94 protein-coding genes and 1 pseudogene (2 of these 95 running past the window's edge) are annotated in these 113,723 nt (G+C 72.4%); 37 read left to right on the forward strand and 58 right to left on the reverse strand.

Annotation, left to right across the window (positions count from 1 at the left end):
- Positions 1-824 carry the 5' portion of a sensor histidine kinase gene (locus ACZ53K_RS06115; RefSeq protein ID WP_468832421.1) on the reverse strand. Its footprint begins 613 nt before the window's first position, so only the first 824 of its 1,437 coding nucleotides appear in the window; the start codon lies at positions 822-824; the stop codon falls past the left edge of the window.
- Positions 821-1,591, reverse strand: a complete 771-nt coding sequence (locus ACZ53K_RS06120; RefSeq protein WP_468832423.1) for a hypothetical protein — start codon at positions 1,589-1,591, stop codon at positions 821-823. Before ACZ53K_RS06120 ends, ACZ53K_RS06115 begins: the two co-directional genes overlap by 4 nt.
- Positions 1,592-1,961: 370 nt before the next feature.
- Between ACZ53K_RS06120 and ACZ53K_RS06125 the strand changes: the two genes are divergently transcribed.
- Positions 1,962-2,252: a hypothetical protein gene (locus ACZ53K_RS06125; RefSeq protein ID WP_468832424.1), complete on the forward strand. Its 291-nt coding sequence runs from the start codon at positions 1,962-1,964 to the stop codon at positions 2,250-2,252.
- Between the two features lie 257 nt (positions 2,253-2,509).
- Here ACZ53K_RS06125 and ACZ53K_RS06130 read toward each other — a convergent pair whose 3' ends face one another.
- Positions 2,510-3,403, reverse strand: a complete 894-nt coding sequence (locus tag ACZ53K_RS06130; protein ID WP_468832426.1) for an isocitrate lyase/PEP mutase family protein — start codon at positions 3,401-3,403, stop codon at positions 2,510-2,512.
- Positions 3,400-4,365, reverse strand: a complete 966-nt coding sequence (locus ACZ53K_RS06135; RefSeq protein ID WP_468832427.1) for a cytochrome P450 family protein — start codon at positions 4,363-4,365, stop codon at positions 3,400-3,402. The genes ACZ53K_RS06130 and ACZ53K_RS06135 overlap by 4 nt, the downstream gene beginning before the upstream one ends.
- A gap of 63 nt (positions 4,366-4,428) precedes the next feature.
- On the opposite strand from ACZ53K_RS06135, the gene ACZ53K_RS06140 reads away from it, so the two are divergent.
- Positions 4,429-5,172, forward strand: coding sequence for an ArsR/SmtB family transcription factor (locus ACZ53K_RS06140; RefSeq protein WP_468832428.1), 744 nt, complete (start codon positions 4,429-4,431; stop codon positions 5,170-5,172).
- Positions 5,173-5,260: 88 nt separating this feature from the next.
- Here the strand turns inward: ACZ53K_RS06140 and ACZ53K_RS06145 are convergent, their stop codons facing one another.
- Both ACZ53K_RS06145 and ACZ53K_RS06150 read right to left on the reverse strand, forming a co-directional pair.
- Positions 5,261-6,652: a glycosyltransferase family 39 protein gene (locus tag ACZ53K_RS06145; RefSeq protein ID WP_468832430.1), complete on the reverse strand. Its 1,392-nt coding sequence runs from the start codon at positions 6,650-6,652 to the stop codon at positions 5,261-5,263.
- A gap of 358 nt (positions 6,653-7,010) precedes the next feature.
- On the reverse strand, positions 7,011-9,965 hold the full coding sequence (locus ACZ53K_RS06150) for a D-alanyl-D-alanine carboxypeptidase family protein (protein WP_468832431.1): 2,955 nt from the start codon (positions 9,963-9,965) through the stop codon (positions 7,011-7,013).
- 248 nt (positions 9,966-10,213) lie between these two features.
- On the opposite strand from ACZ53K_RS06150, the gene ACZ53K_RS06155 reads away from it, so the two are divergent.
- The 3 genes from ACZ53K_RS06155 (at position 10,214) to ACZ53K_RS06165 (ending at position 12,803) form a co-directional block, all read left to right on the forward strand.
- A complete protein-coding gene (locus ACZ53K_RS06155) occupies positions 10,214-10,987 on the forward strand; it encodes a GOLPH3/VPS74 family protein (RefSeq protein ID WP_468832433.1) in 774 nt (257 codons plus the stop codon).
- A 538-nt stretch (positions 10,988-11,525) separates the two neighbouring features.
- On the forward strand, positions 11,526-12,392 hold the full coding sequence (locus ACZ53K_RS06160) for a helix-turn-helix domain-containing protein (RefSeq protein WP_468832434.1): 867 nt from the start codon (positions 11,526-11,528) through the stop codon (positions 12,390-12,392).
- A gap of 201 nt (positions 12,393-12,593) precedes the next feature.
- Positions 12,594-12,803 (forward strand): DUF397 domain-containing protein, encoded by a 210-nt coding sequence (locus ACZ53K_RS06165; protein WP_468832436.1) that lies wholly within the window; start codon positions 12,594-12,596, stop codon positions 12,801-12,803.
- A gap of 218 nt (positions 12,804-13,021) precedes the next feature.
- Here ACZ53K_RS06165 and ACZ53K_RS06170 read toward each other — a convergent pair whose 3' ends face one another.
- Positions 13,022-13,885 carry a hypothetical protein gene (locus ACZ53K_RS06170; protein ID WP_468832438.1) on the reverse strand — a complete coding sequence of 288 codons (864 nt, stop codon included), beginning with the start codon at positions 13,883-13,885 and terminating at the stop codon, positions 13,022-13,024.
- A 205-nt stretch (positions 13,886-14,090) separates the two neighbouring features.
- Here ACZ53K_RS06170 and ACZ53K_RS06175 point away from each other — a divergent pair, with 205 nt between their 5' ends.
- The 3 genes from ACZ53K_RS06175 to ACZ53K_RS06185 all read left to right on the forward strand — a co-directional run bounded on the left by ACZ53K_RS06175 (position 14,091) and on the right by ACZ53K_RS06185 (position 18,099).
- Positions 14,091-15,302, forward strand: a complete 1,212-nt coding sequence (locus ACZ53K_RS06175) for an aminotransferase-like domain-containing protein (protein ID WP_468832439.1) — start codon at positions 14,091-14,093, stop codon at positions 15,300-15,302.
- Positions 15,303-15,376: 74 nt separating this feature from the next.
- Positions 15,377-16,162, forward strand: a complete 786-nt coding sequence (locus ACZ53K_RS06180; RefSeq protein ID WP_468832441.1) for an SDR family oxidoreductase — start codon at positions 15,377-15,379, stop codon at positions 16,160-16,162.
- Positions 16,163-16,506: 344 nt separating this feature from the next.
- Complete coding sequence (locus ACZ53K_RS06185) at positions 16,507-18,099, forward strand: sodium:solute symporter family protein (protein WP_468832443.1); 1,593 nt, start codon at positions 16,507-16,509, stop codon at positions 18,097-18,099.
- Between the two features lie 54 nt (positions 18,100-18,153).
- Here ACZ53K_RS06185 and ACZ53K_RS06190 read toward each other — a convergent pair whose 3' ends face one another.
- The 5 genes from ACZ53K_RS06190 to ACZ53K_RS06210 all read right to left on the reverse strand — a co-directional run bounded on the left by ACZ53K_RS06190 (position 18,154) and on the right by ACZ53K_RS06210 (position 25,300).
- Positions 18,154-19,854, reverse strand: a complete 1,701-nt coding sequence (locus tag ACZ53K_RS06190; RefSeq protein WP_468832445.1) for an ABC transporter family substrate-binding protein — start codon at positions 19,852-19,854, stop codon at positions 18,154-18,156.
- A 69-nt stretch (positions 19,855-19,923) separates the two neighbouring features.
- Positions 19,924-22,074: an ABC transporter ATP-binding protein gene (locus tag ACZ53K_RS06195; protein WP_468832446.1), complete on the reverse strand. Its 2,151-nt coding sequence runs from the start codon at positions 22,072-22,074 to the stop codon at positions 19,924-19,926.
- Complete coding sequence (locus ACZ53K_RS06200) at positions 22,071-23,012, reverse strand: ABC transporter permease (RefSeq protein WP_468832448.1); 942 nt, start codon at positions 23,010-23,012, stop codon at positions 22,071-22,073. The genes ACZ53K_RS06195 and ACZ53K_RS06200 overlap by 4 nt, the downstream gene beginning before the upstream one ends.
- Positions 23,012-23,992 carry an ABC transporter permease gene (locus ACZ53K_RS06205; protein ID WP_468832449.1) on the reverse strand — a complete coding sequence of 327 codons (981 nt, stop codon included), beginning with the start codon at positions 23,990-23,992 and terminating at the stop codon, positions 23,012-23,014. The genes ACZ53K_RS06200 and ACZ53K_RS06205 overlap by 1 nt, the downstream gene beginning before the upstream one ends.
- A gap of 186 nt (positions 23,993-24,178) precedes the next feature.
- Positions 24,179-25,300, reverse strand: a complete 1,122-nt coding sequence (locus tag ACZ53K_RS06210) for an ADP-ribosylglycohydrolase family protein (protein WP_468832451.1) — start codon at positions 25,298-25,300, stop codon at positions 24,179-24,181.
- A gap of 219 nt (positions 25,301-25,519) precedes the next feature.
- Here ACZ53K_RS06210 and ACZ53K_RS06215 point away from each other — a divergent pair, with 219 nt between their 5' ends.
- Positions 25,520-25,780, forward strand: coding sequence for a hypothetical protein (locus ACZ53K_RS06215; protein WP_468832452.1), 261 nt, complete (start codon positions 25,520-25,522; stop codon positions 25,778-25,780).
- Between the two features lie 20 nt (positions 25,781-25,800).
- Here the strand turns inward: ACZ53K_RS06215 and ACZ53K_RS06220 are convergent, their stop codons facing one another.
- The 3 genes from ACZ53K_RS06220 to ACZ53K_RS06230 form a co-directional block, all read right to left on the reverse strand.
- On the reverse strand, positions 25,801-28,635 hold the full coding sequence (locus ACZ53K_RS06220; protein ID WP_468832454.1) for a tetratricopeptide repeat protein: 2,835 nt from the start codon (positions 28,633-28,635) through the stop codon (positions 25,801-25,803).
- Positions 28,636-28,767: 132 nt separating this feature from the next.
- A complete protein-coding gene (locus ACZ53K_RS06225; RefSeq protein ID WP_468832455.1) occupies positions 28,768-31,410 on the reverse strand; it encodes a bifunctional FO biosynthesis protein CofGH in 2,643 nt (880 codons plus the stop codon).
- A 221-nt stretch (positions 31,411-31,631) separates the two neighbouring features.
- Positions 31,632-32,456 (reverse strand): TIGR03619 family F420-dependent LLM class oxidoreductase, encoded by an 825-nt coding sequence (locus tag ACZ53K_RS06230; RefSeq protein WP_468832457.1) that lies wholly within the window; start codon positions 32,454-32,456, stop codon positions 31,632-31,634.
- A gap of 267 nt (positions 32,457-32,723) precedes the next feature.
- Here ACZ53K_RS06230 and ACZ53K_RS06235 point away from each other — a divergent pair, with 267 nt between their 5' ends.
- Entirely contained in the window at positions 32,724-34,244 is a 1,521-nt protein-coding gene (locus tag ACZ53K_RS06235; protein ID WP_468832458.1) for a CehA/McbA family metallohydrolase, read from the forward strand.
- Between the two features lie 196 nt (positions 34,245-34,440).
- On the opposite strand, the gene ACZ53K_RS06240 is transcribed toward ACZ53K_RS06235, so the two are convergent.
- Positions 34,441-35,100 carry a TetR/AcrR family transcriptional regulator gene (locus ACZ53K_RS06240; RefSeq protein ID WP_468832460.1) on the reverse strand — a complete coding sequence of 220 codons (660 nt, stop codon included), beginning with the start codon at positions 35,098-35,100 and terminating at the stop codon, positions 34,441-34,443.
- Positions 35,101-35,232: 132 nt separating this feature from the next.
- Between ACZ53K_RS06240 and ACZ53K_RS06245 the strand changes: the two genes are divergently transcribed.
- Entirely contained in the window at positions 35,233-36,390 is a 1,158-nt protein-coding gene (locus ACZ53K_RS06245) for a serine hydrolase domain-containing protein (protein ID WP_468832461.1), read from the forward strand.
- Positions 36,391-36,574: 184 nt separating this feature from the next.
- Here the strand turns inward: ACZ53K_RS06245 and ACZ53K_RS06250 are convergent, their stop codons facing one another.
- The 8 genes from ACZ53K_RS06250 to ACZ53K_RS06285 form a co-directional block, all read right to left on the reverse strand.
- Positions 36,575-38,164: an APC family permease gene (locus ACZ53K_RS06250; RefSeq protein WP_468832463.1), complete on the reverse strand. Its 1,590-nt coding sequence runs from the start codon at positions 38,162-38,164 to the stop codon at positions 36,575-36,577.
- Positions 38,165-38,401: 237 nt separating this feature from the next.
- Complete coding sequence (locus ACZ53K_RS06255; protein WP_468832464.1) at positions 38,402-39,895, reverse strand: aldehyde dehydrogenase family protein; 1,494 nt, start codon at positions 39,893-39,895, stop codon at positions 38,402-38,404.
- Positions 39,892-41,622: an N-acyl-D-amino-acid deacylase family protein gene (locus tag ACZ53K_RS06260; protein ID WP_468832465.1), complete on the reverse strand. Its 1,731-nt coding sequence runs from the start codon at positions 41,620-41,622 to the stop codon at positions 39,892-39,894. Before ACZ53K_RS06260 ends, ACZ53K_RS06255 begins: the two co-directional genes overlap by 4 nt.
- Positions 41,623-41,640: 18 nt before the next feature.
- Positions 41,641-42,777: an LLM class flavin-dependent oxidoreductase gene (locus ACZ53K_RS06265; RefSeq protein ID WP_468832467.1), complete on the reverse strand. Its 1,137-nt coding sequence runs from the start codon at positions 42,775-42,777 to the stop codon at positions 41,641-41,643.
- Positions 42,778-42,895: 118 nt separating this feature from the next.
- Positions 42,896-43,936, reverse strand: a complete 1,041-nt coding sequence (locus ACZ53K_RS06270) for a TIGR03619 family F420-dependent LLM class oxidoreductase (RefSeq protein WP_468832468.1) — start codon at positions 43,934-43,936, stop codon at positions 42,896-42,898.
- 116 nt (positions 43,937-44,052) lie between these two features.
- Entirely contained in the window at positions 44,053-44,436 is a 384-nt protein-coding gene (locus ACZ53K_RS06275; RefSeq protein ID WP_468832469.1) for a thiol-disulfide oxidoreductase DCC family protein, read from the reverse strand.
- A 58-nt stretch (positions 44,437-44,494) separates the two neighbouring features.
- Positions 44,495-45,301 carry an alpha/beta fold hydrolase gene (locus tag ACZ53K_RS06280; protein ID WP_468832471.1) on the reverse strand — a complete coding sequence of 269 codons (807 nt, stop codon included), beginning with the start codon at positions 45,299-45,301 and terminating at the stop codon, positions 44,495-44,497.
- A gap of 128 nt (positions 45,302-45,429) precedes the next feature.
- Positions 45,430-46,686, reverse strand: a complete 1,257-nt coding sequence (locus tag ACZ53K_RS06285; RefSeq protein ID WP_468832472.1) for an amidohydrolase family protein — start codon at positions 46,684-46,686, stop codon at positions 45,430-45,432.
- Between the two features lie 354 nt (positions 46,687-47,040).
- On the opposite strand from ACZ53K_RS06285, the gene afsR reads away from it, so the two are divergent.
- From afsR to ACZ53K_RS06300, 3 genes are all read left to right on the forward strand, one after another.
- The gene (afsR, locus tag ACZ53K_RS06290) at positions 47,041-49,983 is read left to right on the forward strand and encodes an SARP-family global regulator AfsR (protein ID WP_468832474.1); all 2,943 of its coding nucleotides are present in this window, start codon (positions 47,041-47,043) and stop codon (positions 49,981-49,983) included.
- Between the two features lie 210 nt (positions 49,984-50,193).
- Positions 50,194-50,535 (forward strand): laminin G, encoded by a 342-nt coding sequence (locus tag ACZ53K_RS06295; RefSeq protein WP_468832475.1) that lies wholly within the window; start codon positions 50,194-50,196, stop codon positions 50,533-50,535.
- Positions 50,536-50,882: 347 nt separating this feature from the next.
- Positions 50,883-51,110: a hypothetical protein gene (locus ACZ53K_RS06300; RefSeq protein ID WP_468832477.1), complete on the forward strand. Its 228-nt coding sequence runs from the start codon at positions 50,883-50,885 to the stop codon at positions 51,108-51,110.
- A gap of 134 nt (positions 51,111-51,244) precedes the next feature.
- Here the strand turns inward: ACZ53K_RS06300 and ACZ53K_RS06305 are convergent, their stop codons facing one another.
- Positions 51,245-51,676 (reverse strand): pyridoxamine 5'-phosphate oxidase family protein, encoded by a 432-nt coding sequence (locus tag ACZ53K_RS06305; RefSeq protein WP_468832478.1) that lies wholly within the window; start codon positions 51,674-51,676, stop codon positions 51,245-51,247.
- Positions 51,677-51,836: 160 nt separating this feature from the next.
- Here ACZ53K_RS06305 and ACZ53K_RS06310 point away from each other — a divergent pair, with 160 nt between their 5' ends.
- A complete protein-coding gene (locus tag ACZ53K_RS06310; protein WP_468832480.1) occupies positions 51,837-53,399 on the forward strand; it encodes a class I adenylate-forming enzyme family protein in 1,563 nt (520 codons plus the stop codon).
- Between the two features lie 557 nt (positions 53,400-53,956).
- Here the strand turns inward: ACZ53K_RS06310 and ACZ53K_RS06315 are convergent.
- Together ACZ53K_RS06315 and ACZ53K_RS06320 are read right to left on the reverse strand one after the other, a co-directional pair.
- Positions 53,957-54,619 (reverse strand): hypothetical protein, encoded by a 663-nt coding sequence (locus tag ACZ53K_RS06315; RefSeq protein ID WP_468832481.1) that lies wholly within the window; start codon positions 54,617-54,619, stop codon positions 53,957-53,959.
- A gap of 206 nt (positions 54,620-54,825) precedes the next feature.
- On the reverse strand, positions 54,826-56,475 hold the full coding sequence (locus tag ACZ53K_RS06320) for a FadD3 family acyl-CoA ligase (RefSeq protein ID WP_468832483.1): 1,650 nt from the start codon (positions 56,473-56,475) through the stop codon (positions 54,826-54,828).
- A gap of 178 nt (positions 56,476-56,653) precedes the next feature.
- On the opposite strand from ACZ53K_RS06320, the gene ACZ53K_RS06325 reads away from it, so the two are divergent.
- From ACZ53K_RS06325 to ACZ53K_RS06335, 3 genes are read left to right on the forward strand one after another with little or no spacing between them, the layout of a single operon-like run.
- A complete protein-coding gene (locus ACZ53K_RS06325) occupies positions 56,654-57,805 on the forward strand; it encodes a lipid-transfer protein (protein ID WP_468832484.1) in 1,152 nt (383 codons plus the stop codon).
- A gap of 6 nt (positions 57,806-57,811) precedes the next feature.
- A complete protein-coding gene (locus tag ACZ53K_RS06330) occupies positions 57,812-58,318 on the forward strand; it encodes a Zn-ribbon domain-containing OB-fold protein (RefSeq protein WP_468832486.1) in 507 nt (168 codons plus the stop codon).
- A 44-nt stretch (positions 58,319-58,362) separates the two neighbouring features.
- A complete protein-coding gene (locus ACZ53K_RS06335; RefSeq protein ID WP_468832487.1) occupies positions 58,363-59,118 on the forward strand; it encodes an enoyl-CoA hydratase/isomerase family protein in 756 nt (251 codons plus the stop codon).
- Between the two features lie 47 nt (positions 59,119-59,165).
- On the opposite strand, the gene ACZ53K_RS06340 is transcribed toward ACZ53K_RS06335, so the two are convergent.
- Together ACZ53K_RS06340 and ACZ53K_RS06345 are read right to left on the reverse strand one after the other, a co-directional pair.
- Positions 59,166-59,690 carry a hypothetical protein gene (locus tag ACZ53K_RS06340; RefSeq protein WP_468832488.1) on the reverse strand — a complete coding sequence of 175 codons (525 nt, stop codon included), beginning with the start codon at positions 59,688-59,690 and terminating at the stop codon, positions 59,166-59,168.
- Positions 59,690-60,289, reverse strand: a complete 600-nt coding sequence (locus ACZ53K_RS06345; RefSeq protein ID WP_468832490.1) for a hypothetical protein — start codon at positions 60,287-60,289, stop codon at positions 59,690-59,692. Before ACZ53K_RS06345 ends, ACZ53K_RS06340 begins: the two co-directional genes overlap by 1 nt.
- 230 nt (positions 60,290-60,519) lie before the next feature.
- On the opposite strand from ACZ53K_RS06345, the gene ACZ53K_RS06350 reads away from it, so the two are divergent.
- Complete coding sequence (locus ACZ53K_RS06350) at positions 60,520-61,365, forward strand: hypothetical protein (protein WP_468832491.1); 846 nt, start codon at positions 60,520-60,522, stop codon at positions 61,363-61,365.
- Between the two features lie 80 nt (positions 61,366-61,445).
- Here the strand turns inward: ACZ53K_RS06350 and afsK are convergent, their stop codons facing one another.
- The 3 genes from afsK to ACZ53K_RS06365 all read right to left on the reverse strand — a co-directional run bounded on the left by afsK (position 61,446) and on the right by ACZ53K_RS06365 (position 65,680).
- Positions 61,446-64,115 carry a protein serine/threonine kinase AfsK gene (gene afsK, locus ACZ53K_RS06355; protein WP_468832493.1) on the reverse strand — a complete coding sequence of 890 codons (2,670 nt, stop codon included), beginning with the start codon at positions 64,113-64,115 and terminating at the stop codon, positions 61,446-61,448.
- A 366-nt stretch (positions 64,116-64,481) separates the two neighbouring features.
- The gene (locus ACZ53K_RS06360) at positions 64,482-64,682 is read right to left on the reverse strand and encodes a hypothetical protein (protein WP_468832494.1); all 201 of its coding nucleotides are present in this window, start codon (positions 64,680-64,682) and stop codon (positions 64,482-64,484) included.
- A gap of 233 nt (positions 64,683-64,915) precedes the next feature.
- Entirely contained in the window at positions 64,916-65,680 is a 765-nt protein-coding gene (locus tag ACZ53K_RS06365) for a VOC family protein (protein ID WP_468832496.1), read from the reverse strand.
- Positions 65,681-66,067: 387 nt separating this feature from the next.
- Here ACZ53K_RS06365 and ACZ53K_RS06370 point away from each other — a divergent pair, with 387 nt between their 5' ends.
- The gene (locus ACZ53K_RS06370) at positions 66,068-66,715 is read left to right on the forward strand and encodes a TetR family transcriptional regulator (protein ID WP_468832497.1); all 648 of its coding nucleotides are present in this window, start codon (positions 66,068-66,070) and stop codon (positions 66,713-66,715) included.
- Between the two features lie 275 nt (positions 66,716-66,990).
- Here ACZ53K_RS06370 and ACZ53K_RS06375 read toward each other — a convergent pair whose 3' ends face one another.
- Complete coding sequence (locus tag ACZ53K_RS06375) at positions 66,991-67,431, reverse strand: nitroreductase/quinone reductase family protein (protein WP_468832499.1); 441 nt, start codon at positions 67,429-67,431, stop codon at positions 66,991-66,993.
- A gap of 83 nt (positions 67,432-67,514) precedes the next feature.
- Entirely contained in the window at positions 67,515-68,879 is a 1,365-nt protein-coding gene (locus ACZ53K_RS06380; RefSeq protein WP_468832501.1) for an acyl-CoA dehydrogenase family protein, read from the reverse strand.
- A gap of 193 nt (positions 68,880-69,072) precedes the next feature.
- Here ACZ53K_RS06380 and ACZ53K_RS06385 point away from each other — a divergent pair, with 193 nt between their 5' ends.
- A complete protein-coding gene (locus ACZ53K_RS06385) occupies positions 69,073-70,254 on the forward strand; it encodes a thiolase C-terminal domain-containing protein (RefSeq protein ID WP_468832502.1) in 1,182 nt (393 codons plus the stop codon).
- Positions 70,255-70,321: 67 nt separating this feature from the next.
- Here ACZ53K_RS06385 and ACZ53K_RS06390 read toward each other — a convergent pair whose 3' ends face one another.
- From ACZ53K_RS06390 to ACZ53K_RS06400, 3 genes are all read right to left on the reverse strand, one after another.
- Positions 70,322-70,885, reverse strand: coding sequence for a hypothetical protein (locus tag ACZ53K_RS06390; protein ID WP_468832504.1), 564 nt, complete (start codon positions 70,883-70,885; stop codon positions 70,322-70,324).
- Positions 70,886-70,954: 69 nt separating this feature from the next.
- The gene (locus ACZ53K_RS06395) at positions 70,955-71,668 is read right to left on the reverse strand and encodes a hypothetical protein (protein WP_468832505.1); all 714 of its coding nucleotides are present in this window, start codon (positions 71,666-71,668) and stop codon (positions 70,955-70,957) included.
- A gap of 75 nt (positions 71,669-71,743) precedes the next feature.
- Positions 71,744-71,902, reverse strand: a complete 159-nt coding sequence (locus ACZ53K_RS06400) for a hypothetical protein (RefSeq protein WP_468832507.1) — start codon at positions 71,900-71,902, stop codon at positions 71,744-71,746.
- Between the two features lie 79 nt (positions 71,903-71,981).
- Here ACZ53K_RS06400 and ACZ53K_RS06405 point away from each other — a divergent pair, with 79 nt between their 5' ends.
- Positions 71,982-72,974 carry an ALF repeat-containing protein gene (locus tag ACZ53K_RS06405; RefSeq protein ID WP_468832509.1) on the forward strand — a complete coding sequence of 331 codons (993 nt, stop codon included), beginning with the start codon at positions 71,982-71,984 and terminating at the stop codon, positions 72,972-72,974.
- Positions 72,975-73,049: 75 nt separating this feature from the next.
- On the opposite strand, the gene ACZ53K_RS06410 is transcribed toward ACZ53K_RS06405, so the two are convergent.
- Positions 73,050-73,817 carry a VOC family protein gene (locus tag ACZ53K_RS06410; RefSeq protein WP_468832510.1) on the reverse strand — a complete coding sequence of 256 codons (768 nt, stop codon included), beginning with the start codon at positions 73,815-73,817 and terminating at the stop codon, positions 73,050-73,052.
- 254 nt (positions 73,818-74,071) lie between these two features.
- On the opposite strand from ACZ53K_RS06410, the gene ACZ53K_RS06415 reads away from it, so the two are divergent.
- Positions 74,072-74,716: a hypothetical protein gene (locus ACZ53K_RS06415; protein ID WP_468832512.1), complete on the forward strand. Its 645-nt coding sequence runs from the start codon at positions 74,072-74,074 to the stop codon at positions 74,714-74,716.
- Here ACZ53K_RS06415 and ACZ53K_RS06420 read toward each other — a convergent pair.
- Both ACZ53K_RS06420 and ACZ53K_RS06425 read right to left on the reverse strand, forming a co-directional pair.
- Positions 74,706-74,882 (reverse strand): DUF397 domain-containing protein, encoded by a 177-nt coding sequence (locus ACZ53K_RS06420; protein WP_468832513.1) that lies wholly within the window; start codon positions 74,880-74,882, stop codon positions 74,706-74,708. The two genes, ACZ53K_RS06415 and ACZ53K_RS06420, sit on opposite strands and share 11 nt — an antisense overlap.
- Positions 74,879-75,697: a helix-turn-helix domain-containing protein gene (locus ACZ53K_RS06425; protein ID WP_468832515.1), complete on the reverse strand. Its 819-nt coding sequence runs from the start codon at positions 75,695-75,697 to the stop codon at positions 74,879-74,881. Before ACZ53K_RS06425 ends, ACZ53K_RS06420 begins: the two co-directional genes overlap by 4 nt.
- A gap of 78 nt (positions 75,698-75,775) precedes the next feature.
- Between ACZ53K_RS06425 and ACZ53K_RS06430 the strand changes: the two genes are divergently transcribed.
- From ACZ53K_RS06430 to ACZ53K_RS06440, 3 genes are all read left to right on the forward strand, one after another.
- Entirely contained in the window at positions 75,776-76,084 is a 309-nt protein-coding gene (locus ACZ53K_RS06430) for a hypothetical protein (protein ID WP_468832516.1), read from the forward strand.
- A 74-nt stretch (positions 76,085-76,158) separates the two neighbouring features.
- Positions 76,159-77,430, forward strand: coding sequence for an FAD-dependent monooxygenase (locus tag ACZ53K_RS06435; RefSeq protein ID WP_468832517.1), 1,272 nt, complete (start codon positions 76,159-76,161; stop codon positions 77,428-77,430).
- A gap of 64 nt (positions 77,431-77,494) precedes the next feature.
- The gene (locus tag ACZ53K_RS06440) at positions 77,495-78,184 is read left to right on the forward strand and encodes a pyridoxine/pyridoxamine 5'-phosphate oxidase (protein WP_468832519.1); all 690 of its coding nucleotides are present in this window, start codon (positions 77,495-77,497) and stop codon (positions 78,182-78,184) included.
- Positions 78,185-78,248: 64 nt separating this feature from the next.
- Here ACZ53K_RS06440 and ACZ53K_RS06445 read toward each other — a convergent pair whose 3' ends face one another.
- Complete coding sequence (locus tag ACZ53K_RS06445; RefSeq protein WP_468832520.1) at positions 78,249-78,755, reverse strand: PH domain-containing protein; 507 nt, start codon at positions 78,753-78,755, stop codon at positions 78,249-78,251.
- A gap of 329 nt (positions 78,756-79,084) precedes the next feature.
- Here ACZ53K_RS06445 and ACZ53K_RS06450 point away from each other — a divergent pair, with 329 nt between their 5' ends.
- Positions 79,085-79,606: a YncE family protein gene (locus ACZ53K_RS06450; RefSeq protein WP_468832521.1), complete on the forward strand. Its 522-nt coding sequence runs from the start codon at positions 79,085-79,087 to the stop codon at positions 79,604-79,606.
- A gap of 65 nt (positions 79,607-79,671) precedes the next feature.
- On the opposite strand, the gene ACZ53K_RS06455 is transcribed toward ACZ53K_RS06450, so the two are convergent.
- Both ACZ53K_RS06455 and ACZ53K_RS06460 read right to left on the reverse strand, forming a co-directional pair.
- A complete protein-coding gene (locus tag ACZ53K_RS06455; protein ID WP_468832523.1) occupies positions 79,672-80,160 on the reverse strand; it encodes a GNAT family N-acetyltransferase in 489 nt (162 codons plus the stop codon).
- A 99-nt stretch (positions 80,161-80,259) separates the two neighbouring features.
- Positions 80,260-80,706 (reverse strand): Zn-ribbon domain-containing OB-fold protein, encoded by a 447-nt coding sequence (locus tag ACZ53K_RS06460; protein ID WP_468832796.1) that lies wholly within the window; start codon positions 80,704-80,706, stop codon positions 80,260-80,262.
- A gap of 197 nt (positions 80,707-80,903) precedes the next feature.
- Here ACZ53K_RS06460 and ACZ53K_RS06465 point away from each other — a divergent pair.
- From ACZ53K_RS06465 to ACZ53K_RS06480, 4 genes and pseudogenes are all read left to right on the forward strand, one after another.
- Positions 80,904-82,091 (forward strand): annotated as a pseudogene (locus ACZ53K_RS06465) (flavin-containing monooxygenase); the annotation flags it as partial.
- 567 nt (positions 82,092-82,658) lie between these two features.
- Entirely contained in the window at positions 82,659-84,872 is a 2,214-nt protein-coding gene (locus ACZ53K_RS06470) for an acetate--CoA ligase family protein (protein ID WP_468832524.1), read from the forward strand.
- A gap of 97 nt (positions 84,873-84,969) precedes the next feature.
- Complete coding sequence (locus ACZ53K_RS06475; RefSeq protein ID WP_468832525.1) at positions 84,970-85,869, forward strand: enoyl-CoA hydratase/isomerase family protein; 900 nt, start codon at positions 84,970-84,972, stop codon at positions 85,867-85,869.
- A 142-nt stretch (positions 85,870-86,011) separates the two neighbouring features.
- On the forward strand, positions 86,012-86,683 hold the full coding sequence (locus ACZ53K_RS06480; RefSeq protein ID WP_468832526.1) for a flavin reductase family protein: 672 nt from the start codon (positions 86,012-86,014) through the stop codon (positions 86,681-86,683).
- A gap of 19 nt (positions 86,684-86,702) precedes the next feature.
- Here ACZ53K_RS06480 and ACZ53K_RS06485 read toward each other — a convergent pair whose 3' ends face one another.
- From ACZ53K_RS06485 to ACZ53K_RS06495, 3 genes are all read right to left on the reverse strand, one after another.
- Positions 86,703-87,770, reverse strand: coding sequence for a Zn-dependent alcohol dehydrogenase (locus ACZ53K_RS06485; protein WP_468832528.1), 1,068 nt, complete (start codon positions 87,768-87,770; stop codon positions 86,703-86,705).
- Positions 87,770-88,942 (reverse strand): acyl-CoA dehydrogenase family protein, encoded by a 1,173-nt coding sequence (locus ACZ53K_RS06490; protein WP_468832529.1) that lies wholly within the window; start codon positions 88,940-88,942, stop codon positions 87,770-87,772. The genes ACZ53K_RS06485 and ACZ53K_RS06490 overlap by 1 nt, the downstream gene beginning before the upstream one ends.
- A gap of 205 nt (positions 88,943-89,147) precedes the next feature.
- A complete protein-coding gene (locus ACZ53K_RS06495; protein WP_468832530.1) occupies positions 89,148-90,059 on the reverse strand; it encodes an SDR family oxidoreductase in 912 nt (303 codons plus the stop codon).
- A gap of 196 nt (positions 90,060-90,255) precedes the next feature.
- Here ACZ53K_RS06495 and ACZ53K_RS06500 point away from each other — a divergent pair, with 196 nt between their 5' ends.
- Positions 90,256-91,197, forward strand: coding sequence for a cyclase family protein (locus ACZ53K_RS06500; protein WP_468832532.1), 942 nt, complete (start codon positions 90,256-90,258; stop codon positions 91,195-91,197).
- A gap of 305 nt (positions 91,198-91,502) precedes the next feature.
- Here ACZ53K_RS06500 and ACZ53K_RS06505 read toward each other — a convergent pair whose 3' ends face one another.
- The 3 genes from ACZ53K_RS06505 to ACZ53K_RS06515 all read right to left on the reverse strand — a co-directional run bounded on the left by ACZ53K_RS06505 (position 91,503) and on the right by ACZ53K_RS06515 (position 94,616).
- On the reverse strand, positions 91,503-91,976 hold the full coding sequence (locus ACZ53K_RS06505; protein WP_468832533.1) for an ATP-binding protein: 474 nt from the start codon (positions 91,974-91,976) through the stop codon (positions 91,503-91,505).
- A 414-nt stretch (positions 91,977-92,390) separates the two neighbouring features.
- Complete coding sequence (locus ACZ53K_RS06510) at positions 92,391-93,470, reverse strand: acyl-CoA dehydrogenase family protein (RefSeq protein WP_468832534.1); 1,080 nt, start codon at positions 93,468-93,470, stop codon at positions 92,391-92,393.
- Between the two features lie 9 nt (positions 93,471-93,479).
- The gene (locus ACZ53K_RS06515) at positions 93,480-94,616 is read right to left on the reverse strand and encodes an acyl-CoA dehydrogenase family protein (protein ID WP_468832536.1); all 1,137 of its coding nucleotides are present in this window, start codon (positions 94,614-94,616) and stop codon (positions 93,480-93,482) included.
- Between the two features lie 408 nt (positions 94,617-95,024).
- Here ACZ53K_RS06515 and ACZ53K_RS06520 point away from each other — a divergent pair, with 408 nt between their 5' ends.
- Positions 95,025-96,284 carry a winged helix DNA-binding domain-containing protein gene (locus ACZ53K_RS06520; protein WP_468832537.1) on the forward strand — a complete coding sequence of 420 codons (1,260 nt, stop codon included), beginning with the start codon at positions 95,025-95,027 and terminating at the stop codon, positions 96,282-96,284.
- Between the two features lie 21 nt (positions 96,285-96,305).
- Here ACZ53K_RS06520 and ACZ53K_RS06525 read toward each other — a convergent pair whose 3' ends face one another.
- A complete protein-coding gene (locus ACZ53K_RS06525) occupies positions 96,306-96,728 on the reverse strand; it encodes a MarR family winged helix-turn-helix transcriptional regulator (protein ID WP_468832538.1) in 423 nt (140 codons plus the stop codon).
- Positions 96,729-96,920: 192 nt separating this feature from the next.
- On the opposite strand from ACZ53K_RS06525, the gene eno reads away from it, so the two are divergent.
- A complete protein-coding gene (gene eno / locus ACZ53K_RS06530) occupies positions 96,921-98,198 on the forward strand; it encodes a phosphopyruvate hydratase (protein WP_468832797.1) in 1,278 nt (425 codons plus the stop codon).
- 26 nt (positions 98,199-98,224) lie between these two features.
- Here the strand turns inward: eno and ACZ53K_RS06535 are convergent, their stop codons facing one another.
- The 3 genes from ACZ53K_RS06535 to ACZ53K_RS06545 all read right to left on the reverse strand — a co-directional run bounded on the left by ACZ53K_RS06535 (position 98,225) and on the right by ACZ53K_RS06545 (position 105,841).
- Positions 98,225-101,119 carry a protein kinase gene (locus ACZ53K_RS06535; protein WP_468832540.1) on the reverse strand — a complete coding sequence of 965 codons (2,895 nt, stop codon included), beginning with the start codon at positions 101,117-101,119 and terminating at the stop codon, positions 98,225-98,227.
- Between the two features lie 281 nt (positions 101,120-101,400).
- On the reverse strand, positions 101,401-103,584 hold the full coding sequence (locus ACZ53K_RS06540) for a serine/threonine-protein kinase (RefSeq protein WP_468832799.1): 2,184 nt from the start codon (positions 103,582-103,584) through the stop codon (positions 101,401-101,403).
- A gap of 550 nt (positions 103,585-104,134) precedes the next feature.
- The gene (locus ACZ53K_RS06545; protein ID WP_468832541.1) at positions 104,135-105,841 is read right to left on the reverse strand and encodes a glycerol-3-phosphate dehydrogenase/oxidase; all 1,707 of its coding nucleotides are present in this window, start codon (positions 105,839-105,841) and stop codon (positions 104,135-104,137) included.
- 209 nt (positions 105,842-106,050) lie between these two features.
- Between ACZ53K_RS06545 and ACZ53K_RS06550 the strand changes: the two genes are divergently transcribed.
- Both ACZ53K_RS06550 and ACZ53K_RS06555 read left to right on the forward strand, forming a co-directional pair.
- The gene (locus ACZ53K_RS06550) at positions 106,051-107,352 is read left to right on the forward strand and encodes a nucleotide sugar dehydrogenase (protein WP_468832542.1); all 1,302 of its coding nucleotides are present in this window, start codon (positions 106,051-106,053) and stop codon (positions 107,350-107,352) included.
- Between the two features lie 173 nt (positions 107,353-107,525).
- Positions 107,526-108,041 carry a hypothetical protein gene (locus ACZ53K_RS06555; protein WP_468832544.1) on the forward strand — a complete coding sequence of 172 codons (516 nt, stop codon included), beginning with the start codon at positions 107,526-107,528 and terminating at the stop codon, positions 108,039-108,041.
- Positions 108,042-108,117: 76 nt separating this feature from the next.
- Here the strand turns inward: ACZ53K_RS06555 and ACZ53K_RS06560 are convergent, their stop codons facing one another.
- From ACZ53K_RS06560 to ACZ53K_RS06575, 4 genes are all read right to left on the reverse strand, one after another.
- On the reverse strand, positions 108,118-109,245 hold the full coding sequence (locus ACZ53K_RS06560) for a GuaB3 family IMP dehydrogenase-related protein (RefSeq protein ID WP_468832545.1): 1,128 nt from the start codon (positions 109,243-109,245) through the stop codon (positions 108,118-108,120).
- A 106-nt stretch (positions 109,246-109,351) separates the two neighbouring features.
- Positions 109,352-110,854: an IMP dehydrogenase gene (gene guaB / locus ACZ53K_RS06565; protein ID WP_468832547.1), complete on the reverse strand. Its 1,503-nt coding sequence runs from the start codon at positions 110,852-110,854 to the stop codon at positions 109,352-109,354.
- 245 nt (positions 110,855-111,099) lie between these two features.
- Complete coding sequence (locus ACZ53K_RS06570) at positions 111,100-111,675, reverse strand: sigma-70 family RNA polymerase sigma factor (protein WP_003984493.1); 576 nt, start codon at positions 111,673-111,675, stop codon at positions 111,100-111,102.
- 281 nt (positions 111,676-111,956) lie between these two features.
- Positions 111,957-112,568: a response regulator transcription factor gene (locus ACZ53K_RS06575; protein WP_003948568.1), complete on the reverse strand. Its 612-nt coding sequence runs from the start codon at positions 112,566-112,568 to the stop codon at positions 111,957-111,959.
- A gap of 379 nt (positions 112,569-112,947) precedes the next feature.
- Here ACZ53K_RS06575 and ACZ53K_RS06580 point away from each other — a divergent pair, with 379 nt between their 5' ends.
- Complete coding sequence (locus ACZ53K_RS06580) at positions 112,948-113,280, forward strand: WhiB family transcriptional regulator (RefSeq protein WP_468832549.1); 333 nt, start codon at positions 112,948-112,950, stop codon at positions 113,278-113,280.
- Between the two features lie 96 nt (positions 113,281-113,376).
- On the opposite strand, the gene ACZ53K_RS06585 is transcribed toward ACZ53K_RS06580, so the two are convergent.
- On the reverse strand, positions 113,377-113,723 hold the final stretch of the coding sequence (locus ACZ53K_RS06585) for a LysR family transcriptional regulator (protein ID WP_468832550.1). It continues 565 nt past the right edge of the window; the window shows 347 of its 912 coding nt (coding positions 566-912); the start codon falls outside the window, past its right edge; it ends in the stop codon at positions 113,377-113,379.

A 113,723-nucleotide genomic window follows, 5' to 3' on the forward strand; every position in this document is an offset into this window, starting at 1 on the left:
AGGTCCTCGGTGAGCCGGTGCAGCGCCCGCAGCCGGTCGTTGATCATCTCCTTGGGGCGGCCCTCGGGCAGCAGTTCGGCCGAGGCGAGGATGCCGGTCAGCGGGGTACGGAGTTCGTGTGCGACGTCGGCGGTGAAACGCTGTTCGGCCTGGAGGCGGCCCTGGAGGGAACCGGCCACCGAGTCCAGCGCCGCGGCCACCGCCGCCACCTCGTCCCGCGCCCCTGCCCGGGTCCGACGCCCCTCGTCCTGCGCTCCCGCCCGGTTCCGCCGCCCCTCCCCCTCGGTACCGACCCGCGCGTCCAGGTCGCCCGCGGTGATGCGGCGCGCGACGGCCGCCGTGGTGCTGAGCCGGCGGCTGATGCGATGCGCGAGGAACAGCCCGGCGAGGGCGACGGCGGTGGCGGCGAGGACGGCGGAGCCGAAGATGGCCGTGTCGAGGTTCTCAAGGGAGCGGCGGGTGTTCTCGTACGGCGACCAGACCGCCATCACCTGGTCGCCGGCCGGCGCCGCCGTCCACATCACGCGCTGCCCGTGGTACGTGCCGACCATGCTGCCGCGCCGGTCGTGGTGGACCAACGTACGCAGCGGAGTGGGGAGTTCGGCGGGATCGAGCACGGAGTTGAGGCCCTCGCGGGAAGTGCCGTACTCGTACAGGTCCAGCGCGTCGTCGAGGTCGGAGAGGGTCTCCTTGCGTACCTGGCCGACGGTTTGGCGGGCGACGGCGTTGTGGACGAGCACGCCCAGTACGGCGGCGACGGCGCAGCACACCGCCGTGACCGTGAGCGCGATCTTCCAGCGGAGGGAGAGCGCCGGGCGGGTCATACGGGGCTGCCCGGACGGGGCGTGGGGACGGTGAGGGACATAGGAGTGGTGAGGGGCATGTGGATGTCCGAGAGAGGCCCAAGGCCCGCGGGAGGCGCGAGCCCCGCGAGCGCCCCGGCCCGGGCCGGGGTTCCCGGAGCCTGCGCGCTGGACGACGCCGTGGGCAGCGGGTTCTGCGGGGTCCGGTAGTCGTCCAGGGTGAGGTCCCACAGGCCCATCCGGCTGCCGTCCCACACGTAGTCGGTGACGCTGACGTAACGCGGGTCCTTGGTGGGTTCGCGTACGGCCAGGTGGCCCGCGGCCAGTTCGACGCCCGCGAGGACGGCGCGCAGCGCCAGGACGCGCGTCACGACCTGGTTCCGGACGCTGTAGACGCGCAGCAGGCTGGTACGCGCGTCCAGGTCGACGGCGCTGATCAGGTCGGGTTTTCCGTCGTCGGTGAGGTCGTGGAGGACCGGGCTGCGTACGGCGTCCGGGCGGGGCGGCCGGTCCCCGTCAGCCGCGAAGTCCGCCCGTGCGACGGCCGTCGGGTCGGTGTCCTTCATGTCGCCGGAGGGGACGCGGGCGAGGCCCGGTACGGCGCGCTGGTCGCCGGGGTCCTCGTCGCGGACGCGCGGCGCGGGCGTACGGTCCGCCCAGAGGGCGAGCGGCGCCCGCACGCTCCGCGCCCGCCCGTCGTCGTGCAGGCCGGCGACGCCCGCGCAGCCCGCCGCCAGGGCGAGCGGCGCGGCGAGCGCCACCACCGCCGAGAGCTTGCGGCGCCGCACGGACCACCACCACCTTCCCGGCCGACGCGTGCCCGGGGCCATCCCGGCACGGACACAGGCGTACGTAACGAGACAAAGTTACCCATAGTGGTGGCGCGAGTGCGGTTGGTGGGGCCCATGCCGTGACAACACTGCCCGCAGAGATAGCGCAGGCTGTTACACAACCTACGGATCGCCGTGAAAGACACCTCGTAGATTCTTCTCCGTCGGCACGACCGGCCGACGCACCACGAACACCACACGCCACACGGTGCGCCGAGCGCCACGCGCCGCGCACCACGCACCACGCACCACGCACCGACCAGCACGCAGCACGCACCCACCAGCAGTCCCACGGCGGTCAGGACCGCCACGACGAGGAGTAGTTCCCATGCGGGCAAAGCGCCGCTCCGTGATCCGTACCGCCGCCGTCGCGACCGGTGTCGCAGCCGTCCTGCTCCTCCCGGCGGGCGGCGCGTTCGCCGCCGACGCCTCCGACGCCACCCACCCGCACGCGACGGGCCGCGCGTCCGCCCTGCTGCCGGAGGACGGCCTCGCCGGCGTCGCCGAGCGGATCGGCCACCTCCCCGTCGGCGGAGTCGCGGGCGCGGCCGGCGCGCTCGGCGTGGCGGGCGTGGGTATCGCGGTGCACCGGCGCCGCCAAGGGCAGCCGGCTTCCTAATACTGTTGTCGAGCTGTCGGAGCTCAACTCATGTGCCAGGTGAGGACTCCTCAGCCGCCGGTGCGCGCCAGATGCCTGGTGAAGTCGCGGATGCGGTCCGTGCGGGGCTGGAGCCTGTCGAGAATGCGGTGATCTGCCCGTCGACGCGCAGGCCCGGCTCCCGGCAGACAGCCATCCACGAGTGGTCGACCGGAGCCACCGCCGGCTCCGTGAATCGGCCACCGGCGCCCCAGCCACTCCCCCGGGCCCGCGGCACCTCACTCCGCCAGCCGCTGCACTTCCCCGTAACCGGGCACACCGGCCAGGCCGAGCCCGCCGTCCCGTCCGACAGCCGCGCCCTCCCCCTCACCCACCCCGTCCGCACGTACCGACTCGGCGAGCGTCACGGCCGTGTGCAGCGCCGAACGGAACAGCAGTGAACCGGTACTGACGCGCCGTACGCCCAGTTCGGCAAGGCGGGCGAGGCGGTGCCGGCCCGGTGCGTACAGGAGGTTCAGCGGTGCCGGGATGCCCGCGACGAGCGTGGTGATGGCCCGCTCGTCGGTGACGCCCGGGATGAAGATGCCGTCCGCCCCGGCCGCCAGATACGTTTCCGCGCGAGCCAGCGTCTCGTCCAGCGGCCGCCCGGCGGGGTCGTCCACGAGCCAGTGCGTGTCGATACGGGCGTTGACGTAGAGGTCCGGCGCATACTCCTTGACCGCGCGGATCAACTCGGCCTGCTGCCCGGCCGCGACCAGCGGGCCGTCCCCCGACCGGCCCGGCAGCCCGTCCTCCAGGTTGACGCCGGAAGCTCCCGCCTTCGCCAACTCCCGGGCCAGCGCGCCCACTTCCTCCGGGCCTCCCCCGAATCCGCCCTCGATGTCCACCGTGTACGGGCAGGCCAGGCGGCTCCCCAGCCGCCGCGCGAGGGCGACCGTCGCGTCCCGTACGAGGGCCGAGCCCTGCCCGTCGGGTTCGCCCAGCGCGGCCGCGACGCCCAGGCTCGTGGTGCCGATCGCGGCGAAACCCGCGGCCGCGAGCGCGGTGGCCGAGGCGGCGTCCCAGGCATTGGGGAGCAGCAGCGGTTTGTCGGCGTGGTGCAGGGCGTGGAAGGCGCGGGTCAGGTGCGTACGGCCGGTACGGCTCACCGGCGCTCCAGGAGCGGCGTTCATGCGCACCTCACCTCCAGCGCCGCCGGCACCCGCAGGTTCGCGGACGGCTCGTAGGCGACGTCCGGGCGGACGAGACGGCAGCCGCGGGCGCGCAGCGCGTCCAGTACTCCGGCCGCGAGGGCCAGGGCGTGGGCGCGTCCGGGGCAGGCGTGCGCCCCGGCGCCGAAGGCCGGTGACCCGTCGGAGGTGACCAGGCCGACCCGTACCGGCTCTCCGCCGTCCGCGGGGGCGCGGAGGGTGCCCCGTACGGGCGGGTCGGTGCGCAGGGTCCGGTCCAGCCGGCTGATGACCGGGCCGACTCCCGGATCGGCTCCCGGGCCGGGCGGTGCCTCTGCCGCGCCGTCCGCCAGCATCGGCTGCGCCGCGTTCCCGATCAGGCCCGCCATGGCGTCGTACACCTGCACCAGCAGGCCGATCCGGGCCGCCGTGGCCTCGTCCCACGTACCGCCGCAGTCCGCCACGAGCCGGGTGAGGGCGCGGTCCGCGGCCGGGACGGTCTCGCCGTGCGCGTGGTACGCGCGGGCGACGTCCCCCACCAGCCCGGCGGTGTCCGCCGTCACCGGGAGCCCGAGCGACGCGGCAAGCACCTCGGCGGGCACGACGCGGGCCACCCGCGCCATCACGTCGACCGTGCCGGGGCCGCTCAGCAGCTCTTCCGTCCGCAACCGTGCCGCGCCACGCAACGCCTCGGCGGAGCCCGGCCCACCGAGCGCGGTGGCGGCCAGGTCCCGCCGCCGCACGTGCGCGTCCCCGCTGCTGAAGCGTGCGACCCGCGCCCGCAGCCAGGCCATCGTGCCCTCGGGAGCGTCCTGCGGCACCGGCGGGACCAGCCAGCCCGGGTCGGTGAGCACGCCCGGCTCGGTGAGCTTGTCCGGGTCGGTGAGCTTGTCCGGCTCCGGTCCGGCACCCTCGCGGGTGCCGTCTTCTCTGTCGTCGTCCAAGAACTGGGTCGAGGTCTGCATGGCAGGACCGTAGGGCCGCTTCGTTTCGGGCCCGGCCGAAACGTGCCCGCGCACAATGGATCCATGACCACACGGGCACCGTCACCGGACGCGGCACCGGCGCACAGCATCGGGCTCGCGCGCCTCGCGGGCCTCCTCGCCGACCGCACCCGGGCCGCGTTCTGTCTGGCCCTGCTGGACGGGCGGGCCTGGACGGCGGGCGAACTGGCCGCGTACGCGCGGGTCGCGCCGTCCAGCGCGAGCGAGCACCTGACCCGGCTGACCGAGGGCGGGCTGCTCGTACAGCACCGCCAGGGCCGCCACCGGTACGTGCAGCTCGCGAGCCCCCGCGTCGCCGAACTGATCGAGGGGCTGACCGCACACCTCGACCCGCCCGACGAGCGGCCGCGCGGGCTGCGGGCCGCCGGCGCGTCGGCCGCGCTGGCCCGCGGACGTACCTGTTACGACCACCTGGCCGGGCGTCTGGGCGTGGCCGTCACGGACGCCATGACCGGGCGCGGCCTGATCGACCAGGACGGCGGCTTCGCGCTGACCGGTGCGGGCCGGGCCTGGTTCACCGAGGTGCTCGGCGCCGACGCCGGCACGCTCCGCGCGGGCCGCCGCCCGGCGGCCCGCGGCTGTGTCGACTGGACCGAGCGGCGGCAGCATCTGGCGGGTGTGGCGGGCGCCCGGCTGTGCACGGGGCTCCTGGAACGGGCCTGGGTACGGCGCATCGGCAGCGGCCGGGCCGTACGGCTGACGCCCGCGGGGACGGAAGCGCTGCGTGAACTGCTGGATCTGGACGCGGAGGCGGCCGGTCTGCTCTGAGGGCCTGAAAGCGGGTCCGTCCGCGGCCGCACGCACGGGCTCAGGGTGCGTGTGCGCACGCACGGGCCTCAGGGAGCCTGTACGCGCCTCAGCAGTGCCCGGGGCGGGCGTACAGCGTGATGCTCGCGCCCTTCACTTCCCTGGTCGCGCACGCCTGGAACGCAGCGCGCAGCGTCGTCCGCTTGGCGATCTCCTGATCGGTCCGGTCGAGCGGCTGCCCCTTCGCGTCGCCGACCGCGACGATACGGCGGGCCCGCATCATGTGCGCGTGGACGCGGTCGCCGGACAGTTCGGTGCCGTACAGGGTGTGCGAGGCCACCGGACTCTCGTCGAGCGCCAGGTCCCGCAGGCGGTGGAACTCGTGGGGCGCGGCCGCCGCCCACACCCGCCGCCGAGCGGGCAGGAACAGCAGGCCGTCGCCGGGCGACGACAGCTCCCGGACGGCGTGGGTCACCGCGAACGCGTCATCCGTACGGCTCTGCGGGCTGCGCAGGAAGACGTTGACGGGGACGAGCAGCGCCAGGACCACGACGAGCGCCGCCGACCGGTACAGCACCTTGCGCCGGGTCTGGCCGCGGTGGCCGGGCGGGCGCAGCACCCAGTCGAGGGCCGCGCCCGCCAGGAGGGCGAACCCGGCCACGTAGTACAGGACGTAGCGGTCCACGTACATCGGCTTGAGCTGGGAGAGCAGCACCAGCAGGGCCGTGGGCAGGACCAGCAGGGGGAACGCGACCGGACGCAGCCGCAGCCGCTGCCGGCCCGCGCGGCCGACGGGGGCACGGGAACAGAGCAGACCGCCCAGCACCAGGGCGATGAAGGTGCCCAGCTGTACCGGGTCGGGCCACTGGAGCCAGCTGAGCTGCTCCGACTGCCGCATGCTGAACAGGGCCATCGGCACCAGACCGGCGATCACCGCACCCGCCGCCACGCACCAGGCGCGGCGCACCGCGCGCGGCAGTCCGGACAGGACGACGGCGGCGCCGTGCGCGGGCAGGACCAGTACGGCGAACTCGTGCATCAGGCAGGCGGCCAGCGACAGCGCCGCGTACCCCGCCCACAGGCGCCTGCCCGGCCGGTCGGTGACCCGCGTCAGCAGGTAGGTGGACCACACCACCAGTGCGCAGACCAGCGCGTAGGAGCGGCCCTCCTGCGCGTACTGCTGCACCATCGGCAGCAGGACGAACACGAGCCCCGCGAAGAGCCCCGCCCGCCGGCCCGCCAGCCGCCTGCCGAGCAGGGTGACACCGGCGGCAGCTGCCGCCATCGCGATCACGGACGGCAGCCGCAGGGCCACCACACCCCCGTCGAAGACGAGGAACCACCCGCGCATGAGCACGTAGTAGAGGCCGTGCACCGCGTCCACGGTCTGCAGGGTCGGCCACAGCTCCGCCAGGGTGCGGTGCGCCATGTCGTACGTGACCGCCTCGTCCCGCCACATGCTGCCCTGGCGGCGGATTCCCCACAGTCCCAGTACGAGCATCAGCGCGGCCGGGAACAGCGCGACGGCCCCCCGCGACGCCCAGATGCTCCGGGCGCGCGCGGGGGACGCGTACGCGGTCTGCGCTATGTCGATGACGGACTCCGCTTCACCGGGCCGGGCGGGACGGGCTGGACGCGTAGTACGGACGGTACGGGCGGTACGGACGGGGCGGGCAGTACAGGCGGGATGGCCAGTACGTGCGGGACGGACAGGGCTGTGCGGACACGTTCAGACCGTACGACAGCCGCCGCACACCGGCAGGAGGAGCCCACCGGTGCACGACGGCTGTACGGTCCGTGCGCGACGGCTGTACGGACCGTACGGGTCCGTGCGGGACGCCCGTACGGTCCGTGCGCGCTCAGCTGATCCGCGTCAGCTTCGCCCCGAACGTCGGCTCGGCCAGGTCCTTCTGCAGGGCCACCGGCACCTTCGCCGCGGAGGCGCCGGAGCCGACGGTCAGCTCGCCGACCACGGTCCCGGCCTTGGCCTCGTGCGGTACGGGCTTGCCCGCGGCGGGACCGACCTTGAAGTCGATCTTCTGGCCGGGGACGCCGATCGCCTGCAGGTCCTTCGTCGCCACGACGGGCGTCTGACCGCCCACACCGTCGTCCACGTAGCCGACGACCTGGCCCTTCTTCACGGTGGTCGCGGAGGTCAGAGCGTTGCGGATGGCCTCGATCATGGGCTTGGTGCGGTCCTGGACCAGCCGGAGGCTGGTGCCGCCGTCCGGGTCCGGGCCCTTGGCGTGCTGATCCATCGTGGCGCCGAGGATCAGCTGGTCCTTGCCGTCCACACCCTTGTAGGCCGCCCACACCAGCGCGCCGCCGGCCGCGGTGCTGGAGCCGGTCTTGATGCCCTTGATGCTCAGCTCACGGTGCTCGGACATCAGGTTGTTGTTGTTGTAGATCCGCTCCGGGAGACCCTTGTCGGCGTTCGGCATCGCGACGACCTGCCGGAACGCGGGCATCTTCATCACCTCTTCGGCCAGCTTGAGCTGGTCGACGGCGGTGCTGACGGTGGTCTTGTTCAGGCCGCTGGGGTCGGTGTACGTGGTGTTCTTCATGCCCAGGTCCTTGGCGGCGTCGTTCATCTTCTTCACGAACGCGTCCACGGTCGAGGACTGGGTGTCCCAGCGCGCCAGCAGCCGGGCGATGTTGTTGCCGGACGGGATCATCAGCATCTGCAGCATCAGCCGCTCGGAGTACTCGTCGCCCTCCTTGAGGCCCATCACCCGCGACTCGTTCTTCGACTCGGCGTCCTTGACCGCCGCGTCGTCGATCTTGATCTTCGGGCCTTCCTCGTCCTTCTTCAGAGGGTGGTCCTTCAGGATCACGTACGCCGTCATTATCTTGGCGACGCTCGCCGTCGGCACCGGCTTCTCGTTCCCGTACGAGCCGAGGCTGCCGGCGCCGACGACCTTCGCCGCGGCCTGGCCCTCGCCCGGCCACGGCATCTGGAACTTGTCGCCCCCGAAGGTGTACGAGGTCTTCTCGCCCAGCGTCAGAGCCGGGTCGGGCAGCGGGCGCACCTGCTGGACGACGACGAAGAGGACCGCCAGCAGGATCGCCAGCGGGGTCCAGATCTTGAACCGGCGGGCGACCGTGCGCAGCGGGGTCTCGGGCGGCGGCGGGGTATTGGTCAGCTGCGCCAGCAGGTCCAGCGGCGGCAGCGGCTGCTGCTTGGTCTGCTCGGAGTCGGGCAGCGCGCCGGGCTGCGCGGTCGCACCAGTCGCACCAGTCGCACCAGTCGCACCAGTCGCACCGGTCGTGGCCGCGGCGGGCGCCTCGGCGGCAGCGGCCTTCGCGCCCGGCTCCGTGCCGGTCTTGGCGGCGGCCTTCGCGCCCCACTTCGTGCCCGGGGCGACGTCCGGCTCGGCCGCCGGCTTCGCCCCGGTGGCCTGGGGGCTGTCCGGCTTGTCGTCGGCCTCCTCGGCTTCCTTGGCCGCCGGCTTGCCGCCCTTGCCCGCCTTGCCGGGCTTGTCGCCCCCGACCGGCCGCGGCGGCTTGATCGGCTGCGGGTCGGTCGACTTCAGCGCCACGAACTGACTGGTGCGCTCACCGTCCGACTCGGCGGCCCCGGGAGGCCGTACGGCCTTGATCGCGGTGGTCGGCTGGTCGACGGGCTCGGGCTTGGACTTGTCGTCGGCCTTGGGCTTGGCGGCAGCCTTGTCCTTGTCCGCAGCCGTCTTGTCCTCGGCCTTGGGATCGGTCTTGTCCGCCGCCTTGGTTTCGGCGGCCGCGGCCTTGCTCTTGTCCGCGGCCTTGGCGTCCGGCTTCGCGGACCCGGGGGCGGCCTTCCCCGCAGGCTTGGACCCGGCCTTGGCGTCCGGCTCGGCGTCGGCCTTCGCGCCGTCCTTCGCGTCAGGCTTCGCGACCGGCTTTGCCTCGCCCTTCGCCTCGCCCTTCGCGTCGGCCTTCGCGTCGGCCTTCGCGTCGGCCTTCGCGTCGGCCTTCGCGTCGGCCTTCGCGTCGGCCTCCGCGGCCTTCCCGGCCTCGTCCGAGCCCTTCTGCTTTGCGATCGAGAACACTCGCGTGGCCTCATCGACGGGCTCCTTGCCGCCCTCTTCGAAGCTCGGCGCCTTGAAGATCGCCGTCGGCTGGTCGACGGCCTTCGGGGCGTCCTCGGAGGCGGCTTCGGAAGCGTCCTCGCCCTTGGCCGCGGAACCCTTGGCGGCAGAGCCCTCGGACACCGAACCCTTGGAAGCGGAGCCCTTGGCGGCGCTCCCGGCCGGGGAACCCGTCGAGCGCCCCTTGGGCCCGGAGCCCTTGCCGGCGCCCGCGGAAGCGGCCTTCGCGCCGCTCTTGGGGGTGTTTTCGGCGGTGCTTGCAGCGGCACCCTCGGCAGCGTCCTTCGCCGCACCCTCGTCCGCGGCACCGGAACCAGCGTCGGCCGCGGTGGTGTCGTCGGCGTCGCCGGTGTCCGCGCCGGACCCGTCCTCGTCGCCGTCGTCGTCCGTGGCCGCCACCCACGCGGCGACCGCTTCCCGCAGCCGTTCGTCCCGGCCCTCGCCCTTGGCACCGGCCTCGTCGGCCGCACCGGACTCTCCAGCCTTACCGGCCGTGTCCGCCTTACCGGCCGTGTCCGCCTTATCGCCCTCGTCGGCCTTGTGCGCCTTACCGGCCGACCCGGCCACCTCCGCCGACTCTGCCGACTTCTCGGACTTGGCCGACTTGGCCGACTTCTCGGACTTCGCCGTCTTCGGCGGTTCGGCCGGGGTTTCACGGAAGACTGCGAGTCGCGGATCGCGTTCGCTCTCCGCCGTCTCCCCCGACGACTGCTTCTGCTCCGGCTTGCCGGGGGACTCGCCCGCCACCTATGTCTCCTTCACACGTTCGCGATACGTCGCGCTCTGTCTGGCCCAGTGTTGCCAAGTGTCCTGTGTCCGCGAAGCATGCCCGTACCGCCACGCGAAACGCTGGGCGCCCCGCCCCACAGAAGGCGTCGCCAACGAGCTAGACGAGAACGACATACCTACAGGTTCCCTGCCTAACCCCCCACGCGCTCTCGACAGATGAATGTGAGAGGGGTCACCCTGTCATTCATCCACGCGGGGAGGCATGGATGGGCAGGAGCCGCAGAACAATTCCGGAGGAGCTTCTGCTGCTCGCTTTGGACCCGGCAACGGGAACCACAGCGCAGCCGCAGTCGCTCGACCTCGGTCTGGCCGGGGCCCAGCTAGTAGAGCTGGCTCTGGCCGGACGGATAGCCCCTGACGGGGATCGTATCGCCGTGGTGCTGCCACGGCCGACCGGAGATCCGACTCTGGACTCCGCGCTCGAGTTGCTGCGACGTCGCGGCAGCCCGGTGCGCGCCGTCCACTGGATCGGCGGGCCCCGGCTGGGGCTGCGCCAGACGTATCTCACGCATCTGGAGCGGTGCGGCATGGTCCATGCCGTGGCGGGCCAGATGTGCGGGGTGCTGCCGACGACTCGCTACCAGGCGACGGACACGGCCATCAGCCGGGAGATCAAGAACCGGCTGGACAGTGCGATCCGCACCGGCGTACCGCCGGACCCGCGGACCGCGGCGCTCGCCGCACTGGCCCACGCGGTCGGCCTCGGCAAGCACCTGTATCCCGGGAACGAGGGGCGCTCGTCGCGCTCCCGCCTCCGGGATCTGATCCGGCACGACCCGATGGGCGGGCTGGTCGCACATGCCGTCATGGATGTGCAGAACGGCGTCGCGGCACAGCCGAGGCGCGCACCGGTGGCGGCGTCCGGAGCGGGTTCCGGGCCGGGAGCGGGCAGGCAGCCCGCGACCCGCATCGCAGCCGAGCCGGCGGGCGTACCGGCGCAGCCGAGGCACGGGTCCATGGCCCGCGTCGGCGCGCGTTGACGCCCTGCGTCGGCAAGCGTTGACGGGCAGCCCGGCACCGCACGACGGGCAGTCCACGAAGAGCCCGGCATCGCACAGCAGGCAGTTCACGAAGAGTCCGGCACCACATCACGGGCAGTTCAGGTAGAGCGCGAACACACCACGCACGACCCACGCGAGGTGCGCGTCAGGCGCACCATGGGCACCCGGCGCACCCCACGACCGGCGCACGGGGCACGACGAACCCACCGCACGACCGGCACCACGCGCGCTACCCGCACCACCGCATCACCCCAGCTCAGCACCACCCGTACAACCCGCACGACTCCAGCTCGGCATCACCAGAATGCACCACAGCACCACCGTCCCCACAGTCCCGTTCGGGAGCCGCAGCAAACGCGGGGTGGCGGGCCCGGCCGTTCCGGACGACGGCCGGGCCCGCCACCCCGCGCGCACGTCCGCTCGCCTTGTGTGTCCATTCCACTGCGCTGCGCGGACCTGGGATGGCAATCTGCTGAGCAGGAGAAATCAGCAGTACGGAGCCGGAGGTGCACGTCCCGTGGCATCCAACATCAATCCCACCGTCCGGCGGCGCCGGCTGGGCCAGGAGCTGCGCAGGCTTCGCGAGCTGAAGGGCATGACGGCCGAGGAGGTCGCCGAGCGCCTGCTCGTGTCGCAGTCGAAGATCAGCCGGCTGGAGAACGGCCGTCGCAGCATCAGCCAGCGGGACGTCCGGGATCTGTGCGGGGTGTACGAGGTCGACGACCACCGGGTCGTCGATTCGCTGATGCAGATGGCCAAGGATTCCCGCCAGCAGGGCTGGTGGCATGCGTTCGGCGACATCCCGTACAGCGTCTACATCGGTCTGGAGACCGAGGCGGCCTCGCTGCGGGTATACGAGTCGCTGCTCGTGCCGGGCCTGCTGCAGACGCCCGGGTACGCCGAGGCCGTCATCCCCGGCACGGTCCCCGAACTGACCCAGGAGCAGCTGGAGAAACGCATCCAGGTGCGAATGCGCCGCCAGGAGCGGGTCAACCACCCGGACAACCCGCTGCGGTTGTGGGCCGTCCTGGACGAGAGCGCGCTGCGCCGGGTCGTGGGCAGCCACCTGATCATGCGCGAACAGCTCGACCACCTCGTGGAGGTCAGCAATCTGCCCCATGTGACGGTTCAGGTGCTGCCGTACGACACGGGCGCGCACGCGGGGATGTCGGGCACGTTCTCGATCCTGGAGTTCGACGACGCGGCCGATTCGAGCGTGGTCTACATCGAAGGCGTCACCAGCGATCTGTACCTGGAGAAGACCAACGATGTGCACAAGTACACGATCATGTACGAGCATCTGCGGGCCCAGGCGCTGAGTGCGGACCACAGCAGGGAGTTCATCGCCGCGGCGGCGAAGAGGCACGCGGACAGCATGGCCTGATCATGGCGCCAGGGTGGCTGAATCCGTGATTCCGGAGCGAAGTTCGGCACCGTACACCGAGGCATACCCCAGTGAGAAGAGATCAAGGAATATGCCATACGGATGAGTGAACTGCTCCTGCCGTCCGTGATGTTGGCGCGTAGCGTCGGGACTACCGAATCCGCGGCAACGCGGTGCAACTCAGAGCGAGTCGGAGTGAACATGGCCATGCAGCCCAATTCCGCATTCTCCTGGACGAAGTCCTCGTACTCCGGTGGCAATGGCGCCTGCGTCGAGGTCGCCGTACCGGCGCCCGCCGCCATCGCGGTCCGTGACTCCAAGAACCCCGACGGCCCGCGTCTGACCTTCGCCACCACCGCGTGGAGCAGCTTCGTGGCGGGCGTGAGCAAAGGCGCGCACGACCTGACCTGAGCCGGTCGGTTCCGGTCCGGCCGGGGGCGCGGGCGACGCCCGTGAGTCCTTCTGTTCCGGTCACACCGCACGGTACGAACCGCATTTCGCACACCGCATAGGTACCACCCAGAGCCCTCTCGACTGGATCGCCGTCCCGGCCGAGGGGGCTCGGCCCTGCCCGCGCGCACCCGGGCGGACCGGTGCGCAGGCGCACGCACCGGTGCTGCCCCGACGCCTCAGCGCAACTCGTCCACGTACCGGTCGGTCCCGGGCACCGTGGGCACGAACGGCGCGACCAGCTCCACCCGCCCCAGCCCGGTGGCGGCGACCTCCCCGTCCAGCCCGGTGAACCACGGCTCCCAGCACTCGCGCGGGTCCTCCTGGAGGAACCACAGCAGCGTCAGCCGGGTGCCCACGCCCTCCACCTGCCGCACGTACGCCATCCGGTCGTCCGGCAGCGGGGTGGGCCCGAAGACCGTCACCATGGCCGCGGGCGAGCCCGCCAGCCGGCGCGGCAGCCGCTCGTCGCTCAGCCACCTCAGCAGTTCGGCACGGCGGCCCGCGTCCACCGCGTCGATGATCTCAACGACCAGCCCGGCGTACGGGTGGTCCAGGGCGTGGAAGTCGCGCGGGCCGCGGGTGCCGTCCCGGTAGACGGTGGCCCGGTGGTCGTGGAAGGCCGTGAAGACGTGCGTACGGGCGTGGTGGATGCGACCGTCGGCGTTGAGCCGCCGGTTGATGGCCACGGTCCAGCGCAGATGGTCGTCGTGGCGCCCCTCGGTGATCCAGTACGTGGAGAGGTAGCAGCCCGCGGTGACCGGCCGGGCGACGGCGGACCGCGCCGGATAACGCAGCAGCTGGAGGTCGCGGGTGGCGACCCAGCGGCGGCCCGCGAAGATCCACGGCATCGCCATCGCGCCGGCGAGGTAGTGATCGTCCTCGTACCAGCGGTTGTACGCGTACTCGTGGCCGGGGTGCGGCTCGACCATGGTGATCAGCGCGTGTCCGGGGCGCACGCCGTACGGGCCGACGGCGGCCAGTTCGCCGTAGGCCTGGCTGCGGGTGTCCGAGGGCTCGTCCGTGCCGGGGTCGTGGGTCATGCCCTTCACGTGTAGCTGACGCTGCGTCAGCTGAAAAGGCCTCGCCCCCGCCCCGCCCCCCGTTCACCATGCGGGCACCCCTGCACGCCCCCAGCCCGCCCGCCTAAGCTCCCTGCATCCTGCACCTATCGCATCTCGCTGCTATCGAGGGGCGGGCGGCTTCGCGCCGCCCGCGGCGCAGGTGGCACCACGACGGGAGAACGCCATGCACGCCCTGCCGGAAGACGTCCGACCCACCCCGCCGCTCGCCGCGCGCGCGGCGCAGACCGGCGGTTCCCCGGTACGCGAGATCCTCGCCCTGACCGCCCGGCCCGAGGTCATATCCTTCGCCGGCGGGCTGCCGGCGGGCGAGCTGTTCGACACCGCGGGCATCTCCGCCGCCTTCCGGCACGTACTGGACAGCGCGCCGCGGCGAGCGCTCCAGTACTCGACGACCGAGGGCGACCCGGCGCTGCGCGCGGCCGTGGCGGGCCGGGTGAGCGCCCGCGGCCTCGCCACCGGGCCGGACGACCTGCTGGTCACCACCGGCTCGCAGCAGGGCCTGTCGCTGCTGGCCACGGCGCTGCTGGAGCCCGGTGACACGGTGCTGGTCGAGGACCCGTGCTATCTGGCGGCGCTGCAGGTCTTCTCGTTCGCCGGTGCGCGGGTGGTGCCGGTGCCGGCCGACGACGCGGGCGTGGACCCGGAGGCGCTGGACGAGATCGCCGCGCGCGAGCGGCCCAAGCTGCTCTATCTCGTGCCGACGTTCCAGAACCCGACCGGCCGGACGCTGTCCGCCGGGCGGCGGGCCGCGGTGGCCCGGGTGGCGGCCCGGCGCGGACTGTGGCTCATCGAGGACGATCCGTACGGGGAGCTGCGGTTCGAGGGCGAGCCGGTGCCGTACCTCGGCACGTTCCCCGGCGCCGAGGACCGTACGGCGCTGCTCGGGTCCTTCTCCAAGATCGTGGCGCCGGGCCTGCGGCTGGGCTGGCTGCGCGCGCCGGCCGTACTGCGCCGCGCCTGCGTCGTCGCGAAGCAGGCGGCAGACCTGCACACCTCGACGGTCGACCAGGCGGCGGTCGCCCGGTACCTGGCGGGCCCTGGGCTGGACGCGCACCTGGACCGGGTGCGCGGCGCCTACCGCGCCCGGCGCGACGCCCTGGTGGACGGCCTCGCCGACGCCCTGCCGGAGGGTTCGCGCTGGAACCGGCCGGACGGCGGGATGTTCGTCTGGGCGACGATGCCCGCCGGGTACGACGCGACGGCGCTGCTGCCCGAGGTGATCCGGTACGACGTGGCGTACGTCCCGGGAGCGCCCTTCTACGCGGGGCCGGCCGACGCGGGGGCCATGCGGCTGTCGTTCGTGACGCATCCGCCGGAGGAGATCCGGGAGGGCCTGCTGCGGATGGCGAAGACGCTACGGGCTCCGCGACCGTAGCCATCGCGCGCCTGCACACTTATCCTGACGGCCCGTCACACCATGACCGTGATCGGGCCGTCCGGGAGGCGCGCATGCTGCTGCGGGACAAGACCGTCGTCGTCTCCGGTGTCGGCTCCGGGCTTGGCCACCAGGTGGCGGTGGCGTGCGTACGGGACGGCGCTTCGGTGGTGCTCGGCGCCCGTACGGAGTCCCGCCTCGCCGAGACGGCGGCGCAGGCCGATCCGTCGGGCGAGCGGGTCGCCTGGCGGGTGACGGACATCGCGGACGAGCAACAGTGCGCCGCGCTGGCCGCGCTGGCGGCCGAACGTTTCGGCGGCGTCGACGCCCTGGTCCAGGTGGCCGCGCTGGACTCGCACTTCGGCGGGCTGGCGAACGCCGACTTCGGCGCCTGGCAGGGGGTCGTGGACATCAACCTCTTCGGCGCGCTGCGGATGACGCGCGCCTGCCTGCCGTCGATGACGGAGCGCGGCGGCGGGTCGGTCGTGCTGATCGGTACGCAGTCGTCGGTCGCCGCGCCGTCCGAGGTGCGGCAGGCCGCGTACGCGGCGTCCAAGGGCGCGCTGGTCTCCGCGATGTACTCGCTCGCGCGCGAGCTGGGGCCGCGCAGGATACGGGTCAACACCGTGCAGCCGGGCTGGATGTGGGGCCCGCAGGTCGAGGCGTACGTCCAGTACGCGGCCCAGGCCGAGGACGTTCCGGAGCGCGAGGTGCTGGACCGGCTCACCGCGCGGATGGCGCTGCCGGAAATGGCGACGGACGCCGATGTCGCGCAGACCGCCGTCTTCCTGGCGTCCGGCCGGGCGCGGGCGATCACCGGCCAGTCGCTGCTGGTGAACGCCGGGGAGATCATGCGCTAGCAGCGCCCCGAAGCCCGCTCCCTGGAGGCCCCGCTCACGCACCGCCCCTTTCCCGGGCCCGTACCGCGCCTCTCCCGGGCCCGCGCCACGCCCGGCGAAGCGTGTGCTCACCATGGCCACGGCGACTGCTCCCAACAACTCCCCCAGCTCCCCCTGCGGCCCAAGAGACCGCCACGCCGTTCGCCGCGCTGACAGCAGTTCACATCCTTGACCGTTCGCACTCTTGACCACCCCTCGCCATGAACGGTTCAATCCCCGAAGTCCCCGCTCCCGCACGGGGGCGCCGCCCCGCGGAACGTACGGCGACGTGTTTCCCGTTCACAAGGCGGACCCCTGGAGGGGCCATGAACAGTCTCGACTGGGCCGTGCTCATCGGCTATTTCGGCGTGATGGTCGCGATCGGCGTGTGGTCCCACAAGCGCGTGGACGACGTGAGCGACTTCTTCACCGCCGGCGGCCGGATGCCGTGGTGGCTGTCCGGCATCTCGCACCACATGTCGGGCTACAGCGCGGTGATGTTCACGGGGTATGCGGGGGTCGCCTACCAGTACGGCGTCACGTCCTACGTCACCTGGTCCTTCCCCATCGCGGTCGGCATCGCCATCGGGGCCCGCCTCTTCGCCGGACGCCTGAACCGGCTGCGCTCGCGGCTGCACGTCGCCTCGCCGCTGGAGTACCTCAAGAGCCGCTACAACCTGCCCACCCAGCAGGCGCTCGCCTGGTCCGGCGTACTGCTGAAGATCGTGGACGTGGGTGCCAAGTGGGCGGCGATCGCCACCCTGCTGTCCGTCTTCACCGGCCTCACCCTCAACCAGGGCATCCTGATCACCGGGGTGGTCACCGGCGTCTACTGCACGGTCGGCGGCCTGTGGGCGGACGCGCTCACCGAGCTGGGCCAGTTCGTCATCCAGTTGCTGGCGGGCGTGGCGATGCTGGTGACCGTACTGGCGGAGCTGGGCGGCGTCAGTGCACTGTGGGCGGTGTGGGACCGGCTGCCCGACAGTCACGCGCAGCCGACCGTCGGCCCGTACACGCTGACGTTCCTGCTGGCATACCTGTTCATCAAGACGTTCGAGTACAGCGGCGGGATGTGGAACCAGGCGCAGCGTTACATGGCCACCCGCAGCGCCCGCGAGGCGCGGCGCTCGGCGCGGCTGTCCGCCGCCCTGTGGTTCGTGTGGCCGGCGGTGCTCTTCTTCCCCATGTGGGTGGCGCCGCTGCTGGTGCGGGCCGAGAAGCCGGACGCGTCCGACTCGTACGCGCTGCTCACCGAGCGCCTGCTGCCGCACGGCCTGCTGGGCCTGGTCATCGTCGGCTTCTTCTCGCACACGATGGCCATGTGCTCCTCCGACGCCAACGCGATCTCCGCCGTCTTCACCCGTGACATCGCGCCCGCGCTGCCGAAGCTGGGCGCCCGGGCCCGCAGCTGGTCGCACCGGGCCGGCCTGCTGGCCGCGCGCCTGTCCACCGTCGCCTTCCTGGCCCTGTCGATGGCCATCGCCACCCAGGTCAACTCGCCGACGTTCAAGGACATCATCACCGTCGTCATCAAGTGGGTGGCCGGGCTGGTGGGGCCGATCTCCATCCCGTTCCTGCTCGGCCTGGTGCCGCGCTTCCGCAGGTCGGGGCCGACCGCGGCGCTGGTGTCCTGGGCGGCGGGCCTGTTCGCCTTCTGGCTCACGAACTACGGGCCGGCCGGCGTGCAGCTCCAGGTCCAGATCGTCGCGCCGGTGGCGACCTCGCTGGTCCTGTACGTCCTGATCGGCTTCCTCAAGCCGGAGGACACCCCGGAGCGGGATGCGGTGCTCGCCCGTATCAACTCCGGTGACGACGAGGGCGGGGACGGGTGCGGCGGCGGGCCCGGTGGCTCGGGCGCCGCCGCCCGCACGGTGGCCGGGCCGGTCGGCGGGCCCGGCCACCGTGCGACACCGCGGTGAGCCGGTCCGCGCGACCCACACGGCTCACCACGGCTCACACGGGCCTCCTGCGGCCTACTTCGTGTACCCGATCCGCTCGTACGTGATGTCGGCCATGCCCTGCGCACCGAGGTTGGCCAGGTTCTTCTTGGCCGCGGTGATCTCGGGCAGCTGGTAGGTGGGCAGTACGCCCGCGACCTGCCACGCCTCCGCGTCGGCCGCGTTGACGGTCTCCAGGGCGGCGGCCTGGTCGGAGCTGCGGCCGGCCTTGTCCAGCAGGTCGTCCAGCTTCGCGCTGCCGGTCTTGGCGTCGTTGCCGCCGCCGTCGCGGGTGTAGGTGTTGCTGGAGCCGGTCGCGGCGAACGGCGTACGGGAGTAGCTGTACGGCGCCACGTCGAAGTCGCCCGGGGTCACGTACTTGTCGAAGAACTCGTTGACCGGCACCGTCCGGATGTCCAGCCGCACGCCGACCTGGGCCCACATCTGGGTGAGGATGGTGGCCTCGTTCTTCGAGGCGGGCTGGCCGGTGGGGATCAGGAAGCGCAGCGTCAGCTCCTCGCCGCCCTTCTTGCGGACCTTGCCGCCGTCCAGCTTCCACCCGGCCTCGTCCAGCATCCGGCCGGCGGCCTTCGGGTCGTACGTGCCGAGGTCGCCGGAGTTGTTCCGGTAGCCCTTCTGGTTGGGCATGAGGAAGTGGTTGTTCAGCGGCTCGGCCGCCCAGTTGAGGCCCTTGACGCTGGACTTCACGAGCGTCTCGCGGTCGGTGGCCTTGAACAGCGCCTCGCGCACCCTGGGGTCGCTGAGCTTCGGGCTCCGGCCGTTGAAGGTCAGGTGCCGGTAGTTGGGGCCGCCGGCCTCGCGGATCTCCCCGGTCCTGACGCCGGACGCCTGCTTGAAGGCGGCGACGCCGGCGTTCAGGTCGAAGTAGTCGATCTCGCCGTTGGCGTAGGCGCCGGGCATCGACTCGGTCGTCATCGCATGGAAGACGATCTTGTCGAGCTTCGGCTTCTCGCCCCACCACGCGGGGTCGGGCACGAGGGTGACGGTCTGCGCGGTCTTGTCGATACCGCCGAGCTTGTACGCGTTGGCGGTGACGGGGATCGCGTTGAGGTAGCCGGTGGTGAAACCCTTGGCGCCGGCCATGTACTTCGCCGGGTAGAGCGGGGTGTTGTTCGGCGCGCCGAACAGCGCGCGCCAGTCCGCGTACGGCTTGTCGAAGGTCAGCACGGCCTCGTGGTCGTCCTTGCCCTTCCGTACGGACGACACGTCCTCGTACCCGGCCGGCGAGCCGACCTTGTACGCCGCGTCCTTGCTGCTCATCGCCCGTACGTTGGCCTCCAGGTCCCGGTAGGTGATCGGGGTGCCGTCGGACCACTTCGCCTTGGGGTTCAGGTGGTACGTGACGATCTGCTTGCCGCCCTCCGTACGGTCGGCCGCGTCCAGCAGGAACGCCTTGTTGGGCACCTGCTCGCCGTTGGGCGCCGAGTGCCACAGCGACGGCAGCACCGCCTCGACGACGGCGTTGGTGGCGGCCTGGTTGCCGTCCGTCTCCATCTCGTTGAACTGCACCGGGAACTGGTCGATCGCCCAGTTCAGCGTGCCGCCCTGGGTGAGCTGCGCCGGGTCGGTCTTGTTGATGTCCAGCGCGGTGGTCTTCGGCGTCTGCTTCGGCTTGCCGTCGCCACCCCCGTCGTCCGACCCGCCGCAAGCGGTCAGCGCTGATGACGCCACCACGACGGTGGCGACGAGGGCGAGCGGAACTCTGGAGTGCTTCATTGCGGAGACGTTCCCTTTCTCGACTGGACTGACGAAAACACAGGGAGAGCGCGGTACGGGAGGTGTTCTTCAGCCCCCTCCCGGCGGGGCCGCCGCGTCCGACGCACCCGATACATCCGGTGCGTCCGCCGCGTCCGTTGCGTAGTGGCAGGCCGCTTGGTGGCGGGTCGCGACGGAGCGCGGCGCCGGGTCCTCGTCCCGGCAGCGCCGCTGTTCCGGCGCGCCGAGCGCCGCGTACAGCGGACAGCGGCCGCGGAACCGGCAGCCGGACGGCACGTCCACCGGACTCGGCAGGTCACCGCCCAGCAGGACGCGGGCCCGGGCCCGCTCCTTGCGCGGGTCGGGCAGCGGTACGGCGGACAGCAGGGCCCGCGTGTACGGGTGGGACGGCGCCGCGAACACGTCCGCGGTGTCGCCCGACTCCACGATGCGGCCCAGATACATGACCGCGACCCGGTCGGCGCTGTGCCGCACCACGGACAGGTCGTGGGCGACGAGCAGGTAGCTCAGGCCCAGCCGGGCCTTCAGCTCGTCCAGCAGATTGAGCACACCGGCCTGCACCGACACGTCGAGGGCGGAGACCGGTTCGTCCAGCACCAGCAGCCGCGGCTCCAGGGCCAGGGCGCGCGCGATGGCGATGCGCTGGCGCTGGCCGCCGCTGAACTCCCGCGGGTAGCGGCCCGCGTCCGCGGCCGCCAGCCCGACCGTCTCCAGCAGTTCGGGGACGCGGGCGGCGATCCGGGCCCTGGGCCAGCGGTGGGTCCGCAGCGGCTCGGCGAGGATGTCACCGGCCGGCATCCTCGGGTCCAGGGCGGCCGTCGGGTCCTGGAAGACGATCTGAAGGTCACGGCGCAGGCCGCGTCGCGCGGCGCGGTCCAGGCCGCGGACGTCCCTGCCGAAGAGGCGGATGGTGCCGGCCTGCCCGGTCGCCAGGTCCATGATCTCCATCAGGGTGGTGGTCTTGCCGCACCCGGACTCGCCGACCAGGGCGACCGTCTCCCCTTCCCGTACGGCGAGACTGATGCCGTCCACGGCCCGTACGGTGCCCACGGCCCGTTTGACGAAGGTGCCCCGGGTGAGCGGGAAGTGCTTGACGAGGTGGTCGACTTCGAGGACGGCGGGGCCCGCCGCCACCGCCTTCGGGTCCGCTCCCGCCGCTCCCCCCGGCTGCCCGCGGAAGATCTCCGCCCGCGGCAAGGTCCCCGCCGCGATCTCCTCCCCCCGGTGGCATGCGGCGGTGTGCGCGGCGCCCGCGCCTGCGGCCGGGGTCGGCACGGGTTCCGTCTCCGTACAGTGGTCCGCGGCGACGGGGCAGCGCGGCGCGAACGGGCACCCAGGCGGCAGGGCTGACAGCGACGGCGGGTTGCCGTGTACGGGCACCAGCGGCGCGCCCGTAGGACCGTCCAGTCGGGGCGTCGCACCCAGCAGGCCGATCGTGTACGGCATCCGGGGCCGGTAGAAGATGTCGTCGACCGGTCCGGACTCCACCGGCCGGCCCGCGTACATGACCTGTACCCGGTCCGCGGTCCCGGCGACGACGCCCAGGTCGTGGGTGATCAGGACGACCGCGGCGCCGGTGACTTCCCGGGCCGTCCGCAGGACGTCCAGGATCTGCGCCTGGATGGTGACGTCCAGGGCGGTGGTGGGCTCGTCCGCGATGATGACGCGCGGGTCGTTGGCGATGGCCATGGCGATCACGGCGCGCTGCCGCATGCCGCCGGAGAACTCGTGCGGGAAGGCGTCCGCACGGCGGTGCGGGTCGGGGATGCCGACGAGGCCGAGGAGTTCGACGGCGCGTGTCCGGGCGGTTTTCCGGCTCAGGTCCTGGTGGATTCGGAGGGCTTCGACGATCTGGTTGCCGATGCTGTGGACGGGGGTGAGGGCGGACAGCGGGTCCTGGAAGACCATGCTGATGCCGTTGCCGCGGATGCCGGACAGCGCGGCGTCGTCGAGGCCGAGCAGTTCCCGGCCGTCCAGTTCGACGGAGCCGTGTGCCTGCGCGCCGTCCGGCAGCAGCCCGAGGACGGCCTGTGCGGCGGCGGACTTGCCCGCGCCGGATTCCCCGACGATACCGAGGACTTCGCCGGGCCGTACGGTGAAGCTCAGGCCGCGTACGGCGTGTACCGGGCCGTTCTCGCCGGGGAAGGTGACGTGCAGGTCCGTCACGCGGAGTGCGGGGCGGGCGGCCGTCTCCGTGGGGGTGGCCGGCTGTTCGCTCACCGGCGGGCCGCCGTCTCGTTCGCGTCCGGGCGCTCGGCCGTACGGAATGCACGCCTCCGGCGTCCCTTGGCGCGGGCCTGCGCTCCTGCCGCGTCGGGGTCCAGCGCGTCCCGGAGCCCGTCGCCGACGAAGGCGAGGGAGACGCCGATGAGGACCAGGCACCCGGCGGGGAAGAAGAACAGCCACGGGTAGCTCGCGGCCATGTTGGTGTTGTCGGCGATGACCGTGCCCAGGGAGACGTCCGGCGGCTGTACGCCGAATCCGAAGTACGACAGCCCGCTCTCCCCGATGACCGCGGCCCCGGCCTGGATCACCGCGTCGATGATGAGCAGGGAGGCCATGTTGGGGAGGATGTGCCGGAAGACGATCACCGGCGCCGGTACGCCCATGTAGCGGGCGGCCTTGACGTATGCGCGTTCCTTGAGCGTGAGCGTGACGCTGCGGACCACCCGCCCGGTGATCATCCAGCTGAAGGCGGCCAGCAGGACGACGAAGACCGGCCAGCCCGAGCCGCGGACGAGCGGTGACAGGACGGCGACGATCAGGAAGGCGGGCATCACCAGCAGCAGGTCGACGCATCCCGTCAGAACGCGGTCGGTCCAGCCGCCGAAGTACCCGGCGAAGGCGCCCACCACGGCCGCCAGGAAGGTGGAGACCACCCCTACCAGGACGCCGATCACCAGGGACTTCTGGAGCCCGCGCAAGGTGAGCGCGTACAGGTCCAGGCCGCTCTGGGTGGTGCCCCACCAGTGGTCGGCGGACGGCCCGGAGAGGAAGTTGAGGAAGTCGTGGGTGCGGTGGTCCCAGGGGCTCAGCAGCGGGCCCGCGTACGCGGCGAGGAACAGCAGGACGAGCAGCGCCAGCCCGGCCAGCGCGAGGCGGTTCCGCGCGAAGCGGCGTGCGGTGAGGCGGGCGCGCGACGCGCCTGCGGTACGCATCACCGCACCCGTACGCGGGGATCCAGGGCCGCGTACAGCAGGTCCGAGAGCAGCCCCGCGGCCAGTACCAGCACGGCGGTGAACAGCCCGACCGCGGCCACCGCGTTGATGTCCTGCCCGGCGACCGAGTCGACGAGCAGTTCGCCCATGCCGTGCCAGCCGAAGGTCTTCTCGACGAAGGTGGCACCGGCGAAGAGCAGCACGATGTTGTAGACCAGCAGCGGGACGACCGGCAGGACGGCCGTGCGCAGTCCGTGCCGCAGCAGCGCGGTGCGGCGGCGCAGGCCCTTGGCGCGGGCGGTGCGCAGGAAGTCGGCGTTGAGCACGTCCAGCATGGTGTTGCGCTGGTAGCGGCTGTAGAGGGCGACCTGCACGATGATCAGGGTCAGGGCGGGCAGCAGCATGTGCTGGGCGCGGTTGAGGAGCGCCGCGGGGTCCCAGCGGCCGGCGTACTGTGCGTCGTACTCGCCGAGGACTTTGATCGTCTGCGTGCCGTCGTTGAGGGCGGTGGCGCCGATCTTCAGCGCGACACCGATCACGAACACCGGCATCGCCAGCACGAAGAACGAGGCGAGGGTGGAGAGCCGGTCGGACCACCGGTACTGGCGGATCGCGCCGTACGCGCCGACGGCGACGCCGAGGGCCGAGCCGACGAAGGTCGCCAGGAGCAGCAGCCGGGTGCTGACGCCGACCCGGCGGCCGAAGTCGTCGTTGAGGGAGTCGCCTTCGACGGTCCGGCCGAGGTCGCCGTGGGCGACGTCACCGGCCCAGCGGGCGAAGCGGATCACGACGGGGGTGTCCGGGTTCATGTTGACGTCGTCGAGGGTGCGGGTGACGGCGGCCTCGGGCAGCGGCGGGTTGCGGCCTTCGAAGCGGGCCCGCGGGTTCAGGCTGAGCCCGGCGAGGACGTACGTCAGGGACGCGGCCACGACCACCAGGACCAGGTAACTGGCCAGCCTTCGCAGCAGGTAGCGGCCCATGGTCTGTCTCCCCCTCGTAGCCTCTTACGCCTCGTCCGTCCCGTACGCCTTCGGTACGGGCCGCCCTGGGCCCCCTGGGCTGTTCTCGCACGGGCGGGGCGGGTTTGTCGACCAAGGCTCCCCCAAAGCGGGACATCGCGAATGCCCCTGGGCCGTAACCGACTTCGCGGAATCGGCTGTCCCGGTTCACGCACGCGGGTACCGCTCCAGCCACCCCGGCGCCGAATTCCCCGGCCCGTGCAGGGCCGGGCCCTGCGTCATCTCCATGGCGAAGTCGTCGGCGAGCTGGAGGATCGTCGCACGGCCCTCCACCTCGGCCAGCCACATGGGCGGCAGCGCCGTCTCGCCGTGCAGCGTGCCCAGCAGGTTGCCGCAGATGGCGCCGGTCGAGTCGCTGTCACCGCCGTGGTTGACGGCCAGCAGCAGCCCGTGCCGGACGTCCTCGGCGACCAGCGCGCAGTACACGCCGATCGCCAGGGCCTCCTCGGCGGTCCAGCCCTCGCCCAGCGACTCCACGCGGGCGGCCGTGGGCATCCCCTGCCGTACGGCACCCAGCGCCTCCTTGAGCGCGTCGCTGGTCTCCTCGTGGCCGGGCCGGGTGGCCAGGTGGGCGAGTGCCTTCTGCACCGCGCCGTCCAGGTCCTCGCCCCGGGCCAGCGAGTGGGTGATCACCGCCAGGGCGCCGGCCGCGAGGTAGCCGGTCGGGTGGCCGTGCGTCTGGGCGGCGCACTCGACGGCGAGCTGGAAGACCAGCTGCGGCTCCCAGCCGACCAGCAGCCCGAACGGCGCCGACCGCATCACCGCGCCGCAGCCCTTGGACCCGGGGTTCTTGGGCTGCTCCAGCGTCCCCATCACCTCGTCGCCGAGCCCGGACAGGCAGGCCCGGCCGGGCGCCCGCTGCGCGTACAGCCACTCCTCGCGCGCCAGCCAGCCGTCGTCCTTCCTGCGCTCGTCCGGTCCCCAGTCGCGCTGGGTGGCGGCCCAGCGCAGGTACGCGCGGTGCACGTCGGTGGGCGGGTGCCAGGCGCCGGTGTCGCGCCGCACCTGGGCCCGGATCAGCCCGTCGACGGTGAACAGCGTCATCTGGGTGTCGTCGGTGACCGTGCCGCGCCGTCCGAAGGCCGGTACGTAGTCCGTCACGCCCTCCTGGCCGTGCGCCTCCCGGATCGCGTCCAGCGAGCTGAACTCGATGCCCGCGCCGAGCGCGTCACCGATCGCCCCGCCCAGCAGGCAGCCCCGTACCCGGCTGCGGAAGTCCTGCTGTTCGACCCGGCCCCAGATGGCCGTGCCGCCTGCCGCTGCGCTCACTTCGGTCCCTCCCCGTGGCCCACCACATCCCTTATGGGGCCCTTACGCTCCCCCTGCCGCAGCACTGTAATCGACCAAGAACAGTCAACTCCGGGCAAGGAACGCTATGCGAACAGTCACCCCGGAGGAGGCTTTTGATTACTACGGTCCCGTTCAGCACAGTCGTGCCCCTTGCACACCGAGGCCATACGACCGGCATGCCGGGGGAATGCTCCTCCCATGCCCGACTTCGAGTGGGACCGCACCGCCATGGCCACCGTGGCCTGCGCCCTGGCCGGTGACAGCGACGGTGCCGTGGAACTCCTCCGGCCGCTCTCCCAGCGGGACGTGTGCCAGGTCACCGTCCGGCTGGCCGCGATGGCCGCCGACGCGCTCATCTCCGCCGCCGAGGACACCGGCGGCGACCGCGCGGAAGCACTGGCCCAGTGGCAGCAGTGCATCCTCCAGCACGAGGCGGAGGCGGGGACGGGGGACGGGTGAGGTGACGGGCGTCCGCCCGGTCACGCCGTCCCGGGGGCCGCCGCGGCCAGCTGCCGCAGGAGTACGCGGTGTACGGCCCCCAGCTGGCCGGAGACCGTGGCGTCCCGCTCCGTCCACAGGGCCGTCAGGTCCCGCAGCCCGGCCTCCGCCTCGGCCACACGCTCCCAGGTGGCGCCGTCGCCGGACAGGCCGGCGAGCGCGGTGCGGGCACCGGCCCAGTCGGCGAGCGCGCACCGCGTGACGATCATGATGACGGCGGGGCCCATGAGGTCGTCACCGTGCGGCGGCCGGATCTCCGCGCCCCGTAGCGCCTCCCAGACGGGCGCGGAGTCCCGTACTCCGCCCACTGCGGCGGCGAGCAGCGCGGACTCGTACCGCACCGGCGACTCGTCCGGCGCGAGGGCCGACGCCGCCTCGACGGCTTCGCGTGCCGCGTCCAGCCATCCCGCCCGGCGCAGGCACCCGGCCCGCGCGGCCAGGAAGACGGCCCGGGCGGCGTCCGGCACGGTGGTCCCGTCGGCGTCGGCCAGGGCCCTGTCGTAATCGGCGAGCGCTTCTTCCTCCGCCCCCAGCAGCTGATGTGCCTTGGCCCGGCGGGCGAAGGCCCAGGGATTGACGGACTCCAGGGCGATGACCCTGCCGAAGTCCGCCAGTGCCTCCGTGAGCCGGCCCGCCAGGAGGGCCACCCGCCCCCGGGCCGCGGCGGCCCACGCGTACGACGGGTTGACGGCCAGCGCCCGGTCGAACTCCGCCAGCGCTTCCTCGTACCGGTCCATGGCGCGGTAGGTCATGCCCCGCTCGGCCATCGCCCAGGCGTAGTCCGGGTACAGCTCGATCGCGTGGGCGAGCACCGCCAGCGCCTCCTCGTGGCGGCCCAGGTGGCGCAGGCAGACGGCGCGGCTGCCGTGCGCCTGGGGGTAGAGCGGGTCCAGCTCCAGCGGCCGGTCGAACGCGGTCAGCGCCCGCTCGTACCGGCCCATGAGACGGTTGGCCTCGCCCAGGTGGAACGCCGCGGAGACCGAGCGCGGATCGAGTTCCAGGGCGCGGGTGAAATCCCGGACGGCGGGCTCGAAGTCGCGCCGGTACCGGTGGGTCAGTCCCCGCCCGACCAGCGCGTGCGCGTCGTCCGGCGCCAGCTCCAGGCACCGGTCGAAGTCGGCGAACGCCTGCGGCCACGACTCGGCCTTACGGTGTTCACGGCCACGGAGGCGGAGGACCAGCGCCTGTTCCGGCACGCCGAGACCGGGCCGGGCGAGCAGCGTGGTGAGGGCCTGTGCCAGGCCGTCCGGCCCGTCGAGTGCGGACAGCAGCCGCGCTCCCCAGTCGCGGGGCTGCGGCGCGTCCGCGTCCTCGCCCGCCTGCCGGACGGTCTCCGCGACCAGGCGCACGGCGGGCGGCTCGTACTGTGCGGTGGCCGCCACCTCGGACAGTGCCTCGGGCAGGAACCCCCGCGGGTCGGCACACAGACCGTGATAAACCTCCCGCAGCCGCAGCTCCCGCCACCGCTCGTCCCGGTGGCACGCGCCCGCGTCCCGGCCGCCCGCGCACTCCTCCCGCCCTCTCCGCGCCGCCTCCGCCAGCCGCCCGTGCCGCTCGGCCCAGACGCGCGGCGAACGGCGGCGCTGGACGCGCAGCATCGCCGAACGGACCACCTCGTGGTACTGCCACCGGTCTCCCCGGCCGGTCACGAACGGCAGCCCGCACAGCCATCCGAAGTCGCCGGCGGCCTCCGCGCCCACCGCTTCCCCGTACACGTCCTCGTCCAGGCTGCGCGGCAGGGCGGCGGCCAGCGCCGCCTCCCTGCGCACCGGATCGGTCTCCCATTTCAGAAAGCGCTCGACAGCGGTGTCGCTCGGGTCGCCCACGACGTCGGCCGCGCGCGGGCGGGTCCCGGCGAGCGTCGAGACCAGCACCGGGAGGCCGCCGGAGAGCCGCAGGATGGCGTCCACGGTGTCGGCGTCGGTGATGTCCTTGGCCGCCAGGTAGCGGCGGGCCTCGGCGTCCGTGAAGGCGTCCAGCGGTACGTCCGCGACGTGTTCGAGGTGGTCGGCCCAGCAGTTGCGGTCCAGCGCGTCGCGCCCGGCGAGGACGACCATGACGTTCGGCGCGAGCGGGCCGTGGCGGTCGCTGAAGAGGAGGTCGCGCAGCCAGGCATCGAGCAGCGGGCCGGTCGCCTCGTATGTGTCGAAGAACAGTGCCAGTACGGGTACGGCGTCGGCGGCGTCACCCAGTTCCCGTACGAAGACCGGCGTCAGCACCTCGACCGGGGACAGCACCAGCCGTACGTCGTCGTGGTTGCGCAGCCGCGCGCCGATCCGGCTGCGCAGCCGGTCGGTGCCGCGGGCGGCCTGAGTGGTGTCCACCGCGCCGACGAGGGGCCCGGCGCCGGGGATCAGGCCGATGCCCGCCATGCCCACCCGGACGGCGATCATGCTGCCGGACGAGGGCGGCGCCGTCCTGTCACCCGGCTCCCCCGGGCCCGCGAGCGCCGCCTCCGCCTCGTGCCGGCGCTCCCGGTAGGTGGCCAGCAGCTTGTCGAAGGCCTTCAGCGGGCTGCCCTGGCGGCCGAGCCGGGCGCTGATCTCGGCCATCGCCTCCGGGACGCTGTGCACCGACTCGTCGACGTACACGGTCAGCGCGCCCAGTTCGCGTGCCATCTGCTCGAAACGCTGCACCAGGGAAGTCTTTCCGACGCCGCCCTGGCCGTGCAGGTGGTGCAGGAACCGGAAGTCCGGGTCGGCCGGGTCCCGGGCGAGGTTGGCCCGGAACGCGGCCAGCTCTCCCTCGCGGCCGACGAAACCGTCCCCGCGCCGGGCCCGGATCAGCTCCTGGCGCGAGAGCCGTCTGCGGTCCACCGCTCACCTCCCGGGCCCGCGCTCCCCCGGCGGGCTCCGGGCGTAACCGTAGCGGGCGGCGGCCGCCCCCGGGACCTCCCGGCTACTCCGCTTCCCGGCCCCTCCCCGCTGCCCCCTTCCCGGCCTCTCCCGCTACTCCACCACCGGCAGCAACTCCGGCAGATGCCCGTCCGAGGCCAGCGCCGCCGCCTCGCGCTCCGGGGCCACCGGCCCGTACGTCGTCGTGCGGGCGCGCGACGGGCGGCCCGCGGCGTCCGCGATGGCGATCAGGTCCTGGATGGAGCGGTACGAGCCGTAACCGGAGCCCGCCATCCGGGAGATGGTCTCCTCCATCAGCGTGCCGCCGAGGTCGTTGGCTCCGGAGCGCAGCATCTCGGCGGCGCCTTCCGTGCCGAGCTTGACCCAGCTGGTCTGGATGTTGGGGATGTGCGGGTGCAGCAGGACGCGGGCCATGGCCGTGACCGCGCGGTTGTCGCGGGTGGTGGGGCCGGGCCGGGCGATGCCGGCCAGGTAGACGGGCGCGTTGGTGTGGATGAACGGCAGCGTCACGAACTCGGTGAACCCGCCGGTCTCCTGCTGGATCTCGGCCAGCAGCCGCAGATGGCCGAGCCAGTGCCGGGGCTGGTCGACATGGCCGTACATCATCGTCGAGGACGAGCGGATGCCCAGCTCATGGGCGGTTTTTACGACCTCGACCCAGGTGGCGGTGGGCAGCTTGCCCTTGGTCAGCACCCAGCGGACCTCGTCGTCGAGGATCTCGGCGGCGGTGCCGGGGATGGTGTCCAGGCCGGCGGCCTTGGCCTCGCTCAGCCACTCGCGGATGGACAGGCCGGTGCGCGTGGCGCCGTTGACGACCTCCATCGGCGAGAAGGCGTGGACGTGCATGCCGGGCACGCGTTCCTTGACCGCCCGCGCGATGTCGAAGTACGCCGTGCCGGGCAGGTCGGGGTGGATGCCGCCCTGCATGCACACTTCCACCGCACCCACGTCCCACGCCTGCTGGGCGCGGTCGGCGACCTGGGAGAGGGACAGGGTGTACGCGTCGGCGTCCGTGCGGCGCTGGGCGAAGGCGCAGAAACGGCAGCCGGTATAGCAGACGTTGGTGAAGTTGATGTTGCGGGTGACGATGTACGTGACGTCGTCGCCGACCGTGGCGCGGCGCAGGTCGTCGGCGATGCCGCAGAGCGCGTCCAGCGCCGGGCCGTCGGCGTGCAGCAGGGCCAGCGCCTGGTCGTCACCGAGCTTGGTGGGGTCGTCGGCGGCCTGCGCCAGGGCGGCGCGGACGTCCGTGTCGATGCGCTCGGGCGCCATACCGGGGGCGGCGGCCTCGCGCAGCGCGTCCCAGTCGCCGTACACCTCGTCGAAGTCGTCGCGCCGGTCGGCGGTGCGGCCGTCCGTGTCGATGGTGCGGTGCAGGTCCGTACGGCCCGCTGAGCTCATCGAGAAGCCCTCGTCGGGCTCCTGCCAGGGGCGGCCCTCGACCACCGCGTCCGGGCGGGCCAGCCCCGTCTCCGGGTCGGCCAGCGCCCGTACGTGCGGCAGCAGGCGCGGGTCGAGCCAGGGCTCGCCGCGCTCGACGTACTCCGGATAGACGGCCAGCCGCTCGCGCAGCTCGAAGCCCGCGGCGGCGGACTTCTCGGCCAGTTCCTCGATCTGCGGCCAGGGCAGCTCGGGGTTGACGTGGTCGATCGTCACCGGGGAGACGCCGCCCCAGTCGTCGATGCCCGCGTCGATGAGCAGCGCGTACTCGGAGTCGACGAGGTTGGGCGGCGCCTGGAGGCAGCCGGACGGGCCGAGGATGTGCCGGGCGACGGCGACCGTGGCGGCCAGGTCCTCCAGCTCCGCGTCCGGCATGCCGCGCATGGCCGTGTCCGGCTTGGCACGGAAGTTCTGCACGATGACTTCCTGGATGCCGTGGTACGCGCGCTGCACCTTGCGCAGCGCGAACAGCGACTCGGCGCGCTCCTCGAAGGTCTCACCGATGCCGATGAGCAGCCCGCTCGTGAAGGGGACGTTGGAGCGCCCGGCGTCCTCCAGGACGCGCAGCCGCACGGCCGGTTCCTTGTCGGGGGAGCCGTGGTGCGGGCCACCGGGCTCGCTCCACAGGCGCTCGGCGGTGGTCTCCAGCATCATGCCCATCGACGGGGCGACCGGCTTGAGCGTCTGGAAGTCCGTCCAGGACAGCACGCCGGGGTTCAGGTGGGGCAGCAGCCCCGTCTCCTCCAGGATGCGGATCGCGATGGAGCGCACGTACGCGATGGTGGAGTCGTACCCCTCGGCCTCCAGCCACTCGCGCGCCTCGGGCCAGCGGTCCTCCGGCTTGTCGCCGAGCGTGATCAGCGCTTCCTTGCAGCCCCGTTCGGCGCCGCGGCGGGCGATGTCCAGCACCTCGTCCGGGGACATGAACATGCCGTGGCCGGCGCGGCGCAGCTTGCCGGGAACGGTCACGAACGTGCAGTAGTGGCACTTGTCGCGGCACAGGCGCGTCAGGGGGATGAACACGCTTTTGGAGTACGTGATGACACCGGGCCGCCCGGCCGCCGCCAGCCCCGCGTCGCGCACCCGGGCCGCGGACGCGCACAGGTCCCGCAGATCGTCGCCGCGCGCCTGGAGCAGCACCGCGGCCTCACCGACGTCGAGCGCAACGCCGTCCCGGGCCCGCTTGAGGGCGCGGCGCATGGCGTTGGCGGTGGGGGCGGTGGCGGAAGAGGAGGTGCCGGTGGGGACCGCCACCCGGTCCGTCCCCTGCCCGGGTACCTGCGCGCTGCTAGTCATCCAACGAGCATACGAGCGACCACCGACAGTGCCGCCGACCGGATGGCCTGCGACGGTGTGCCACTGATCACGTCAGACGGAGGTTCCCTCCGGGGCGCGGGCGGGCAGCCTGGGCGGGAGAGATATGCCCGTATGCGCGGGAAATCGGGCGCCACTCCCGTACGGAGGACCAGTTGCCCGTACTTACCGCGCGGCTCACAGATCCGTACTTACCACGCAGCTCACAAATACTGCGCGAACTCGTCCAGCGTCCGCAGTACCTCCGCCTCGCCCGCCGGCGGCAGCCCCACGACGACCTCCTCCAGCCCGAGATCCCGCAGCCGCGCCAGCTTCCCGGCCGACGGCCGCACCCCGCACGGCACCACCACCGGCTCGCCGTCCCGGCCCGCCTCCGACCACGCCTGCCGCAGCGCCGGCAACGCCTCCGCCAGCCCTGCCGCACCGATCGGCAGCCAGCCGTCCGCGTACTCCGCGATGCCCGCGAAGAGCCGGGGGCCCGCCGCGCCGCCGAGCAGGGTGCGCGGCGCGCCCTTGACCGGCTTCGGGTGCGCCAGACTGGCCCGTACTGAAGCGAACCGGCCCTCGTACGCCGTCGGCTCGTCCGCCCACAGCGCACGCATCAGCAGCATCCGCTCCCGCACCAGCGCGCGCCGCGTCGACCACTCGACCCCGTGGTCGGCCGCCTCCTCCACGTTCCAGCCGTACCCCACGCCCAGCGTGAACCGCCCGCCCGACAGGAAATCCAGCGTGGCCACCTGCTTGGCCAGCACGATCGGGTCGCGCTGGGCGACGAGGGTGACGCCGGTGGCGACCGTCAGCCGTTCGGTCACGGTGGCGGCCTGGCCCAGGGCCACGAACGGGTCGAGCGTGCGCCCGTACTCGCGCGGCAGCGGCTCGCCCATGGGCGCGGGCGTGTCGCGACCGGCCGGGATATGGGTGTGTTCGGGGAGGTAGAGCCCGGCGAATCCGCGCTGCTCCAGCTCCCGCGCCAACCGGTCCGGCCGAATCGTCTCGTCGGTCAGGAAAATCGTGGTCGAGATCCGCATACTGGGCGTACCTCCGCGTCGGCAGTGCCCCCTTCCTACCCCCGGGAACGGGCAGCGTCCATGAGGCGCCGGTGCGGTCGCCGCGGAACACGCCACGCGGTGCGCCACACGAGAGCGTTTCCTGCCCGACCTCTTCCCTTGCCCGCCCGTTCACGCCTCAATACGAGGGTGCACGGAAGCTTGCGAAGGCTTACGACGCAGGCTCACGAAGGTCTGCGGGGGTTTCCGTACGCCGGTTCCGCCACGCCTCCCCGGGAGCGATGTCCCATGTGCGACGACGACAGACCCAGCGGCCCGCCCGGACGCCGCGCCCTCCTGGTGACGGGAGCCGCCGCGGCGCTTACGTTGAACGGTGTGAGCTTCGCGGCAGCCGACGAGGGCGGCGGCCGGACCGGTGAGACCACACGCAAGGTCACCGGACGGCTGCCCGTCGGCGCGCCCGATTACGTCTACCTCCCGGTCGAAGTCCCGCACGGGGTCCGCGAGATCGCCGTCGCGTACACGTACGACCGCCCCTCCGTACCGCCCGGCACCGCGGGCAACGCCTGCGACATCGGCATCTTCGACGAACGCGGTACGGACCTGGGCGGACGCGGCTTCCGCGGCTGGTCGGGCGGCGCCCGCACGGAGTTCTTCCTGCGCGCCGACGACGCCACACCCGGCTACCTCCCCGGCCCGGTCAACGCGGGCACCTGGCACATCGCCCTCGGCCCGTACACCGTCGCCCCACAAGGCCTCGCCTACGAAGTAACCATCACCCTCCGCTCCGGCGCCCCCGGCACCCCGCCCGTCCTCACCTACCCACCCCAACGCGCCAAGGGCCGAGGCCGTTCCTGGTACCGAGGCGACAGCCACATCCATTCCCTCCACTCCGACGGCAAGCGCACCCCCGCCCAGATCGCCGCCCTCGCCCGCGCCGCCGGCCTGGACTTCATCACCACCACCGAGCACAACACCACGTCGTCGCACCGCGCGTGGGACGGCCTGTGGGGCGACGACCTGCTCATCCTCACCGGCGAGGAAGTCACCACCCGCAACGGCCACGTGGTGGCCATGGGCACCGACCCCGGCGTCTTCATCGACTGGCGCTACCGCGCCCGCGACGACGCCTTCCCCCGCTTCGCCCGCCGCATCCGCCGCGCGGGCGGCCTGGTCATCCCGGCCCACCCGCACGCCCCCTGCATCGGCTGCAACTGGAAGTTCGGCTACACCGAAGCAGACGCGGTCGAGGTCTGGAACGGCCCGTTCACCCTCGACGACGAGGTGGCCATCGCCGACTGGGACAACGCCCTCATCGCCCACACCCACGACCGGGGCCGCTTCCTGCCAGCCGTCGGCCACAGCGACGCCCACCGCGACCCGGACGTCATCGGCCTCCCCCAGACCGTCGTCCTCGCCGACGACCTCTCTCGCACCGCCATCCTCGACGGCCTCCGCGCAGGCCACGCCTACCTGGCCGAATCCTCCGCCGTCACCCTCACCTTCACCGCCACCGGCCCCAAGGGCGAACACGCCACCATCGGCGACCGCCTCCCCGCCCCCAGCTCCACCCCCATCACCATCAGCCTCCAAGCCACCGGCGCACCCCCCGACTCCACAGCCCGCTTCCTCACCGACCAGGGCCAGCTCTTCACGGCCCCGCTCCCCACATCCGGCACCCTCACCTGGCAGACCACCCCGGCCAAGGCCACGTACGTACGGGCGGAGATCCGCCATCCGGCTACGGGTGCGGGGGTGCCGGGGGCGATGGCGGCGATGACCAATCCGATCTTCTTGGGACGAGGATGATGCCGAGGCCTCACGCCCCCTGCCGGACGACCGGTCGCCCGGGCGGCCCGGGAAGTACGCCCGCCGATGCCGCCGCGCCCGCCCTACGGCGACGACTCGTACCGCCTGTGCGTGCCCGCCGCGTCTGACCTGCCCACACGCAGCCGGAAGCCACAGCGCGACCACCGCACCATGTGGCCGGACGACACCCCGGCACTCAGCAGCGCTTCGCGCCCGGTTCCCTTACCGGCAGGCCCCTCAGCAACGTGTCGAGGAACAGGTCGAAGCGTGGGGCGCCGTGGCCGAGGTCGAGTGGGGTTTCCTGGGCGGCGAGCCAGCCGACGACGGTGGTGATGAAGATGTACCAGCTCTGCTCGGCCGGTCCGGGTTCGATTCCGGCGTGCGTGAAGGCGGTGACGACGTCCTGCCGTAGCCGTCCGAGGGCTTCGGAGTTGTGGCGGTGCGGCCGGGAGAGGCGGGTGGCGTAGCCGGGGACGGCGAGGAACTGGTCGTGCATGGACCAGGCGACTCGGGCGAGCCAGGGGCGCCAGTCGGAGTCCCGGGAGCCGTCGTGGGGGCTGTCGTGGGAGCCGCCGGGCGGTCCCTCGGCGGGCAGGATGCGTTCGACCATCGCCTCGCTGATGAGGTCGATGAGCTGGTCGCAGTTGCTGACCCAGCGGTAGAGCGCGCCGTGGCTGACGTTCAGTCGGGCGGCGAGGGCGCGCATGGTCAGCGTGTCGAGGTTCCCGGTCGAGATGGCCGCGTCCACGATGCGCTCGCGGCTGAGCTGCGCGGGGCGCCCCGGGCGGGGCCGGGTGGTCGTGGAGTCGGACACGGGCTCGGTCGTGGACTCGGACACGAACTCGGACTCGGGCATGGCGATGACTATACGGACCGGGTTGTTGGCGGGAGCTTGGTGAATTCATTAGTGACCACTGGTTACTAACGTCTTAGGGTCGAGTCGTGTCCGGCGCGTCCGGACGGTCACACGACGGCGTGGGAGGAAGCGATGACGAAGGACGACGTACCCCAGGGCACCGTCGCCGACGGTTTCCGGTCGGTACGGGACGAGTTCGCCGCGGTCACGGCCGAGGAGGGCGGCGACTTCGCCGCGCAGCTCGTGGCATACCGGCACGGCGAGCGGGTCGTGGACCTGTGGACCGGCCCGGAGATCAACGGTGATTCGCTGCTCGGCGCGTACTCGGCGAGCAAAGGCGCCGCACATCTGGTCGTTGCCCTGCTCGTACAGGAGGGCGTGCTGAATCTGGACCGGAAGGTCAGCCACTACTGGCCGGAGTTCGGCGTGGCGGGCAAGGAGCGCGTCACCCTGCGGGAGCTGCTGGCGCACCGGGCCGGGCTGGTCGGTACGGGCGACGGATTCACGCTCGACGAGCTGACCGACGACCGGACCGTCGCCGACCGCCTCGCCGGGCAGCGCCCGTACTGGCGGCCCGGCAGCGCGTTCGGCTACCACGCGCTGGTGATCGCCGCACTGAGCGGCGAGGTGGTACGGCGTGCCACCGGGCGCACCGTTCAGGAGCACTTCGCCGAGCGCGTACGCGATCCGTACGCGGTGGATTTCCACCTCGGACTGCCCGGCGACCAGGAAGCCCGATTCCTGAGCGCGCAGCCGGCGCTGCCGACCCCCGAGCGGCTGGCCGAGCTGGCCGCGCGCGCGACCGGCGCGAACTCCTTGCCCGGGATCGCGTACAACCGGCAGCACCCGCAGAACCCGGAGCTGTGGGACCTGCCGAACTTCCGAGCGGTACGAGCCGCCGGGCCGGCCTCGTTCGGCGGGGTGGCCTCGGCTCGCGGAATGGCCCGGATGTACGCGGTGGCGACCGGTCCGGTGGATGGTCTGGCGCCCCTGCTGACGGCGGACACCACTGCCGAATTCGCACAGGTCCACTCCATCGGCCACGACCTGGTCACCCGCGAGCACAAGGCGTTCGGGCTCGGCTTCCATGCGACGTCCGAGGTGTATCCGGTGCTGGGGCAGGGCGCGTTCGGACACAGCGGCGCGGGCGGCCAGCAGGCGTTCGCCGATCCGCGCAACGGACTTGCCTACGGCTACAGCCGCCGCCGGTTCCCGTTCCCCAACGGCGCCGGCCCGGAGAACGGCCGCCTGATCCGCGCGCTGTACGCCGCGGCCGACAGGCTCGGCTAGGGCGCTTCTGACGGATCTCCGCGGCATCGCGACTCCCCCAGCTACCGCTGGGAGGTGCCCCCAGGCACGCACCCTCGCCGCACGGCGCAAAGGGACAGGTGGCCGGGGCTGGGCGACCTGAAGGCCGTACTGGGCGGCTGACGGGTTGCGGGCGCGGCCGCACCCCTGAGCGCGGCCGTGCCCCCTACTCCTCAACCACCAACACCGGCGTCCCCCGCCCCAGCACCTCGCCCCGGAAGAACGCCGGGCTGCGTCGCCGCATGACCAGCATCAGGATGAAGCCGAGCAGCAGCAGGCCCACGCCGATGATGAAGACCGAGCCCACGCCCAGGACGGAGCTGCCGGAGCCGTAGGCCGGGTTCCACATGTCGATGAGGGTTTTGGTGAAGACGGCGGTGAGGAGCACGCCGCCGAGCGCCGGGAAGACGCCTTTGAAGAGCAAGTCGCGAGTCGATGCGCGCAGTTCGCGGCGGAAGTACCAGGCGCAGGCGAAGGCCGTGATCGCGTAGTAGAAGCAGATCATGAGGCCGAGGGCGTAGATGGTGTCCACGAGGACGTTCTGGGAGAGGAAGGTCATCCCGGCGTAGAAGACGCCGGTGGCGACGCCTGCCGCGATGGTGGCACGGCCCGGGGACCGGAAGCGCGGGTGGACGCGGGCGAAGGACGCCGGCAGCGCCTCGTACGCGCTCATGGCCAGGACCGTGCGGGCCACCGGGATGAAGGTGGTCTGGAGGCTGGCGGCGGCGGAGGCGAGGACCGCGACGAAGAGGAGTACGCCGAGGACCGGGCCCATCACAGGGGTGGCGAGGGCGGCGAAGACGTTGTCGGCCGTGTCGGGGTTGCCGAGTCCCGGGCCCTTGGCGCCGACGCCGGAGAACATCTGGGCGGCCACGGCGGTCAGCAGGTAGGAGCCGATGAGGACGATCATGGCGAGGAGGGCGGCGCGGCCGGGGGTCTTCGCGCTGCCGGCGGTTTCCTCGTTCACGGTCAGGCAGGCGTCCCAGCCCCAGAACATGAAGATCGACAGGGAGAGCCCCGCGGTGAAGGCGGAGAAGGACTGGACGGCGAAGGGGTCGAGCCAGGTGAGGGAGAAGTGCAGGGAGCCGGGGAGATCGCCGGAGGCGGCCTTGGTGAGAGCCATGGCCACAAAGACGGCCAGGACCGCGAGTTGGAGGCCGACCAGGGCGTACTGGACTCCCTTGGTGGCGGTCATGCCGCGGTAGCTGACGGCTGTGGCGAGGGCGATGAATGCCAGGCACGTCAGGACGTGGGCGGCCTTGTTGCCGTCCAGCGCGGCGATGGCGTCGCTGCCGGTGAGTTCGCCGAGGAGAAGGTAGAAGAAGGAGGTGGCCACGCCGGCGAGGTTGGAGAGGACGATGATGGTGGCGATCACCAGGCCCCAGCCGCACATCCAGCCGATGCGCGGGCCGAACGCCTTCACCGACCAGGTGAAGGAGGCGCCGCAGTCGGGAACGGCCTTGTTCAGCTCGCGGTAGGCGAACGCGACCAGCAGCATCGGCAGGAAGCCGGCGAGGAAGACGGCCGGCATCTGGAGGCCGACCTCGCCGACGGTGGGGCCGAGCGTCGAGGTCAGGCAGTAGACCGGGGCGACGGTCGAGATGCCGATGACGGCGCTGCCGAGCAGGCCGACGGAGTTGCCGCTCAGGCCCTTTCCGCGGGTCCCGCCGGTGCCGCCACCGGCCGTGTCACCAGCCGTGTCACCGGCCCTCGTTACCGTGTCTCCGGCCTTGGGCCGGGGGTCTACCTGAACCATGAACAGGACGTTAAGGGCTGCTGTTTCCGCATCGGGGGGCTGAAGATCCACCCCTGAGCGGCGTCGATTTCCTCGCTTCGTTAGGTGTGACGCACGTACCGGTCACCGTTTGCAAGGTTGGCTGCGCGTTACGAGCGGTAACTCGAAGGTCGTACCATCGAGTTCCGGTCTGCGGGAACCGCAGCACCGCCCGATTCGTCCCGTTTCAAAATTTTCCCGCGCCGTCCCGCGCCGGCCTCACCCCGGCCACACCACCGCCTGCGTCTCGCTGTACGCGTGCAGCGCGTACGAGCCGACGTCGCGCCCCACGCCGCTCCGCTTGAAGCCGCCGAACGGCGCCTCCAGGTTCCGGCCGACCGTGTTGACGCCGACCCCGCCCGCCCGCAGCCGCCCCGCCACCCGGAACGCGCGCGCCACGTCCCCGGACCAGACGTAGTCCAGCAGGCCGTAGTCACTGTCGTTGGCGAGCGCCACGGCCTCCTCCTCGTCGTCGAAGCGGAGGACGACGATCACCGGGCCGAAGATTTCCTCGCGGACGACCCGCATGGTGGGGGTGCAGTCGGTGAAGAGGGTGGGGGTTACGTAGAAGCCTCGCGGGAGGGGTGGGCGCTCGCCGCCCGTGACCAGGCGGGCGCCTTCCTTCCGGCCCAGTTCGACGTACCACTCCACGCGGTCGCGGTGCGCGGCGGAGATCACCGGGCCGACGACGGTGTCCACCGAGGCCGGGTCGCCGACCTTCAGCCGCCCGGCGTACGCGGCCAGCCGCTCGACCAGCCGGTCGTGGATGCCGCGCTGGGCCAGCACGCGCGTCGGCGCCGTACAGATCTGACCGCTGTAGAAGGAGTACGTGGTGCCGATCCCGGCGACCGCCGCGTCCAGGTCGGCGTCGTCGAAGACCAGTGCGGCGCCCTTGCCGCCCAGCTCCATGAGCTGGCGTTTCATGCCGCGTCCGCACACCTCGGCGATACGCTGCCCGACGGCCGTGGAGCCGGTGAAGCTGACCATGTCCACGTCCGGGGCGTCGACCGCGGCCTCGCCGACCGCCGGGTCCTTGCCGGTCACGAGGTTGACGACGCCCGGTGGTGCGCCAGCCTCGTTCAGCGCCTCCTGGAGCGCCTCGGCCAGGCGGTGGACGGAGAGCGGGTCCTGCGGGGCGGGCTTGACCACGACGGTGTTGCCCATGGCCAGGGCAGGCGCGATCTTGCCCGCCGGGTTGGCCCAGGGGTTGTTGTAGGAGGTGATGCAGGTGACGACGCCGACGGGGCGGCGCACCGCGAGCGCCCCGAGGACTGCGGCCTTCCCGAACGGGCCCGCCTCGTTGAGCTGCGGGGGCAAGGGGGTTTCCACCGGTTCCAGTGCTCCGCGCGCGTACCGCTTGAGGCGGGCGACGGCGACGCCCACCTGCATCGCGCGGGCGGTGCCGGTCGTCGCCCCGGTCTCCGCCTGCGCGAGCCGGGTGTACGGGCCTAGGTTGCGCGCCAGGATCTCGGCGGCGCGGTCCAGGACCCGCGCGCGGGTCTCGGGCGCCGTGCGCGACCAGGGCCCGAACGCCTCGCGCGCCGCGCGGGCCGCCGCGTACGCCTGGTCGCGGCTCGCCTCCGCGGCCTGTCCGACGACTTCTTCGGTCGCCGGGTCGATCACCTCGTAGTGGCCGCTGTCGGGTGTGGTCCACTCGCCGCCGATCAGCAGCTGCTCGGGGCGCCTCGGTGCGGTCGTGCCGGAAGCGCTCACCGCGTCCGCACCGTCTCGGTGTCCCGGCCCGACCGCAGCACCTTCCCGGGCACCGCCCCGGTCACCGTGCCGTCCCGGATCGTCTCGACGCCGTTGACCCGTACGCTCACAATCCCGGCCGCCTCCGAGTCCAGCCGCGGGCTGTCCCCCGGCAGGTCGTGCACCAGCCGGGCCGGGCCCGCGTCGATCCGCTCGGGGGCGAACAGGACGAGGTCGGCGTGGTGGCCGACGGCAATACGGCCGCGGTCGCGCAGTCCGAAGAGACGGGCCGGGTCGTCGGTCAGCATCCGTACGGCCTGCTCCAGCCCGACCAGCTTCCGGCCGCGCAGGCAGTCGCCGAGGAAGCGGGTGGTGTACGGGGCGCCGCACATCCGGTCCAGGTGGGCGCCCGCGTCGGAGCCGCCCAGCATGACGTCCTCGTGCTGCCAGGTGTGCTGCCGCAGTTCCCAGCTGGCCGGGTCGTTGTCGGTGGGCATCGGCCACAGGACGGTGCGCAGCCCGTCCTCGGCGCAGATCTCGACCAGGGTGTGGAAGGGGTCCAGGCCGCGTTCGGCGGCGATGTCGCCGACCACCCGGCCGGAGAGTCCCGCGTTGGCGGCGGAGTACGTGTCGCCGACGACGTACCGGGCGAAGTCGGTCAGCCGCCGGAAGACGCCCGCCTCCTTGCTCGCCGCGCGCCGGAGCATCTCCTCCCGTACGGCCGGGTCGCGGAGGCGGGCGATGCGTTCCGGTACGGGCAGGGCGAGGATGTCGCCCCAGCCGGGGATGAGGTTGAGGGCGCAGAAGGTGCCCAGCGACATGTTCATGGGGGTGAGGATCGGCATGGTGAGGGCGACGATCCGGCCGCCCGCCTTACGGGCCCGGTCGCTCGCCTCCAGCTGCCGGGGCACGCGTTCCGGTACGGCACTGTCGATGGTCAGTACGTTCCAGTTCAGGGGGCGTCCGGCGGCGGCCGACATCTCGACGAGCAGGTCGATCTCCTCGTCGGCGAACTGGTCGAGGCAGCCGGCGACGATCGCCTCCAGCTGGGTGCCCTCGTGGTCGGCGACCGCACGGGACAGCGCGAGGAGTTCGGCGGGGCGGGCGTGCCGGGAGGCGACGGGTTGGCCGTCGCCGTCGGCGTGGGTCGAGGACTGGGTGGTGGACAGGCCCCAGGCGCCCGCGTCCATGGCGTCGTGGAAGAGCCGGAGCATGGCCGCCAGCTGTGCGTCCGTGGGCTGTCCGCCGATGGCGTCGGGGCCCATGACGTGGCGGCGCAGCGCGCAGTGGCCGACCATGAAGCCCGCGTTGACGGCGGTCCGGCCGTCCAGGGCGTCCAGGTATTCGCCGAAGGTGGACCAGTTCCACGGCGCGCCCTGCTCCAGCGCCGCCAGCGACATGCCTTCGACCCGGCTCATCATGCGGCGGGTGTAGTCCGCGTCGCCGGGGCGGTCCGGGTTGAGCGGGGCGAGGGTGAAGCCGCAGTTGCCGCCCGCGACGGTGGTGACGCCGTGGTGCATGGAGGGGGTGGCGTACGGGTCCCAGAAGAGCTGGGCGTCGTAGTGGGTGTGGGGGTCGACGAAGCCGGGCGCGAGGACGAGGCCGTGGGCGTCCTCGGTGGTCCCGGCGGGGTCGGTGATCCGGCCGATGGCGGCGATACGGCCGTGCCGGACGGCGAGGTCGGCCCGGTACGCGGGGGCGCCGGTGCCGTCGACGATCGTGGCGCCCTTGATCAGGTGGTCGTACATCCCGGTGGCCCCTTCCGCTCAGGCGTCCGGCCCGGCGGCGCCCTGCCGGAAGCGGGCGGTCCGGTGGACCGGGTCCGTGTCGATCTTCGGGATGACGTGCTCGCCGATGAGGCGGATGGTGGTGAGGGTGTCCTCGGGCGAGACGCCGATCGGCAGGCCGAAGGAGAGCTGGTCGGCGCCGGCCTGTTCCCAGCGCTTGCACTGGCGGAAGACCTCGTCGGGGTCGCCGCAGATCATCAGCTCCTCGGCGATCAGCAGCTCGATGATCTCCTCGGTGTACTCGGGCAGCAGCTCCGGCCACTCGGGGATGCCCTCGGGGCGCGGGAAGGTGTCGTGGTAGCGGAACAGCAGCGACTGGAGGTAGTTCAGGCCGCCGCCGACCGCGATCTCCACGGCCTTCTGGTGGGTCTCGGCGCAGATGGCGGTGGAGGTCACCATGACGTTGTCGTTGACGTACGCGCCGACCGGCTCGGCCTCCTCGACGGCCGTCTTGTACGACTCGACGACCCACTCCATGTCGGCGACCTTCTGCACGCTGAAGCCCAGTACGCCCAGGCCCTTGCGCCCGGCCATGGCGTACGAGGACGGCGAGCCGGCCGCGTACCACATCGGCGGATGCGCGGCACCGTACGGCTTGGGCAGCACCTTGCGCGGCGGCAGCTGCCAGTGCTTGCCCTGGAACCCCTCGTACTCGTCCTGGAGCCACATCTTCGGGAACTCGGCGATGGTCTCTTCCCACAGCTCCTTGGTGTGGTTCATGTCCGTCACACCCGGCATGAACCCGAGGATCTCGTGGCTGCCCGCGCCGCGCCCGGTGCCGAACTCGAAGCGGCCCCCGGAGAGGTGGTCGAGCATGGCGGCCTTCTCGGCGACCTTGACGGGGTGGTTGACCGGGGCGAGCGGGTTGAAGATGCCGGAGCCGAGGTGGATGCGCTCGGTGGCGTGGGCGAGGTAGCCCAGGTAGACGTCGTTGGCGGAGAGGTGGGAGTACTCCTCCAGGAAGTGGTGTTCGGAGGCCCACGCGTACTTGAACCCGGACCGGTCGGCCTGGATGACGTACTCGGTCTCCTCCATCAGCGCGTGGTGCTCTGCCTCGGGGTCGGTCTTCGCCCGCGCGGCGGGCACATATCCCTGTACGAACAGCCCGAATTCCAAGGGGACTCACCGTCTCTCGTCCGCTCCGACGCCCTCAGCTGACGCCCCGTCAGTTCGCGGTCGACTGTCGCACCGGGCGGTCGGGGCGTCAATACCTGACGGCCCATCAGGCAGCGGGTCAGGCGGTGGTGTCGAGGTGCGGGGCCACCTCGGTGGCGAACGCCGCCATCTGGTCGGTCAGCTCCGTACGGCTCCGACTGCGGAACCGCACCTGGATCTGCCGCACCCCCATCGCCCCGTACTCGCGCAGGGACTCCGCCAGCCGCCCGGGCGCCCCGGCGAGGGTGCGCCGGCCGACGTCCCACGCGGGCTCGCCGACGTACAGCGGCTCGGTGACGGCACCGGTCTCGGCGGGCGTACGGATACCGGCCTCCTCCCGCAGCCGCCGCACCATCGCGAGCTGCGCCGGGAGCCGGTCCCGGCGGTCGCCCTGCGGCAGCCAGCCGTCACCCCGTACGGCCGCCCTGCGTACGGCGGCGGGCGACGAGCCGCCCACCCAGACCGGTGGGCGCGGTATCTGTACGGGGCGCGGGCGCTGTCCCAGCCCTTCGAAGGCGAATCGTTTCCCCTGAAAGGCGGGGAACTCCTCCGGCCCCAGGGCCGCCTTCAGCGCGTCGACGGCCTCGTCCAGCAGGGCGCCGCGCCGCGTGAAGTCCACCCCGAGGGCGTCGAACTCCTCCCGTACGTGCCCGGCGCCGACCCCGAGGATCAGCCGCCCGCCCGAGAGGTGGTCCAGTGTCGCGTACTGCTTCGCGCTGATCAGCGGGTGCTTGAGGCCGACCAGGGCGATGTGGCTGAGCAGCCGTACGCGGGTGGTGACCGCCGCCAGGTGGGCGAGGGTGGCGACCGGGTCGTACCAGACCGTGCTCATCGCCGCGGCCAGCCGCCGCGGAATGCCGATGTGCTCGCAGCAGGCGAGGTAAGCGAAACCGTGGCGGTCGGCGGTCCGGGCGATCTCGACGAGGTCGGCGGGGCCGGCCCCGGCCTCCCACGGTTCGGCGTAGAGGGCGCTCTGCGACTGCACGGGGAGCTGGATGCCGTAGGACAGGCGCCCCTCGGGCAGCACCCGTATCCCGTCCGGGGCGCTGCCACTGTCGTTGCCCCTGACCCTGCCCCTGCCGCTGTCGTTCCGTGTGCCGTGCTCCGTGCCGCTGTCCATGTCCGCGTCCACCCCCGCACGCCCGGCCGACGGGCCGTCCCCGCCGGCCTCGGGTCATGGTCCGGCCTGACGGCACATCGGACAAGAGCGGCGGGGAACGCGGGAGTACGCGGGAGTCAGGGCCTGAGGTGGGACGGCAGTGAGCAGGCCGCCGTGCCGCCGGGCATCCGGTGCCGGTTGTCGGCCACCAGCCGGTACACGGCATGCGCGGCCTGGCGGAACGGCGGCAGGGTCAGCAGCGCGCCGGGCACGGCCCAGGCGCCCCGCGCGCTCATCAGCAGCTTGGCGACCGCCTGCGCGCCGCCGTACACCTGCCCGGCCGGGGTGATCCACAGGACCTCGTGCTCGGCCCGCTCCTGGGTGACGCCGAGCGCCTCCAGGTCGGTGAACTGCCAGGCCGTGACGGTGCAGCGGGGGCGGATGCGGCGTTCGGCGAACCGCACGGAAGTGGTGCAGAAGCCGCAGTCTCCGTCGTAGACGAGTACGGGTCGTGTCCTCATGCCCCCATCATGCCGGGGCGCCGGCGGCGGTCCGGCGGCGCCCCGGACGGCGTTCCCCTCAGCCCGCGGCGGCCCCGATCCGCTCCCCCTCGTCCGCCGCCGCCCGCAGCAGCAGGTCGGCCAGCTCGCCGGGGCACGACAGCATGGGCCAGTGCCCGGTGTCGAGGTCGAAGAAGCCGACCCGGGGGTCGGCGAGCGCCGCGAAAGCCGGGTCGCCGGTGGCCACCAGGGCGCGGACGGCCGCGGTGCTGGTGACGTTCTTCGTGCAGAAGATGCCGGTCGTGGGCAGCCCGGCCGTGGCGCCGGTCAGCCGGACCGGCTGGGTGAGGGTGGCCAGCGGCTGCGGCGCGGCAAGGCGGGCCAGCCGGTCCAGGCCGTCCTGGGAGATGCCGGCCAGGCTGCCCCAGATCTCCGTCTCGTCGAACGCGGGCGGGGGCAGGCGCCAGCCGTCGCCCTGTTCCCGGGCCCGGCGCCGCAGCCGTTCGCGTACGGCCGGGTCGGGCAGCGAGTCCAGTACGGCGGCGCCGTCGCGGGGCAGGCCGGCGTCCACGAACACGAGGCGGGCAATGCGCTCCGGGTCGCGGTCGGCGGCAGCCAGCGCCGGGTAGCTGCCGTAGCAGTGCGCGACCAGTACGGTCTCGCCCGCTTCGTGCGGCTCCCCCGCGCCCTCGTGGTCCAGCACCTGCGCCACGTCCTCGATGTGGGTGTTCAGGTCGGTGCCGGGACCTGACAGGTGGCGGCGGTCCCCCATCCCGGTCAGTGTCACCGGTTGCGCCCGGTGTCCCGCCGCGCGCAGGTGGTCCGCCACCTCCCGCCAGATCCACCCTCCGGTGTACCCGCCCGACACCAGCACGAACGTCGTCATGTGCGTCACCTCCACTGGTCCCATCGTGACCGCACGGCGGTCCGTAGGGGGAGGTTCCGGGTGCACGGAAGGCGTCATGTCGCGCGGGCGCGCGCCGTATGCCGGTGCCGCACGGGCGCGCGCCGGCCTTACGCCTCCGCTCCCGGCCCCGCTCCGGCGCCCGTCCCGGCCCCTGCCCACAGCCCGTCCGGCGTCAGCCCCAGCAGGTCGATGGCGTTGCCGCGGACGATCCGTTCGACCACGTCGGGTGCCAGGTGGCCCATCTGGGCCTCGCCGACCTCCTTGGACCGCGGCCAGGTGGAGTCGGAGTGCGGGTAGTCCGTCTCGTACAGGACGTTGCCGACGCCGATCGCGTCGAGGTTGCGCAGCCCGAAGGCGTCGTCGAAGAAGCAGCCGTACACATGCCCGGCGAAGAGTTCGGAGGGCGGCCGCAGGACCTTGTCGGCGACGCCGCCCCAGCCGCGGTTCTCCTCCCAGACCACGTCGGCGCGTTCCAGGATGTACGGAATCCAGCCGATCTGCCCCTCCGCGTACATGATCCGCAGGCCGGGGAAGCGGTCGAAGGCGCCGCTCATCAGCCAGTCGACCATCGAGAAGCAGCAGTTGGCGAAGGTGATCGTGGAGCCGACCGCGGGCGGCGCGTCGGCGGACGTGGACGGCATCCTGCTGGAGGAGCCGATGTGCATGGCGATGACGGTCCCGGTCTCCTCACAGGCGCGCAGGAAGGGGTCCCAGTCGCCGGTGTGGATGCTGGGCAGTCCCAGATGTGGCGGAATCTCGCTGAAGCAGACCGCCCGTACACCGCGCTCCGCGTTCCGGCGCACCTCCTGTGCGGCCAGCTCCGCGTCCCACAACGGGACGAGGCCGAGCGGTATGAGGCGTCCGCCCGCCGCCGGGCCGCACCACTCCTCCACCATCCAGTCGTTGTACGCGCGCACCCCCAGCAGCCCCAGTTCGCGGTCTTTGGCCTCGGTGAAGGTCTGACCGCAAAAGCGCGGAAAGGTGGGGAAACACAGGGCCGACTGGACGTGGTTGACGTCCATGTCGGCCAGCCGCTCCGGGACGCTGAAGGAGCCGGGGCGCATCTGCTCGTAGGTGATGCCTTCGAGCCTGATGTCGTCGCGGGCGTAACCGACGGCGGTGTCCAGGCGGGTCAGCGGGCGGTGCAGGTCCTCGTAGACCCACCAGTCGGCGAGCGGCCCTTCGTCCCCGGGCCGGCCCATCTTCGGCGCGAATCTGCCACCGACGAAGGTCATCTCCTTCAGTGGAGCACGGACGATTCGGGGGCCGATGTCGTGATATTTCGAGGGGAGGCGATCCCGCCAGACGTTGGGTGGCTCCACCGTGTGGTCGTCCACCGAGATTATCTTCGGAAAACTCTCCATGTTTTTTACCGTAGCGCCGAACTGACGACCCGTCAGCAACGCTGGGACGCGAGGGATTACATGCAGACAGCACAGATCTCGGCCCGGCGCGGGCACCGCGCGGCCGCGCAGGCGGCTGAGCAGCGACGCTCGGACCCGCGCGGACCCGCGGACCGCGCACGGGCAGCTGCACGCGCATCCGCACGGGCATCCGCACCGCCGCCAGGCCCGTGTCCCCACCCGGCGCGCAGCCGAACACCAGCCCGAACACCAGGCGTGGAGAGACCGTGCTGAGACTGGACCCCTACTGACGTAAGGGGCTACGACAAGGCAGACTGGCCGATGCGAACGAAGTGCACAGGGCAGGGGGACACCATGGACGACGGTCCGGGGCAGGGCCAGGAGCGGCTCCGCTTCACCGTGCTCGGTCCCGTACGGGCCTGGCGCGGCGCGACGCCACTGGCGGCCGGCTCCCCGCAGCAGCGCGCGCTGCTGGCCGCCCTTCTCCTGCGGGGCGGACGCACCGCCACCGCATCCGAACTCGTCGACGCCCTCTGGGGCGAGGAACCGCCGCACGCCGCCCTCGCGGCGCTGCGCACGTACGCCTCACGCATCCGCAAGGCGCTCGGCGCCGACGCGGACACCCTGGTCAGCGAGGCCGGCGGCTATGCGCTCCGGCCGGTGGACAGCCAGCCGCTCGACCTGGACATGGACCACGCCGAGCAGTACGCGGCCGAGGCCGAGAAGGCCAAGGCCGCCGGCGACCGCTGCCGCGCCCGGGACCTCCTGGACTCCGCACTCGAACTGTGGGACGGCGAGCCGCTGGCCAACCTCGCCGGGCCGTACGCGGAGAACCAGCGCACCCGCCTGGAGGAGTGGCGCCTGTCCCTGATGGAGACGCGCCTGGAGCTCGAACTGGAACTGGGCTGCCACGGCGAGGCCGTCTCGGAGCTGACCGCGCTGACCGCCACCCACCCGATGCGCGAGCGGCTGCGAGAACTGCTCATGCTGGCGCTGTACCGCAGCGGCCGGCAGGCCGAGGCACTCGCCGTATACGCCGATACGCGGCGTCTGCTCGCCGACGAGCTGGGAGTGGACCCCTGCGCGTCGCTCTCCGACCTCCAGCAGCGCATCCTGCGCGCGGACACGGAACTGGACGCGCCCGCCATGCCGCTCGAAGCCCAGGACCCGGGCGAACCCGTCTTCGTCCGTCCGCAGCAACTTCCGGCCACGGTCGCCGACTTCACCGGACGGACCGCCTTCGTCACGGAACTGAGCGAGCAGCTCGCCACGGCCGAGGGCCGGGTGATGGCCGTCTCGGCGCTCACCGGCATCGGCGGCGTCGGCAAGACCACCCTCGCCGTCCATGTCGCGCACGCCGCCCAGACCCACTTCCCGGACGGCCAGCTCTACGTGGACCTCCAGGGCGCCGGGCACTCCCCTTCCGACCCGGAAGCCGTGCTGGGCGCCTTCCTGCGCGCGCTGGGCACACCGGGCACCGCCATCCCGGACGGCGTCGAGGAGCGGGCCGCTCTCTACCGCTCGGCCCTCGCCGGGCGCCGCGTCCTCGCCCTCCTCGACAACGCCCGCGACGCCGCCCAGGTCCGCCCGCTGCTGCCCGGTGCGGACGGCTGCGCGGCGCTGATCACCAGCCGGGTCCGGATGATAGACCTGGCCGGCGCGCACCTGGTCGACCTGGACGTGATGAGCCCTGACGAAGCGTTCACCCTCTTCGCGCTCATCGTGGGCGAGGAGCGGGTCAACGCCGAGCGCGAGGCCTCCATGGACGTGGTCGGCGCCTGCGGATTCCTGCCGCTGGCCATCCGTATCGCCGCGTCCCGGCTGGCCGCCCGCCGTACGTGGACCGTCTCCGTACTCGCCCGCAAGCTCACCGACGAACGCCGCAGGCTCGACGAGCTGCGCGCCGGCGACCTCGCCGTGAACTCCACCTTCGAACTGGGCTACAAGCAGCTGGAGCCGCGCCAGGCCCGGGCCTTCCGGCTCCTCGGCCTCGCCGACGGCCCCGACATCTCGCTCGCCGCGGCGGCCGCCCTGCTCGACATGGAGACCGACGACGCCGAGGAACTCCTCGAATCGCTCGTCGACACCTCCCTCCTGGAGTCCGCCGCCCCCGGCCGCTACCGCTTCCACGACCTCGTACACCTCTACGCCCGCTCCTGCGCCGAGCGCGACGAGCAGCCGCCGGAGGAGCGGGCGGCGGCCCTGTCCCGGCTGCTGGACTTCTACCTGTCCACCGCCGCCCACATGTACGCGCTGGAGCGCCCCGGCGACCGCCTCGCCGACCACACCGAGGCACCGCACTACCCCGGGCTGGTCTTCACCGACCGCACCGAGGCGCTCAGCTGGCTCTTCAACGAGACCCGCTGCCTGATCGCCTGCGCGCTGCAGAACACCGGCGAGAAGGTGCTGCGGCGCGCGGTCGACCTGCTGCTCCTCACCCGGGACATGGCCGAGTCCGGCGCCAACAACCGCCAGTACGAGCAGGCCAGCCTCACCCTGCTGGCCGCCGCGCGCCGGGCCGGAGACCAGCACGCGGAAGGCCGCGCCCACTGGTCGTTGGCCCCCATCTACACCCAGTCCGGGCGGCTCAACGAGGCGGACGAGCACGCGAAGCTGGCCACCCTGCTGGGGCTCGCCGCCGGAGACTCCTTCTCCGCCTCCAACGGCCCCAACGACCGGGGCATCATCGCCAGCATCCAGCACCGCCACGAGGCGGCCGAGGGCTACCTGAACCAGGCCCTGCTCGCCTTCCGCGAGAACAACAACAAGCAGTCCGAGGCGAGCGCGCTGTGCAACCTCTCGCGCCTGCACCTCGACACCGGACGCGTCGAGAGCGCCATCCAGCTCGCCGAGCAGGGCATCGCCGCACTGAAGGAGGTCGGCGCCTCCCGCCGCCTCGGCAACGGCATGTACGCGCTGGGCATGGCGCTGACGCTGGCCGGCAGACTCGACGAGGCCGCCGAGCGGCTGACCGAGGCGCTGGCCATCTTCCGCGACAGCCGGCAGCGGTTCTGGGAGGGCATGACCTACCTCCGGCTCGCCGAGGTGGACCTCGCGGCGCACCGCCCGGCCAACGCGGCCAACTACGCCGAGCAGGCCCTGTCCGCCCTGCGGGGCCTCGGCGGCGGCCGCTGGCGGGCCGACGCGCTGACGACACTGGGGCACGCCCTGAACCAGATCGGGCACACCGGCCGCGCGAAAGTCTGCTGGCAGGAAGTCGTGTCCATTCACGAACAGATGAGCCTGCCCGTGGACGGGGAGATACACAATCTCACCGCCCCTGTCGCGTTGGTGTAAAAGCCGCCCGGACCGTGGGCTTCAGGCGTTTATCGATCGTTCATCGCGAGGGGCCAGTCTTTAATTACCGACCCGCCGCCTCGGGGGGCAAGCGGCTCGGTGACCAGGCCCCACCGTAAGGTGCCCGGCCGTGGTCCATCCGTCCGGCGACCCACGGGGGAGTTGCCGGCCGGGTGGGCCGACTGCGCCCAAACAACGGAGTTGATCACCGTGAGCTCTCAGAATCAGGCTCGAAAGGACGACGACAGGGACATCGTCAAGCCGCTGGACAGCCACCGGCCCGTACAGCCGGCGGACAGCCACCGGCCGATCCAGCCGGAGGACAGCCACCGGCCGATCCAGCCGATGGACAGCCACCGGCCCATCAAGCCGGAGGACAGCCACCGGCCCATTCAGCCGATGGACAGCCACCGGCCGATCCAGCCGATGGACAGCCACCGGCCCATCAAGCCGGAGGACAGCCACCGGCCGATCATCGACGGTCAGCCGACCGCCGAGGACAGCACCGTGGTCGTGATGGGTGACGCCAAGCCCGTCGCCGAGACGAAGTAGCGCGACGCCCGTACGGGCGGGCCGACGGGGGGAAACAACGGCCCGCCCGTACCGGGAGCACCACCACACAAGACCCACTGCGGTGTCAGCAGTCCAAGGATCGGGGGATCCGGGGGAGGACTGCTGAACCGGGGATCGGGGGATCCGGGGGGATCCGGGGGATCGCGGGGGCCGGTTTCGATGGCACTGAGGGGGGAGCCATCGAAGCCGGTCCCCGCGGCATATCCGTGGTGGTACGTAAGGCAAACTTTCCATTTTTACGGCAGTTTCCAGCCGGGGGGATCGAACACAGGCCTCACCAGAAGCTAGCGTCACTCACAAGGGGTTCCCCCACAGAGGAGTTCGGAATGAGCCGTATGAAGCGCACCCTTGTCACCCTCGCTTTCACCACCGCGATCGCGGGCGCCGCGGCGGTACCCGCCATGGCCGACAGCCACTCCCCGAGCAGGGCGGCCGGTACCGCCGCCCAGGACAACCACCGGCCGATACCGTCCGACCGCTTCGTAGCGCCGGACAACCACCGGCCGGACACCGGCGGCAGCGGATTCGTGGCCCAGGACAACCACCGCCCGTGACCCACCGGCCCGGACCGGGCCGGAGCACGTCCGACGGGGGCCGGACCGGGTGAGGCCGGCCCCTACGGCGCGCCACACCGCCACCGGCTCATCGCCGCTGGACCGCCGCTGCTGAGCCGCTTCTCGCGCCGCCGCTACTGGGCCGGCCCCATGTCCGCCGACAGCCAGCGCCGCGGCCGCATCCGGATGGTCACCAGCGGGCCGAACCCGGGAGCCACATCCTTGAGGTACGCCTCCGCGGCCTCCGGGGCCAGATAGCGCTCGGTCATCCGGCGCTCCTCCTCGGCCGTCGTCGGCTCGGTCGAGACGACTTCACCCTCGACCGACACATACCGGACCGTCGGCGTGACCCGGTCCGCCATCAGCGAGAACCGCCCCGCCGCGGCGATCAGGCGGCTCTTGCGCGAGTCCCGCTCGGTCGTGATCCACAGCTCGCCGCCCGGCTCGTACGCGTACCAGATCGGTACGGTGAGCGGGGCGCGGTCCTCCTCGCCCGACGCCACGGACAGCGCTCCGATGTGCGGTTCGGCCAGGAAGCGCTCGCGCTCTTCCGTAGTCAGCGGCATGGATGTCTCCTCAAGAGAATCGTGTGGCTACGGTCACCCAACCCAACGCCGCTCCCCTGCCGAATGTTTCCACCGCTCACTCACAGGTTCTGTACCTGACGGGTCGTCACTTCGCGCGGCATCTGTTACGTTCGCGGCCCTCTCCCCTAGGAGGCGCGACGTGTTCGAACCCGATCGTGTGCGTTCGCTCTGGGAACTGCTGCACTACCGGGCAGACCTCACCCCACTGGCGCCGATGTTCTTCGACGAAACCACCGGGGGCTCCGGCCGGCCCGTCCCCTTCGCCGAGGTACGGGACCGGGCGCTGCGGCTGGCAGCCGGATTCCACGGGCTGGGGATCGGCGCCGGGACCCGCGTCCTGTGGCAGCTGCCGACCTGGCCTCTGACCGTCGAGGTGTCACTCGCGCTGGCCCGGCTCGGCGCCGTACAGATACCGGTCCTGCACCTGCACCGGGAACGCGAAGTCGGCTTCGCGCTGCGGCAGTCGGCGGCCGAGTACGCCATCGTGCCGGGCGAGTGGCGCGGGCACGACTACGCGGGCACGGCACGCAAAGTGGCACCCGGCGGCGTACGCGTACTCTCCGTCGCCGACGGGCTGCCGGAAGCCGCGCCCGGGGGCTTGTTGCCGGAATTCGCACGGCCGGGCCGCACACCGACGTGGATCTACTACACCTCCGGCACGACCGCCGACCCCAAAGGCGTCGAGCACACCGACGGCTCGCTCCTCGCGGGCGGCATCGGGCTGGCCACCGCGCTGGGCATGACCGCCGCGGACACCGGCTCGATCGCGTTCCCGTACGCGCACATCGCCGGGCCCGACTACGTCATCGCGATGCTGCTCAGCGGCTTCCCCGCCGTACTGCTCGACACGTTCGCCCCGGGGGCGGCCGTCGAGACGTACCGGCGGCACGGGGTGACCATGGCCGGCGGCAGCACCGCCTTCTACCAGGCGTTCCTGGACGAGGCCCGCCGCCGAGGGCCCGCCGGGCCGCTCATCCCCACCCTGCGGCTGCTGTCCGGCGGCGGAGCGCCGCTGCCGCCGGCCCTCTACCACGCGGCGGGCCGCGAGCTGGGGTGCGCGGTGGTGCACGGGTACGGGATGACGGAGTGCCCCATGATCGCGATGGGCACCCCGTACGACACCGACGAACAGCTCGCGCACACCGTGGGCAAACCGGTCACCGGCGCCCACATCCGGATCACCCTTCCCGACGGCGGCGAGGCGGGGCCCGGCGAGCCGGGCGAGATCACGGTACGCGGGCCGATGGTCTGCCGCGGCTACACGGACCCGGCCCTGACGGCCGATGCGTTCGACGCGGACGGCTACTTCCGCACCGGCGACCTGGGACTGCTGCGCGCCGACGGGCACCTCGTGATCACCGGGCGGCTGAAGGACATCATCATCCGAAAGGGCGAGAACATCTCCGCCCCGGAGCTGGAGGCCCTGATCCGCGAACACCCGGCCGTGGCGGACGCCGCGGTGATCGGCCTGCCGGACCGCGAACGCGGTGAGCGCGTCTGCGCGGTGGTCAGCGTGGGGGAGGCGGCGGCCGGTTCGACGCCCGCGTTGACGCTTGAAGCGCTCTGCGCCCACCTGCGTCGGGCCGGGCTCATGGCCCAGAAACTCCCGGAGCAACTGGAGTTGCTGGATGCGTTGCCGCGGGGCGGGCCCTTGGACAAGGTGCGGAAGGGGGTGCTGCGGGAACGGTTCGGTCGGCCTTAGCGATGCGCGCTTTGCGCGCGGGGTTCGGGGGCCTCTGCGCTTCGCGCGAGGATTTTGCGCTGTCGCGCCGGGTTCGCATTGCTTTGGTGGTGTGTGCGGGTGCGCGCAGGGGGCCAACTCTCCCCCAGCCTCCGGCCGGGGGTGCCCCCACGGCACCGTGCACGGCGTCGTCCAGGGTCGTTGTGAACCCAGACATCCGGCTGCCTGCGGGGATGGCCCCCTACACGCCCCCTCCCGTGGTTCTGCGACTTCCGGCCGGTGGGGGGGGGGAGGGGGAAGACGGTGACTCTGGTTGGGCGCCCACCCTGTGAGGAGGCTCTCGGGGCTGAAGGCGCTGGAGGCCGTCCGCATCACCTGGCTGTGGACGTGCGCCTCACGGGTCCCGCACCCGGCCCGCCGCGCTCCGCGCGGGGGTGCCCGGCACGCCGCACCGCACAATCACAGCCCGTCCGGCGTTTGAGGACACCTGGACCGCAACCACAACACCGGGGAAGCCGAACAGGCGAGGCCCCCGCCCGGGGGTGGCGGGGGCCTCGCGTCCGGGGGGTCAGGGCGGCCTACGGGTGGTAGCGCTCCTCGACCTTGGTGGCGATGCCCTTGTGGATCGTGGCGCGCACCTTGACCGTGTTCTTCCGGGCGGCCTCGTCGAGTTGGTCCGGGGTGCAGGTGGTGGTGCCGTAGCTGTCCTTCGTGATGGTGACCTGGCCGTCGGGGCCGCCGCAGATGGTCGTGGCGCCGAGGATCCTGGTGTCCTGGGCGACGAAGAACGCCCGTTCCGTTCCGGACTCCGGGGTCACGGTGAGCTTGCCGGGGGCGAGGTACTTGAGGGTGCCGACCAGGGTGGTGGAAGCGCCCTTGTGGCCGGCGCCGGTGCCCGTGCCCTTCCCTGTACCCGCGCCGGTGGCACCGCCGGACGCCGTGGAGCCCCCGGAACCGGTGGAGCCCTTGCCGGACGACGCGCCCGTGCTGCCCGTACCGCCCGTGCTGCCCGCCGACCCCGTCGTACCCGACGTTCCCGAGGTGCCCGCGTCGCCACCGGCCGAACCCGATCCCGAGCCCCCCGACGTGCCGCCGTCGGCGGTCCCCGCCTCGCTCTTGGCCGGGGCCGGGCCGTCGGCGGAGGCGTTGCAGGCGGTGAGGGAGAAGGCCGCGACCGCGATGATCGAGGCGGCGGCGAGGCGGCGGCCGCGGCGGAAGGCGGTGGTGGAGATGCTGGACATGCGGGTCCCCCAGGGTGTGTCGGGCGGTGTGGCGGCGGACCGGGATCCGGCCGTTCGTTGCTGCGTACACAAAGGTGCCGGGCGCGACTAACACCCGGCTAACGCACCGGTAATCGGACGCTACCGCCCACCGAGGGGGTAATGGCGGGTGCGCGTATCGCCGCCTTGACGCGCCCCGCGCGCCCGACCTGACCAGGTGTTTCCCCTTACGCGGGCGCCGAAGCGCCCCTTAGCTCGCCCTTCACGACCTTCCCGCTCGCGTTGCGCGGCAGCGCCGCCACGAACGCGACTTCCCGCGGCACCTTGTAGTTGGCCATCTCCCGGCGTGCCCAGGCGATCAGCTCGGCCGCGGTGAGCGTGGAGCGCGGGCGGCGGACCGCGTACGCCTTGCCGACCTCGCCGAGCCGTGGATCGGGGATGCCGACGACGGCGACCTCGGCCACGTCCGGGTGGCCCGCGAGGAGGTGTTCGATCTCGGCGGGGTAGGCGTTGAAGCCGCCGACGATGAACATGTCCTTCAGGCGGTCGGTGATGCGCAGGTTGCCGTCGGCGTCCAGGACGCCGATGTCACCGGTGCGCAGCCAGCCGTCCGGGGTCAGCGCCTCTCTGGTGGCTTCCGGGTCTTCGTGGTAACCGGACATGACGTGGTAGCCGCGGACCTGGACCTCGCCCGCCGTCCCGGGCGCCGCGACCGTCCGGCCCTCGGTGTCGGCGATCCGTATCTCCGTGCCGGGTATGGGCCGCCCGGAGGTGGCCGCGACGGTCCCGGACGGGTCGTCGCGGCGGCACATGGTGACGATGCCGGAGCTTTCCGAGAGGCCGTAGGCGGTCAGGACGGTGGCGACGCCCAGTTCGGCGCGGAGCCGTTCGACGAGGCGCAGCGGTACGACGGCGGCGCCGGTGACGACCAGGCGCAGCGAGCCGAGGTCGTACCGGGCCCGGTCGGGGTGGTCGAGGAGTTGCTGGTGGAGGGTGGGCGGGCCGGGCAGGACCGTGACGCGTTCGGCGGCGATGTGGGCCAGGGCCGTGGGGACGCCGAAGACCGGCTGCGGGATCATCGTGGCCCCGCGCAGCAGGCAGGCGATGATCCCGGCTTTGTAGCCGAAGGTGTGGAAGAACGGGTTGACGATCAGGTAGCGGTCGCCGGCCGTGAGTCCGGCGAGTTCGCTCCAGACGGCGTACGCGCGGAGCGTCTGGGCGTGGGTGATCACCGCGCCCTTGGGGCGGCCGGTGGTGCCGGAGGTGAAGATGATGTCGGACGGGTCGTGGGGGCGGATCGCGTCGGCCCGCGCGCGTACGGCGGCGGCGGGCACCGCCTTGCCCGCCGCCAGGAAGTCCTGCCAGGTCCGGAAGGCGTCGGGGGCGTCCCCGGAGAGGACGACGGCCTGGTGCAGGTCCGGCAGGCCGGGCAGCGGGCCGCGGCCCGCGCCGTCCTGGGCGGCGCGGCGCAGCGAGGCCACGTAGGACGTGCCGAGGAAGGTGCCGGTGACGAACAGCAGGCGGGCGCGGGTGCGCCGCAGGACGTCGGCCGTTTCGGCGCCTTTGAAGCGGGTGTTGACCGGGACCAGGACGGCGCCCGCGGTCACCGCGCCGAGTGCGGCGGTGATCCAGTCGGTGGTGTTGGGGGCCCAGACGGCGACCCGGTCGCCGGGCTCGACACCGGCGGCGACGCACGCCGCCGCGGCCCGTTCGACCCGCTCCCCCAGCTCGGCGTAGGTCAGGCGGCGGCGCCCTTCGGCGACCGCCTCGGCCGGGCCGTACCGCTCGGCGGCGGCGCGTACCAGTCGGGGGACGGTGCCGTACTCCAGATCGGCGCGGGGGTCGGTGGTGTCGGGCTCGTCCAGGTCACCGCGCATCGCACAACCTCCCGCGAAAGAGCTGACTGGCCGTCAGGTTAGCGGTAGCCTCCTCGGCTGTCAGCACGGATGACCGCTGCCCCGGAACGGACGACCGCGATCCCGACAGGGGTACGGGTGTGCGCGCTGACGGCAACGGCACCGAGGTCCGTACGGACGGCCGATCACGGAGGTGGCGATGGGCGCGACCCTCAAGGACGCGGCGGTGATAGCCGGTATAGGCCAGACGGCGTTCGCCAAACGGCTGCCCGAGTCCGAACGCACGCTGGCGTGCCGGGCGATCGTCGCGGCCCTGGACGACGCGGGGATCGCCCCGGCCGAGGTGGACGCGTTCGCCTCGTACACGATGGAGGAGACCGACGAGGTGGAGGTCGCCAAGGCGATCGGCGCCGGTGACGTCACCTTCTTCGCCAAGGCCGGTTATGGCGGCGGCGGTTCGTGTGCGACGGTGGCGCACCTGGCGGCGGCCATCGCCACCGGCCAGGCGAGTGTGGGGGTCGCCTGGCGCTCGCGCAAGCGTGGTTCGGGGCCCCGCCCGTGGCGGAACACCGCTGTCCAACTGCCCACTCCGGCCCAATGGACCCGCCCTTTCGGTCTGCTGCGTCCCGCCGACGAGATCGGTATCCTCGCCCGTCGCTACATGCACGACTACGGCGCCACCCGTGACCACTTCTTCAACGTCGCCCTCGCCTGCCGCAACCGGGCCAACCAGAATCCGGCCGCGATGATGTACGAGCGGCCGCTGACCCGCGAGATGTACATGACCGCCCGCTGGATCAGCGAGCCGCTCTGCCTCTTCGACAACTGTCTGGAGACCGACGGCGCGCTCGCGTGCGTGGTGGTCGCCGCCGAACGCGCCCGCGACCTGCGCCACCGTCCCGTGTACGTCCACTCCGTCGCGCAGGGCCTGCCCGCCCAGCACCACGGCATGGTCAATTACTGGACCGACGACCCGCTCACCGGACCGGCCTGGACCGCCGCCCGGCAGCTGTGGAAGCAGGCCGACTTCGGTCCCGAGGACGTCGATGTCGCGCAGATCTACGACGCGTTCACCCCGCTGATTCCGCTCTCCCTGGAGGGCTACGGCTTCTGCGGGCGGGGCGAGGGCGCGGCGTTCACGGAAGGCGGCGCCCTGGAGATCGGCGGCCGGCTGCCCCTCAACACCGGGGGCGGCGGGCTGAGTGAGGCGTACGTGCACGGTTTCAACCTGATCACCGAGGGCGTCCGGCAGTTGCGCGGCACCGGCACCGCCCAGGTCCCGGGCGCCGCCACCTGCCTGGTCACGGCCGGTGAGGGTGTCCCCACGTCGGCCCTGCTGCTGAGGAGTTGAGTGCTCATGTCCACCAGCATGACGCCGGCCACTGACAACGGCCCCGACCAGCACCTGAAGTCGCAGGCGGCGTCCGCCGACGCTCTCCTGCTCCCCGTCCCCGACGACGACGGCGTTCCCTTCTGGGGGTACGCCGCCCGCCACGAACTCCGCGTCCAGGCCTGCGCCGCCTGCGGCGAGCTGCGCTTTCCGCCCCGCCCGTGCTGCCCGCACTGCCGGTCTTTCGAGGACCGCTGGCGGCGGATGTCCGGCCGGGGCCGCATCTGGTCGTTCGTCGTGCCGCACCCGCCGTTGCTGCCCGCCTACGCCGCGCAGGCCCCGTACAACGCGATCGTGGTGGAGCTGGCCGACGCCCCGCGCATCCGCCTCGTCGGCAATCTGGTCACCGCCGCGGACGCCCCGCTGAACTCCGTCGATCCGGCCCGTATCCGTATCGGGGCGGCGGTGAAGGTGGCGTTCCACGAGCAGGCTCCGGGCGTGACCGTGCCGCGCTGGCTGCTGGAGCGGCCGTGACGGCGGCTTCTTCCGCGGGTGGGGAGCCCCGGTCTCCGGTACGTGTGGAGACGTCGCCGGACGGCGTCGCCCTGGTCACGCTCGACCGGCCCGAACGCCGCAACGCCGTCGACCTGGAGACGGCCGGCGCGCTGGCGGCCGTCTGGCGCCGGTTCCGTTCCGACGGCGATGTGCGGGCCGTCGTCCTGACCGGCGCCGGGCACACCGCGTTCTGTACGGGCATCGACCGCTCGGCGGACGTCCCGCAGCCGTCCTCCCCGTTCTCGGTCGACGATCCGCTGCTGGGCATCGGCCCGAAGGCGAACGACCTGTGGAAGCCGGTCGTCGCGGCCGTCGAGGGAATGGCCTGCGGCGGGGCGTTCTATCTGCTGGGCGAGTGCGAGTTCCTGGTCGCCTCCGAGGAGGCCACGTTCTTCGACCCGCACACGACGTACGGGATGGTCAGCGCGTACGAGTCGGTGTTCATGGCGCAGCGGATGCCGTACGGCGAGATCGCGCGGCTGGCCCTGATGGGCACGGCGGAGCGGCTCGGTGCCCGCCGCGCCTACGAGACGGGCCTGGTCTCGGAACTGACGCCGCCGGGCGGCGCGGTGGCCGCGGCCCGGCGTGCCGCCGCCGTGCTCGCCGCCCAGCCGACCGGGGCGGTGCAGGGCACCGTACGGGCCCTGTGGGCGTCGCGGGAGGCCGCGCGGGCGCAGGCCGTGGCTCACGCCCCGCAGCTCATCGCGCTGGGCAGCCTGCCGCCGGAGCGGCAGGCGGAGCTGTTCGGGGGCCGTTCGCGGAGCTTCCGGGTCCGTTGAGGGAGCGGGAGCGACCGGTCCGGCCCTTTAACGGACCCGTTGGCCCGTCACAGCTCCGACTTGCGCGCCCTGCGGATCTCGCACTGGAACCACAGTTCCCGCGTCGAGGTGTTGGTGTAGCTGTACGAGGCCGTGTACGTCTCGGTCTGCCCCGGCCGGACGATGATGCTGCGCTGGTGCAGCCCGAACGCCGTGCCGTCGGCGGGCTTGGCCTTCATCCAGTTGACCGCCATCTCGTACTTGAAGGTCTTGGTGAGCGACGGGTTGGTCACCGAGACCGAGTATTCGAGGCGGCGGGCCGACTGGTCGTAGCGGCAGTTGTTGCCGCGCGCGTCCGAGCGGCCGTCCGGGTCGTAGGTCTCCTCCGGCGTCGGTGCCGGCGACGGCGAGTACGAGTAGGACGGCTCGTACGACGGCGACGAGCTGTAGCCGGGGGGTGGCGGCGGCGGTGTCACCCGGCGGGCGTGGCCGCCCGGCAGCAGGGCCCCGCAGCCGACCAGCCCGAGCGCGCTGGCGGCGACCATCCCGGACGCGATGGCGGCCCGGCCGGGCCGCCCTCCCATGGCGGTCATCAGGACAGCGGGGTGCGCTGGACGTCGGTGACCGAGCAGCGGTAGGTGCCGCTGGTGGCGGCGGCGGACGGCACGTACTGGATGACGTCGGTGGAGTCGGTGCGGCCCGGCATCACGTAGGGGATGCTCGGGTGGCGGGTGCCGAGGTCCTTGCCGCCGGGCGCGGTGAACTTCACCGTCAGCAGGTACGTGTACTTGGTGGTCGACGAGCTGTTGGTGGCGCTGACCGTGGTCTTCACGCTACCGGCGCCGTTGTACCGGCAGCCGTCGATCTTGATGTCGCCCATGGCGCTGCGGCTGCTGCCGGAGCCGCCGCTGGTGTAGCCGGAGGTGCTGCCGCTCGTGCTGCTGCCGCTGGTGGAGCTGCCACTCGTGGAGCTGCCGCTGCTCGTACCGCCGTCGTAGCCGCCGGTGCCGGCCTCGTAGCCACCGCTGGAGCTGCTGCTACCACTGGTGCTGCTGCCGCCGGTGCTGCTGGAGCCGCCGTCGCTGCTGCTGTGGCTGCTGCCGCAACCGCCACCGTGCGAGTGACGGGCGCCGGTCAGCGCGACCAGGACCACCCCGGCCGCCGCGACCGCGCGGACATGACGGAACTTCATGATGTTGTGCCCCCGTTGACCCCGTTGGAAGAACCGCGCCGCACACGCGGCGCACCTCGTCCTTATTTTTTCTTGACGAGTGCACGGCAGACTAGCAACCTCTTCGGATTACCCAAAATTCCTTCCTGACCAGGTAAAACGCGCAGGTCTGGCGCGCGCGTGCAGTCGGGCGTAGCGTCGGTTACAGAGGGAAACGGGACGAATCAGCGACCGGAGAGGCGACGCCTGTGGTGCGCAACGTACTCGGATCCGTACTGGCCCTCGTCGGAGCGGCGGCCGCCGTCTGGAGCCCCTTCCGTGCCTGGTACGACGGCCGTCACGGACGCGAGATTCGCATCGAGGACCTGTTCCAGGGCATTACCGGGGAAAAGGCCGAACTGTTCGGTTCGGTCTTTCTGCCGATGGTTTTCGCCGCACTGCTGACATTGATCGGCATGGTGCTGCGTTCGCGCCTGCTCATCGCGGTGGCGGGCGCGGTCGTACTCGGTTTCACCATCTTGTGGATGGTCCGCCAGGGGCAGGAAACGGGCAGCCTGACGGTGGGTGAGAACGCGGGCCAGGGCCTGGGCATCGGGGTGGCGTACGCCCTCGGCGGGGGCGCGGTGCTGTGGCTGGCGGCGCTCGTGATGAGCGGGCGCCGCGGAGTGCGCTCCCGGCGCCGTGCCGCGGGCTTCGACGAACGGTACGGCGATCCGGAACCGTACGCGGCTCCCGGCGGCCCCGGCGGGTTCGCCGACACCGGTCCCGAGTGGGAGCCCGGCCCGATCCGCGGCGGGGACACCCCGCCGCAGGGCACGCCCGCGTACGGCGCGCCGCCGCGATCGGCGCCGCACCATCAGCCGCCCGTACGGTGGCCGGGCGCCGGGCACCCGCCGCCGGAGTCGGGTCAGCCGGCCGCGGACGACCAGCCCACCCGGGCGGTCCGGATGCCGCCGGCCTCGGACGACCCGGGGCAGCCGCCGCCGCGACCGGACGACGAAACGCGGCCCATCAGGACCACGCCGCCGCCGGAACGGCCGGAGCCGGGCGGGCCGCCGCCCGCGGAAGAACACCCGCACCGGGACAAGGACCAGTAGCCGTACGGCACCAGGGACGACGGCCGCACATCACGCCCACCGGGACAGCCGAACCTCACGCCCACCGGGACGCCCGTACGTCACGCCCGCCGCGCCAGCCCCGTCCCCTTCGCCGCGTCCAGCGCGTACACGCACCGGTCCTTGCTGCACGCGTAGACCACGCCTCCGACGGCCACCGGCGTGCCGGTGATCTCGCCGCCGGTGGCCAGCTTCCAGCGCAGCTGGCCGCCGGTCGCGTCGAGGGTGTACAGGCAGTGGTCGGCGGAGCCGAAGTGCACCCGGCCGTCCGCCACGACGGGCGCGCCGATCACTTCGCCGCCCGCCTGGAAGCGCCAGCGCGGGGTGCCGGTGACGGCGTCGAGCGTGTAGAGGGCCTTGCCGCTGCCGAGGTGTACGGCGCCGTCCGCGACCAGTACCGGTTCGGTGGACTGCCGGGCCTCGGTGGCGATGCGCCAGCGGTCCCGGCCGTCGGCGGCGTCCAGGGCGTAGACCGTGCCGAGGTAGTCGGCGAGGTAGAGGCCGCCGCCGGTGACCGCGGGCCCCGGCGCGAACGCGGGGCGGCTGAGGAACGCGGCGGGCGCTTCGAAGTGCCAGCGCACCTCGCCGCGCGCGAGGTCGATGGCCAGCACCCGCGTCCCGGCGGTGACGTACACGGCGCCGTCCGGGGCGGGCAGCAGCCGCACCGGGACGCCGCCGCAGGAGGCCGTGTCGCCGACCGGGTACGACCAGCGCTCGGCGCCCGTACGGGCTTCCAGGGCCTTCAGCCGCCCGTCGGCCCAGACGAGGACCGTGCCTTCGTGCAGGACGGGCCCCAGGTCGGCGGTCTCGAAGTCGGTCTGCGCGCCGCCGGTCTCCCAGAGCCGTTCGCCGGTGGCGGCTTCCCAGGCCTGTACGCCGCCGCCGCGGGTGCCGGTGACGACGGTGCCGCGGTCGGCCTTGAGGGCGTAGATCCAGCCTTCGCTGCCGAGGCGCCAGCGTTCGGAGCCGTCGGTGGCGTCGAGCGCGTACAGGCTGGGGCCGTCGGAGGCGTGGATACGGCCGTCCGCGACGGCCATGCTCCAGGCGACGTCGCGGGTCTTGAACTGGCGGCGGCCGCTGGCCACGTCGAGGGCGTGCACCTCGAAGGACGTGACGTACAGCAGCTCGCCGGCGACGGTGGGCGTGCCCCACACGTCGTTGGACATGCGAAAGCGCCAGGGGCGCCAGCGTGCGGGCGCGGCACCGCCGGAGGCGCCGCCCGCGCCGGTGGCGGCAGGGGGCTGCTGCCCGGGGCCGTGCCCGGCCGCGCCGCCCTGCTGCGGCAGGGGCGCCGCCGGGTCGCTGTCGTGCGTGCCGTGGGCGGGGGCGCCGGGCGCGCCCGTGGGCGGGCGGACCCAGTCCGTCGCGGGTGCCTGGGCGCGCGGCGGCTGCGGCTGGCCGCTGTCGCCCGCGCGGGGGCCGGGTCCTATCGGGGCCGAGGTGCCGGCGAGGCGTACGGAACCGTCCGGTACGTCGGCGTCCGGCAGCCGCGACGGTACGGGCGGGGCCGCGGAGACCTGCGGGGCCTGCGAGACCGGGGGTGCGGCGGCGACCGGGCCCGCGGGCGCGGACTGCGCCGGCTGCGCGGCGCCGCGCGGATCGGCGGCCCGGCGTGCGCCGGGGCCCACGCCGGCGCCACCGGCCCAGCCGGAATCCGCAGCGGGCGCCGCCATCGCGCCGCCGGCCTGCGCGGCCGCGGCCGCCGGGGCGCTGCGCGGGCGTGGCGGCGGATGCTGGGCGGGCGGCGGCGACTGCGGTACGGGCTGCCGCACGGCGGCGCGGGCCTGCCCGGAACCGCCGCGGTGGGCGGGCGCCGGCGTGGACTGGCGGCCGCCGCGCCGCCCCTCGATGAGGGCGACCGCGCTGGCCGGCAGCCAGGCGGAGGCGGTGCCGCTGTCGTCGCTTCCGGAGCCGAAGAGGTGCGGCGCGAGCTGGGACTGGAGGTCGGCCGGGGTGGGGCGGCCGGGCGCCTCCATCTGCATGCAGGACTCGATCAGCGGCCGCAGTTCGTCGGGCAGCCCGGCCAGGTCCGGGCCCTCGCGCAGCAGCATGAAGACCGTCTCGACCGGGTTGGCACCGTGGAAGGGCGCGTGACCGGTGGCGGCGAAGACGAGGGTGGAGCCGAGGGAGAAAACGTCGCTGGCGCCGGTGACGCTGCGGGAGTCGCGGGCCTGCTCGGGCGACATGTACGCGGGCGTGCCGACGGCGACGTTCGTCATGGTCAGGCGGGTGTTGGAGACACCGCTGGCGATGCCGAAGTCGATGACGCGCGGGCCGTCCTCGACGACCAGGACGTTGGACGGCTTCAGGTCCCGGTGGACCAGGCCCGCGCCGTGGATGGACTGCAGCGCCTCGGCGATGCCGGCCGCCAGCCAACGCACCGCCTGGGCCGGGAGCGGCCCGCACTCATTGACTATTTCCTCCAGGGAGGGCGCGGGCACATAGGCGGTCGCCAGCCACGGCACCGCGGCGCGGGGGTCGGCGTCCACCACCGCGGCGGTGTAGAAGCCGCTGACCGCGCGGGCCGCCTCCACTTCGCGGGTGAAGCGGACCCGGAACAGCTGGTCCTCGGCGAGTTCCGTACGCACCGTCTTGATCGCCACGCGCCGCCCGGACGCCGAGCGCGCGAGGTAGACCAGCCCCATGCCGCCGGCCCCGAGACGACCGAGCACCTCGAACGGGCCGATCCGCCGGGGATCGTGCTGCGTCAGCTGTGTCAGCTGCTCCACCACTTGCCTGCCACCTCCCCGTGGGGCGTAAAAGAGACTCTCAAAAGCCAGTGGCCGCCGAGAGCCACTGCCCCGTGCAGCGTCTCACCGCCTGGCCGATTCGGCCGTACGCGTGCTGATTCTTCCTGGCCGGGCCCAGGGTTGCGAACCCGGGGCCGCTCCCGTCGTGTCCCGGCGGGCTTCTGCGGTGCGCACCGGTACCGTCACATGCCGTGACGGGCCCGTGGGACGGATGTCCGTACGGGTGGGACCGGGCGCCGACGCGGACCGCCGACGGGCTCGAACACCGTACGACCGGATCGCGCCGGGACATGCCGTCGCCGCGCCGTCACTCCGTCCGAAACCCGCTGCGGAATCCGCTCTGGCCGGTCATACCGTCCGGGAACGTCCGCCGAGCACCGATATGTCCAGCGGAGCCCGTCCGCCCGCCGCGCGCTCCGGCGTCTTCACGTCCCGCCCCACGCTCTCCGGTGCCGCCGTGCCGCGCCGCGCACGCTCCGGTGCCGCCGGGCCGCGCCCCGCGCGCAGCAGCGGATGCCGTCCGCCGGGCCTGCTGTCCGTACCGGTCATGCCGTCCCGTCCCCGTCCTCTCCCCGCGCGCGGCACCGGTGCCGGGTCCGCGCCGCCGCGCACCGGCGCGGCCGTACCCACTGTGCCGCACTCAAGGCGTTTGCGCTGCCCCCCGCCCAGGTGAGCGCCCCGGCCGGGCCCCGCCGCCCCGCACCGGCCCGCTGCCGGGCCGCGCCGTCCGCGGCCCGACAGCGGGAGCTGTGCCGGCGGCTCCAATTGTGGTGGCCGGCGGCCTACTTCGGAGCCATGACGCCGAAGCCGGCGCCCTGGTTGTCGGTGAGCACCGCGAACGGCCCGCCCGGGGTGCCGACCGGCTCCACCGTGATCCGGCCGCCGAGCCGGGTGGTGGTCCGTACGGCGTCGTCCATCCCGGGGACGAGGAAGCAGACGGTGAAGTGCGGCGGCATCTCGGCGGGCGCGTGCTCGTCCATGAGGATGCGGCCGCCGACCTCCCGGTCCTGTCCGGGGAGCCGCCAGGGCCGGAAGCGCTCGTCCGCCGCCGGGCTGTCGGCGACGCTCTCGAAGCCGAAGACCGCTTCGTAGAAGGCGTCGGCCCGTTCCGGGTCGCGGGTGCTCAGGCTCGTCCAGACGTAGGCGCCGGGCTCGCGCCGGGCCCCGAAGCCCTGGTGGGTGCCGGCCTGCCAGACGCTGAAGACCGCGCCGGTGGGGTCGGCGGCGACCAGCATGGTGCCCAAGTCGCCGACGGGCATGGCCTCCGCGACGATCCGGCCGCCGGCCCGGAGGATCTGCGCGCTGGTGCGGGCGGCGTCCGGGGTGGCGAAGTACACGTTCCACGCGGTGGGCATCCGGCCGTCCTGCTTGGGCATCAGTCCGGCGGCCGCCCTGCCGTCCTTGTATGCCTGGGTGTAGTTCCCGTGCTCGGGAGCGCCTTCGGAGAAGGTCCAGCCGAACAGCTCCCCGTAGAATCTCTTGCCCGCTTCCAGGTCGGGCAGCATGACATCGGCCCAGCACGGGACGCCCGCCGCGAATGCAGTCATGGGGCCAAAGTAGTCCTGGATCAAGCGTCGCGCCCGGAGAGTATTCGAACATTTTGCCAATTCTCTGCGATCACGCTCATTACCGGACATTCCCAGGTGTCCGGCAATGATCCGCCGCTCGGCCGCAATGGTCTGTTTTACGGCCACAACGGGGCGTCGCTCGACCGCTTCCCCCGTGCGGAACCCTCTCCACCGGCTCGGAGAAGTTGTCCACAGCCTGTTGACAATACGATTCACTTGTTCGGGCCAAGCCGCCCGCCGGCCCGCCACGAACCGCCTTCGCCGCCCTGTGCGCGGGATCGGCCGGAACCGATACGTCCGAACTCCCGCATCCCCATTTGCAGGCAGCCAAATCGCGCTCCGATCACCCCTCGGTAAGCTGACGGCATGACAGGACAAGTTCGGACCGTCGACGGCAGAGTCGCCGGGCGCCGCGGACAGGCGACCCGGCAGAAGCTGCTCGACTGCCTCAGCGACATGCTCAGTTCGTCCCCGTACAGAGACGTCAAGGTCATCGATGTGGCCCGCAAAGCGGGCACTTCGCCCGCGACGTTCTACCAGTACTTCCCCGATGTCGAGGGCGCGGTACTGGAAATCGCCGAGGAGATGGCCAAGGAAGGCGCGAACCTCACCGATCTGGTGGCCGGACGCTCCTGGGTGGGCAGGTCCGGCCGCGAGGCGGCCGAGGAACTCGTCGAGGGATTCCTCACCTTCTGGCGCAAGAACGACGCGATCCTGCGCGTCATCGATCTCGGCGCCGCCGAGGGCGACAAGCGGTTCTACAAGATCCGCATGAAGATCCTGAATGCCGTCACCAACTCCCTTACGGACTCCATCAAGGAGCTCCAGTCCAAGGGCAAGGTCGACAAGGACGTCAGCGCGGCCGCGATGGCCGGTTCGCTCGTCGCCATGCTGGCGGCGGTCGCCGCCCATCAGAAGGGATTCCAGAGCTGGGGCGTCAAGCAGCAGGAGCTGAAGCCGAACCTGGCCCTCCTGGTGCACCTGGGCGTCACCGGAAAGAAGCCCACGAAATAACCCACGGCACGGCACACGGCATATTCCACGGCACATCGCACGGCTTTCGCCACGGCACAGTACACGGCATGTGCCACGACACCACTCGGGAACACCTCACGAATTGACTCCCGGAACGGTTCACGTTCGCGCTCGTCCTGCCATAGCTGTACGTCACAGCGGGTGTTGTCCGCCCCTCGGGGCCGGCCGGCACCCGCTGTGCGCGTCTGCGGCCGCCAGACGCCGGCCCACCAGCGGCCCGGCTCCGGCCCGGTCCCCGTCCGCGACAGCGGCGCTCAGCGCGGCTCCAGCCGGAAGATCCGGATCTCACGGGTGACGCGCGCCTGGTACGCGGCATACGGCGGCCAGCGGTCGACCACCGCCGCCCACGCCGCCGCCCGCCCGTCGCCGGTCAGCAACCGTGCCCGTACGGGCACGTCACGGCCCCGCCAACTGATCTCGGCCGCCGGGTTCTTCAGCAGGTTGGCCGTCCAGGCCGGGTGTCCGGGGCGGCCGAAGTTGCTGCCGACCAGCAGCCAGGTCCCGGCGTCCTCCGGCAGGCACGCCAGCGGCGTGCGGCGCGGCAGGCCGGTCCGGGCACCCGCCACCGTCAGGACCGCCCCCGGCAGCATCCGGGCGCTCAGCAGCACTTTGCCGCCGGTGAGCCGGTGCACCGTACGGTCCAGGGCGGGTACGACGTACGGCGCCACCCGCGCGAACGTACGCGTCGCGGACATCCTCTGCACCACCCGCCTGCCGGACGCCTTCACCCGGCCGGAGGCCGTGGCCCGGGTGGGCCTTCCCACGGACCCGGTCGCCCTCACACGGTCACCCCCGCCCGCTCCCCGCCGCCCCCGAAGGCCTCCCCGCCCTCGGCCGTCCCCATGCCTCTATCACCCCTGAACAGTCCGGCCACCTCAGCGGCGTGCGCACGCAACCGGTGCACCGGGCCCAGCAGCAGTTCGTCGCAGACCGCGCGCTTGAAGAACAGGTGGGCGTCGTGCTCCCAGGTGAAGCCGATGCCGCCGTGCAGCTGGATGGTCTCTCCGGCGACCGCGCGCAGCGTCTCCAGGGCGTGGGCGAGCGCGAGGGCGGGGGCACCGGGCTCGGCGTTCCCGTCCCCGGCTCCGATCCCGTTCCCGGTCCCTATCCCGTTCCCGGCCGGGCTGCCCGCCGCCCAAGCCGCGTAGCAGGCCGCGGAGCGGGCGGCCTGCACCTGTACGTAGAGGTCGGCCAGCCGGTGCTGTACGGCCTGGAAGGACCCGATGGGCCGGCCGAACTGTTCCCGCGCCTGGACGTACTCGACGGTCCGCCCGAACGCCGCGTCCGCCGCCCCGACCGCCTCGGCGGCCAGCGCCGCCGCGGCCCCGGCCCCCACCCGCGCGAGCGCGCGCTCCACCCGCCCGCTTCCCTCATCCGGCCCGCCTCCCTCGTCCGCCCCCACCTCCTGGTCCGTACCGAGCAACGATGCGCGCACGTCGCGCAGTTGGACGGACCCCAACGGACGCGTCTCGTCCATCGCCGTCTGCCGGACCCGTACCACCCCGGGCGCGTCACCCCGTACGACGAAGAGCAACGTGCGGCTGCGCGCGTAACCGCCCGTGTGCGCGGCCACCAGGAGCACCCCCGCGCTGTGCCCGCCCAGCACCTGCGCGGCCTCCCCGTACAGCCGCCACTTCCCCGCCGCACCGGGCTCCCCCTCCGTCCCGCACCGCCGCGCCTGCACGCCACCCGCCCGGCCGCCGCCCGCCCAGTCCCCGCCGTTGCGGGCGGTGAGCGCGAGGGCGGTGCTCAGCTGCCCGCCCGGTACGGCGAGCGCGCCGGTCAGCTCGCCCGCCGCGAAAGCGGGCAGCAGCTCCGTGCGCTGCCGCTCCGTCCCCAGTGACAGCACCAGCGGCGCGGCGAGGACGGCGGTCGGCAGCAGCGGCGAGGGCAGCAGCGCCCGTCCGGTCTCCTCGCAGGCCAGCGCCAGCTCGGTGGGCCCGCAGCCGACACCGCCGTACGCGGTGGGGAGTGCCAGCCCCGGCAGTCCCAACTGCTGCGCGAGCTGCCGCCACAGGGCGGGGTCGTACCCCTCGGGGGTGCGGACGGCGGCCCGGAGGTCGTCGGTACCGCAGCGCTTCCGCAGCAGTTCCCGCAGCGTACGGCGGATCTCGTGCTGCTCCTCGGTGAACGCGGCATCCATCGGCGGGCTCCTCCCGACCGTTCGGCGACCTGGGCCGGTGCGGCGGGCGACCGGGGTCCACACTCCGGAGCACACACCGACCTGACGGCCCGTCATAGTAGGTACTGCCGCCGCCATTTCCCAGCCTCACGCGCCCACCGCGCCCATTCACCACACCTGTCGACACCCGCCTACCTGATGTACCGTCAGATTCATGCCGCCAGGGAGCACATCCCCCCGCAAGGTCGCCATTGCCGGTGTCGCCCTCTCCGACTGCGGACGCGTGGACGACGCCACCCCATACGCCCTGCACGCCCAGGCCGCCCGCCGCGCCTTGGCCGACTCGGGTCTCGACCGCTCACTGGTCGACGGCTTCGCCTCGGCCGGGCTCGGCACGCTCGCGCCCGTGGAGGCCGCCGAGTACCTGGGGCTGCGTCCCACCTGGGTCGACTCCACCTCGGTGGGCGGCGCCACCTGGGAAGTGATGGCCGCGCACGCCGCGGACGCCATCGCGGCCGGGCAGGCGCGCGCGGTCCTGCTGGTGTACGGCTCCACGGCGCGCGCCGACCTCAAGGCCGGCCGCCGTACCGCCAACCTCTCCTTCGGCGCCCGCGGCCCGCTCCAGTACGAGGTTCCGTACGGCCACACGCTCGTCGCCAAGTACGCGATGGCCGCCCGCCGCCATATGCACCAGTACGGCACGACCCTCGCCCAGCTCGCCGAGGTCGCCGTGCAGGCGCGGGCGAACGCGGCCACGAACCCGGACGCCATGTACCGCGCCCCGATCACCGTCGACGACGTCCTGTCCGGCCCCCTGATCGCCGACCCCTTCACCAAGCTCCACTGCTGCGTCCGCTCCGACGGCGGCTGCGCGGTCCTGCTGGCCGCCGAGGAGTACGTACGCGACCTGGCCAGGCCTTCCGTGCGGGTGCTGGGCGCGGGCACCGCCGTCTCGCACTCCGCGATGTCCGGGTGGGACGACTTCACCGTCTCCCCCGCCGCCGTCTCCGGCCGTCTCGCCTTCGAACGGGCCGGGGTACGCCCGTCGGAGATCGACGTGGCCGAGATCTACGACGCCTTCACCTACATGACGCTGGTGACCCTCGAAGACCTCGGCTTCTGTGCGAAGGGCGAGGGCGGCGCATTCGTCGAGAAGGGCCGCCTGCTGCGCGACGGCCCGCTCCCCGTCAACACCGACGGCGGCGGCCTGGCCGCCTGCCACCCCGGCATGCGCGGCCTGTTCCTGCTGGTCGAGGCGGTACGCCAGTTACGCGGCGAGGCGGGCGAGGGACGTCAGGTGCGGCGGGCGGACGGCAGCCTCCCGGAACTGGCCGTGGCGTCCGGCACGGGGGGCTGGTTCTGCTCGTCGGGGACGTTGGTGCTGGGGCGGGGGTAGGCAGGGGCAGGGACAGGCGGAAGCAGGGGCCGGCGGGGCCCCGCCCCGGCCGGTGCCCCGCACCGGCCTACGGAACCGTCAGCTCGTACGGCGACACCTCCTGCAACCAGTCGGCCAAGCGCCGGCCGTACTTCTCGCCTGCCGCGTCCTGTATGCCGTCCGGGTCCTCCGGCACGCCCAGGCCGAAATTCCGGACCAGCCAGCCGAGGTACTCCTCCCGCCCCTCGGACGGCTCCTCCTCGTCTTCGTCGTCGTCGCCGATCAGCCACTCGTTGTCGAGGGTGAGCAGCTGGAACAGCTCCCGCAGTCCGTCGGCGACGACTTCGAGGTCCCCCTCGTCGCCGAAGAAGACGACGGGGAGCGTGGCGAGGTCCGTACGGTCGTCACACCGCCACAGCGCATAGAAGGACCCCGAGCCGGTGGCCTGGGCGAAGGGGATGAGCCGGTCCAGCCGCTCCTGCTCGCGCGGGCCGAACGGGGCCTTCAGGCCGAGCCAGGCCCCCACGAGGTCGGCGTCCGCCGCCTTGTACTCGTACAGCTCGAAGCCCTCCGAGAAGTACGCGCCCGCCAGGGAATCCTCGAATTCCTTGAGCAGATTCAGCTCTGGTATCGGCGAAAAAGCAGCGTTCACAACGACCCCCGGTCCAGCGGCGAGATGGCGTCTCCACGCTATCGCCCACCACTGACAACGCACCGCCGCCTACGTCAGCGACAGGGTGTACTCCACGGCTCGGGAGGACGTCGGCCCGAATCCCAGCCGCTGGAGCGCGGCGTGGTGTTCCTCGTGGTCGGGCACCGCGTTGACCTCGGCGTCGCGGATGCCGGGGTGGTCGGTGTCGAGGGTGTGCAGGGCCGCGGAGATGATGGCCGTGAGCGTGTCGGCGGTGGTGTCGGCTTCCTGGTTGTGGACCAGGCGGGCACGGGTGCCGGTCAGCTCGACGTCGTACCAGGCTTCGTCGGTACCGATACGGAACGCGACGTCCTCGCCCTCGTACTCCCCCTCGCCCGCGCCCTCGACGGGGAGCAGCCGCACCGCCGCGTCCCGCACGGGAACCCCGGCCGGCAGGTCGCGCCGCCACCAGCGGTAGACCTCGCCGCTTTCGAGGGCGCCCAGTTCCACCGCGGCCTTGCCGGGGCTCGTTTCCTCCTCCGTGATCCACCGCAGGGCCGTACCGCCTGCCTTACGGGCCACATCCGCCGCCTCCCGCAACAGGGGCACCAGCAGCGCGTCCTCGGCGCAGTCGAGAACGGCGACGAAGCGCAGGGCGAGGTCAGGGGCGCCGAGATCCAGCAGCGCGACCGAACCTTCCACCGCGCCCTGGGGCTTGGCGGTGAGGACGGCAATCGTGCGCTCTCCGCACCACAGGGCACCGGCGCGGCCCGGATCGGTTATACATTCAACGAAGTTTGCCATTTCTTTACCTTATGGAAAATATCTCCCCTCTGTCCACTATGGTCCCGGTGCCCCGCCCACCGCCCGCCCAACCGCTCACCCAAGCATGCCGAGAAAGGCGGCGAAGCTGCGGCCTTCGGAGAAGTGGCCGTGCAGCGCGAGGAGGGGTTTTCCGGAGGCGGGACCGAAGTCGGGATACGACAGACGGCGGCCGTCCAAGAGGAGGCCGTGGCGGTGGGCTTGCGAGGTACCCATACCGTGCACGTTACTTTCGGCGACCCCTTACCCTGTGAAGGTTATTTTCAGTTGATCGACCGAAATGTAGCGTGAGTATATGAAGAAGCAGGCCCGTCTCACGGCCTTCCTCGCGGCTGCCGCCGTCGCGCCGGCCGTACTGTTCTCCTCCCCGGCGGTCGCCGCCGAAGCCCCGGCCCCCGCCAAGTCGGCGCCGGACCAGAGCACGGTGGCGAAGCCGGACGAGCCCGCGAAGAAGACGGAGACCGGGAAGAAGCCGAAGGCGCGGTCCGAGGCCGACGACCGGCTCGCGGTCGTGCGGATGCTCAACAAGGACGCCGGCAAGGCTTTCGTCCGCGAGGCCGAGAAGGCGCTCTTCGGCACGCCGGAAGACCTGCGCCGCTTCCTGGAGACGGGCCAGTACGTGGCCCGCGACGAGGACAACCGTGTCGCGATCTTCCGCATCCTGGCGGGCAAGGACGTCGGCCGCAATGTCCGCGGAGCGGCGTACGCGGCCCTCGAAGGGTCCCCGCAGGACCGCGTGCACTTCCTGGAGAAGGGCCACCGCCTGTCCCGCATGGCGGACAACCGCGTGCGCGCCGTGCAGATTTACAGCATCGGCGGACCCGCGGTCCAGGACGCCGCCCGTGACGCCCTCCGTGCCGGGCCCGAGGCCGTCGAGCGCTTCCTTGAGGTAGGCCAGTACGAGGCCCGCGCCAAGGACGAGGCCGCGAAGAAGGCGGAAGAGCAGAAGGCGGCCAAGGAGAAGGCTGAGAAGGCCGCGAAGGAGAAGGAAGCCAAGGCGAAGGAAGCCGCGGACAAGGCCGCCAAGGAGAAGGCGACTGAGGGCGGCGGCAAGAACGTTACGTCCGCCGTCGACGCCAAGCCCGCCAGCGGCCACGGCACCACCTCCTCCGCCACGGTCTCCGGCAACGCCGTCACCCCCGCCGGCAGCGGTAGCGGCAGCTCGCTGGCCTCCACCGGCGTCAGCCCCGTCACCCCGTGGGCCGTCGGCGGTGCCGCCGCTGCCGTCACCGCGGGCGCGGGCATGGTGCTGGCGGGCCGCCGCCGCACTGCCGCCGAGCGCGGCTGACCCCCGGCCGAAGCAGACGCGCCCGGCGGCCGGTACACCAGCGACCAGCCGCCGGGCGCTCGGCCATCACCCGCGTTACGCCGTCGGGCGCGCGCCGATCACGAACTCCGTGCCGAACGGGTCCGTCACCCGCGCCTGCCGCGCATACACCGTGTCCTCCGGCTCGGACGCCGTCCCGCCGGCCGCGACCGCCCGCGCCACCGCCGCGTCCGTGTCCGCGACCTCGAACAGTGTTGCCCAGCCCGCGGCCCCGGCGGCCGGGTCGCCCATGATGCCGCCGATCTCGTGCCCGTCCGGGCGGCGCAGGAAGGTGAAGTCGACGTCCGGCAGGTCCGGGTTGCCGTCGAGGGTGTAGCCGAAGACGGCCTCGTAGAACGCGCGGGCCCGGGCGGCGTCCGCGACCGGCGCCACCAGGTCGTTGCGTACGAGGGAGTTGGGCTCGTTGACGACCTCGCAGCCGACGTGGGCACGCCCCTGCCAGAGCCCGAACTGGGCCCCCACGGTGTCCTCGGCGATCGCGGCCCGCCCGAAGTCGCGGATCTCCACCGGGCCCCACAGCGCCCGGCCGCCCGCGTCCGCGATCCGCTTGGCCGTGCCGTCGCAGTCCTCGACCGCCATGTACATGGTCCACGCGCCGCCCTCCGCGTCGGGCCGCTCCATCAGGCCCGCGGCACGCTGACCGGCGACGAGACCGACGGCATACCGTCCGCCCTCCATCGTCTCCGTCGCGTACGTCCAGCCGAACAGCGCCCCGTAAAAATCCATGGCGCGGTCGAGATCGGGAACGGCAAGCTCGATCCAGGTGGGCGTTCCGTCGGGCTGATTGCCGGTGATACGGCTCATGACGTGCTCCTCACGGTACGGGGCGGCCGGGTGGCCGCGCGCTGGGCCGATACCGAAGACGCTAGGCTCCATGGCGGACAGGACGTGTCCTACATGGAGCCTTCCGTGCTCAGGGCCGTAACAGCACGGTGCCTTCGTCTATGGCCTGCCGTTACGCTGCCGCCGAATTGCCGCAATAAAGGGCAGACAACATCATGTGCGGTGTGGCCCCCGCCCGCCATCGCCCTTCAGGCCCGACCGGAAATGACGTACCGATGCTCCGTTCCCTGCCGGCCGTGGCGCTCGCCCTGGCCGCCGCGTGTACGTTGCTGAGCGGGTGCGACGGTACGGGCGCGGCGAAGAGCGCCGGGCGCACACCAGCCGCCAGCGCTCCCGAGCGGGTGTGGGCCGGGAAGACGCCGCCGGAGCCCCTGGGGCCGCCGAACTCCGCCGGCAAGCCGACACCGCTGCGGTCGATGCCGCGCTTGCCGTCCGGCGACATCCATGAGGTCGCGCCGCTCACCATCGCCCGGGCGGCGGCGGAGTCCATGAGCAGTGACGACGAAACGGCGAAGAACATCAAGGCGTGCCGGGCTCTCGGCCGGAAGGCGTGCGCCGTACAGACACCGCACTACCGGGATCTGAACGGCGACGGCAAGGACGACCTGCTGCTCGCCATCGAGACGAGCGGCAGTTGGATCTCCCTGTGGGCCTTCACCGTCAAGGACGGAGTGATCACCCAGATCCTGGGCAACTCAGAGCGCGCGCAGTCGGTCGAGCTGGCGGGCCGCGACGTGATCGTATGGGAGCCGGTCGACACGGGCGGTTACGACCTGCGCCGCGTCTTCTCGTGGGACGAACGACTGCAAGCCATGAACGAACGCGTCTTCGAGTACGTGGAGTCCGACGCTAAGAAATGAGCCGGAGGAAGTCGGCCCAGGCGGCGGGGGGTATGGAGAGGGCGGGGACGGTCGTGTTCTTGGAGTCGCGTATGTGGATGGTGGTGGGGGTGGTGGCGACTTCGACGCACGTGCCGCCTTCATTGACGCTGTAGCTGCTCTTGATCCACGCCAGTTCGACGCTCATAACTCACCTGCCACTTTCTCGATCAGTTCCAGTGACTTTCCCGGCGATAGTGCCTCCCCGCGAAGCGCCCCGTACCGATCCCTGTGCTGGACGGCTTCAGCTGGCCTGGTCAGCAACCTACTCCGGTCCTGCCCCTCCAAGAAGATGCTGTCCCGCCCATCAGGCGAGAACAGGATCTCCAGCGAGCCGCTCAGCCCAGCATGCGTCTCAGTGACGGTGGGCATCACCTGCAGGGTCACGTGCGCCAACTCGCGAGCGGTGGTCGCGGCGTGCAGCAGCACCGCCTTGAGCACCGCATTCCCGCCGAGCGGCCGGTGAAGAGCAGCTTCCTCGATGACGAAACTCACGGTTGGCGCGTCCTCCCGGACCAGTACCGTCTGCCGCTCCAGCCGTTCCTGCGTCAACTCGTCGATCTCTTCCCTGCGTAGCGCCGGAACCCGCGACCGATGCAGCTCGCGGATGTAGTCCGGCGTCTGCAGAAGCCCAGGGATCACCATGGTGACGTACGCGCCAAGACTCAGCGCTTCGGCCTCCAACAGTCGCCACTCCTGGAACTGCGCGCGGCTCGGCTCCTGCTCCATCAGCTCTACGCACGATGTGAGCGTGCCCTCGGCTGCCGTGAGCCGATCCGCGTCGATCAGGAAGCCCGCGCTCGGGATCCGCGCCCCCCGCTCGTACGCGCCTTCCAGCGATTCCGAGACATGTGTTTCGTGGGCCAGCCACTTTTGCGTCATCCCAGCACGCTGGCGGCAGTGCCTGATGAGCCCACCAACGTGCACGCGCGCAGGCGACGGCTCCACAGTCTCCACGGCCATGATCATTCCTCCCCACAACTCAATGTGTGAGCCCCTTACTCCTGGTGACGCTACGCACACGCGCCGACCATTGTTGGCATGACGACCGAAAATCATCCGCAAGAGCCCCGCCTCCTCCCCTGGGCCAGCCAGGAGGGCAAGCCCTGCTATCTGATCGGCGAAGGACGCGGGCCCGTGTCGGACCTGGCCGACGGGTTGGAAGAGTTGCAACTGTCCATGGCCGTACAGCTCTTGGACCACTCCCGCGCGGCCCTGAACCGGCCCGAGTCCCCCACCCCCACCGAGCTCCTCTTCATCACCAACCGCCTCACCGAGTCCCTCAGTGACGCCGTACGCGTAGCGGACAGCCGGGGCCGGAGGCTGGATCAAGCCCGCCACGCTCCGTGAGCGAAGGCGCTCCACGCAAGCAATCTATACAAGCGTGTTAGACAGCTGTCTAACACGCTCGTATAGTCACCGCCATGACCTCGACCTCACCCACCCGCCCCCACGCCCTCATCTCCGGCGCCGGCATCGGCGGCCCCGCCCTCGCGTACTGGCTGCACCGTTACGGCTTCGCCGTGACCGTGGTCGAGCGCGCGCCGGAGCTGCGGACCGGCGGCTACAAAGTGGACCTCCGCGGCGTCGCCATCGACGTCGCGGACCGTATGGGCGTACTGCCGGAGATCCGGCGCGCCAGTACGGACATGCGGACCGGCGCCTACGTGAACGGCGACGGACGGCGGGTGGCCACGCTGCCCGCCGACATCTTCGGCGCCCGCGTCGACGGCGACGACGAGATCATGCGCGGCGACCTGACCCGCATCCTCTACGACCGCACGTGCGACGACGTGGAGTACGTCTTCGGCGACTCGATCAGCTCACTCGCCGACGACGGCGCGGGGGTCGACGTCACCTTCGAACGCGAGGCGTCGCGCCGTTTCGATCTCGTCGTCGGCGCGGACGGCCTGCACTCCACCACCCGCCGCCTCGCCTTCGGTGACGAATCCCGCTACGTGCGCCACATCGGCGCGTACATATCGTCGTTCAGCGTCCCGGACGAACTGGCCGCTTCGCGCGAGGAGTTGTACTACATGGCACCCGGCCGCCTGGTGTGCACCTACAAGACAGCCAACGCCACCGGCGCCAAGGCGTGGCTCTCGTTCCGTTCGCCCCGGCTGGACTACGACCATCGCGACGCGGACGGTCAACGCGAGCTGCTGGCAGACGCGTTCGAGGGCGTCGGCTGGCAGGTGCCGCGGCTCCTCGAAGCGTCCCGTACCGCCGACGACTTCTACTTCGACGGGCTGCACCTGATCGAGATGGACCGCTGGTCGCGCGGGCGCGTGGTGCTGCTGGGCGACGCCGCGCACTGCGCGTCCCCCGCGTCGGGGCAGGGGACGGGGATGGCGCTGGTGGGCGCGTACGTACTCGCCGGGGAACTGGCAGCTGGCGGCGACCCGCGTACGGCCGACCCGCGTACGGCCTTCGCACGCTACGAGGCGGAGATGCGCCCGTACGTCACGGCGAACCAGCGGATGGCGGAGAAGTTCGTACCGCAGATGACGCCCGCCACCAAGGCGGCGATCCGCTTCCGGCACGTCATGATGCGGATGCTGCCCCACATGCCGTGGAAGAACTACGTGGCGAAGAAGCTCGCCGAGGACGTACAGCGGTGCGCCCACGCGATCACTCTCAAGCCGTACCCGGTCCCCCGGGGCGAAGCCGCGTCGGCGCCGACCGTACCGGCCTGATCCCCGGCCAGATCTCCGGCCTGATCCCCAACCTCCTCAACGGCCGCGGATTAGGCTGCCGGGCATGGCCGATCACCCAGCGGACGTGGACTCCTCCGCCCGCTTCCACTCCCTGCTCCGCTCCCTCCGCGTCTGGGACTGCGAGCTGCCCGCCATCGACCCCGACCCGGCGCACGCCCCGGCCGACCCGCTGCCGCTCTTCCGGCAGTGGCTGCGGGAGGCCGCGGAGGCGGGCGTACCGGAGCCGCACACCATGACACTCGCGACGGCGGACGCGGCCGGCGACCCGAACGTACGCACCCTGATGCTCCACGACGCCGACGAACGCGGCTGGCACTTCGCCACCCACCGCGGCAGCCGCAAGGGCCGCGAACTCGCCGACCGCCCGCGCGCCGCCCTCGGCTTCTACTGGGCGGGCCTCGGCCGCCAGGTCCGCGTACGGGGCCGGGTCACCGAGGCGGGACCGGAGGAGAGCGCGGCCGACCTGCACCGCCGTTCGACGGGCGCGCTGGCCGCCGCCCTCGTGGGCCACCAGAGCGAAGTCCTCGCCTCGTACACCGAACTCGAACGCGCCTCGGAGGACGCCTGGGCCCGCGCGCAGGAGGAGCCGACCGCTCCTGTACCCAGCTGGACCCTGTACGTGCTGCGCCCGGACGAGGTCGAGTTCTTCCAGGGCGACGCCCGCCGACGGCACGTACGCATCAACTACCGGCGGGCCGGTGACGCCTGGGACCGCGAGCTTCTCTGGCCGTAGGCGGGCGCGGCTCCTTCGCGCACGCAGGCTCGGCTTCTCTCTTACGGGCCTGCGCGGCGCGTCCCTACCCCGGGACCGTCGCGGCCTTCCAGCGGCGGATCATCTCCCCCTTGGCCGCTTCCATGGCCGAATCGAACTCCTCGCTGACCGGTGCGGGCAGGAAGAGGCCTTCACCGCTCACCAGGTCCAGTCGGATGCGGTGGTGAGGCGTGCCCGTATGGCCGTAGAGGGACGTGCCCTTGCTCCGGTCGACGCCGATGCTCGCGATGTCGTGCCAGGCGAGGGACCGGCGCCGCAACGGGGTCCTGACGCGTATGCCTCCGGCGGTGACGAGTGTGCGACTGGCGGTGCAGTAGTACACGACGAGGGAGAGGGGCACGAACACCCCGAGCGCGACGGTCCACTCGCGCAAGTCGCTGCCGCGCGGCTCTGCGAAGAAGCGTTGTCCGAACTCCTGCCACCCCATGCCGAAGGTGACGACGCACAGCGGGACGATCCCGCCGACGAAGGCGAAGGCCAGGGCGCTCCACTGCCACCAGCGGGACCCTGGGCGGTACTCGATCGTTTGCACCCTTGGACCCTACGTCCCGCTCGGATATGGCTCCCCCGCGGCATTCGGATCAACCTGTGCGGCGCCGCGCGCAGCACGCCGCTACGGTGCCGGAGGGCGACCGGGCCGACCGACCGGGCTGGACCGGACCCGCCTGAGGTGGATGAGCTGCAGGGATGCCGATGCGTCGTACGGCCGGGAAGGTGATGCGGCGCGGGTCCCTGGCCCTGCTCATGCTCGCCGCCCTGGCCGGGACAGCCGCCCCGGCTCCGGCACCGGCACCAGCACCAGCACCAGCACCAGCACCGGATCCGGAACCAAGGCAGGCGGCACCGCGGGAAGAAACGATCGTGCTGCCGGGCGCCACCTCGGCGGAAGGCATCGCCGCCGGGCACGGTTCCACCTTCTACGCGGGTGACTACTTCGACGGAGACATCTTCCGCGGCGACATCGAAACAGGCACCGCCGCCCGCTTCATCGACGCGCCGCGCGGCCGCCACGCCCTCGGTATGAAGGCGCACCCCCGCCACGACCTGCTGTTCATCGGCGGCGGCCGGACCGGACAGGCCTACGTCTACGACACCGGAACCGGGCGCACGGTGGCGAGCTACCGGTTCGGCCCCCGCGGGCAGGACGTTCGTCAACGACGTGGTCCTGACCCGCGACGGCGCGTGGTTCACCGACTCCTCCCGGCCCAACGAGGTGCGGCGCACCACGCTCAACGGGTCCATGACCAGCGCAAAGACCAAGAAGACCATCAGGTCCGGACTGTTCCGGAGTCCGTCGACGGCGGCGCGCTTCGGGAGCACGCTCGCCCTGGTCAACGCCAAGCTCCACACCGGCATCCCCCACGGCGAAGCAGTACGAAGTGATCACCGTGGACGACTGAGACGGGCCCGCGCCGCTCTGCCGTTCCGCTGCTCCGCTGCTCCGCCGCTCAGAAGCGCTGATACATGATGTGCAGGCCGACGTAGCCCTCGGTGGGGTGCAGGAAGCCCTCGGGGAGGGTCGTCATGATCTCGAAGCCGAGGGACTTCCACAGGGCGACGGCGCGGGTGTTGGTCTCGACCACCGCGTTGAACTGCATGGCCCGGAAGCCGGTCGTACGGGCCCAGTCGACGGCGTACTCGCCGAGGGCGCGGCCCACACCGCGGCCGCCGTGGGCCGGATCGACCATGAAGGAGGCGGAGGCGATGTGGGCGGCGCCGCCCATGTGGTTGGCGTTCATCTTGGCCGTACCGAGGACCGTACCGGCGTCGTCCACGGCCACGACAGTACGGCTCGGCGGGGCGAGCAGCCACATCGCACGGCCGGTCGGCTCGTCCATGCCCCGGTCATAGGTGTACGTTTCGCCGGCCGCCACGATGTCGCGGAGGAACGGCCAGATGGCGGGCCAGTCGGCCGCGGTCGCTTCTCGGATCAGCACGCACGCCAGCATGGCGGGCGGCAGGCGCGGCGGGCCAGCCCATTTCTCGCGGCGGCGTCCACTCGGGGGCTCGGCTTCGTCGTCTTCGGTCTGCGCGGCTCAGGCTGGGCTGAAGACGGGAACAGTGATCCCTGGGGCGCCCGGGGCGTCCGGGGTGCCCGAGGTGCCCGAGGTACGGAATTGCACTCGCAGCGGCATGCCGATCCGCAGATTCCACTCCGGACAGTCGACGACTTCCGTCATCATCCGCGGGCCCTCGGCAAGGTCCACCACCGCGGCCACGTACGGCACCCGCTCACCGAACGGCGGGAGATCGTTACGGTGCACCACCGACCACGTATAGAGCGCGGCCCGGCCACTCGCCTCCACCCACTCCACGTCTTCGCTCCAGCAACGCGGGCAGAACTCGCGCGGGTAGTGATGCGCCGCCCCGCAACCGTCGGCACGGCAGCGGCGCAGGAGCAGACGGCCCTGGGCCGCCGCTTCCCAGTAGACGCGGCTGAACGCGTCGGTCTCCGGCAGGTCGAACCCGGGCGCCGCGGACAGCGTCACCGGCACTCCCCCGGGTTCGGGCTTCACCCTCGATGCCACTTACGACCACCCGCTTCAGGTCGGTACGGGGCCGCCGCCTGTTTCGTGGCGGGCCGTCAGTTCAACCTGAGTTGGCCGGGATACGCAAGGGGGCGGGCCGAACGGAGCCCCGTACGGCGACATGTATGCGCATCGCGGTTACCCTCACCGGCATGCCGGACGCCGCAGCGTATGCCAGCTCCTCCGCATCCAGCACCTCCGCATCCAGCACCACGCCGCCCGCTGCCGTCTCGCCCGTGTACGTCATCGGGGGCGGGCCGGGCGGGCTCGCCACCGCCGCCGTACTCGGCGCCTACGGCATCCGCGCCGTCGTCCTCGAAAAAGGTGACGCGGTGGGCGCCTCCTGGCGGGGCCACTACGACCGTCTGCGCCTGCACACCACGCGCCGCCTCTCCGCCCTGCCGGGCCTGCCGATACCGCGCGCCTACGGGCGGTGGGTCGCGCGCGACGACGTGGTGCGCTACCTGGAGCAGTACGCCGAGCACCACTGCATCGAAGTCGCCACGGGCGTCGAAGTGCGGCGTGTGGACCGCGCGGCGGACGGCGGATGGGTCCTGCACGCGAACGGCGGACGCCAGCCGGCCGCCCGTACGGTCGTGATCGCCACCGGGTACAACCACACCCCGTACCTGCCCGACTGGCCCGGCCGCGACAGCTACCCCGGCGAACTGCTGCACGCCGGTGCCTACCGCAACGCCCGCCCGTACGCGGGCAAGGACGTCCTGGTCGTCGGCACCGGCAACACCGGGGCGGAGATCGCGGTCGACCTGGCGGAGGGCGGCGCGGCCCGGGTACGGCTGGCGGTCCGCACCGCCCCGCACATCGTGCGCCGCTCGACGGCCGGCTGGCCCGCCCAGGCGACGGGAATCCTCGTACGCCACCTGCCGCCGCGCATGGTGGACCGGGCGGCACACGTGATGCGCCGCCTCTCCGTGCCGGACCTGTCGGCGCGCGGGCTGCCGATGCCGGACGCCGGACTGTACAGCCGCGTCCTGGAGGGGGCGATCCCCGTCCAGGACGTCGGGCTGATCGATGCCGTACAGCGCGGGGCGGTACGGCCGGTGGCGGCGGTGGCCTCCTTCGACGGCGGCGTGGTGCGGCTCGCGGACGGCGACGCGATCGAGCCGGACGCCGTCATCGCCGCCACCGGCTACCGGCGGGGCCTGGACAACCTCGTCGGCCACCTCGACCTCCTCGACACCCGCGGCCGCCCACGCGTCCACGGCCGCCACACCCTCCCGTCCGCCCCCGGCCTCTACTTCACCGGCTACACCAACCCGATCAGCGGCATGTTCCGCGAACTGGCCATCGACGCCCGCCACATCGCCCACGCGATCGCTACTACGTACGCGGAGGCGGAGGCGGAAGTGGAGGCGGAAGTGGAGGCGGAGGAGGCGGGCGCAGCAGAGGTGGTGGGCGCAGCGGACGGCGGTGAGGCGTTCACGGCCGGGGGCGGGGCTGGGGGCGGGAGTGCGGGCAGGTCCGAGCCTGGCCCCGGGCCCGGGGCCAGGGCACGGGCGGCCGGCGAGGCCTGCGCCGGGCGCGGGGCCGGGGCCGGGGCCGGGGCCTCCGGAGCCTGGACCGGGGCCGGGGCCGGAGCCGCCAGCACCGAACCCAGGGCCACCAGGACCGGGGCGGCCGGGACCGGGGCCGCCGGAGCCGAAGCCGAGGCCAGGGCCGAGGCCAGGGCCGGAGCCAGGGCCAAGGCCGAGGGAGCACCCCAGCCCGAGGACGCCCCCGCACCCCCGGCACCAGCCCCACCCTCACCACCAACACCCCCCGCACCCCCCGCACCCCCCACCCGAAAGGTTTAGCGCTCCCGGGCATTCCTGACTGGGCGTCAGTTCACCTAACCTGACGGGGCGTCAGTTGAATTGGCAGCCGTCTTACGGGAGCGGGCGTCAGCGATGCTTGGATCGACTCACGGCACCCTCACCACTCACTCCAGCCCGGCTCGCGCAGTGTCCTGCGGGCAGGCTCCGCCGCGGGCCGTCCACGAGACGGCCGACCTGGACGTCAGCGGGCGTCCGCTGTACGCCCCCGTCCCCGACCTGGACCGGTTCTTCCGGCCCGAGTCGATGGCGGTCGTCGGCGCCTCCGACAGCGAGGGCCGCCCGAACGCCGGCATCACCCGGCAGCTCATGGCGTGGGCCGAACGCGTCGGTGCCCGCCTGTACCCGGTCAACCCGGGCCGTGGCAGTGTCTTCGGCCTGCCGTGTCTCACCTCCGTCTCCGACCTGCCCGAGCGGGTCGATCTCGCCGTACTGCTGGTCGCGGACCCCGTACCGGTCATCGAGGAACTGGCCGACGCCAAGGTCAGGTTCGCGGTCGCCTTCGCCTCCGGCTTCGCCGAGACCGGGGCGGCCGGTGCCGCCGCCCAGGACCGGCTCGCCGAGGCCGTGGCCCGTACCGGCATCCGGCTGCTCGGCCCGAACACCAACCTCAACGCCTTCTCGTCGTTCCGCGAGGACCTGGACGGTCCTGCCATCGCCCTGATCACCCAGTCAGGCCACCAGGGCCGCCCGGTCTTCTCCCTCCAGGAGCTGGGTATCCGCCTTTCGCACTGGGCCCCGACCGGTAACGAGGCCGATCTGGAGACCGCCGACTTCCTCTCCTACTTCGCCTCCCGTCCCGAGGTGGGCGCCATCGCCACGTACATCGAGGGGTTCAAGGACGGCCGCAGCTTTCTGCTGGCCGCCGACCGGGCGGCCCGCAACAAGGTGCCGGTCGTCGCGGTCAAGGTCGGCCGCACCGAGGCCGGGGCCCGTACGGCCGCCTCGCACACCGGCAAGCTGACCGGTGCCGACGCGGTGGTGGACGCGGCCATGCGGCAGTTCGGTGTGATCCGGGTGGACGGGCTGGACGAGCTGCAGGACACCGCGGCCCTGCTCGCCCGGGCCCGCACTCCGGCGGCCGACGGCGTCGCCGTCTATTCGATATCCGGGGGCACCGGCGCCCACTTCGCGGACCTGGCGACGGCGGCCGGGCTTCGGCTGCCCGCACTGGGCCGCGCGAAGCAGGACGAGCTGCACCAGTGGATCCCGGACGACCTCAGCGTCGCCAACCCGGTGGACAGCGGCGGGCATCCGGTCGGCGACCAGCGCGGCCGCAAGATCATCGATGCCATCCTCGCCGACCCGGCCATCGGCGTACTGATCTGCCCGATCACCGGCCCCTTCCCGCCGATGAGCGACAAACTGGCGCAGGACCTCGTGGACGCGGCGGAGCAGACGGACAAGCTGGTGTGCGTCGTCTGGGGCTCGCCGGTCGGCACCGAGGACGCCTATCGGTGCACCTTGCTGGGGTCGCGGCGGGTGGCCACCTTCCGCACCTTCGCCAACTGCGTGACGGCCGTCCGCGCGCACCTCGCCCATCACCGCTTCACCGCCGGCTACCGCTCCCCCTTCGACGACGCGCCGCGCACCCCGTCCCTCTCCGCCCGCAAGGCGCAGGAACTGCTGCGCCCGGGACAGCAGCTCAGCGAGCACGCGGCGAAGCAACTGCTGCGCGCCTACGGGATCAGGGTGCCGCGCGAACAGCTCGTCACCAGCGCGGCGGCGGCCGTGCGCGCCGCGAGCCTGGTCGGTTACCCCGTCGTCATGAAGGCGTCCGCGCCGCGACTCGCGCACAAGACGGAACTCGGGCTCGTCAGAACCGGGCTGACCTCCGCCAGCCAGGTCAGGGACACCTACCGGGAACTGGCCGACACCGCCCGCCACGAGGGCATCGAACTGGACGGGGTGCTCGTCTGCCAGATGGTCGAGCGGGGCGTGGAGATGGTCGTGGGCGTCACCGCGGACCGTCTCTTCGGGCCGACCGTGACCGTCGGGCTGGGCGGGGTGCTCGTCGAGGTCCTGCGGGACACCGCCGTCGGCGTGCCGCCTTTCGGCGAGGACCGGGCGCGCGCCATGCTCGGCGAACTGCGCGGGCGCGCCCTGCTGGACGGCGTACGAGGAGCGCCGCCGGCCGATGTGGACGCGCTCGTCGAAGTCGTACTGCGCGTCCAGCGGATGGCGCTGGACCTGAGCGGCGAACTCGCCGAGCTGGACATCAACCCGCTGATGGTGCTGCCGCGCGGACAGGGCGCCGTGGCGCTCGACGCGCTCGCCGTCTGCCACTGACCGCGCGACCGGCCGGACCAGCGCCCGCGCGGCTGCGCGGACGGCCGGCCGCGCCACCGCCCGGACGCCCGACCACACAGCTTGGAGCCGCCTCATCATGGCCCCCACCCCCGCTCCCCCCGAGCCCGGATACCCTGCCGGCCCCGCTGATTCATTGATACTCCACACCACTGACAACGCCGTGCTGTGGATCACCCTCAACCGCCCCGACGCCCTCAACGCCCTCACCTGGGACCAGCGCGAACGCGTCATCTCCCTGCTCTCCGACGCCTCTGCCGACCCGGGCGTACGAGCCGTCGTCGTCACCGGCACGGGCAAAGGTTTCTGCGCGGGAGCCGACCTCCGCGGCGCCCCGGAAGGCGCTGGAGGGGAGGGCACCGGGGAGGGCACTGGAGAGGGCACCGGGGAGGACGGCGCGGCGTCGTCCGGGCGCTTGGCGGGCGATGTGGCCCGGATGATCCGGCGTGGCGCCCAGCGCCTCGTCGCCGCCGTCCTGGACTGCGAGAAACCGGTCCTCGCCGCCGTCAACGGCACCGCCGCCGGGCTCGGCGCGCACCTCGCCCTCGCCTGCGACCTGGTGGTGGCGGCCGAATCCGCCACGTTCATCGAGGTGTTCGCGCGCCGCGGCCTCGTACCGGACGGCGGCGGCGCGTACCTGCTGCCCCGGCTCGTCGGCCCGCAGCGCGCGAAGGAGCTGCTGTTCTTCGGCGACGCCGTGACGGCGTCCGACGCCGGACGGATGGGCCTGGTCAACCGGGTCGTCCCGGACGCCGGGCTGCAGAAGGCCGCACGGGACTGGGCGGAACGGCTGGCCACCGGCCCGACCCGGGCCTTCGCCCTCACCAAACAGCTGGTCAACGCCTCGCTGGACGGCGACCGCGGCGCGGCGTTCGCCGCCGAGGCGGCGGCCCAGGAGATCAACATGACGACGGCGGACGCACGGGAGGGCGTCGCCTCCTTCGTGGAGCGCCGACGGCCGACGTACCGGGGGCGGTGAGGCCCCAGCGGTGCCCCAGGGGTGCCCCAGCCGTGCCTCCGGTCATGCCCCGGCTGTGCCCCCAGCCGCGCACCACCGCCGCCGTTCCCTTCAAAACTGACGGGCCATCAGGTTCAATGGACGCATGATGGGACACGCCGGTATGGCAGCCACCGCGGTGCGCTATCTGCGGTCGGTGGGCGCGCCGACCTCAGCCGGGGTGGCGGCCCCGGTCCGCGCCACCCCCGCACCGCCGCGCCCCGCCCTCAGAGCCGTACGGGAGGACGAGCGGGCGCCGCTCGACCCGGCCGCCTTCCGTGACGTCCTCGGACACTTCGCCAGCGGCGTCACGGTCGTCACCGCGCCCGCCCCCTGCACGACCGGCGGCCCGGGAGACGGCCCGGTCGGCCCGGTCGGCGCCCCGGCGGACGGCCCGGCGGGCTTCGCCTGTCAGTCCTTCACATCGCTGTCCCTCGACCCGCCGCTGGTCACGTTCATGGTGGCCCGTACGTCCACGACCTGGCCCCGGATCGCCCGCGCCGGCGTCTTCTGCGTCAACGTCCTGGGCGCGGACCAGGAGGGCCTGTGCCGTGCCTTCGCGGTCAGCGGCGCCGACAAGTTCGCGGGAGTCTCCTACGCGCCCGCCCCCGTCACCGGGTCACCGCGCCTGGCGGGCGTCCCCGCCTGGATCGACTGCACGGTCCAGGCCGTGCACACCGGCGGCGATCACCTCATCGTCGTGGGCCGGGTCGCCGCCCTCGGCACGGACCCGGCCGCCGCCGCGGCCGGCCCGCTCCTCTTCCACCGGGGCGCCTTCGGCCGCTTCAGCGCGTAGGGAGCACGCAGGAAACACGTCAGAACGTCAGCACCCCACGCGCCACCCGCCCCGCCCGCATGTCCTCCACCGCCTTGCTGAAGTCCGCGACCGCGTACGTCCTGGTCACCAGCTCGTCCAGGAGGAGGCGACCCTCTTCGTAGAATCTCGCGTACCGTGCGATGTCGCGCTGCGGGCGGGAGGAGCCGTAGCGGCAGCCCAGGATGGACTTGTCCAGGTACATCGACGCGACCAGGAACGATGCCTCGGCGGTGGCCGGGGGCACGCCCAGCAGGACCGCCTGGCCGTGCCGTCCGAGGAGGTCCACCGCCTGCCGGACCAGGTCCGTACGGCCCACGCACTCGAAGGTGTGGTCGGCGCCGGACGGCAGGATGCCGCGGACGGCCTCGACGGTGTCCGGGACCGCCGACGCGTCCACGAAGTGCGTCGCCCCGAAGCGCCGCGCCACCGCTCCCTTCGCCGGGTTGACGTCCACGGCGACGATCACCGAGGCACCGGCCAGCCGGGCGCCCTGGAGCACGTTCAGCCCGATGCCGCCCGTACCGAGGACCACCACCGTGTCGCCCTGTTCCACCCGCGCGCGGTTCAGGACGGCGCCGACCCCGGTCAGCACACCGCACCCGATCAGCGCCGCCGACGTCAGCGGTATGCCGCGCGGTATCCGCACCGCCTGCACCGCCTTGACGACCGTACGCTCGGCGAAGGCCGAGTTGGACGCGAAGCTGTACACCTCCCGTCCACCGCGCCGGAACGGCTTCCCGGGCATCCCGATCGACGCACGGCACATCGTCGGCCGGCCCCGGTCGCACTCCGCGCACGTCCCGCAGTTCGCCAGCGTGGACAGCGCGACATGATCTCCTGCCGCTACATGCGTGACCCCGTCCCCCACCTCCTCGACCACACCCGCACCCTCATGTCCCAGCACCACCGGCACCGGATAAGGAATCGTCCCATCGACCACTGACACATCGCTGTGGCACAGCCCCGCCGCCCGGATACCGACCAGCACCTCCCCGGGCCCCGGGCCCCGTACCTCCAGGTCGTCCACGATCCGTGGCTGCCCGCCCTCGAAAATCACGCCCCGCATCACCGCTCCCGCCCTCCGTCGAGGCCGAGCACGCGCCCGGCAATGATCGTGCGCTGAATCTCGTCCGAGCCGCCGTACACCGTGTCGGCCCGGCTGAAGAGGAACCGCCGCTGCTCCGCGCCGAGTTCGTACGGGGTGTCCGCCGTCCTCGTCCCCGGCCCGCACACCGCGTCCGCTCCCCGTACGTGCATCGCCAGCTCCCCCATCCGCTGGTGCCAGCCGGACCACAGCAGCTTCGCCACACTGGGAGCGCCCGCGTCACCGGCCGCCGGACCGAGCGTGCGCAGCGCGTTCCACCGCATCACCCTCAGCTCGGCCCACTGCCGTACGAGCCGGTCCCGCAGTACGGGATCGCGCACCGCACCCGTACGTACGGCCGTGTCGCACACCTCCCTCAACTCCCGCGCGAAACCCACCTGCTGAGCGAGCGTGGAGACGCCGCGCTCCAGCGCCAGCAGCCCCATCGCCACCCGCCACCCGGCGCCGGGCCCGCCCACCACATGCCCGGCACGCGCCACCGCCCCGTCGAAGAACACCTCGTTGAACTCGGCGGTGCCGGTCAGCTGCCGGATCGGCCGCACCTCGACGCGCCCCGGCTGGTCCATCGGCACCAGCAGGAAGGACAGCCCCCGGTGCCGCCGCTCATCCGGATCGGTCCTGGCCAGCACGAAGCACCAGTCGGCCTCCCGCGCCAGCGAGGTCCAGACCTTCTGTCCGCTGATCCGGTACGTGGCACCGTCCCGAACGGCCGCCGTACGGACCGCCGCCAGGTCCGAGCCCGCGCCCGGCTCGCTGTACCCCTGGCACCACAGTTCCTCGCCCCGCGCGACCGGCGGCAGGAATCGTTTCCGCTGCGCGTCGTCCCCGTACGCGATCAGCGTCGGCGCCAGCAGATTCTCACCGATGTGCCCCACCCGCTCCGGCGCACGCGCCGCGGCGTACTCCTCAGCCCACACCACCTGCTGCGTCAGCGTGGCCGCCCGGTTCCCGTACGAGCCGTGCGCACGATCCCAGCCGAGACCGATCCACCCGTCCCGTCCCAACTCCCGCTCCCAGGAACGGCGCAAACTCCACTCCTCAGCCCCGCCCCGGCCCCCACCCAGGTGCTCGGCAAGCCAACAACGAGCCCGCTTCCGAAACGCCACATCGTCTTCACCGAACGAGAAGTCCACCGAAAGCCACCCCTCACATCAGCCCCCGACCACCTCTTCTCCCCTCCCACCCACGGAAGGGGGCGGGCCGGAGCGGTCTGCCGCGCAGGCCCGTCCCCGAACCTGACCGCCCCGCGCAGCGGCCACCGCCCGCCGCAGGCGCAACGGACCCGCACCCGAAAGCGAGCCGACACCGCCGCCAACGAACCGGCCCGGCCCAGCGCAGCTACCGGTTGGGCCGCTGCCCCCCGGCCGCGTCAGCGGCCATCGCCTCCACCCGCTCCAGCAGCGGCATCGGGTCCACGCCCACCGTCCCCGGCAAGAAGTCCGCGATCTTCTCCGGCGTCCACCCGCCCTCCGCGTACCCGGAGCGCAGCTCCCTCGGCTGGGCCCACACCGCGATCTTCGGCCCGGCGACCGTGTAGACCTGCCCGGTGATCCGTTCCTGCTTGGCGCGGTCGCTGAGCAGGTAGACGACGAGGGCCGCGACGTCCTCCGGCTCGCCGATCTCCGTCAGTTCCGTCGGTACGTTGGCGGACATCCGCGTACGGGCGACGGGCGCGACCGCGTTGGCGGTCACGCCGTACCGGCTGAGGCCGAGCGCGGCGCTGCGCACGAGCGAGATGACACCGCCCTTGGCCGACGCGTAGTTCGCCTGGGAGACGCTGCCCTGGTGATTGCCACTGGTGAAGCCGATGAGGGTGCCGGACTTCTGCCGGCGCATGACCGCCGAGGCCGCCCGGAAGACGGTGAACGTGCCCTTCAGGTGGGTGGCGACGACCGGGTCCCACTCCTCCTCGGTCATGTTGAAGAGCATCCGCTCGCGCAGGATGCCGGCCACGCACACCACGCCGTCGACGCGCCCGTACCGCGTGAGCGCCGTGTCCACGACGCGCTGCCCGCCCTCCATCGTGGAGACGTCGTCCGCGACGGCGACCGCGTCGCCGCCCGCCTGCTCGATCTCCTTGGCCACCGCCTCGGCGATCTCGCTGCTCGGTTCGGCACCGTCGATCGCCACCCCGAAGTCGTTGACGACCACCCGGGCGCCCTGTGCGGCGCAGGCCAGGGCCACCGCGCGCCCGATGCCGCGGCCCGCGCCGGTGACCGCGATCACCTTGTCCGCCAAGAAGTTCCCCATGCCGCGCCCCTTCCCGCAGTTTCTGACGGCCCGTTAGATTTTTGAGCAGACCGGCACCGAGCACAAGCCCCGGGGCGAGCCCGCAGCACGATCCGGAGCGGAGCCCGCGGACCGCCCCGATCACGGTCCGATCCGGCCCGGTCCGATCCGATCCAGCCGCCCCACCGCACACCCCCGGCTCCCTCGAGGAGGGCCCATGTCACTGCCCGCCGAGTTCCACACCCTCGCCAAGCGCGTGAACAACTGGGGCCGCTGGGGCGCGGACGACGAGATCGGCACACTCAACCTGCTCACCCCGGAGGTCGTACGGGGCGCCGCCGCCACCGTCCGCTCCGGCCGCCGCGTCCCGCTCGCGCTGCCGCTGCGGCAGGACGGCGTACAGACCGGCCTGATCCCCGGCCGGGTCAACCCGCTGCACACCATGACCGCGATCAACCAGGAGATCTTCGGTCCCGGCACGGTCGCCACCTCCGACGACGCCGTCACCATGGGCCTCCAGGCGGCCACCCACTGGGACGGCCTGACCCACGTCTCGCACTCCGGCCGGCTCTACAACAACCGCCCGGCCGACTCCGTCACCGCACACGGCGGCGCCACCGCCCTGGGTATCGAGAAGGCGCCGCCGATCGTCTCGCGCGGTGTACTGCTCGACGTGGCCCGCGTCCGCCGCGCGGACTCCGAAGGGCCCGGGCAGCTGCCCGCCGGGCACGCGGTGACGCCGGAAGATCTCGACGCGGCGGAGGAGCTGGCCGGGACGCGGGTGCGGTCCGGTGACATCGTCCTCGTCCGTACCGGGCAGATCCGGCACTACCTGGCGGGCGACCGGGACGCGTACGCCTTCCCGTCCCCGGGGCTGTCGGTGCGTACGCCCGAGTGGTTCCACGCCCGCGATGTCGCGGCCGTCGCCAACGACACCCTCACCTTCGAGATCTTCCCGCCGGAGATCGACGGCCTCTGGATGCCCGTGCACGCGCTGCACCTGGTGGAGATGGGCATGCTCCAGGGCCAGAACTGGAATCTGGAGGAGCTGGCCGGAGCCTGCGCGGAGGAGAACCGCTACGCGTTCTTCCTCACCGCGATGGCGGAGCCGTTCGTGGGCGGTACCGGTACGCCGGTGGCGCCGGTCGCGGTCCTCTGAGGCGCACCGTACGGAGATGGTCCGTACGGAGATGGTCCGTACGGAGACGGCTCGCACCGAAGCGGAGACGGCCCATACGCAGACGGTACAGACGACCCATACGCAGTCCGCCCCAGCCGGATGGCGGCACGCCCATGCGCACCCCGAGCGTGGCACCGCGGGCCGCCACCCGGCCACGGGACGCGACCCACGCTCGCCGAGGCACTGTCCCCGTACCCTCGGCGTCCCCTCGCGGCGAATCGCTCCACCCCAGCGTGATCACGCGCGCACGGCACGTCAACACGCGGTCCGGACCTGCCCGGTGCTCAGGCGCGGTTCGGGAGGGCGCAGTGCGGGTCGTACGCCCCCAGGTCCGAACCGGCCGCCATCAGCATCGACTGGCAGCGGTCCACCTCGCACCAGATGCTCTTGCCGGCTCCCTCGGGGCGCCAGCCCCAGCGGTCCGCCAGCCCGTCGACCAGTTCCAGGCCGCGGCCGTTCGTGTCGTCGCCGTCGGCCCGCCGGGGGCGCGGCGCGCGGGCGCTGCGGTCCGCGACCTCGACCCGTACGGTGCCCACCACGGCACCCGAACCGGAGAAGCACATCCGCAGCTCGGCGGGGTTTCCGGTATGCACGACGGCATTGGTGACCAACTCGGAGATGAGCAGGATCAACGTCTCCGCCAGCGGTTCGTCGGCCCCTATACCCGAGCCGGCCAGCCGCGACCTGGCCCACCTCCGGGCCCGCCCCACCTCCGCGGGGTCAGGCCGGACTTCCAACTGCACTTGAAGCACCTGCACCGCTCACACCATCCGAACCGGCGGACACATCGCCTCGCGCCTCCTCGGGGTCACACTCCGTGACCCCGGTGATGCACAGCATGGTTGACGTTCAGTCACCCCAACAAGCGCTTCGGGCATATTCCAGCGCAAGGGAGTATGCGTGGTGCATACTGTGCGACGCGCTTTGCCGGGAGTCGAACAAGAAGGCTTCGCGACCCTCCTTCGAGGGCGAGTGGAGCGCATTCGGCATCCCGGGGCGACCTCCACGGCCCCACGGGAACTGTTGCGCCTCAGAACCACTCGCACCCAAGGGAGCGTACCCGAGCGCGGCGCCGACTCCCCCCTGTGACGAGTTACGCCTAGGACACAACCCGATATCGACCCTCCGTGACCGCTTGCGTGTACGGAATCCGACATTCCGCACAAGATGCACTACAGGCTGACATGGTCGGTCAGCAGAGCCTCAGCGAGTACTTCTTCCGCATTTCGCCCGCTTTGCCACAGTTCGGCCCTCAACCACGCTCGTTTGAGATGCAGATGGACGTCCGCCTCCCAGGTGAACCCCAGACCGCCGTGCACCTGAAGGCAGTCCCGGGCGTTGCGCACCGCCGCCTCGTCGGCGAGCAATTTCGCGCCGATTACTGCGAGTGACCGTTCGGTGAGAGAAGCCGCGTATACGGCACTTCGCGCTATCTCCACTCGTATCAGCATCTCTGCGCACAGGTGTTTCACTGCTTGGAACGATCCGATCCGGGCGCCGAACTGTTCGCGGCGCCCCGCGTGTTCCACGGCCATCTCGACCGTACGGGCAGCGCTGCCCAGCTGAAGCGCCGCCGTCAGCAGGGCGGCCTCGCGGCGCAGCCGCGGCACGTCCAGAGAGCGCGGCGCACGGCGCGGGCAGGACACCACGCGCGCGAGCGGCGTCAGCGGGTCGATCGAGCGGACTGGGTCCAGGACGGGCCAGCCGGGGTCGCTCCAGAACGCCCGCCCGTACGCGGTCCCGTCCACGTATGCGGACCCGTCCCCGCACGCGGTCCCGTCCTCGCACGCGGCCCCATCCCCGTAGGCGGATCCGACCACGTCCACGTCCACGTACGCGCCCCCCTCCGCCCCACCCTCAACCAAGATCAATTCATCGCAGTCCTCCGGGTGCTCCCACAGCCCGCCCCCGTCCGCCCCCACCTCGCACAGCCCCGCCACCCGCTCCCCCGAAGCCACCCCCGGCACCACCCCCGCCAGCAGCTGCCCCGCCACCAGCGGCCCCGGCAGCAGCGCCCGGCCCGCCTCCTCGAAGACCAGCACCGCCTCCGGCAGCCCGAGCCCCACGCCGCCGTCCGCCTCCGGCAGCCGCAGCGCGAAGAAGCCGGCCGCGCCCAGCTCGCGCCAGAGCGCGCGGTCGAGCGCGGGGCGCTCCACCGCCTCCCGCAGCCGCTCCCTCCCGAAGCGGCGCGCCAGCAGTTCGCGCGTTCCCCTCTGCAAGGCCCGTTGATCAGCGGTGGGTCGGAGGTCCACGGCGCCCGCTCACCGTCCCTTCGGCAGGCCGAGGAGGCGCTCGGCGATGATGTCGCGCTGGATCTGTGACGTACCGGCCGCGATCGTGTACGACAGGGACGCCAGCCGGTCGGCCGTCCACTGCTGGTCAGCGTCGAGTGCGCCGGCCGCCCCCAGCACTTCGGCGGCCGCGTCGTACAGCTCCTGGCGGGCCTGCGAATAGCGCAGCTTGAAGACCGAGCCGCCCGCGTCCGGCACCCCGCCCGCCTCCCCGGCCGCGCCCACATTGCGCTGGATGAGCCGCCACAGGGCCGTGAACTCGGCGTTCAGCCGGCCCAGCCGGCGACGCAGCACCGGGTCGTCCCAGCGCCCGTTCGTCCGTGCCGTACGGGCCAGCAGGCCGAGCGTGCGGCGGCAGGCGACGACCTCGCCCACGAAGGCGGTGCCCCGCTCGAAGGAGAGCGTGACCATGGTGACGCGCCAGCCGTCGTGCTCGGCGCCGACCCGGTTCGCCACCGGCACCCGTACCGCGTCGAGGAAGACCTCCGCGAACTCGGCCGGGCCCGCGAGGGTGCGCAGCGGCCGTACGGTGATCCCGGGCGCGTCCATCGGCATCGCCAGCCAGGAGATCCCCCGGTGCCGGGGAGCCTCCGGGGCCGTACGCACCAGCAACTCGCACCAGTCGGCGATCTCCGCGTGCGAGGTCCAGGTCTTCTGCCCGGTGACCACGTAATCGTCGCCGTCACGGACCGCGCGGGTGCGCAGGGCGGCGAGGTCGGAACCCGCTTCCGGCTCACTGAACCCCTGGCACCAGACCTCCTCGCCGCGCACGATGGGCGGCAGCCAACGGTCGCGCTGCCCGTCCGTGCCCTCGGCGGCGATGGTCGGCCCGGCATGCAGCAGCCCGACGAAGTTGGCGCCCACGTAGGGGGCTCCGGCCCGTTCGGTCTCCTCCAGGAAGATCAGCCGCTGGGTGGGCGAGGCGTCCCAGTGCAGGGCGCCGTAGCCCGCCTCGTACAGCCGCCGCTGCCAGCCGAGGTCGTATGCGCGCCGGGCGGGCCAGTCGAGCGGGTCGGGCCGCACGGGCAGGTCCGGGAGCGTTTTGGCGAGCCACTCGCGCAGCCGCGCCCGGAAGTCCTCCTCCTCGGGCGAGTACGTCAGATCCATCGGACGGGGCCCTGGATCGGATGTGGGGGTGAGCATGGGCGCGGAGGTGCTTGTCGCGGAAGAAGCAGCAGAAGTTCCGCCCCTCGCTGTACGCGAGTTTGAGCAGCGGGAACTTCAGGGCCTCGTAGAACCCCGATGCGCGGTAGCTCCGTCCGGTTCTCCATTCGGGACTCCATCCGGTTCTCCATCCGGGGCTTCACCGGGACTCCCCCCAGGGGCTCCCCCCGGGACCCACACCTGACGGGCCGTCAGTTCCAGTCTCGTACGAGGCTAGCCGTGCGCCACCCGGCCGACAAGGCGCGCGGCGCGGGCCGACGGAGCACCGGAACGCACGACCTCGGGAAGCCCCGTCACGCCGTCAGCCCTGTAGGACAGCCCGCGCCCTGCATTCCCCGTACTGTCGGCACCGTGAGCCCTTCCACCGCACGCCCCCGTATCGACGCCGCCCAGCGCCGCGCCCGCCTCGGGCACCGGCACCTCCTGGCGGCCGCCGCGAAGGCCGCCACGGCGGAGGAGGCCGCGGACGCCCTGGTGGGGCTGCACGCCACGGACGCCGCCACCGTCCACCTCTCGGCCCGCGCCCGGCTCGCCGACCCGGACCCCGACGAGCTGGACCGCGCTCTCTACCGGGACCGCACCCTCGTCCGGATGCTGTGCATGCGCCGCACGCTCTTCGCCGTCAGCGCCACTCTGGCTCCCGTGGTGGCCGCGTCCACCGCGGGCCCGATCGCCGCCAGGGAACGGCTCGGCATGACCAAATGGATCACCGAGGACCTGCCGGACTGGGACGAACGGCGGCTGGCCGGGGTGGAGGCCAGGACGCTCGCCGCGCTGGAAGCGCGTGGCGAAGCCACCGCCGCGGACCTCGCCGCCGACGTACCCGAACTGCGCGCCACGATCGTGGTGTCCCCCGGCAAACCGTACGAAGCCACCGTCGCGGTCTCCAGCCGTATCCTCCGCACCCTCGCCGCCGAGGGCCGTGTCCGGCGGAGCAGGCCACGCGGCAGCTGGACCAGCAGTGCGTTCCGCTGGTCGCCGGGCACCGCCTGGGCCGATCTGCCCGCGCCGGAACCCGCCGAGGCCAGGGCCGCGCTCGTCCGCCGCTGGCTGGCGTCGTACGGGCCGGGGACGGTCGAGGACATCAAGTGGTGGACCGGCTGGACCCTCACCGACACCCGGCGCGCGGTGACCGCGACGGGCGCGGTGGAGGTGGAGCTGACCGGGGACTCCGGGGCCGGCTTCGGCCCCGGGTCCGGCTTCGGCCCTGGCTCCGCCCCCGACTCCGGTCCCGACTCCGCCCCCGGGCTCGTCCTCCCCGACGACCTGGGCCCCGTACCCGACCCCGCGCCCTGGGCGGCCCTGCTGCCCGCCCTGGACCCGACCGCCATGGGCTGGAAACACCGCGACTGGTACCTCGACCCGGACCACGTCCGCCACCTCTTCGACCGCAGCGGCAACATCGGCCCCACGGTCTGGTGGAACGGCCGCGTCATCGGCGGCTGGGCCCAGCGCAAGGACGGCGAGATCGCCTGGCGCCTCCTGGCGGACGCGGGGCACGAGGCGACGGAGGCCGTACGGGTGGAGGCGGAGCGGCTGGGACGGGGGATCGGGGACATGCGGGTCACGCCGCGCTTCCGTACGCCGCTGGAGCGGGAACTGAGCGCGTAACGGCCGCCGGGGAGGGGCGGCCTAGTGCCCCGCGAGCCTCTCCACCAGCCCTATCCCCCGGGCCAGCAGTTCCCGCTCCTCCTCCGACAGTTCCGCCTCGATCGCCCGCGCGAGCCAGTCCGTCCTGCGCCCCCGCTCCTCCTCCAGCAGCGCCTGCCCCGCAGCGGAGAGCTCGACCAGGCTCTTGCGGCCGTCGGTCGGGTGCGCCCGGCGCGTGATCAGCCCCTGTTCCATGAGCAGGCCCACGGCTCGGGCCATGGACTGCGGACGGACCCGCTGATCGGAAGCCAGTTCGCTGGTCGTCATCGCACCGCTGCGGTCCAGCGCGCCGAGGACGGCCACCTGGCCGAGCGGCATCTGGTCTTCGAGCTTCACGCGCCGCGTGAGCTTTCCCATCGCGGTGCGCAGTTCGGCCGCGACGGCGGCGGATTCCGGAAGGGGCATACCGAATTTTACCGCAGCACAACTGCACAGCCGAGCTGCGCAGCAGCCCTGAACAGCAGAACTGCACAGGCAAACTAAACAGCACAACTGCACAGCATGGCTGTAGAGTGTTCCGAGCCGGGTCCAGCGCCACCGTCGCCGCAGCCGGACCCCGGCACGCATGCGACAAGGGGAAGGACTCCCATGACCGCCATGACCACCATCACCTCCGTCACCGGCCGCCGCGTCCTCGACAGCAGGGGCAACCCCACCGTCGAAGTGGACGTGGAACTGGCGGACGGATCGCTCGGCCGGGCGGCCGTCCCCTCCGGCGCCTCGACCGGCGCCCGCGAGGCCGTCGAACTCCGCGACGGCGACCCGGCCCGCTGGCACGGCAAGGGCGTCGACCAGGCGATACGCCACGTCAACACGGAACTGGCGACCGCCGTCATCGGCCGCGAGGCCGAGGACCAGGCCGGCCTCGACGCCGCCCTCGTCGCCACGGACGGCACCCCCGCCAAGTCCAGGCTCGGCGCCAACGCGCTCCTCGGGGTCTCCCTGGCCACCGCCAAGGCCGCGGCCGCCGCCCACCGCCTGCCGCTCTACCGTTACCTCGGCGGCTCCGACGCCCGGCTGCTGCCCGTACCGATGATGAACATCGTCAACGGAGGCGCGCACGCCGACAATCCCCTGGACTTCCAGGAGTTCATGATCGCCCCGATCGGCGCGCAGACCTTCGCCGAGGCCGTGCGGATGGGGTCCGAGATCTTCCACACCCTGCGCCGCGACCTCCTCGCCGCCGGGCACTCCACGGGCGTGGGTGACGAGGGCGGCTTCGCACCCGCCCTGCGCACCGCCGAGGAGGCCCTCGACTTCGTGATGGCCGCCGTCGAACGCACGGGGTACCGGCCGGGCACGGACATCGGTCTGGTCATGGACCCGGCGTCCTCCGAGTTCTTCCGCGAGGGCTGCTACGACTACACCGGGGAAGGAGTACGGCGCACGCCCGCCGAAAACGCCGATTACCTGGTTAGGTTGATCGACGCGTACCCCATCGTGTCGATCGAGGACCCGATGGCCGAGGACGACCTGGCGGGGTGGCGGGACCTGACCGCACGGGTCGGTACGCGCTGCCAGCTGACCGGCGACGACGTGTTCTGCACGAACGAGACCCTGCTGCGCGAGGGCATCGGCTCCGGCGTCGCCAACTCGGCCCTGGTGAAGGTCAACCAGATCGGCACCCTGACGGAGGCCCTGGCCACCGTCAACACCGCCCACCGGGCGGGCTACACCGTCGTGATGTCGCACCGCTCGGGAGAGACGGAGGACACGACGATCGCGGACCTGGCGGTGGCCACGGGCTGCGGCCAGATCAAGACCGGCTCACTGTCCCGCTCCGACCGCACCGCCAAGTACAACCAACTCATCCGCATCGAGGAGCAGTTGGGCGACAGCGCGCGGTATGCGGGTGCGGAGGCACTGCGCCGCTGAGGCGGCCTGTCCTGTTCGGAGGATGTTCAGCTGGGCCGGTAGGAACCCGTGGCCTGTTCGTAGAGGCGGTCGACCTCGCGGCGCTCGTTGTCGGGGCCGATGACCTGAAGGACGTGGTAGCGGCCGTTGTGGATCATCGCCAGGTTGCGGACGTACACCTGCCGGCCGCTGCTGTCCTGCCAGGTGAAGGTGCCCTCGGCCATCGCGGCCTTGCCGACGTCGATACGGCGCAGACCGGAGGAGCCGGACCAGCTGGACTCCCGGTACGGGGCCAGCTCCGCCTCCTTGTCCTGCTGGTAGGCCATCGGGTCGGTGCCGTGGCGGGACGTGGTGTCCCGGCCGGGCACGATCAGCAGCTCGAAGTCGTTCCCCAGGTAGCGGATCTGGCCGCGCTCGTTCTCCCCGCGGCGCTGCCAGCCCTGGTGGACGGCGACCTGGAAGCCCTCCGGGTCCTTGCGTACCGCGAAGCCTTCGGCGAGGCCGGCGGGTTCGGTCGTCTGCGGCTGCTGCTTGCGCGAGCCCTGGTCGCCCGCCCGCCCGCCGGGGCTGTCGTCGGGGTCCGAGCCTTGCGTGCCCACCTGCCCCTTGCGCTCACGGACGCTGCCCGCGCCGCCCTCCCCCGCGCCGCCCTTCGGCATGAACAGCGCGGCGAACACGATCGTGCCCACCACCAGCAGGATCACCAGTCCCACGAGCAGCATCCCCAACCGGCGCGGGCTGCGGCGTGCGCCCGGGGACGTGGCGCCCTCGATCCGCCGGAGCTGCTTGGCGGGGCGGGGCTGCCGGACGGGACGCGGCTGCTTGGGCGCGCGGGCCGGCTTCGGGCGGCGCGGGGGCCGGGCCGGGCCGCCTGAGTGCCTGGGCGGGGGCGGGGGTTGGTGGGGGGTATGGGCTTTGTGGGAGGGGTCCGGGGCCGCGTAGGGGGCCTGAGTGAGGTGGTCGTTCTGGGTGGGGTGCGGGAGCGGGTGGAGGTGCGGGTGGGTGGCGGGCTCCGGGTGGGGCTGGTGGGACTGGGACTGGGGCTGGGGTGCCTGCCGTATGCGGTGCTGCGGCGGATCGGCGGGGGCCTCCGCGCGGCCGGGCTGGGTGTTCTGGACGTTCTGAGTGTTCTGGGCGTTCTGGATGTGCTGAGCGTTCTGGGCCTGCTGGCCGGGCTGTGCGTGCGGGGTGGTTTCCCCGGACGCCACGGCCTGGCGCTTGCCCTTCGGCTGCCGCGGGGGCTTGGCCGGGCGCGGCGGCCGGGACTGGCGCGCCTTCTTGTGTCGCCCCTTGCGGACCAGTTCGCCCCGGCGCCGCAGGATCGGGAGCCGCCGCGAGTCGGCCGGCCCGTCCAGCGCCGGTACGGTCACGACCCGGCTGCCCACCTCCGGTTCCGGCGCGGTACGGATCAGCGACCGCAGCCAGCCGCGCAGTTCCTCGAAGTCCGGGCGGTCGGCCGGGTCCTGCCGCATCAGCGACTCGACGACCGGCCGCAGCGCGCCACACTCCTCGGCGTACGACGGCGGCTCCGAACACACCAGCTGCACCAGCTCGGCGGCGCTGTCCTCCGGATAGGCGGAGTGCCCCTGCACGATCCGGAACAGCAGCGCGCCGACCGCCCACAGATCGGTGGCGGGGCCGACCGGGGGCGCCAGCTGCCAGTTGGCGTGGACCGGACCGGCCTGCTCCGGTGCCCAGCGCTCGGTGACCGCGCCGACGACGTTGATCCGTACCTGCCGCGCCCGCTCGGCGGCCAGGGCCGCCCCCGGGCGCCCGTACGAACCGTCCGGAACCGGACGCTCAGCCTCCGAAGCCTTCTCACCCTCCGCCGCCTTCTCTGCCTCCGCCGCTTCCCCCGGCTTCTCCAGCTTCACCGCCTTCTTTGGGTCCTGCGGTCCCGTTTCAGGGGCGGGCCGCTGTATCGGCAGCGGGTGCGGCACCTGCACGCCACCGGGGCGCGGCCCCGGCACCGGGCCCGGCAGGCTGCCGCCGTACGTCGCGCTGCCCGGCCGGGTCGGAGTGGCCGGGTGAGCCTGAAGCGGGGTCGGCGCGGGGATGTGGTCCCGGTACGGGCTGAAGTGCGGATCGGCGGGATGCGCGGGCTCGGCGGGCGCGGAGGCGGGTGCAGGTGCGGGTACCGGTGCCGGTGGGCCGTCGCCGGTTGCCGTGCGGGCGGCCGCCGCCCGGGTGCCCGCCTGGTAGGCGGCTATGGCCCCGGCCCGGGCCCGGCGCGCGTCCGCTTCAGCGGCGGCCCCCGGCCCTCCGGCGTCATCCACCCGCGGAACGTCAGTCTCCGCCGCCCGCTCCCCCAAGCCCCCCTCCCCCGGCACGGGGTCGTACCCGCACAGCGCCTCCTCCGCCGCGCCGACCGCCAGGCCGGTCAGGATCGCCCGTCCGTCCTCGCAGATCAGCACGGTACGGACGGTGATGTTGCGGTGGGTCCAGCCGTGCGCGTGCAGCGCACGCAGGGCGGTGAGGATGTCGGCGGCGACCTCCGCGGCGCGGTGCGGGGTGAGGGTGCGCTCGGCGAGGAGCGCGGCGAGTGGCCGGGCCGCGACGCGTTCGCTGACGATCCACAGGCTGCCGTCCTGGGCGAAGACGTCGAAGACCTGGTCGAGTTGCGGGTGGTCGGGGAGCCGGGCGGCGGCGGTCGCGGCCTCCAGGGCGCGCCGTACGGCGGGGTCGTGCGGTGTGCGGTCGTACGGTGCCCGGTCGGCGCCGGGCGGCCGGTGTCCGTATCCGCCGGGTATGGGCCGCCCACCGGGGCGTCCGGGGTCCAGGAGTTCCGCGTCCACGACTTCGGGCAGCGGCACCTGGCGTACGAGGACCTCCTGCCCGCTGTACGTGTCGAAAGCGCGGGTCTCGGCGAACTCGTACTCGTCCGACGGTGGCACCGGCAGGCGGTAGCGCTCGGCGAGCACTCTTCCCGCGTACTCGTCCACGACGCCTCCCCAGCGCGCGATTCACGCCGCCTGCCCGGCTTTGTCCGGGCGCTCCCGGCACCACCGGTTACCCCCGGTGGTCAAAACCGGTCGCATTCCCTCCGATTGCGGCTGCGTACGGTCTTCGGGGTCTCACGATACGTGCCGGAGGCGCGGGTTGAGGAGCGCTCCGGCCAACAGTTCCCCCAGGAGTTCGCTTCCGCCCTGCGGCCGTCACCGCGCACACCTCGTCGGCCTGCGCACCTCCCCGGTACGCACGCCGCGGTGGATCGGGAGGTGACTCAGTCCTTCACCTGGAAGGTCGCGAACGCGGTGTCCCGCAGTTGCCGGCACTCCGCCGCGTCCCAGGCGTCCGCCTTGCAGGTGACCATGATCGCGTAGCCGTGCTGGTCGTCGGCCCGGAAGCCGCGATTGAGCACCCGTACGTCCTGGCCGCTCTGCTTGCGCGTGAACGACCAGTCGGCGACCGTCGGGTACCCCCGCCAGTCGACCGCCTTGATGTCGATGCGGTGGTAGTTCTGGACGCTGCCGCGGACGGCGGGCTCCAGGCTGCGCCAGGCGGCCGCGGCGTCGCTGCCGGGCTTGGCGTTGTAGTCGACCTGGACGCGCGGGAAGCCGCCCGAGGCGCTGTAGATCGCGCCGGAGTTCTGGCCGGCCGTGTCCGTCTGCTTCCAGCCGGACGGCAGGGCCACGGCGAAGTGGAACCCGCTGTGCGTCGCCGTTTCATAGCCCTGCGGCACCGCCTTTCCCTGGCCGTCACCGCCGGGCTTGCCGTCCTGGCCGCCGCCCTGCTTGCCGTCCGAAGGCCGGGAGGCGTTGCCGTCGGTGCCCTTCCCCGTGCCGCCCGCGCTGTCGCCGCCCGGGTCGGCCTGGCCGGTGGCGGCCTTGTCGCCGCCCGCCGCCCGGCCGTCGCCCTTCTCGTCACCGCCGCTGAGCGCGACGGCCAGCACCGTGCCGAGCACGGCCAGCACCACGACCACGGCGGCGATGACGAGCGTACGGCGGGGTACGACATCGGTGACGGACGCCCGCGGCGGGCCGGACGGGCGCGCGTCGTCGTCCGGCTTGTTCTCCGGGCGGGCCGCGGCGGCCGCGGCGGCTGCCGCCTTGCGCACGGCCTGGAGCGCGGTACGCACCTTCTCCTTGGCGCCCTCCGACTCGAAACCGGTCCGCCCGGCCGAGCCGACCGCCGTCGGCCAGTTCTTCGGCCCGTTGGTCGAGCCGGTCTGCGCCGACTGGCCGGTGGTGTTCCGCGTCGTCGAGGAGGCCGCCGCCTTGGCCGCGGAGCCCGTACTCGCACCCGGGGCCGAGCCCGCGCCCGTACTCGCACCCGGGGCCGTACGCGGTCCGGTGTCCGTCAGCGGACCGGCGGCCGACGCCGCGCGCGCACTCGCGGCCGGTGCCGTCGGGCCCGGACGCGACGTGCCGCGGTCCGTCTCCGGTGCGCGTCTCTCGGCGTCCTTCGCGCGCGGCTTGGGCTTCCACTGCGGGCGCGGCGCCGACGGCTTCGACCGCGCCGGCTCCCGGTCACGGTCCTTGTCCCGGCCGCGGTCCTTGGACTTCGCGGGGGATTCCGCGGGGACGACCGGCAGCGCCATGGCCCGGGTCGCATCCGGAGCGGGCGGTTCCGGTCCGGTGTCCTCCGGCGCGCTGGCCGCGTCCAGGAGCAGAGCACGCGCCGCCCGGTCGTCGAGCCGCGCCGCCGGGTCCTTCACCAGCAGCCCGTAGATGACCTCTTCCAGCACACCGGCGCTCTTCGGCGGCTCCAGCGGCTCGGTCATCACCGCGGTCAGCGTGGCGATCGCCGACCCCTTGTCGTACGGCGGCACGCCCTCGACACAGGCGTACAGCAGGCCGCCCAGCGACCACAGGTCCGCCGGAGGCCCCGGCTTCTGACCACGTGCCCGCTCGGGCGATATGTACGAGGGCGCGCCGACGAGCATGCCGGTGGAGGTCACCGAGGGGTCGCCCTCGACCTGGGCGATGCCGAAGTCGGTGAGCACGACCCGGCCGTCGTCGGACATCAGGACGTTGGAGGGCTTCACGTCGCGGTGCAGGATGCCCTCGCGGTGGGCGGCGTTCAGCACGTCGAGGACGGCGAGGCCGACCTCCGCCGCCCGGCGCGGCGTCAGCGGGCCGTCGTCGCGCACCACCTCGGCGAGGGAGCGGCCCTCGACCAGCTCCATGACGATCCACGGGCGGTCGTCCTCGTCGACCACGTCGAAGACCGTGACCGCGCCGTTGTTGCGGATCCGGGCGATCGCCTTGGCCTCCCGCAGCGTACGGGTGATCAGGCGGCGCTTCTCGTCCTCCTCGACCCCGCCAGGGAAGCGCAGTTCCTTGACCGCGACCGTACGGCCGAGCACTTCGTCCCGTGCGCGCCAGACCGTACCCATTCCGCCCCGGCCGAGGACTTCGGCGAGCCGGTACCGGCCGGCGAGCAGCCTGCCCTCCTTGCCGTCCATCTCGACCTCGTCGCCCACTGAATCCCCTCTGCAATCCAGCCGAGTTGGCATCTCGAACACTTGTCGATCACCAAACTGGCCCAACTCGGACAACCCACCCTGGCGGAGCCTTCATTCTCTCTCATCCGCGCCCGTGGGGAAGGCCAGGGTCCACGACTCGGCGCCTGTTGTGCACCCGCCATGATGGCCTGGAAGGGCGGCATCCCCGCTCACGAGGGCATCGTCGGCGCGGTGCCGCCGGGCCCCGGGACGGGAAACGGCAGCGGGAAAGAGGAGGGAAGCACGACCCGCCCCCCCCTTCCACCGCCCCCCGGAACGCGGGCGCCGGGGCCTCGCGCGCCGCCCGCACCCCCGTCCACACCCCGCCCGCCCACGGCTTCCCTGACGGCCTGCTCGACCTCACCGTCGTTTTGACGGCCTTCGCCCCTCTTCGCACCCCGCCGAGCCGCCCCGCGTAACACCCCACCAGTTACCGGGCCCCAGGTGCGGCTTGTTCCACCACACCCGGGGCCTGCTTCCCACCCGGCAGATCCGCCCGCGGACCGGAGCCCTACAGCGGCACGATGTCCGGCGCCCCCAGCCGCGCCGCGTCCGCCGTCAGGTCGTCCGGCTGCCGCTGCGACTCGCGCTCCGCCTCCACCCGCTTCTCGTAGTGCTGCACCTCGCGGTCGATCTGGTCCGCGTCCCAGCCCAGCACCGGCGCCATCAGCTCCGCGCACTCGCGGGCGCTGCGGGTGCCCCGGTCGAAGGTCTCGATGGAGATGCGGGTACGGCGGGTGAGGACGTCGTCGAGGTGGCGCGCGCCCTCGTGGGTGCAGGCGTAGACGGCCTCGGCGCGCAGGTAGTCATCGGCGGCGGCGAGCGGCTCGCCGAGCGCGGGGTCGGCCACGATGAGTTCGAAGACCTCGTCGGCCAGGGAGCCGTAACGATTCAGCAGGTGCTCGACCCGCACCACGTGCAGGCCGGTGCGCGCCGCCGTGTGGGCCCGCGCGTTCCACCTGGCCTTGTAGCCCTCGGCGCCGACGAGCGGGGTGTCCTCGGTGACGCACTCGGCCACCCGCTGGTCGAGCCCGTGCACCGCCTCGTCCACCGCGTCCTTGGCCATGACCCGGTACGTCGTGTACTTGCCGCCCGCGACCACCACGACCCCCGGCACCGGGTGCGCGACCGTGTGCTCGCGCGACAGCTTGCTGGTCGCGTCCGACTCGCCGGCCAGCAGGGGGCGCAGGCCCGCGTAGACGCCCTCGACGTCGTCGCGGGTCAGCGGTGTGGCGAGCACCGAGTTCACATGCTCCAGCAGATAGTCGATGTCGGCGCTGGACGCCGCCGGGTGCGCCTTGTCCAGGTCCCAGTCCGTGTCGGTCGTGCCGACGATCCAGTGCCTGCCCCACGGGATGACGAAGAGCACGCTCTTCTCCGTGCGCAGGATCAGCCCGGTCGTCGAGTGGATGCGGTCCTTGGGCACGACCAGGTGGATGCCCTTGGAGGCGCGTACGTGGAACTGGCCGCGCTCGCCGATCAGCGCCTGGGTGTCGTCGGTCCACACGCCGGTCGCGTTCACCACCTGGCGGGCCCGTACCTCGTACTCACCCCCGGCCTCCACGTCCTGTACCCGGGCACCGACCACGCGTTCGCCCTCGCGCAGGAAGCCGACCACCCGGGCCCGGTTGGCGGCGTCCGCCCCGTACGCGGCGGCGGTGCGGACGAGGTTCATCACGAAGCGGGCGTCGTCCATCTGCGCGTCGTAGTACTGCAACGCGCCGACCAGGGCGTCCTTCTTCAGGCAGGGCGCGACGCGCAGGGCGCGCTTGTGCGAGAGGTGCCGGTGTACGGGCAGGCCGCGGCCGTGTCCCGAGGAGACCGACATCCCGTCGTAGAGGGCGACGCCGGAGCCCGCGTACCAGCGCTCCCAGCCCTTGTGGGTGAGCGGGTAGAGGAACGGGACCGGCTTGACCAGGTGCGGCGCGAGCCGTTCCAGCAGCAGTCCGCGCTCCTTCAGCGCTTCCCGTACGAGCGCGAAGTCCAGCATCTCCAGATACCGCAGTCCGCCGTGGATGAGCTTGCTCGACCGGCTCGACGTGCCGGAGGCCCAGTCGCGGGCCTCGACCAGTCCGGTGTCCAGGCCGCGGGTCGCCGCGTCCAGTGCCGTGCCGGCGCCGACGACTCCGCCGCCGACCACCAAAATGTCCAGCTCCCGTTCCGCCATCCGTGCGAGCGCTTCGGCACGCTGGGCCGGTCCGAGTGTCGCTGTCCTCACCGCTGCCTCCCGCTGTGGTCGGGGTCACACTCCCCGTCCGTCGATTTTGGCCGCGCCACCGGCCCGTATCCACCCTCCGGCGGACGCGGCAACACCCCGCCGCCCCGATCCGCCAATCCCCATTCTGGGCCAAATGTCCGCTTAGTCTATTTATGCTCTTATGCTTCGACGCCTCATCCGGAACCGCTCGGGAAGGACGGCAGCCAGCCATGCCCGCAGACCTCGCCGTCATCGGACTAGGCCATATCGGTCTCCCCCTCGCCCAGACCGCCACCCTCGCCGGCGTGCGCACCATCGGCTACGACCCCGGACCGCCACCGGCGGCGCCCGCACCGGACGCCCCGGCGGCCGCACCCCCGGAAGGACGCCCGGCCACCACCCCGCACAGCCCGCACAGCCCGCTCACCGCGCCCGAGGTCCGCCGGCTGCTCTCGGCGGGCTTCCGCATCACCGACGACCCCACCGCGCTCGGCCGGGTCCGTACGGCAGTCATCTGCGCCCCCACCCCACTCGGCGAGGACGGCGCCCTCGACCTGACCGCGGTCGCCGACGCCGCCCGCGTACTGGCGGCGCACCTGCGCCCGCACACCACGGTCGTCCTGGAATCCACCGTCTACCCGGGCACCACCGAGGAATTCCTGCGCCCCCTCCTGGAAGAGGGCTCCGGCCTGACCGCGGGACGCGACTTCCACCTCGCCTGCTCCCCCGCCCGCCACGACCCCGCCGACCGCGCACACCGCTACGGCACCACCCCGAAGGTCATCGGCGGCCTGACGCCCGCCTGCACGGAGGCCGCGGCGGCGTTCTACGGCCGGCTCACCGACAAGGTCGTCCGCGCGCGCGGCCCGCGCGAGGCGGAGACGACCAAGCTGCTGGAGACCAATTACCGGCACCTGAACATCGCGCTCATGAACGAGATGGCGGTGCTCTGCCACGACATCGGCGTCGACCTGTGGGACGTCATCCGCTGCGCCGAGACCAAACCGTTCGGCTTCCAGGCGTTCCGGCCCGGCCCCGGCGTCGGCGGCCACACCGCCCCCATCGACCCCAACTACTACTCCTACAAGGGCCGTTCACTCGGCTACCCGCTGCGCATGGTCGAGCTGGCGCAGGAGGTCAACTCCCGGATGCCGCGGTACGTCGTACAGCGCTGCGCGACCCTGCTCAACGAGCACGGCAAGTCCGCCCGCGGCGCCCGCGTACTGCTCCTCGGTGTCACCTACAAGCCGGACACCGGCGACGAGGAAGGCTCCCCGGCCCGCGAGATCGCCTCCCGGCTCATGGAGTTGGGCGCGCACATCACGTACCACGATCCGTACGTCCACCACTGGCAGGTCCGGGACCGGCCCGTCCCGCGCGCCGACGCCCTCTACGAGGCCGCCGCCGGGGCCGACCTCACACTGTTGCTCCAGCATCACCGCACCTACGACCTCCAAGGCCTGGCGGTGAAGGCCCAGCTGCTGCTGGACACGCGAGGGGCGACGCCGACGGGTGCCGCGCACCGGCTCTGAGCCATGTCCCACGGGCGCTCCGGGCAGGCCCCCCACGGGCTCCGCCGCAACAATTCCACAGTGGACATGTCAGGTCGTCTGTTAATTTGTGACGGCGCACGGAACGTGTGCGCTTCCACACCGACCGGTCCCGCGCCCAGCGCCGCGACGGTCTCCACTTCGGGGGAATCTTCATGAGCCAGCCCTGGCCGCCCGCGCCTCAGCAGCCCCACCAGCCGCCGCAGGCTCCTTACGGCGCTCCCGCACCGGGCGTCTTCCCGGCGCCGATGGCCCCGCCCGCCCGCCAGGGCAACGCCGGCCTGGCCGTCGCCCTCGGCGTCGTCACCACGCTGGTCGCCGCCGGGATCTACGGCGCGGTCCTCAAGGCCGTCGACGGCGCCTCGATCGGCTACGCGGCACTCGCCGTCGGCGCGCTGATCGGCGCCGTCCTCGGCAAGGTCGGCGGCCGCAGCGCCGCCCTGCCCGTCGTAGGCGCGGTGCTCGGCCTGCTCGGGCTCTACCTGGGCCAGGTCTTCGGCATGGCCCTCCTTACGGCCGACGCCGCGCACGCCACGCTCGCCGAGACCGTCTTCGACCACTTCGACCTGGTCCACGCGGTGTGGAAGGAGTACCTCGGCGCGATCGACGTGGTCTTCTACCTGCTGGCGGCGGCCGGCGGCTTCCAGGTCGCCAAGAAGCTGGGCGCCTGACCCTCCCGCACGACGCGAAGGGCCCGGACCGCACATTCCGTGCGGTCCGGGCCCTTCGGCGTCTGTGGGCCGTGCCTCAGCGGTTGTCGTGCTGCGACGGCGCGACCGTCACCTCGACCCGCTGGAACTCCTTCAGCTCGGAGTAACCGGTGGTCGCCATCGCCCGGCGCAGCGCGCCGAAGAAGTTCATCGAACCGTCCGGCGTGTTCGAGGGACCGCACAGGATCTCCTCGGTGGTGCCGACCGCACCCAGGTCCATCCGCTTGCCGCGCGGCACGTCCGGGTGCACGGCCTCCATGCCCCAGTGGTGGCCGCGGCCCGGCGCGTCCGTGGCGCGCGCCAGCGGCGAGCCCATCATCACCGCGTCCGCGCCGCAGGCGATGGCCTTGGGCAGGTCGCCGGACCAGCCCACGCCGCCGTCGGCGATCACGTGGACGTACCGGCCGCCGGACTCGTCCATGTAGTCCCGGCGGGCAGCGGCCACGTCGGCCACCGCGGTCGCCATCGGCACCTGGATGCCGAGCACGTTACGGGTGGTGTGCGCGGCACCGCCGCCGAAGCCCACCAGCACACCCGCCGCGCCGGTGCGCATCAGGTGCAGGGCCGCGGTGTACGTGGCGCAGCCGCCGACGATCACCGGGACGTCCAGCTCGTAGATGAACTGCTTCAGGTTCAGCGGCTCGGCCGCCGAGGAGACGTGCTCGGCGGAGACGGTGGTGCCGCGGATCACGAAGATGTCCACGCCCGCGTCCACGACGGCCTTGGAGAACTCGGCCGTCCGCTGCGGGGAGAGCGCGGCGGCGGTAACCACACCGGAGTCGCGCACCTCCTTGATGCGCTGCCCGATCAGCTCTTCCTTGATCGGCGCGGCGTAGATCTCCTGGAGGCGCTTGGTGGCGGCCTCGCCGTCCAGCTCCGCGATCTCCGCGAGCAGCGGCTCCGGGTCCTCGTAGCGCGTCCAGAGCCCTTCCAGGTTCAGTACGCCCAGGCCGCCCAGCTCACCGATGCGGATCGCGGTCTGCGGAGAGACGACCGAGTCCATCGGGGCCGCCAGGAACGGCAGCTCGAAACGGTAGGCATCGATCTGCCAGGCGATCGAGACCTCCTTCGGGTCGCGGGTGCGCCGACTCGGTACGACGGCGATGTCGTCGAAGGCGTATGCCCGGCGGCCGCGCTTGCCGCGCCCGATCTCGATCTCAGTCACGTGTGTGGCCTTTCCCTCTACGTATGCCGTTCCAGTATCCCCGACACGCGAAAACCCGCGGCCGGACGGTCGCGGGCTTCCTCGTGTGCGCGCTACAGGTTACGGGTCACCGCCGCGCGTAGTTCGGCGCCTCGGTCACCATCTGCACGTCGTGCGGGTGGCTCTCCTTGAGGCCCGCGGACGTGATGCGGACGAAGCGGCCCTTGTCCTTCAGCTCCTCGATGCTCGCGGAGCCGACGTAGCCCATGGAGGCGCGCAGGCCGCCGATGAGCTGGTGGGCCACCGAGCCGAGCGGGCCGCGGTAGGGGACCTGGCCCTCGATGCCCTCGGGGACCAGCTTGTCCTCGGAGAGAACGTTGTCCTGGAAGTAGCGGTCCTTGGAGAAGGAGCGCGCCTGGCCGCGGGACTGCATCGCGCCGAGCGAGCCCATGCCGCGGTACGACTTGAACTGCTTGCCGTTGATGAAGACCATCTCGCCCGGCGACTCCTCGCAGCCGGCCAGCAGCGAGCCCAGCATGACCGTGTCGGCGCCCGCCGCGATGGCCTTGGCGATGTCGCCGGAGAACTGCAGGCCGCCGTCGCCGATCAGCGGCACGCCCGCCGCGTTCGCGGCCTGCGCGGCCTCGTAGATCGCGGTGACCTGCGGTACGCCGACGCCGGCGACGACGCGGGTGGTGCAGATCGAGCCCGGGCCGACACCGACCTTGATGCCGTCCGCGCCGGCGTCGATCAGCGCCTGGGCGCCGTCGCGGGTGGCGACGTTGCCGCCGACCACGTCGACGCGGACGTTGGACTTCACCTTGGCGATCATGTCGAGGATGCCGCGGCTGTGGCCGTGCGCGCTGTCCACGACCAGGAAGTCCGCGCCGGCCTCGACGAGCGCCTGGGCGCGGTCGTACGCCTCGTCGCCGACACCCACCGCGGCACCGACGACCAGCCGGCCCTCGGCGTCCTTGGCCGCGTTCGGGTACTTCTCGGCCTTCACGAAGTCCTTGACCGTGATCAGGCCCTTGAGGATGCCCGCGTCGTCGACCAGCGGCAGCTTCTCGATCTTGTGGCGGCGGAGCAGCTCGATGGCGTCCTCGCCGGAGATGCCGACCTTGCCGGTGACCAGCGGCATCGGGGTCATGACCTCGCGCACCTGGCGGCTGCGGTCCAGCTCGAAGGCCATGTCGCGGTTGGTGACGATGCCCAGCAGCTTGCCCGCCGGGTCGGTCACCGGCACCCCGCTGATGCGGAACTTCGCGCAGAGCGCGTCCGCCTCGACGAGGGTGGCGTCCGGGCGGACCGTGATCGGGTCGGTGACCATGCCGGACTCGGAGCGCTTGACCAGGTCGACCTGGTTGGCCTGGTCCTCGATGGACAGGTTGCGGTGCAGCACGCCCGCGCCGCCCTGCCGCGCCATGGCGATCGCCATCCGCGCCTCGGTCACCTTGTCCATGGCGGCGGAGAGCAGCGGGATGTTGACCCGGACGTTGCGCGAGACCCGGGACGCCGTGTCGACCGCGTTCGGCAGCACCTCGGAGGCGCCGGGCAGCAGCAGCACGTCGTCATATGTCAGACCGAGCATCGCGAATTTGGCGGGCATTCCGTCGACGTTGTCAGTCATGACACCTTCCCAAATGGTCTTGCCTCAGCGCGGACACCCATGCTAACGGCCACCACAGGCGTCTCATTCCACAACCGGTGAGGAGCGCATCACTTGTACGTTCCTACGAAATCGCAGCAGCACGGACGTGCATTCCTACGGCTGTGCGTTTCTTCGACTGTACGTTCCCCCGGCGTGTCCGGTCGCCCCGGCCTCCGCCGGCCCCCCGGCCGCGGCCCGGCGCGCACCGCGCTCCCCCGGCGCGGCTACTGCTCGGCCAGCGCCCGCAGCCGACTCAGCGCCCGGTGCTGAGCCACCCGCACCGCGCCCGGCGACATCCCCAGCATCTGCCCGGTCTCCTCGGCCGTCAGCCCGACCGCGACCCGCAGCAGCACCAGCTCACGCTGGTTCTCCGGCAGGTTGGCCAGCAGCTTCTTGGCCCACTCGGCGTCGCTGCTGAGCAGCGCCCGCTCCTCGGGACCCAGCGAGTCGTCCGGCTGCTCGGGCATCTCGTTGGACGGCACGGCCGTGCTTCCCGGACCGCGCATCGCGGCCCGCTGCAGGTCGGCGACCTTGTGGGCGGCGATGGCGAAGACGAACGCCTCGAAGGGCTTTCCGGTGTCCCGGTAGCGCGGCAGCGCGCAGAGCACCGCGACGCAGACCTCCTGCGCCAGGTCCTCCACGAAGTGGCGCGCGTCACCCGGCAGCCGGGACAGCCGGGTACGGCAATAGCGCAGCGCGAGGGGGTGCACATGGGCCAGCAGGTCATGGGTGGCCCGGCGATCCCCTTCCACGGCGCGTGCGACGAGATCGCCGATCTCCTGAATCCCGTCATCGCGCATCGGTCCATGGTGCCTTGGCGTCGCGCGATCCGTGGCATCAGGTCCGTACTTGTGCACCGAAGCGTTATGAGCGGCAGGTGCGCCGGCTGTCATCTCCCGCGCCCTCCCCTCGCACCGGATCGGCCCGTCCCCGAGGAACTCCATACCTCAAGGATGCGGCACCGCGCGCCGAACCGGGGTTCCGCTCCCGGACCGGCGCCCGCGGGGCCGCCTGCCGCCCCGCCCGCCACGCGGCGGGCGGGGTCCCTCAATCCCCCGCATCGCTGCACTTCACAGCCGTCCTAGCGGACCAGACCCCAGCGGAATCCGAGCGCGACCGCGTGGGCCCGGTCGGAGGCGCCGAGCTTCTTGAACAGTCGCCGGGCGTGGGTCTTGACCGTGTCCTCGGAGAGGAACAGCTCACGTCCGATCTCCGCGTTGGAGCGGCCGTGACTCATGCCCTCCAGCACTTGGATCTCGCGCGCGGTGAGCGTCGGCGCGGCCCCCATCTCGGCCGACCGCAGCCGGCGCGGGGCGAGCCGCCAGGTGGGGTCGGCGAGCGCCTGGGTGACCGTCGCGCGCAGCTCGGCACGCGAGGCGTCCTTGTGCAGATAGCCGCGGGCGCCGGCGGCGACCGCCAGGGCCACCCCGTCCAGATCCTCGGCGACCGTGAGCATGATGATGCGGGCCCCGGGGTCGGCGGAGAGCAGCCGGCGCACCGTCTCGACCCCGCCCAGTCCGGGCATCCGCACGTCCATCAAGATCAGGTCCGAGCGATCGGCGCCCCAGCGGCGGAGGACTTCCTCGCCGTTGGCCGCTGTCGTCACACGCTCTACACCGGGCACGGTCGCGACCGCGCGGCGGAGCGCCTCTCGGGCAAGCGGGGAGTCGTCACAGACGAGGACGGATGTCATGACCGCCCTCCGCAGCTGATGCGCGTCACCTTGAGCCTCCAGGCTGGTACGTATCGTCACCTGAGCGATCGACCGCCTCGGACATCTGCCCGAGACCTACCTCCGCCAACCGCTTCCGCCCTCTCAACGACGGTCACTCGAAAGAGTTACGGGTTGGGCAGCCGCCTTCGACACTCTACGTGAGGGCCCGGACACGCAGAAGATGCGACGTCGAGCGCGACCCCGCTTCGTAGCGCTATGCCCTATTTGGTGGCTTTTCTTCCTTTTTCATGGTGTCTGTGGCTAGATTCGCAATGAGTCATATTTACATCTACTTAGACAGTAGATGTACGGTCGTGAGCACCGAGCCCGAACCGGTACCGCTTCGAGGGGACTAGCAATGGCAGATTTCTCGCGCCTTCCGGGCCCGAACGCAGACCTCTGGGACTGGCAGCTGCTCGCCGCGTGCCGTGGCGTGGACAGCTCCCTCTTCTTCCACCCCGAGGGCGAGCGCGGTGCCGCCCGCAGCGCGCGTGAGACATCGGCGAAAGAGGTGTGCATGCGCTGCCCCGTACGCGCCCAGTGCGCGGCGCACGCCCTCGCGGTCCGCGAGCCCTACGGGGTGTGGGGCGGGCTGACGGAGGACGAGCGCGAAGAACTGATGGGCCGGGCGCGGCACCGGCTGGTGCCGGCGACGGTGGCGGTGGGGCACCCCGGCGCCGGGGGCGCGTGAGAGCACGGACCGAAGAGGAGAAACGTTTCTTCGGGAACTTCACCCGGATGGCCCAGTCGGACCGGGCCCCGGCCGGACCCCTCAGCGGCGGATCTCTCAGCGGCGGACCGCGCCCGCGAGCCGGCCGAGCATCGCCTCGACCGCCGGGACCCGCGCCAGGTCCGGCAGGGTGAGCGCCACGACCTCGCGCTGCACGCACGGCTCCATCGTGACCGTACGGACCCCCTTGTGCCGTACCGACTCCAGCGCCAGCTCCGGCAGTACGGCGACCCCGAGACCCGCGCCGACCAGGCCGATCACCGCCGGGTAGTCATCCGTCGCGAAGTCGATGCGCGGCGTGAAGCCCGCCCCCTCGCAGACCTCGACCAGGTGCCGCCGGCAGCGCGGGCAGCCCGCGATCCACGGCTCCCCGGCCAGGTCGGCGTAGCCCGCCGTACCGGCCC

Source organism: Streptomyces sp. NPDC033221, assembly GCF_055577005.1.

What these genes read in the sequence shown, in the direction of transcription:
- ACZ53K_RS06125 (WP_468832424.1), top strand. Translation starts at nt 1,962, where the DNA reads ATGCGGGCAAAGCGCCGCTCCGTGATCCGTACCGCCGCCGTCGCGACC.
- ACZ53K_RS06130 (WP_468832426.1), bottom strand. Translation starts at nt 3,403, where the DNA reads ATGAACGCCGCTCCTGGAGCGCCGGTGAGCCGTACCGGCCGTACGCAC.
- ACZ53K_RS06135 (WP_468832427.1), bottom strand. Translation starts at nt 4,365, where the DNA reads ATGCAGACCTCGACCCAGTTCTTGGACGACGACAGAGAAGACGGCACC.
- ACZ53K_RS06140 (WP_468832428.1), top strand. Translation starts at nt 4,429, where the DNA reads ATGACCACACGGGCACCGTCACCGGACGCGGCACCGGCGCACAGCATC.
- ACZ53K_RS06145 (WP_468832430.1), bottom strand. Translation starts at nt 6,652, where the DNA reads ATGCTCGTACTGGGACTGTGGGGAATCCGCCGCCAGGGCAGCATGTGG.
- ACZ53K_RS06155 (WP_468832433.1), top strand. Translation starts at nt 10,214, where the DNA reads ATGGGCAGGAGCCGCAGAACAATTCCGGAGGAGCTTCTGCTGCTCGCT.
- ACZ53K_RS06165 (WP_468832436.1), top strand. Translation starts at nt 12,594, where the DNA reads ATGGCCATGCAGCCCAATTCCGCATTCTCCTGGACGAAGTCCTCGTAC.
- ACZ53K_RS06170 (WP_468832438.1), bottom strand. Translation starts at nt 13,885, where the DNA reads ATGACCCACGACCCCGGCACGGACGAGCCCTCGGACACCCGCAGCCAG.
- ACZ53K_RS06175 (WP_468832439.1), top strand. Translation starts at nt 14,091, where the DNA reads ATGCACGCCCTGCCGGAAGACGTCCGACCCACCCCGCCGCTCGCCGCG.
- ACZ53K_RS06180 (WP_468832441.1), top strand. Translation starts at nt 15,377, where the DNA reads ATGCTGCTGCGGGACAAGACCGTCGTCGTCTCCGGTGTCGGCTCCGGG.
- ACZ53K_RS06185 (WP_468832443.1), top strand. Translation starts at nt 16,507, where the DNA reads ATGAACAGTCTCGACTGGGCCGTGCTCATCGGCTATTTCGGCGTGATG.
- ACZ53K_RS06190 (WP_468832445.1), bottom strand. Translation starts at nt 19,854, where the DNA reads ATGAAGCACTCCAGAGTTCCGCTCGCCCTCGTCGCCACCGTCGTGGTG.
- ACZ53K_RS06200 (WP_468832448.1), bottom strand. Translation starts at nt 23,012, where the DNA reads ATGCGTACCGCAGGCGCGTCGCGCGCCCGCCTCACCGCACGCCGCTTC.
- ACZ53K_RS06205 (WP_468832449.1), bottom strand. Translation starts at nt 23,992, where the DNA reads ATGGGCCGCTACCTGCTGCGAAGGCTGGCCAGTTACCTGGTCCTGGTG.
- ACZ53K_RS06215 (WP_468832452.1), top strand. Translation starts at nt 25,520, where the DNA reads ATGCCCGACTTCGAGTGGGACCGCACCGCCATGGCCACCGTGGCCTGC.
- ACZ53K_RS06225 (WP_468832455.1), bottom strand. Translation starts at nt 31,410, where the DNA reads ATGACTAGCAGCGCGCAGGTACCCGGGCAGGGGACGGACCGGGTGGCG.
- ACZ53K_RS06230 (WP_468832457.1), bottom strand. Translation starts at nt 32,456, where the DNA reads ATGCGGATCTCGACCACGATTTTCCTGACCGACGAGACGATTCGGCCG.
- ACZ53K_RS06235 (WP_468832458.1), top strand. Translation starts at nt 32,724, where the DNA reads ATGTGCGACGACGACAGACCCAGCGGCCCGCCCGGACGCCGCGCCCTC.
- ACZ53K_RS06240 (WP_468832460.1), bottom strand. Translation starts at nt 35,100, where the DNA reads ATGCCCGAGTCCGAGTTCGTGTCCGAGTCCACGACCGAGCCCGTGTCC.
- ACZ53K_RS06245 (WP_468832461.1), top strand. Translation starts at nt 35,233, where the DNA reads ATGACGAAGGACGACGTACCCCAGGGCACCGTCGCCGACGGTTTCCGG.
- ACZ53K_RS06250 (WP_468832463.1), bottom strand. Translation starts at nt 38,164, where the DNA reads ATGGTTCAGGTAGACCCCCGGCCCAAGGCCGGAGACACGGTAACGAGG.
- ACZ53K_RS06260 (WP_468832465.1), bottom strand. Translation starts at nt 41,622, where the DNA reads ATGTACGACCACCTGATCAAGGGCGCCACGATCGTCGACGGCACCGGC.
- ACZ53K_RS06270 (WP_468832468.1), bottom strand. Translation starts at nt 43,936, where the DNA reads ATGGACAGCGGCACGGAGCACGGCACACGGAACGACAGCGGCAGGGGC.
- ACZ53K_RS06275 (WP_468832469.1), bottom strand. Translation starts at nt 44,436, where the DNA reads ATGAGGACACGACCCGTACTCGTCTACGACGGAGACTGCGGCTTCTGC.
- ACZ53K_RS06280 (WP_468832471.1), bottom strand. Translation starts at nt 45,301, where the DNA reads ATGACGACGTTCGTGCTGGTGTCGGGCGGGTACACCGGAGGGTGGATC.
- ACZ53K_RS06285 (WP_468832472.1), bottom strand. Translation starts at nt 46,686, where the DNA reads ATGGAGAGTTTTCCGAAGATAATCTCGGTGGACGACCACACGGTGGAG.
- afsR (WP_468832474.1), top strand. Translation starts at nt 47,041, where the DNA reads ATGGACGACGGTCCGGGGCAGGGCCAGGAGCGGCTCCGCTTCACCGTG.
- ACZ53K_RS06300 (WP_468832477.1), top strand. Translation starts at nt 50,883, where the DNA reads ATGAGCCGTATGAAGCGCACCCTTGTCACCCTCGCTTTCACCACCGCG.
- ACZ53K_RS06305 (WP_468832478.1), bottom strand. Translation starts at nt 51,676, where the DNA reads ATGCCGCTGACTACGGAAGAGCGCGAGCGCTTCCTGGCCGAACCGCAC.
- ACZ53K_RS06315 (WP_468832481.1), bottom strand. Translation starts at nt 54,619, where the DNA reads ATGTCCAGCATCTCCACCACCGCCTTCCGCCGCGGCCGCCGCCTCGCC.
- ACZ53K_RS06320 (WP_468832483.1), bottom strand. Translation starts at nt 56,475, where the DNA reads ATGCGCGGTGACCTGGACGAGCCCGACACCACCGACCCCCGCGCCGAT.
- ACZ53K_RS06325 (WP_468832484.1), top strand. Translation starts at nt 56,654, where the DNA reads ATGGGCGCGACCCTCAAGGACGCGGCGGTGATAGCCGGTATAGGCCAG.
- ACZ53K_RS06330 (WP_468832486.1), top strand. Translation starts at nt 57,812, where the DNA reads ATGTCCACCAGCATGACGCCGGCCACTGACAACGGCCCCGACCAGCAC.
- ACZ53K_RS06340 (WP_468832488.1), bottom strand. Translation starts at nt 59,690, where the DNA reads ATGACCGCCATGGGAGGGCGGCCCGGCCGGGCCGCCATCGCGTCCGGG.
- ACZ53K_RS06345 (WP_468832490.1), bottom strand. Translation starts at nt 60,289, where the DNA reads ATGAAGTTCCGTCATGTCCGCGCGGTCGCGGCGGCCGGGGTGGTCCTG.
- ACZ53K_RS06360 (WP_468832494.1), bottom strand. Translation starts at nt 64,682, where the DNA reads ATGACCGGTACGGACAGCAGGCCCGGCGGACGGCATCCGCTGCTGCGC.
- ACZ53K_RS06365 (WP_468832496.1), bottom strand. Translation starts at nt 65,680, where the DNA reads ATGACTGCATTCGCGGCGGGCGTCCCGTGCTGGGCCGATGTCATGCTG.
- ACZ53K_RS06370 (WP_468832497.1), top strand. Translation starts at nt 66,068, where the DNA reads ATGACAGGACAAGTTCGGACCGTCGACGGCAGAGTCGCCGGGCGCCGC.
- ACZ53K_RS06375 (WP_468832499.1), bottom strand. Translation starts at nt 67,431, where the DNA reads ATGTCCGCGACGCGTACGTTCGCGCGGGTGGCGCCGTACGTCGTACCC.
- ACZ53K_RS06380 (WP_468832501.1), bottom strand. Translation starts at nt 68,879, where the DNA reads ATGGATGCCGCGTTCACCGAGGAGCAGCACGAGATCCGCCGTACGCTG.
- ACZ53K_RS06385 (WP_468832502.1), top strand. Translation starts at nt 69,073, where the DNA reads ATGCCGCCAGGGAGCACATCCCCCCGCAAGGTCGCCATTGCCGGTGTC.
- ACZ53K_RS06395 (WP_468832505.1), bottom strand. Translation starts at nt 71,668, where the DNA reads ATGGCAAACTTCGTTGAATGTATAACCGATCCGGGCCGCGCCGGTGCC.
- ACZ53K_RS06400 (WP_468832507.1), bottom strand. Translation starts at nt 71,902, where the DNA reads ATGGGTACCTCGCAAGCCCACCGCCACGGCCTCCTCTTGGACGGCCGC.
- ACZ53K_RS06405 (WP_468832509.1), top strand. Translation starts at nt 71,982, where the DNA reads ATGAAGAAGCAGGCCCGTCTCACGGCCTTCCTCGCGGCTGCCGCCGTC.
- ACZ53K_RS06410 (WP_468832510.1), bottom strand. Translation starts at nt 73,817, where the DNA reads ATGAGCCGTATCACCGGCAATCAGCCCGACGGAACGCCCACCTGGATC.
- ACZ53K_RS06415 (WP_468832512.1), top strand. Translation starts at nt 74,072, where the DNA reads ATGCTCCGTTCCCTGCCGGCCGTGGCGCTCGCCCTGGCCGCCGCGTGT.
- ACZ53K_RS06420 (WP_468832513.1), bottom strand. Translation starts at nt 74,882, where the DNA reads ATGAGCGTCGAACTGGCGTGGATCAAGAGCAGCTACAGCGTCAATGAA.
- ACZ53K_RS06425 (WP_468832515.1), bottom strand. Translation starts at nt 75,697, where the DNA reads ATGGCCGTGGAGACTGTGGAGCCGTCGCCTGCGCGCGTGCACGTTGGT.
- ACZ53K_RS06430 (WP_468832516.1), top strand. Translation starts at nt 75,776, where the DNA reads ATGACGACCGAAAATCATCCGCAAGAGCCCCGCCTCCTCCCCTGGGCC.
- ACZ53K_RS06435 (WP_468832517.1), top strand. Translation starts at nt 76,159, where the DNA reads ATGACCTCGACCTCACCCACCCGCCCCCACGCCCTCATCTCCGGCGCC.
- ACZ53K_RS06440 (WP_468832519.1), top strand. Translation starts at nt 77,495, where the DNA reads ATGGCCGATCACCCAGCGGACGTGGACTCCTCCGCCCGCTTCCACTCC.
- ACZ53K_RS06470 (WP_468832524.1), top strand. Translation starts at nt 82,659, where the DNA reads ATGCTTGGATCGACTCACGGCACCCTCACCACTCACTCCAGCCCGGCT.
- ACZ53K_RS06475 (WP_468832525.1), top strand. Translation starts at nt 84,970, where the DNA reads ATGGCCCCCACCCCCGCTCCCCCCGAGCCCGGATACCCTGCCGGCCCC.
- ACZ53K_RS06480 (WP_468832526.1), top strand. Translation starts at nt 86,012, where the DNA reads ATGGCAGCCACCGCGGTGCGCTATCTGCGGTCGGTGGGCGCGCCGACC.
- ACZ53K_RS06485 (WP_468832528.1), bottom strand. Translation starts at nt 87,770, where the DNA reads ATGCGGGGCGTGATTTTCGAGGGCGGGCAGCCACGGATCGTGGACGAC.
- ACZ53K_RS06495 (WP_468832530.1), bottom strand. Translation starts at nt 90,059, where the DNA reads ATGGGGAACTTCTTGGCGGACAAGGTGATCGCGGTCACCGGCGCGGGC.
- ACZ53K_RS06500 (WP_468832532.1), top strand. Translation starts at nt 90,256, where the DNA reads ATGTCACTGCCCGCCGAGTTCCACACCCTCGCCAAGCGCGTGAACAAC.
- ACZ53K_RS06515 (WP_468832536.1), bottom strand. Translation starts at nt 94,616, where the DNA reads ATGGATCTGACGTACTCGCCCGAGGAGGAGGACTTCCGGGCGCGGCTG.
- ACZ53K_RS06525 (WP_468832538.1), bottom strand. Translation starts at nt 96,728, where the DNA reads ATGCCCCTTCCGGAATCCGCCGCCGTCGCGGCCGAACTGCGCACCGCG.
- eno (WP_468832797.1), top strand. Translation starts at nt 96,921, where the DNA reads ATGACCACCATCACCTCCGTCACCGGCCGCCGCGTCCTCGACAGCAGG.
- ACZ53K_RS06540 (WP_468832799.1), bottom strand. Translation starts at nt 103,584, where the DNA reads ATGGACGGCAAGGAGGGCAGGCTGCTCGCCGGCCGGTACCGGCTCGCC.
- ACZ53K_RS06550 (WP_468832542.1), top strand. Translation starts at nt 106,051, where the DNA reads ATGCCCGCAGACCTCGCCGTCATCGGACTAGGCCATATCGGTCTCCCC.
- ACZ53K_RS06555 (WP_468832544.1), top strand. Translation starts at nt 107,526, where the DNA reads ATGAGCCAGCCCTGGCCGCCCGCGCCTCAGCAGCCCCACCAGCCGCCG.
- guaB (WP_468832547.1), bottom strand. Translation starts at nt 110,854, where the DNA reads ATGACTGACAACGTCGACGGAATGCCCGCCAAATTCGCGATGCTCGGT.
- ACZ53K_RS06570 (WP_003984493.1), bottom strand. Translation starts at nt 111,675, where the DNA reads ATGCGCGATGACGGGATTCAGGAGATCGGCGATCTCGTCGCACGCGCC.
- ACZ53K_RS06575 (WP_003948568.1), bottom strand. Translation starts at nt 112,568, where the DNA reads ATGACATCCGTCCTCGTCTGTGACGACTCCCCGCTTGCCCGAGAGGCG.
- ACZ53K_RS06580 (WP_468832549.1), top strand. Translation starts at nt 112,948, where the DNA reads ATGGCAGATTTCTCGCGCCTTCCGGGCCCGAACGCAGACCTCTGGGAC.